Source organism: Nonomuraea sp. NPDC050786 (genome assembly GCF_040654115.1).
In the GTDB taxonomy this organism is placed as follows: Bacteria; Actinomycetota; Actinomycetes; order Streptosporangiales; family Streptosporangiaceae; genus Nonomuraea.
The window spans coordinates 1-115343 of record NZ_JBFAHJ010000027.1 but is presented as its reverse complement, the minus strand read 5'-3'; the positions used below and the strand labels follow the sequence as shown (position 1 = coordinate 115343).

Here is a 115343-nt window from a genome sequence, read left to right as displayed (position 1 = left end):
GCCGAACCACTCGGCGCGCGTGCCGCGCAGCTCGTCACCGCCGGCCCCGGCCGGAGACTGGATGATCCCGTTGGTGAACGACCTGGGGCCGCGCCAGAAGAGACCGCCGTACCCGGCGTTCTCGCGGCCCTTCGTGGTCGGGGAGCCGAACGCGAGCGTGCCGCCCGACACGTTCGTCATCTCCGTCTCGAACACCAGTGCCCACGTCGCCTCGTCCAGCACCTGCGCGGCCAGCGACCGCCGCTCCTCGATGACCGGCGCGCCGGCCTGCGAGGTCCAGTCGAGGGTGTGCGCGATCCCGGCCCGCCCGCGGCCGGACGTGAGCGCGATCATCTCGCGGTGCGTGGCGCTGCCGTTGTTCTCGAGCTGCACGTAGGACTGCCCGTGCACGTACGTCGGCCCGCCCCAGAAGTTGTGCTCCCCCACGTTCGGCAGCGACCAGGCGATGCCCTTGTGCCAGACATGGTCGTGCGGCCTGAACAGCGACACCAGCCGCCCGCCGAGGGTGTGGACCGGGTGCAGGTACGGCTTGGGCGACTCCAGCACCGGCGTGTCGGGACGGTAGACGTACGTGAACAGGTCGACGCCGCCCGACGCGATGGTCACTTCGCGGTCGAGCACGTGTGTGATCTGCAGGGTCACGGGTTCCTCACTTCCCCCAGGGAGCGCCGGTGCCGTCCATGCGCAGGGCGAACGGGCTGTCGGCGGTGATCTGTCCGGCTCGTACGCGCTCGCCGGTGAAGGCGGAGGTGTACAGCGCGGCGATGAACTCCATCGTCCGGCGGGCGTCCTCGGTGGTCACCGGGGGCGCCTCGCCCCGGTCGAGCGCGTCGTAGACGGCGGCGAGCCAGCCGTCGTGGCCGCTCGGCACGGTGCTGTGCCCCTGCGCCCACAGCTCCGAGACCGCCTCCTGGCCGGGCGCCGGGGTGACGGTCCAGTCGTCGTCGGTGTAGCCGTACAGGTGCTCCACCTCGACGGTGGCGCGCTCGTAGTCGAAGCGGAGCCGGGAGGTCTGCCTCGGGGACACGACGGAGTTCACGACCGTGGCCACGGCGCCGTTCTCGAACGTCACCAGCGCCATGGAGACATCCTCGGTGTCCACCGGGCGCGACTGGCGGGCAGCCACGGCCGTGACCTCGCGCCACGGGCCGAGGATCGAGAAGAGCAGGTCGAACTGGTGGATGCCGTGCCCCATGGTCGGCCCGCCGCCCTCCGACTCCCACGTGCCGCGCCACGGGACCGCGTAGTACGCCTCGTCGCGGTACCACTGGGTGTCGCACGTGGCCAGCAGCGGGCGACCCAGCTCGCCGGCCTCCTGCAGGCGGCGCAGCCGCAGCGCGCCCGCCCCGAAACGGTGCTGCAGGACGGTCGCGACGTGCGCGGTGGAGTGGCGCTCCGCCTCGATCAACGCGTCGAACTCGGCGAGCGAGAGCGTCGGCGGCTTCTCCACCAGCGCCGTGACCCCGGCCTCCAGGCACGCGATGGCCAGCGGGGTGTGCAGCTGAGGCGGCGTGCACAGGTGGACGAGGTCGACCTCCTCCTCCCGCAGCAGGTCGTCCAGGCTCGGGTGGGTGCTCGCCACGTCGTACTTCTCGGCGAAAGCCGCCACCCGCCCGGCGTCCACGTCGGCCACGGCCACGAGTTCCGCCCGCCCGGACCCGAGGACGGCCTGGGCGTGCGCGTGGGCGATCGCGCCCGTTCCGACGATCGCGGCCCGGTGGTTCCGTTGTGTCACGATGATGCTCCTAGATGCGGAAAACGCTTTCCATGGAAAGCGCCTTCCGCAGGTTGGCACGTGCGTCACCTGGGCGTCAAGGGCGCTTCCGGGCGATCAGCCGAGCTGCGGCCGCATGGTGGGGCTCTCCCACGCCCACGCCGCGATCTCCGTCCGGTTGCGCGCGCCGAGCTTGGCCTGGATGCCCGCCACGTACCCCTTGACGGTGCTCAGCGAGATGACCAGCTCGTCGGCGATCTCCCGGTTGGTACGTCCCCTGGCGACGGCCCGGACGATCTCGACCTCCCGCACGGTCAGGGTCTGCGCGGGCACGCGGGCCTCGCGGTCACCGGCGACCTGGCGCAGCAGCCGCAGGGTGATCGAGGGCGAGATGAGCACGTCCCCCGCGTACGCGGCCCGCACCGCTTCGACCAGCAGGCTCGGACCCGCGTCCTTCATCACGAACCCGGCCGCGCCGCACCGCAGCGCGCCGTGGACGTACTCGTCCAGGTCGAACGTGGTGACCATGACCACCCGGGGCGGCGCTTCGGCCAGGGCCCGGGCGACCTCGATCCCGTCGAGGCGGGGCATCTGGATGTCCACGAGGCACACGTCCGGGCGCGTCCTGCGGGCCTGCTCGATCGCCTCCACGCCGTCGCCCGCCTCGGCGACCACGGCGATGTCGGGCTCGTTCTCGAGGATGATCCGCAGGCTGGCCCTGATCATCGGCTGGTCGTCGGCCAGCAGCACCCGGATGGTCATCGGCGGGTCCGGGTGGGGACGGTCGCGCGGACGGCCCAGCCGGAGCCGGGGAGAGGGCCCGCGGTCAGGGTGCCGCCGAGGGCTTCGAGGCGCTCGCGCATTCCGACGAGCCCGTACCCGGCGCGGCGGTAGCGGCGGGCGGCCGTCGGCGGGGCGTCGTCCTCGACCTCCACCGTGACGGCCCGCTCGTCCTGGGTGATGCCGATGGCCACCGCGCCGGCGTGCGGGGCATGCTTGGAGACGTTGGTCAGCGACTCCCGTACGACCCGGTACACGGTGCTGCTCACCTCGGGCGACCAGCCGGCCGGATCGGCGTCCAGCCGCAGGTGCGCCCGCGGGCCGTGGCTCTGGAAGCCCTCGATCAGCTCGCCGAGCCGTTCGCCGCCCGCCGCGGCGGGAGCGGGCTCGCGCAGGAGGCCGACCACGCGGCGGGTGGCGGCCAGGGCCTCGGAGCCCGCGGTCTCGATGTCGGCCAGGGAGCCGGCCGTCTTCTCCGGGTGCTTGGCGGTGACGAGGCGGGCGGCCTGGGCCTGGAGCACGACGCTGGTGATGTGGTGGGCCACGACGTCGTGGAGTTCCCTGGCCAGCTCGAGGCGTTCGGCCCGCCGTACGCGCTCGGCGACGGCGTGGCGGCGGGCGGCGAGGAGACGCGGGGCGAGCCCGATCGCCAGGGCGGCGAGCCAGGCCAGGCCGGCGAGCACCGGCACGGCCGAGCCGGGGTGGGCGAGAAAGCCGCCCGCCACCACGGCCAGGCCCGCGGCCGCGACGGCGCCGGCCGGGCGGGCGGGGAGCGTCCTGAGCGCGGAGCCGACGAGCACCGTCAGGCCCAGGGACATGGCGGGGCCGGGCTCGGCGGGCAGGGGGACGACGAGGGTGGAGAGGACGGCGAGCGCCGCCGCGATCAGGCCCGCGACCGCGCTCCACAGCCGGTGGCGGCGGCGCATCAGGGCGAGCCCGCACACCACCGCGCCGGCGGCCGCGCCGAACACCCAGTGGCCGCCGCCCCAGCTGCCGGCGACCCGGTACGCCTGGTAGGCGACGGCCGCCGCGAGGCCGCCGCCGAGCCCGGCGTCGGCGGCCACCTTGAGCCGGTCGGGAGCACGCACGGCGTCCAGGCTAGGAGGGATACCCCGCCGTCCGGTACCGGCCGAAAGTACTGTTCCGGTCCCTGCTTTCCGCCGATGTGGGGGCCGGTCGGGGTCCGCAGGATGAGGCCCCATGTCATACGAACTTCGTCGACGACGTTCGCGGATCTCGGCGCTGGACGTGATCCGCGGGTTCGCGCTGTGCGGGATCCTGCTGGCCAACGTCCAGCCGATCGCCGGCATGGGCGGGCCGCCCGTGTCAGGGGGGCAGGCGGGTCCCGCGGAAGCCTGGCTGGGCCTGCTCGTCGAGCAGCGCTTCTATCCGATCTTCTCCTTGCTGTTCGGCGTGGGGTTCTCCCTGCTGCTGGAGTCGGCCGCCGAGCGGACCGCCCGGCCTCGGCTGCTGCTGTTGCGCAGGCTGCTGTCACTGCTCGCGATGGGGCTGGCGCACCATTTCCTGCTCTGGGAGGGCGACATCCTGGCCGTCTACGCCGTCGTCGGGCTGGTCGTGCTGCTGCCCTCGACCTGGCTGCCCCGGTGGGCGGTGGCGGGGCTCGCGTTCATGCTCCTCGCCGTCGCCCTGACCTTGGACGGCGGGCCGTTCGCGCTGGTGCCCGGGCTCTTCCTGCTGGGGTCGGCGCTGACCCGGTACGGGGTGACCGCCCGGATCGAGCGCTCCACCCGCGTTCCGGCGGCCCTCGGCCTGGTCCTGGCCGCGCTGGCGGTGCCCGTGGTGCGGCTGCAGGTCGAGGGGGTGCGGTTCAGCCTCACGATGGCGGCTGCGGGTCTGCTGATCGCGGGCGCGTACATCTGCGGGATGCTCGTGCTGCTCAGGACGCCACTCCGGCCGGTGCTGGAGTCGGTCTTCGCCCCGCTGGGACGGATGGCGCTGACCAACTACCTGAGCGCCACCGTGCTCGTGCTGGTGGCCGCCCGGCTGGTCGGTGGGGTGGCGCACGAGTGGTCCGTGGCCACGGTCCTGGGGATCGCGGGCGTCATCCTCCTCGTCCAGTGGGTGTGGTCCACGCTCTGGCTCAACCGCTATCTCCAGGGCCCGATCGAGTGGGCGTGGCGGTGGGTCACCTGGGCCCGCCGCCCGGCCCTGCGCGCGCGGTGACGGGTGCGCTCACGCCAGGCGACTGTGTCGCCGATCACTTCCCGAGTGCGGATTTGTCCACAGATGATCGCTCCAGATCTCCGTAATGTCCCTGCTGCCGGACGAACCGGCAGCAGGGACAACGGGGAGGGAACCCAATGCGTAAGGCTCTTGCGACCATCGCCCTGGCAGGCTCGATGGCCGTCACCGGCGTCGCCATGACCCCCGCGGCTCAGGCCGCCACGCAGTCCTACGCGACTGCCAACTGGGGCAAGTTCTTCTCCAGCGACCACAAGGCGTACACGTTCGGCAAGACGTGGAAGAGCGGTGGCAAGGTCTTCACGAAGTGGTACGGCGTGGACAAGGTCGGCGGGAAGAAGGGCTGGGTGTGGTTCGAGTACTACACGAACGGCGGCTGGCACAAGTTCAACCGCTCGTTCGACGGCAAGGTGGTCGGGGCCTGGCAGGGCCGGGGGATCAAGAAGATCTACACGTTCACCTGCTGGGCCGGCAAGTTCGACAACTGCGGCCGTAAGTACCGCATCTACTAAACGACTGACCGGACGGGCGGCCCGGCGCCCAGCGCGTGCCGGGCCGCTCATTCGGCGGAAAAGCATTTGACACGTCCGCGCATTTCTCCGGCAGCGTCGAAATGCGACCGCGGAAAATCGGTGTCTTTCTGCGGGATGAAATTCCTAAACTCGTGATCGTGGACACCCCGACTCTTCTCCAGCATTTCCGGACGCACGACACCCCTTTGGTCCTGTCCAGGGGCGGCGATCTGGCGTGGGACGACGCGGAGCTCCACCGGAGCGCACAGCTGAGCGACCCCGAGGGATACGCGCTGCTCGCGCTGGTGCCCGGTGCGCTCGCCTGGCAGCGGGCCCGCGTGCTGCTGCGCACGCTGGCCGGCTCGCGGGACGGCCTCGACGAGGGCGCCCGCGCGACGCTGGCCAAGGTCACCAGGGCGCTCATGTTCGGCCTGCCGCCGGCGCACGCCGTGACCGTGCTCCTGGCGCTGCGGCGTATGCGGGTCAACCACAAGCACGCCACGCGGGCCATCGTCGCGTTCGTCCTGGAGCACCCGGACGCCGCCGCGCTCATCGAGGCCCGCAGGGCCGCGCTGGTCGACTGCTTCGAGCACGCGCTGGGCAAGGCGACCGCCCGCGCGTGCGCCCGGCTGATCCGCGAGGGCGACAGCGGCTCCGGCTACCTGCGCAGGAGCCTGCTGCGGTTCACCTCCGACCCGGCCGTGGCGATCGAGCGGGTCCGCGCGCTCTACGCGCCCGGCACGTACGGCGCGGTGGCCCCGCACGAGCCGCCCGCGCCGCTCGACCCGGTCAGGGAGCACCCGCCGATCGTGACGCCGACCAACCGGGGCGACATCGCGGCCACGCTGGTGCACCTCTACCGTGGCGGGCCGGACGCCGAGCTGCGTCCCGCCCTGGCGGGGTACGTGGCCGAGGCGACGCGCGGCCTGCCGCGCATGACCGGCCACGTGGCGATGGTGCTCGACACGTCGGGCTCCATGCGCGGATACGGGGAGCGCGAGTGGGCGGTCATGTCCCAGGCCGCGGCGCTGCGGCTGGTCCTGGGCGAGGTCTGCGACCGCCTGACGGTGGTCGGGAGCGGCAGCGGGGAGGCGGTTCCCGAGGGGGCGACCGATCTGGCGAGCGGGCTGCTGGACGCCCTCGACGCCCGTCCCGACCTGGTGGTGATCGTGACCGACGGCTACGAGAACGTCATGCCGGGCGACCTGGCCCGGGTCGCGGCCACGCTGCCCAGGGCGGGCGTCACGACGCCCGTGCTGCTCTGCCAGGCCACCTTCACCCGCGGCGACGACCTCACCCTGCGCGACCCCGCGCCGGAGCTGCCGCACCACCCGTTCTGGCACCAGGACGACTTCGCCGGACTGCTGCCGTGGATGTTCGGCCACTGCCCGCCCGGCCGGGACTGGATCCGTACGGCCATGCTCGGCCGACTGGAAGGAGCACGCACATGACCGCCCTCGACACGCTCCTGCCCGCGCCGCTCGACCTCGACGGCTACCGCGCGGGCACGCCGCAGCACGCCGGAGCGCTGACCATGGTGCCTCTCTGGGGTCCCGGGCGTCCCGGCATCGTGCCGCCCCGCTCCGGGCTGAAGCTCAAGCGGGTCGTCGGGTACGGCCAGGTCGAGCTGCACAACGGCGCCCGCGAGGGCGTGGCGATCGTGCCGCTGCACCTCGGCTACATCCAGGACGCCGCCCAGAACCACGCCCTGTGCTCCTCGGCGCTGCTGGGCGCCGGGCAGACCAGGCGGTTCGACGACGCCTGCTGCGTCCAGGCCGGCCAGGGCGGCTATCTCGAGGGCCGCGACCAGTGGTTCTTCGTGCTCCCCGTCGAGCTGCGGGCCAAGGCGCTGCGCCGGCGCGGGCGCAAGGACTACGCCAAGCTCTGGCCGGACATCTCCGAGCTCAACCGCGCGTACGGGCTGCCGTCCCGGGGCCACCTGGAGCAGATCCTGTCGCGCCGGCGGGCCACGCTGACCCAGTTCCAGAGCCGGCTGGAGCTGCTGCCGGGCCAGCTGGGGGCGCTGTTCTTCGTGGAGGGCAGGTTCGCGGGGCTGGAGCTGGCGCCCGACCCGGTGTACTTCGCCGAGATGTGGATGGCGCTGGTCTGCTTCGCGTACGGCGTCGCCGCCTGGCAGGCCGAGCCCGAGCGGGCCCCGGCGAGGCCGTACGACGTGGGCAGCCTGGCGGAGCTCCGCGCCGGGCTGGCCCGCGACCGGGCGGCGCGGCGGGACGAGGTGGCCTCCTGGCTGCCCGCGCCCGCCGGTGACGTGCGCGTGGTCGAGGAGGAGCGCTACCTCGACCTGCGCCTGTCCACCGTGACCGGCGGCGGTCTGGCCGGTCAGGTGGTCAGCGAGCACGGCCGGCCGGTGTACGCGTCCCTGTTCGCCGACCTATAAATCGGTTGCGACGCGAATCGGACGCCGGTTGAATGATCAGTGCGGGAACTGCGCCGGGCGCGACGGATGAAAACCCTCATTCCATGTAAGGGATGTCGTTACTAAGAACGACCTCAAGCATCCGTCGAGGCGCCGGCCGCCTGTCCCGCACCGAGATCTTGCCAGCCCCCTCCGCGGCTGGGGCGCGGGCCGCACGCATGCCTCCCTGCAGTCCGCCGGCGGACGTCAGGGAAGAAGGGCCGTGACCAGGTCGGCGGCCGTGCGGACATCGGCGTCCAGCGGGCGGTCGGGATCGACCGGGGGGATCGCCTCGACCAGGGCGTCCAGGAGCTCCGCACAGCCCGGGGCCGTGGGGCGGCGGGCGCCGACGTGCACGGCTTGCCGCAGTCCGACCGCCAGCGAACCGCAGAGCAGCCGCAGCAGGGCGGCCATGTCGTAGGCGCGAAGGGCGGCCTGCGTGGCGAACGGCACCACGTCCTGGTTGTGCAGGTTGGTCGGCAGGCTCTGCATGCCGACCGGCAGGGCGGCGTGGCGGAGCTCGGCGACGAACGCGGTCGTGGCGAGTTGTACGCCCTGCATCCCGTGCTGGCGGCCGGGACCGGCGGCCAGCATCGGCGGCAGGCCGCCGTTGCGGACGGGGTCGACGAGGAGGTCGAGCTGCCGCTCGACGAGGTTGCCGAGTTGCGCGGTGACCATCGCCAGGACATCGGAGGCGAACGCGGCCGGCTGCCCGAAGAAGTTGCCGCCATGCACGACCAGGTCGTCATCGGGAAAGAAGAGCGGGTTGTCGCTGACGCTGGACAGGTCGGCCTCGACGACGCCGTCGACGTACCGCAGGGCGTCCTCGGCGGCGCCCAGCAGTTGCGGGGAGCAGCGGATGCTGTACGGCTCCTGCAGCGCACGCGTGCCGGACGGGCTGATCCCGGCCAGGGTCTTGCGCATGCCGGCGGCGACGTCCGCCGCGCCGCGATGGCCGTACGCGTCCAGCAGGCGCGGGTCGAGGAAGCCCGGGTCGCAGCCGAGCAGATCGACCAGCAGGCAGGTGAGCGCCTGCGACGCGCGGTGCGAGGACCGGATGCTCTCCAGGGCCAGGGCGGTCGCGGCGGCGGTCAGGGACGTGCCGTTGACGAGCGCGAGGGCGTCCCGGCCGTCGAGCGTCAACGGGATCAGCCCGGCCTGGCGGAGCGCCTCCGCCGCGGGCATGCGCCGGCCGTCGACATACGCCTCTCCCCTGCCGCGCAGCGCCTGGGTGGCGTAGGCGAGCGGGATCAGGTCTCCGCTCGCGCCCACCGAGCCGTAGCGTGGGATCGCGGGGACGAACGTCGTCGCGAACATCGCGGCGAGCCCGTCGACCACGTGGGCGGAGACCCCGGAGACCCCTCGCGCCAGACTCCACATGCGCACGAGCATCGCCGCCCGGCTCACCTCGTGGGGCAGATCCGGCCCCTGCCCGGCGCCGAGGTGGGCCAGGGTGTTGTCGCACTGGTCCGTCTGCTCGTCCCGGCCGGGGAACCCGACCAGGGCGCCGAAGCCGGTGGTCGCGCCGTAGACCTGTCGTTCCTCCTCCCCCAGCACGTCGCGAAGGTGGTCACGGCCGCGCTCGACGCGGCTGCGGACCGCCGCGTCGACCACGACGGACACCGGCGTCGCGGCGCGGTGCAGGTCGGCCGGACGCAGCGGGACGCTGAGATCGATGGAGCCTTCGATGGCGGGCATGCCGGGACCATAGGCAGACAATTCTCAGAATCTTCTGAGAATTCGTCCGTAGCTTCCAGCTCATGGCGCATGACTACCTGATCATCGGGGCCGGACCGGCCGGGCTGCAGCTCGCCGCATCGCTGGAACGCAGCGGTCATGACTATGTCGTCCTGGAACGCGGAGCGGGGCCGGGCTCCTTCTTCACCCGGTTCCCCCGGCACCGCCAGCTGATCTCCATCAACAAGGTGCACACCGGGTACGAGGATCCGGAGCTGCGGTTGCGGATGGACTGGAACTCCTTGCTGAGCGACGATCCGGAGCTGGTGTTCACCCGCTACAGCGAGCGGTACTTCCCGCAGGCCGACGAGTTCGTGCGCTACCTGTCGGACTACGCGGCGGCGACCGGCGTCCGGGTGCGCTACGACACCGACGTCGTCCGGATCAGCCGGGACGACGACGGGTTCACCGCCACCGACCGCAGCGGACAGTCATGGCGGGGCCGGCGACTGATCGCGGCCACGGGCGTGTCCCGGCTGTACGTCCCGCCGATCCCCGGCATCGAGACCGCCGAACTGTACGACACGTTCGAGACCGACCCGGCGTCCTTCACCGACCAGCAGGTCCTGGTGATCGGCAAGGGGAATTCGGCGTTCGAGACCGCCGAGTCCCTCATGGAGAAGGCCGCGGTCATCCACGTCGCCGGGCCGCACTCCGTCAGGATGGCCTGGCAGTCCCATTACGTCGGGCACTTACGCGCGGTGAACAACAATTTCCTCGACAGCTACCAGCTGAAATCCCAGAACTCGGTCCTCGACGGCACGGTGGAGAGCATCGAACGCCGTGACGACGGTCGCTACCGGGTGATGTTCCGCTACGCCCGGACGGTGGAAGCGCTGCGCGAGCTGTTCTACGACCGGGTGATCGTGTGCACCGGTTTCCGGTTCGACGCCTCGGCGTTCGACGACAGCTGCCGGCCCGCGCTGGTCATCAACGGCCGTTTCCCCGAGCAGACGCCGGCCTACGAGTCCGCCAACGTGCCCGATCTGTACTTCGCCGGCACGCTCACGCAGCAGCGCGACTTCAAGAGGGGCACCAGCGGCTTCATCCACGGCTTCCGGTACGGGGTGCGCGCGCTCCACCGGATCCTGACCACCCGCTACCACGGCGGGACCTGGCCGGCCGAGAAGGTCGAGCCCGGCCCGGACGCCATCAGCGACGCGATCATCGCCCGGGTCAACCGCTCCTCGGCGCTGTGGCAGCAGTTCGGCGTGCTCGGTGACGTGGTCACCGTGGACGCTGCCACCGCCCTGTACCAGGAGGAGGTTCCGGTGGCGTACGTCGCCGACGGCGGACTCGGCCGTGCCCGGCACACGTTCGTCGTCACCCTGGAGTACGGGAAGGACCACGACACCGTCGACCCGTTCGACATCTCGATCCCGAGGGTCGTCGAGAACGACGCCGTCAACGCTCACGACGCGAGCTACCTGCACCCCGTAGTGCGGTACTACCGCGACGGCGCGGCAGCCGGCGTCCACCATCTCGCGGAGAACCTGGACAACCGGTGGGACCTGCCGTCGGTGCACCAGCAGCCGCTGGCCGTCTTCGTCAAGGAATGCCTTGCCGACGCCGGCTGAACCGTACCCGCGGGCGGTTCTGGACCTCCTTGCGGCGGCCCGGGATCGCCCCGTCTTCGAGCACGGCGCCCGGACCGTCACCGGCGCGCAGATGCTCGGCCTGGTCCGGCGGATCGCGGCCGGCCTGCGCGGCGCGGCCATCGGGCCGGGGGACGGCCTCGCCATGGTGCTCGGCGTCAACCCGGAAGCGTTCGCCGCGATCATCGCCGGCTACGTCGTGGGAGCCAGGGTCGTCGGTGTACGGCCCGGGATGCCCGGCGGCCAGCTGCGCCACGTGCTCCACCAGGACATCGCCGCGGTCGTCACCGACTCGGCCGGCACGCCGGAGCGCGCGCCGCGCACGCTGACCGTTTCCGAGCTGCTGGCCGCACCCGACGACGGCGGCCCGCCGCATCTTTCCGGCCGGCCGCACGACGTCGCCCGGCTCGTCTACACCAGCGGCAGCACCGGCACGCCGAAGGCGTGCGCGCAGACCTACGCCGCCATGGACGCGGCCTGGACGGCCCGGCCCGCGGCCTGGCCGCCGGCGATCCGGGAACTGGCCTCCCGGCTGCAGCGCTACCTCGTGTTCGGGTCGCTGAGCAGCCAGGTGATGATGGAGTACGGCGTCCTCACGCTCGCGGCGGGCGGCACGATGGTCGTCGCCGACCCGCCGGCGTTCCCCGACGCGATCACCAGGCATCGGGCGTCCGCCAGCGTCATCACCGTGCCCCGCCTGTACAGACTCGTCGCCGCGCAGCGCAGCGCCCCGGCGGACCTGAGCAGCCTCCGGGCGCTCATGGTGTCCGGGTCGCCGCTGGAGGCGGCCCGGCTCCGCGAGGCACTCGACGTCCTCGGCCCGGTCGTGTTCCAGGGGTACGGGCAGAGCGAGACGGGCACGATCTCCATGGCCACGCCCTCGGACGTCCCCCCGTCGGTCGGGTTCCCACCCGACGTCGTCGACGTCGTGATCCTGGACCCGGACGGCAGGCAGGTCCCGGCCGGTGTCGACGGCGAGCTGTACGTCCGCACACCCGCACAGGCCATCGGCTACTGGGCCGAGCCCGCGGAGACGGCGGAGGTGTTCGTCGACGGATGGGTCCGCACCCGGGACCTGGGCCACTTCGACGAGGAGGGGCGACTGTACCTGGTCGGCCGGGCGCGGGACGTCATCATCGTCAACGCGAACCTGTACTACGCCGCTCCGATCGAGCGGGTCCTGGCCACGTCGCCTGACATCGCGGAGGCGTACGTGGTCGGGGCCCCGGACGAGGACACGGGCGAGGCGGTGCACGCCTTCGTGGTACCGGTGGCGGGCCGGGCCCCTGACCTCGGTGCGCTGCGGGCACTGGTCGGTGAGCGGCTCGGTGACGCCTGCGTGCCGGCGACCATCACCGTCATCGACGAGGCGCCGCTGACGCCGAACGGCAAACCGGACAAGCGCCTTCTGACGGCCGCCATCCCGCGAGCCCATGGCCGCGAATAACCCTAATTTCCTACCAATTCAATTGACTATGTGCGGCGGGCGATCTACGTTTGTGGCGTGACAACCACGGCTCTGACCATCCGGGGCCACGTGGACTTCTGCCGCGTGGCCAGCGCGCTGTGTCCCTCCTTCCGATCAGAGACCAACCCCCTTACGGAAGGAAAAGACCCATGTCATCCTTGTCCATCGTCCCTGTCGCCGGTCGCATAGGCGCCGAGATCTCCGGCGTGCGACTCGGCGGCGACCTGCCTGCCGACGTCGTCGCGGAGATCCGCCTGGCACTGCTGAGCCGTAAAGTGATCTTCTTCCGCGGCCAGGACCATCTGGACGAGCAGAGCCAGGTGGCCTTCGCCCGGCTGCTCGGCGAGCCGACCGCCGCACACCCGACGGTGCCCTCGCTCAACGGGAACGACCACATCCTCGACCTCGACTACAGCAACGGCCACAAGGTGGATCGCTGGCACACGGACGTGACGTTCGTGGACCGGCCGCCGCTGGCGTCGGTGCTGCGGGCCGTCGCCGTTCCCGCCGCCGGTGGCGACACGCTCTGGGCCAACACCGTGAGCGCGTACGAGCACCTGCCCGCCGAGCTGCGGGACCTGCTCGACCGGCTGCGAGCCGTGCACACCAACCAGTACGACTACGTCCGCGTCGCCACCTCCGAGGACCCCGAGCGGGCCCGGGAGTACGCCGAGGTGTTCGCCTCCACGGTGTTCGAGACTGAGCACCCGGTGGTGCGCGTGCACCCGGAGACCGGCGAACGGTCGATCCTGCTCGGCGACTTCGCCAAGCGGCTGGTGGGGCTGCCGGCACACACGTCCGCCTCCCTCATCCGGCTGGTCCAGGAGCACGTCACGGAGGTGGAGAACACGGTGCGCTGGCGATGGGCGCCCGGCGACGTGGCCATCTGGGACAACCGGGCGACGCAGCACCGCGTGGTGCACGACTTCGGCGACCGGCCGCGGCGGCTGCACCGGGTCACGATCGCGGGTGACGTGCCGGTGGGCGTGGACGGCCGTCCCAGCGTGGTGCTGAAGGGTGACGCGGCCGCCTACTCGCCGCTCGCCGCCTGATCGAGATCCCTCCAAGGCCCCGGCTCACACGATGTGGCCGGGGCCTTGTCATGCCGCCACGAAGACGAGCGGCCGCCCGGCGGTGCGCCGGGCGGCCGTGTGTGCTGAGCGGTGCTCGCTACGGGTGTGCGATGAAGCGGCCGAAGCGGCCCTGGTGATAGAGGAGGGGACGGCCCGCGGTGTGCACCCGGGCCTCGGCGACCAGGCCGACGACCAGGATGTGGTCGCCGACGTCCACCGTGTCGTGCGGGAGGCAGACGAGGTGGGCGGAGACGTCCTGGAGCAGGGGCGCGCCGAGGGGTCCCGGACGCCAGCGGGTGGGCTCGGCGAACCGGTCGACGTCCTTGCGCGCGAACCTGGCAGCCAGCTCGGCCTGGTCGCTGGCCAGGACGTTGACGGCGAAGTGGTCCGCGGCGCGCATCGAGGGCCAGGTGGTGGAGGACCGGTCGACGTAGAAGGAGACCAGCGGCGGGTCCAGGCTGACCGAGGAGAACGACGTGGCCGTGAGCCCGGCGGGGATGCCGTCGCTCTGGGCGGTGATGATGACGACCCCGGCGGCGTGCACGGCGAGCGCCCGCCGGAACCCGTCGGCGTCCACGGGACTGCCCGGAACCGCCTCCACCACCGGCTGTGATTCCGCCGCCGCACGCGGCTCCACCGCCAAACGCGGCACCGGTGCCCGGCGGGCCTCCGGCACGCGCCGCGCGTCGCGGGCCTGCCGGGCCTCCTTGGCCCGCCGGGCCTCACGAGCGGCCACCGTCTCCGTCATGAAAGTGCCCCTTCCTTGAGCACAGCGGCCACCTGTGGCGTCACCCGATCGGCCCATCCGGCCAGCACCTCCTCCAGCTGCGGAATCTGCGACTCCAGCACCGCCAGCCCGGGGGTGGGCACGAAGGCCCCCAGCTCCACCAGGAGCGGCCTCAGGTGCACCTCCACCGCCAGCGCATGCTTGGGGTCCCCCATGACCAGCAGCGGCAGCGCCGCCCTGCCCGCCAGCGCGTCCGGCGGCAGCCGGTCGAGGAGCGACTTCAGCAGGCCGGTATAGGTGCCCTTGTAGGTCGGGCTGGCCACCACGAGCAGGCTCGCCCCGGTCACCAGTTCCAGGGCCGCGCCCACGTCGGGATGCTTGTCGGGTGAGAGCAGGTGGGGCCCGAGCCCCGACAGGTCCACGACCTCGTACGCCTCCGAGGAGGCCCCGAGGCGGCCCCCGACCGCCCGGGCGGCGGAGGTGGCGACGGCGAGGGTGCGGGAGCCCGCCCGGGGGTTGCCGACCAGCGTCACGATGCTCATCGCGCCGCCGCCACTTCCGCCCGCCGGGCGGCGGCGTACCGGGACGGCGGTCTGGGCAGGCCGTAGTTCTCGCGGAGGGTACGGCCCTCGTACTCATACCGGAACAGCCCCCTGACCTGCAGCTCCGGCACCACGTGGTCCACGAAGTCGCTCAGCCCGCCGGGCAGGATCGGCGGCATGATGTTGAACCCGTCGGCCGCCCCGGCGAAGAACCACTCCTGGAGCTGGTCGGCGATCTGCTCGGGCGTGCCGGCGACGACGCGGTGGCCGCGGCCGCCGGCGAGGCGGCCGAGGAGCTGCCTGACCGTGAGGCGTTCGCGCCTGGCCAGGTCGATGACGAGCTTGCGCCGGCTCTGCGCCCCCTCCGTCTCGACGGACACGTCGGGCAGGGGCCCGTCCAGCGCGTCCTCGGTCAGGTCGATGCCGGTCAGCTGGGAGAGCTGCGCCAGCCCGTACGCGGGGATGATGAGGTCCTCCAGCTCCTGCTCCAGCCGCAGCGCCTCGCGCTCGGTCGAGCCGATGATCGGCGAGATGCCCGGCAGGACGAGCAGGTCCTCGTGCCGCCGGCCGTAGGCGGCCAGGCGGCGCTTCAGGTCGGCGTAGAACTCCTGCCCCTCCTCCAGCGTCTGCTGGGCCGTGAAGACGGCCTCGGCGTAGCGGGCGGCGAACTCCTTGCCGTCCTCGGAAGACCCGGCCTGGACCAGGAGCGGGTGGCCCTGGGGCGGCCGGGAGGTGTTGAGCGGCCCGCTGACCGCGAAGTGCTCGCCGGCGTGCTCGATCGCGTGGATCTTGCCGGTGTCGGCGTAGAGCCCGCCGGCGCGGTCGCGCAGGACCGCGTCGTCCTCCCAGCTGTCCCAGAGCTTCCGTGCGACGTCCAGGAACTCGGTGGCCCTGGCGTAGCGGTCGGCGTGGGAGGGGCGGACGACGCCGAAGTTGCGGGCCTCGGCCTCGCCGGCGGAGGTGACGATGTTCCAGCCGGCCCGGCCGCCGCTGATGTGGTCGAGCGAGGCGAACTTGCGGGCCACGTGGAAGGGCTCGTTGTACGTCGTCGACACGGTGGCGATGAGGCCGATGTGGTCGGTGACGGCCGCCAGAGCCGACAGCAGGGTCAGGGGTTCGAGGCCGCCGAGCGCGTTGTGCCTGACGTTGCCGTGCAGGGCCACGCCGTCGGCGAGGAAGACGGAGTCGAGCTTGCCGCGCTCGGCGATCCTGGCGAGCTCCTGGTAGTGGCGGACGTCGGTGAGGCGGGCGGGCTCGGTCCGGGGATGTCTCCAGGCCGCCTCGTGGTGGCCGACGCCCATGAGGAAGGCGTTCAGGTGGAGCTTTCTCGTCACGTGGTCCTCCAGGTGGAGAAGCGGCGCTCGACGCCGACCAGGAGCAGGTTGAAGAGCACGCCGAGCACGGAGATCGTGATGATGCCGGCGTACATGTCGGGGATGCGGAAGCTGGACTGGGTGTCGAGGATGAGGTAACCGAGCCCGGCCTTGGCGCCGACCATCTCGGCGAAGAGCAGGACGAGGATCGAGTACGCGCCCGCCAGCCGCACCCCGGTGAAGATGGTGGGCACGGCGGCGGGCAGGATCACCTTCTGGAAGAGCCGGGCCGGGCCCAGGCCCATCGACCTGGCCGACTTGATGAGCAGCGGCTCCACGGTCTTCACGCCGCTGACGGTGTTGAGCAGGATCGGCCAGGAGCACGCGTACAGCACGAACGCGACCTTCGTCGTCTCCCCGATGCCGAGGATCAGCGTGAACACCGGCAGCAGCGCCACCGCGGAGGTGTTGCGGAACAGTTCGAGCAGTGGGGTGAGGAAGTCGGCGACCGGCTTGTACCAGCCGATCAGCAGGCCGAGCGGGATCGCCAGCACGATGGCCAGGCCGAAGCCGGCCAGCGAGCGGGCCAGGGACGCCTCCAGGTGCTCGGGCAGCTGGCCGCTGGCGAGGAGGTCGTACCAGGCGGTGAGGGTCTCCGAGAGCGGCGGGACGAAGACGGGGTCCACGACGCCGAGCCGGGGCAGCGCCTCCCAGGCGGCGAGGAGGAGCAGGATGGCCGTGGAGTTGGTGGCCGCCCGCCGGACGCGCCCGCCGAGGAGCGGCCGGCGCGTTCTCTCCTGCGGGACGTCCTGCTCGGCCTCGTCGTCGGGCAGGTCGTACCAGTGGATGTCCCCCGGGAGCAGGCGCTGCTCAGCCATGGACCGTCGCCACCTTCCGCTCCTGCACCTGCGCGGCCGCGACCTCTTCGCGCAGCAGGCTCCACACGCGGTGGCGGTACTCGCCGAAGGCGGGGTCCGCCCTCAGGTCGCCCTCCCGCGAGTCGAAGCGCACGTCGATGACCTCCTTGATCCGGCCCGGTCTCGAGGTCATCACCGCGACCCGCTGCCCGAGGTAGACGGCCTCGTCGATGCCGTGCGTGATGAACACGACCGTCTTGCCGGTCTGCTCCCAGACGTGCACCAGCTCCTCCTGCAAGGACTCGCGGGTCTGCGCGTCCAGGGCGGCGAACGGCTCGTCCATCAGCAGCACGTCGGGGTCGAACGCGAGGCTGCGCGCGATGGCGACCCGCTGCCGCATCCCGCCGGACAGCTCGTGCGGATAGCGCTCCTCGAACCCGGCCAGCCCCACGAGCGCGAGGTGCTCGCGGGCCCGCCGCACCCGCTCCTTCTTCGGCACGCCCTTGGCCTCCAGGCCGAACTCGACGTTGGACCGGGCCGTGCGCCAGGGGAAGAGCGCGTACTGCTGGAAGACGACGCCCCGGTCGAGGCCGGGCCCGGCCACCGCCGCGCCGTCGATGAGGATCTGGCCGGAGGTCGGCGCGGTCAGCCCGGCGATCAGGTCGAGCAGGGTGGACTTGCCGCAGCCGCTGGGGCCGACGAGCGTGAGGAACTCGCCCTCGCGCACGTCGAGGTCGATGCCGGAGAGCGCGGTGAACGGCCGCGGCTCGTCCCTGACCTGGAACGTCTTGGTCACGTTCCGGATGCTGATCTTGGTCATGAGCCGTTCCCTCCGGCGAAGGGGTTGAACTGGTTGGTGTAGAGGTCGGAGATCTTGACCTGGCCGGGCTTGATCTCGCCCTCGCGCTCCAGCCAGTCGAGCCAGGTCTTGAACTCCTGGTCGGAGAGGACACCGCCCTTGGCGGCGATGCCGGTGCTCTTCCAGAAGCGCACGGTGTCGGCGCTCTCGTTGCGGCCGCGCTTGGCGATGATCTGCTCGAACTCGGCGACGACCTCGTCGCGCGAGTGGGTCTGCGCCCACTCGATGGCCTTGGCGAACCCGGTCACGAACGTCTTGACGGTGTGGGGGTTCTCGGCGATGAAGTCCTCTCTGAACACGACGGACCCCGCCGTGAACGGGCCGAACAGGTCGATGTCCTTGAACAGGGGGCGCAGCCCGCCGCGCTCGAGTGCCTTGTCCCTGAGCACGCCACCGAGGGTGCCGACGTCGAGCTGCCCCTGGCGTACCGCCTGCTCGGTGTTGACCGGCGGGATGACCACGAGCTGGACCTGCTTGATCTCCTCGGGTGTCAGGCCCTGGCGCTTGAGGTACTCCTTGATGACGGCCTCGTGGTGCGCGCCGAGGGTGTTGACGCCGATCTTCTTGCCGATGAGGTCGCGGGCGGTCCTGATCGGGCTGTCCTCTTTGACGTAGTAGCCCTGGTAGGTGTCCTTGTCCGAGCCGTAGTAGCCGATGACCGCCTTGATCGGGGCCTTGGCCGCCTTGAGCTTGATGACGGCGCCGTTGAACGCGCCGCCGAAGTCGGTCTGGCCGGTGGCCGCCGACTGGATGTCCTGGGGGCCGGACGTGGTGTTGCCGACCCACTTCAGCTTGACGTCGCCGAGATAGCCGAGCGCCTCGGCCAGCTCGGGAAAGGTGACGGTGCCCACGTTGCCCTGGTAGCGCAGCACCTTCACCTCCTTTTCCGGGTTCGCCTGGGCCGTGCCGCAGGCCGCCAGGACGGCGGGCAGTAAGGCGGCCAGAAGGGCATGTCTGAACTTGATCACGATGGGTCCTCTGATGGAGGGGGAGAGAGGTGTCAGCGGTACGTGATCAGCGACACTGCGCGCTGGCGACGTGGCCGAAGTCCACGTGCGGGCGCGTGGTCAGGTAAAGGCCCATGACTACGACGCTACGAGCCCGAGCCCCTAAAGTCAATTTTTCCTACTGGATATGCATGAATTAGTGCCAAGCCTGCGCGAGCAGCTCGTACGAGCGCACGCGGTCGGCGTGGTCGTGGGTGATGGTGGTGATCAGCAGCTCGTCGGCCCCGGTGACCCGCTGGAGCACCCGCAGCCCGTCCGCGACCGTCTCCGGGTCGCCGACGAACTGGGTGTCGACGCGGTCGGCCACCAGCCTCCTGTCCTCCTCCGTCCAGACGTGGGCGCCGGCCTCTTCGGGGCTGGGGTACGGAACGGCGCCCTGGCCGGTGCGGATACTGCGTACCCAGAGGCCGTAGGGCTTGGCGAGCTCCCGCGCCGTGGCCTCGTCGCCGGCCACGACCGCGTCGGCGGACACGACCACGTACGGCTCCTCCAGAACGGCGGACGGCTTGAACGCCTCCCGGTACGCCTCCACGGCCTCCAGGACGGACGAGGGGCTGACGTGGTAGTTGGCGGCGAACGGCAGGCCCCGCTCCCCCGCCACCTGCGCGCTCTGGCCGCCGCTGCTGCCCAGGATCCACAGCTCGACGTCCGCGCCCTCGCCCGGGACCGCGTGCGCGGCCAGGCCGTCGGCCGAGGTGTACGTACCCGCCAGGAACGCCTGCACCTCGTCCAGCTGGTCGGCGAAGTCGGGGGTCCGGGCGCCGGGCTGCTGGAGCAGCGACGCCTGGAAGGCGAGGTGCGGCACCTTGAGCAGCGCGGAGAAGTCGAACGGCGGCGGAATGAGCAGCCCGTCGACGACCCGCCCTCCCCCACCACCTTCATGCGCGGGGGGACGGGAGACGGCGCGGGTGAGTTCGGCGCGGCGCTGGCCGGAGCGGCCGAGGCCGAGGTCGATGCGGCCAGGGTGGGCCGCGTCCAGGAGGCCGAACTGCTCCACCACCGCCAGCGGCGTCTGGTGGCCGAGCTGCACCGCCCCCGAGCCGACCCTGATCCGGCTGGTCGCCGCGGCCACCAGGCCGATGAGCACGGCGGGCGCCGAACTGGCCACCCCCGCCGCGAAGTGGTGCTCGGCCAGCCAGTACCGGCGGTAGCCGAAGGACTCTGCCCGCCGCGCCAGGTCGACGGTGTTGCGCACCGCGTCCCCGGCGGTGCCGCCGGAGGGGATCGGCGCCAGATCGAGAATGGACAGGGGAACCGTCATGACGACCCTCCGGGGAACGGCCTGCTGGGGATCTCCTTGCGCAGCACCGGGGCGATCTCCGACTGGAACAGCTCCAGCGCCTCGCGGTGCTGCTTGTCCGTCAGCCCGTCGGCGTCCGCGTGCAGGTGCATCACCTCGTGCCCGAAGCGCTCGTGGTACTTCAGCACCTTCTCGATGACCTGCTGCGGGCTGCCGACCAGGAGGGAGCTCCGCTCGATGGCGTCCTCCAGAGAGTGGAAGACCGGCGGCACCCCGTACTTCCTGAAGGTCTCCAGCCGGGCGTCGAAGATCGGCCGGTAGGTCTCGACGGCCTCCTGAGAGCTCCTGGTGGCGTAGTAGCCCGCGCTGCCCGCCCCCACCAGGGCGTCGGCCGGGTCGTGGCCGTAGTGGGCCCACCGTTCCCGGTAGTGGTCGATCAGCTCGGCGTACGGGTCGATGGGGTTGGTGACGTTCGCGGAGAAGAGGGGGTCGCCGTAGAACGCGGCCAGGTCCACCGACTCCTTGCTGGTGGCGCTGCCGTGCCAGACGCGGATCGGCTGCTGCAGCGGCCGCGGCCAGGTCTCGGCGTCCGTCAGCGACGGCCTGAACCGTCCCTCCCAGGTCACCTTCTCCTCCCGCCACAGCCTGCGGAACAGCTCGTACGACTCGCGGTTGCGATCCCACTGGTCCTCGGCGGTGACATGGAAGAGCTGGGCCTGGGCGGCGCCGTTCCCCTTGCCGATGATCAGCTCGAGCCGCCCGCCGGACAAGTGGTCGAGGGTGGCGTAGTCCTCGTACGCCCGCACCGGGTCGAGCAGGCTGAGCGTGGTGACCGCGGTGAACAGCCGGATGCGGGACGTCTTGGCGGCGATGTGGCTGAGCACCACGGGCGGCGAGGAGGAGATGAACGGCCGCTCGTGCCGCTCCCCCACCCCGAACCCGTCGAATCCCAGCTCCTCGGCGAGGATCGCGTTGGAGACGACCTCCTGGAACCGTTCGCTGGTGGGTCTGCGGCCGTCATGAACGATCAGGGTGATGGCCAGAAATTTCACGCAATATCCGCTTTCTGGGAGGCGTAACGGTTGATCGCAGGCGGCAGGCCGAGGTGGCCGCGCAGGGTGGCGGCCTCGTACCGGTCCCTGAAGGCGCCGCGCCGCCGCAGCTCGGGGACGAGCTGCCGGGTGATCCCCTCCAGGTCGAGCGGCAGCACGCCGGGCCGCAGCCGGTACCCCTCGATGCCCGACTCCCGCCAGTCCAGCAGCAGGTCGGCCAGCTCGGCGGCGGTCCCGGTGAAGGTGAACGCGTCGGAGCCGGGCGGCGGGTCCAGCTCGTCGAGCCGGGCCTTGCGGTCGGCGGCGTCGTCGCCGACGTGGACGAGCAGGTCGGCGAAGACCTTGAGCGGGTGCCCGTCCCTGGGGGCGCTCCTGACCTGCTCGACGATGTCCCGCGCGTGGTCGCGGCCGTGCGGGGTGACGAAGACGACGTCGGCGGAGCGGGCGGGCAGCTCGTACGGCACCGCCGACCCGCCGTGGTCGAGCACGGTCACGACCGGCTGCCCCTGCGGCGGCCTGGGCGTGATCGACGGCCCCTTGACGGAGAAGCGGGAGCCGGTGAAGTCGATGTAGTGGAGTCTGTCGCGGTCGATGAACCGGCCGGTGGCCACATCGCGGATCTCGGCGTCGTCCTCCCAGCTGTCCCAGAGCCGCCTGGCCACCTCGACGGCGTCGGCCGCCTCCTCGAACAGCTCCCCGATGAGCCGCTGAGCCCGCTCGTCGGGCTTCCATCCACCTGTCGTGTCCAGCTTCGGGATGAGCGCCGGGATCTCCCTGCGGCCGAAGTGGGCGGCCTCCCAGCCGCGTGCCGAGACCTGGACCCGCCAGCCCGCGCGCCCCAGGCTGACGTGGTCCAGGCTCGCGATGCCGATGGCCACGTGGAACGGCTCCGTATGCGTGGTCGTGGCCGTCGGCACCAGTCCGATGCGCGTGGTGAGCGGCGCGAGCGCCGCCGCCAGCAGCACCGCGTCGAACCGGCCGCGCACCTGGTCGGTCCGGTCGTCCGGCCCGTCGAGGCGGGTGCTCTGCAGGCCCAGGGCGTCCTCGATGGTGACGAAGTCGAGCAGCCCGCGCTCGGCCTCGGTGACGAGCCTGGCCCAGTGGCGGGCGGTGAACAGCTCCCGCGCGTTGACGGCCGGGTCCCGCCAGGCGGCCGGGTGCCATCCGGCGCCGTCGAGTGCGACGGCCAGGTGCAGGGTCATGCCGCCGCTCCGAGCCCGAGGTGGTCGCGGAGCGTGGTCCCCTCGTAGTCGGTACGGAAGACGCCGCGCTCCTGCAGCAGCGGCACCACCTGGTCGACGAAGTCGTCCAGCCCGCCTGGGGTGAGGTGCGGGACCAGGATGAACCCGTCGGCGGCGTCCGTACGGACGAACTCCTCGATCTGCGCGGCCACGGTCGCGGGCGAGCCCACGAACGACTGCCGCCCCGTCATCTGGATCACCAGCTCGCGGATGGTCAGCTCCTTCTCCCGGGCCACGGCCCGCCATCTCTCGGCCACCGCGACCCGGTCGGCCACCTGCACGCGGCCCTGCGAGACGCCCTGCTCGACGGCCGGATCCACGCCGGGCAGGGGGCCCTCGGGGTCGTAGCCGGACAGGTCCCGGCCCCAGATCTGCTCCAGGAACGCGAGCGCCGTCTGCGGCCCGACCTGCTGGCGGCGGATCTCGGCGGCGTGCTCCGCCGCCTCGGCGTCGGTGTCGCCGAGCGCGAACGTCGCCCCTGGCATGATCTTGAGCTGGTGCGGCTGCCGCCCGTACCTCGCCAGGCGGCGCTTGACGTCGGCGTAGAAGGCGCGCCCTTCCTCCAGCGTGCCGTGACGGCTGAAGACGACGTCGGCGTTGGCGGCGGCGAACTCCCTGCCCTCGTCGGAGTCGCCCGCCTGGATGACCACGGGATGGCCCTGCGGGCTGGGCGGGACGTTGAAGCGCCCCTCGATGTCGAAGTGCCGGCCCCGGTGCCGTACGGTCGCGACGGCGTTCGGCCGCAGGAACTTCCCGATCTCCTGGTCGGCGCGGAGCGCGTCGGGCCGCCACGAGTCCCACAGCTCGCGCGACAGCCGCACGAACTCCTCGGCCCGCGCGTAGCGCTCGGAACGGTCCAGGTAGCCGCCGCGGCGGAAGTTCTCCCCGGTGAAGGCGTCCGAGGTGGTGACCACGTTCCAGGCGGCGCGGCCCGCGCTGAGGTGGTCGAGCGTGGCCAGCCGCCTGGCCAGCTCGTACGGCTCGTTGAAGGTGGCGTTGACGGTGGCGGCCAGCCCGAGCCGCTCGGTGACGGCGGCGAGGGCGGCCAGCACGGTCAGCGACTCGGGGCGGCCGACCACGTCCAGATCGTGGATGCGGCCCTTCAGCTCGCGCAGCCGCAGGCCCTCGGCGAGGAAGAAGAAGTCGAACCTGCCGCGTTCGGCAGTGCGGGCCAGGTGCTGGAACGACGCGAAGTCGATCTGGCTGCGGGATCGGGGGTCGGCCCAGACGGTGGTGTTGTTGACGCCGGGGAAGTGCGCGGCCAGATGAACCTGCTTCATGCGATCGGCCCGGAGAGGCGGTCGCGGCGGTGCTCTGTGGAGGCGGTCATGCGTGCTCCTTCGGTAATACCCGCTTAAACAGTAGGAAAAGCGGGTATCCCTGTCAACGGAGCACGGACGTGGGCAACGGGATCGCCGGGAACGGGTTGTCGGGCAGCAGGATGACGCGGCGCGGGCGGTCGGCCTGACCTGCGGCGTCGAGGTGCAGGAGCGCCGCGCCGATGCCGGCCGCGCCCACCATGTAGCCGGTGTCGGCCGTCACCTCGCCCGGGCGCAGCCGCCGGTACGCCTGGTACCAGCGGTAGCCGCGCCCGTCGTGGTCGGTGGCCCGGCCGATCAGGTCGGCGGCGAGCCGGCGGGCGTACTCCAGGTGGGCCTCGTCGCCCGTGGCCGCCCAGAGCCCCACGAAGAGCTCGACCAGGCCGGCCGTGCCGCAGCACTGGCAGGCCACGTTCCAGTAGCCCTCGGTACGGCGCCGCGGCACGCCGCTCTTGACGATGCCGCGCGCCAGCCGCTCCACCCACTCCAGGTCGCCGGGGTCGCCCGCCACCCGGTAGAGCTCGTAGAACATGCGGGCCACGCCGGCCGAGCCGGAGCAGAAGCCCAGGTAGTGCAGCTCGCGGGCATGCGGCACGTGGTGCGGGACGACCGCACAGCCACCGCTCACGACGCTGATCTCGCGGACGAAGGCCGCCCCGCTGCGGGCGGCGAACAGGAACCGCTCGTCGCCGGTCACCCCGTACAGGCGGGCCAGCAGGAACGCCGTGCCGGACGTGCCCGCGAGGAAGCCGGGCGTGACCGCGTCCACGGGCAGGTCGGCGCAGTCGCCGAAGCGGTGACCCGGGACGGGCAGCCGGGCGATCCGCAGCCCCGCCTCCACGGCCGCCTCCTCATAGGCGGGCACGCCCAGGTGGGCGGCCGCCCGCAGCAGCCCGAGGATGATGCCGCCCTCGCCCCGCTGGGCGGGATCCCGCGACCACCCGACGCCGTGCTCGGACTCCCGCCCCCTGCGCACGATCACGTCGGCGATGGCCGCCGCCTCCGCTTCGAAGCCGCCCTCGCCGAGCGCCCAGCCCGCCTCCATGAGCGCGACCATGGTGCCGGTCAGCCCGTGGTAGAGGGAGAGGTCGTCCTGCTCGCGCCAGGTGGCGGCGAGCCTGCGGGCCCCCGCCCTGGCGTCCTCCAGGTACGCCTCGTGACCGGTCGCGGCGGCCAGCTCGAGGAAGAACAGCACGATGCCCGCCGCGCCCGAATAGAGGGACCCGGGTTCGGCGGTCACCGCCGAGCCGGCGTGCGGGTCGGGATTGGCCGTCCAGTGCCGCCCGTGGCCGTCATCGGCCGCGGCGGACCTGATCCACCGGCCCGCGAGGATGGCGGCGGTCAGGGGGGAATCGGCTCGGGCGCTCGAAGCGCGGATCCTGTCCAGGCTCACATCTCGATTATCCCACACATTTGGTAGGAAATTCAGGAAAGTCGCGGAACCGCCTCGACCAGTTCCCGCGTGTACGGGTGCCGGGGCCGCGAGAACACCTCCGTGACCTCTCCCTGCTCTACCACCTTGCCGTCCTTCATGACCAGGACCCGGTCGGCCACATGATGCACCACGCCGAGATCGTGGCTGATGAACAGCGTGACTCCTCCGCTCTCTGACGGGAGCGGCTTCTCGCTAAGCCGCTTGCGCAGCGTCGCGAAGGGCAAGCCCTGCCCTGAGAATGTTGATCGCCGCGTTAACGTCGGCATGCGCGCTATGCCCGCACGCCGTACATCGGAACACGGCTTGGCTGGGGCGGTTCTCCCGAGCGCTGTGCCCGCACCGGGCGCAGGTGCGGGAGGTACCGGCGGGGTTCACCGAGACCAACTCTCGACCGGCGCTTTCAGCCTTGTGCGCGAGGATCCGCAGGAACACCCCCCAACCCGCATCCAGAATGTTGCGGTTGAGCCCGGACTTGGCGGCCACGTTGCGGCCGGGCTGCTCGATCGTGCCGGACGCCGAGCGGGTCATGTTCGCGACCTTCAGGTCCTCATGCACGATCACGTCATAGCCGCGGACCAGGGCCAGCGCTGCCTTGTGCGCCCCGTCCAGGCGTTGACGCCGCACCTTGGCATGCAGCGCGCCAACTCGCATCACGGCCTTGCGACGGCGCTTGCTCCCTCGCTTCTTACGGGCGAGCTCCCGCTGCGCGATCGCCAGCCGGTCCGCGGTGGCGGCCAGGTGGCGAGGATTGTCCAGATGCCCACCGTCGCTGGTGGTGACCAGGTGCGCGACACCGAGATCCACGCCGACGGCCGCGCCGGTTGCCGGGAGCGGCTCGGCGGGCACGTCATCGCATGACAGGACCACATACCAGCAATTGCGCTCCCGCGTGACGCTGATCGTCTTCACCCTGCCCCTGACGGGCCGGTGCTGGTGGACGCGTACGTGCCCGACCCCTTGAAGACGGACGAACGTCGCCGACGGGTGCTCGGGCTGGGAGTCCCAACGGCAGCCGTCACCGTCTTTGGGCCACTCCACTGTGTCGAACCAGCCGCGCCCCTTGAACCGGGGAAAGCCCGGCGTGCGGCCCTGGCGCACCCGCGTGAAGAACGCCGTGAAAGCCTTGTCCAGACGGCGCAACGTGGCCTGCTGGGACGAGAACGACCACCGGCCCTGCCCCTCCGGGTCGTCGGCGCGGATGTGCTTCAACTCCCCGGACTGGTCACCGTACCGGATCGAGACGCCCGCCTTACCGTAGGCCGTGCGCCGATGCTCCAACGCCGCGTTGTACAACTGCCGGTGGTCCTCCAGGCACGCCGCCAGCGCAGCGGCCTGCTTGCTGGTGGGGCGCAGCAGAAACTTCACCGATCTGCGCACCTCCACCTCCCACGCTCTGTAACGAGGCCACCACACTATCGGCAGACGCCGACAAAATCCGGAGGCAGGGAGCGCGGATTCCCTCGCCGACTGAAGCAAGCGGTCCCCTCCACGCCCAATCTGATGGACAGATCGGTGCTTGTCCTGGATCCCGGCGAGCAGGTCCGTCATCGGCCGGCCGATACTCTCGTGCTGTACTGCCGCCGAGCCTCGATGGAGCCAGCCCGATGATCTTCATTACCGCCAAGTTCCGCATCCTGCCCGAGTACGCCGACCGCTGGCCGCAGATCGCCGCCGAGTTCACCGAGGCGACCAGGGCCGAGCCGGGCTGCCTGTGGTTCGACTGGTCGCGCAGCGTCGCGGACCCGGCCGAGTACGTGCTGGTGGAGGCGTTCCGCGACGAGGCGGCCGGGGCGGCGCACGTGCAGTCGGCGCACTTCAAGCAGGCTCAGCAGACGCTCCCGGGGCACCTCGCCGAGACGCCCCGCATCATCAACGCCATCGTCCCGCAGGACGACTGGTCCCTGCTCGCCGAACTGGCCGTCCCGGACCGCGACTGACCCACCCGTGCCCGGCGAGGGGCGGGAGACCTAGCGCGTGCTCCGGACGTTCCCGTAGGCGAACAGGCTGATCGGCCCGGGTCCCGTCACCGGCTGCTCGGCGGTGATGGCGAGGGCGAGCGTGTTGCTCCCGCGCTCGTCCAGGATGCCGGCCGGGAGCACGAAGTCGCGCTGCGGGCCGATGTCGCCGCCGTACTGGCCGACGTTCCAGCCGTTCAGGAAGATCTGCACCCGGTACGCGGGCGACGGGTCGCCGCCGAAGCGCAGCCCCAGAGGCACGTCCTGGCCCTTGGGGAGGTCGAGGCGGAACGTGGTCCGGTGCCAGGTGACGCCGGGAGGCAGGTTCGCGTCGGCGGCCTTCCAGGATTTGTCGGGAAAAGTCGGGAGGTGCCAGCCGGTGCGCTCCCCGTACAGGCCGCCGTTGTTGAGCGGGCCGCGGACCCGGTCAAGGGCGGCCGCACCCTGGATCCGCCACCTGATCGGAGTCCCGCCGACGGTGGCGGCCACCAGGCCACGTGGCTGCTTGAAGCGCAGGTCGTCGGCGATCCAGTCGTCGTTGTGCCCCGTGTTCGCGACGAGGACGGAGAGCACGTTGTCCGCGCCCGGCTTGAGCGCGCCCGCGGGGACGTCGAAGTGGCCGGGGCCGGGGTCGGGGTTGGGTGGGGTGGAGCTGTCGCCGGAGTCCGCCTCGACGCCTCCGGCGGCCGAGCCGAGGTAACGGCCGTTGAGCCAGACGAGGTAGTTGCCGCGCAGCCCGGTGATGGCGTTCAGGTCGATCCTGGTCTCGGTCCCGGTGGCGGTGAAGTGGCCCCGGTACCAGACGGCGCCGTGGTGGTAGCCGTAGTCGTCGGCGTACAGGACCGGCAGGGTCTTGGGCGGGTGCGGGCTCGCGGTCGTGGTGTGGTCGGCGGCGGTCCAGCGCGAGTCGTCGAAGCCGGGCTCGGCCTCCGGCGCCTCGGCATGGGAACGCCACGAGGTCAGCGCGGGCAGGCGGACCGGCTCGGGGGCGCGGGTGGCGCCCAGGAGGGAGCCGCTCGGTGTCCGGGTGACGCGTACGTCCTCCGCGCCGATCCTGAGCCGCCGCGTCGAGGGCGGCGCGAACACCTCGACCTGCCCCGCCGCGGTGTCCGCCGCCAGAGTCAGCGTGTCGCCGCGGACCGAGGCGGAGCGCACGAGCTCGGTGCCGCGCACCAGCACCGGCGCCGAATCCGGCCCGGCCCGCCAGAACCCGGCCGCCGTCTCGTCCGTGCCGAGCAGGAGCAGCAGCGGCCGCCGCCCGCCGCCGGTGACCAGCACCCTGGCCAGACCGTCGTGCACGTAGTCGAGGCGCAGGTCGCCGTCGCGGTAGGCGGCCCGCACGGCTCCGTCGAGCACCTTGACCACCGGCTGGGAGCCGTACCGCAGGATCGTGGCGCCGGGCGAGCCCGCGGTCCCGTACAGGACCGCGACGTCACGGCCGCCGATGAGGGCGTGCGTCATGATCTCGGACGTGGACAGGACCAGGCGCTGGCCGCCGAGGTCGTACCCGGCGACCAGGACGTGCGCGTCGCGCCCCTTGACCCGCACCGGCACCGTGAAGCGCCCGTCGGGGGCGGCCCAGTCGAGAGTGGCGTCGTCCGTGCCGGTGGCGGCCCGGTCGGCGTGCTTCACGAGGACGAACTGGGTGCCGGTGTCGGGGTTCGCACGGGCGACCGTGGTGAGGGCGGGGTTGTCCGGGGCGGCCGGAGCGGCGGCCGGGTCGGTCTTGGCCAGCGGCGCGACGGCCTGAAGGAAGTAGCCCTGGCGCTTGAACTCGTCGTACTTGGGCGTGAGCTGCCGGGCCTCGGTGATCGCGGCGCCGTAGTCGTAGGAGGTGTAGACGTCGTTGGGCTGGGCCAGCCAGCCCCAGTTCGTGCCGCCGTACCCCATGTAGTACGACGCCATCGTGGCCCCGGTCGTGATCAGGTTGTTCTTGTAGAAGTACTTCATGTACGCGGGCCCGGTGAGCTCGCGGCACTTGTCGTACCCGGCGTTGCCGAGATCGATCGCGCCCGCCTGGTACTCGGCGGCGAACACGGGGATGTCGTCACGCAGCCTCTCGGTCAGCCCCTCGCCCCAGGGACCCCACACGTCAGGGTTGGCGCACTCGAAGGACTGCGGGTAGTCGTCCACTCCCGGGATCTGCACCGCTCCCGGCCCCGTCGCCCACGTCGAGCTCCAGCTCCCGGCGTCGCAGCAGTCGTTGGTGGTGATCGGCACGTCGATGCCGTCCGCCCGGGCCTGGTCCTGGATGTCCTGCATGTACGCGGCGTCGGTGTTGACCTGGTACTCGTTCTCGGCGTTGTAGAGGATCACCGGGCCGCCGTCGGTGACCTGGTGCCTGGCGATGATCGGGTTGATCCGGTGCAGCCACTCGCGGTACGCGGCCCGGTATCCGGCCTCGCTGCTGCGCGCCCGTCCCGGCACGGTCTTCACCCAGGCGGGCAGGCCGCCGCCGCTGGTCTCGGCGTTGATGTACGGCCCGGGGCGGGCGATCACGTACAGGCCGGCCTGCTGGGCGGTGCGCAGGAGGCGGTCCACGTCGCGCACGCCGGTGAAGTCGTACACGCCGGGTTCCGGCGAGTGGTAGGCCCAGGAGAAGTAGACCGAGACGGCGTTGAACCCGGCCGCCCTGAGCTTCTCCAGCACGTCCCGCCAGAGCGCCGGGCTGGGCAGGCGGAAGTAGTGGAACTCGGCCGACTGCAGGACGAGCCGCTCGCCGTCCACCATCAGCGAGTACCTGTCGTACGTGACCTCGTGCGCGGCGGCCTGGGCGTGCGGGGGCACCCCCAGCAGGGCGCAGAGCATGACCAGGAACACCGCGAGAGATCGCCTCATGCTCATTAATTTGGACACCATCCAAACCAAAGTCAACAGACGTCTCATCCGCACGCGTCCGTCATGAGAACGCGGACTCACCGAGCCCGACCCACCGCACTTCGGCGGGGACCCTTTGGGGAGCACGGAGGAGCTAGGGGTGGGCGCCCGCGACGGTGGGCGCCCACCCGGCCACGGTCAGGTGGTCAGGAGCGCATCGACTCCAGTCCCTTGACCACGGTGGTCGTGAGGGTGCCGATCTCGCCGATGCCGATCGTCACCGCGTCGCCGTCCTGCAGCGTGAACGGCAGGTCGGGGACCAGGCAGGTGCCGGTGGCCAGCACGGCGCCGTCGGGGAAGAGGTCGGCGCGGAAGAGGTAGCCCGCCAGGTCGTCGAGGCGGCGGTTCAGCTGGGAGGTGGAGGCCTTGCCGTCCCACACCGTCTCCCCCGCCCTGGCGATGCTGAGCGTGATGTCCAGCGCGTACGGGTCGGACACCTCCCACGCCGGCCTGATCGCGGGGCCGACCGCGCACGCGCCCAGGTAGATCTTGGCCTGCGGCAGGTACAGCGGGTTGACGCCCTCGATGGTGCGCGAGCTCACGTCGTCGACCACCGTGTAGCCGGCGATCTCCCCGGCCGCGTTCAGGACCAGGCCGAGCTCCGGCTCCGGCACGTCGATCTCGGAGTCCGACCGCACCGCGATGCGGCCGCCGTCGCCGGAGACCTTCCAGGCCACCGACTTGAAGAACAGCTCGGGACGCTCGGCGTCGTAGACCAGCTCGTACACGTCGGCGGCGCGCTCGCTCTCGAGCACCCGGGCCTCGCGCGAGCGCCGGTACGTCACGCCCGCCGCCCAGACCTCCATCAGCCCGTCCACCGGCGCGAGCCGCCGCACGGACCCGGAGGGGTGCTCCGGCCCGTCCGCCCCGGCCATCCGCTCCCGCAGCCCTTCGACCGGCAACCGCAGCAGCTCGGCCACGGTGGTGACGCCGGACAGCTCCACCACCCGCGCGCCGTCGTCGACGCCGACGGCGGGCGCGTCGGTCAAGGGGCTGACGAACCGTACGATGTGCATTGCCTGCTCCTCATTCTCACCAGAACCGGTCTGGTGAGAGTCTTCCCTATCGGGTCAGATGAGCAGTTTGCCGGGGGGGTGTCCCTTCCATCGGCAGGGCTAGCCGTTGATCGGTTTGCCGAGGGCGCTGCCCGCCAGCCAGTCGTCCCACGACTTCGCCCACGGCGTCGGCCCGTTGCCGAACCTCAGCTTCCGCGACGTCCCGGTCACCTCGATGATGTCGCCCCGCTGGGTGAACTCGTAGAACCAGCGGGCGTTCTCCGGGCTGGCGTTCACGCAGCCGTGGCTGACGTTGCGGCTGCCCTGCGCGCCGGTCGACCAGGGCGCGGCGTGGAAGAACGTGCCGCTGTAGGTCATCCTGACGTTCCACTTGGTGCGGATGCGGTACTCGCCGGGCTTGCCGATGGTGGCCGAGTCCATGATGGTCTCCGCGGCCTTCTCCTGGGCGATCATGATGCCGGAGTAGCTGTCGTCGCCGGGCTTGCCGAGGCTGATCGGGATGGTCTTGACGACCTCGCCGTTCTCCCGCACGACCGCCCGGTGGGTCGCGTTGCTCACCTTCGTGATGTGCTCGGGCCCGACGGTGAAGGTCAGGCTGCGGTCCTTGGCGCCCCACAGGTCCCGCCCGGCGCGCAGGCCGGCCAGGTGGGCGACCACCGTGACCTTCTCGCCGGTCGGCCAGTACTCGCGCGGCCGGAACTGGACCTCCCGGTCGCTCACCCAGCTCCAGGCGCCCTCGACCGGCTTGGACATGCGCACCTCCAGCGATCGCTCGACCTCGGCGCGGTCCTCGCGCGCGGTCACCGGCTGCGACAGCAGGAGCTGGACCGGCATCCCGACGCCGACCTTCTCGCCGTCCAGGGGCGACATGCCGCTCTCCAGCACCCGCTTCGGCTTGAGCGTGGTGAACCCGGCCCGCGCCGTGACCGGCTTCCCGTCCGTGCCGGTCGCCTCCGCGCTCACCGTGTACGCGGTCGAGGGCTTGAGCGGCCACTTGGGCCGCCAGGTCCCGTCCACGGCCGTGCTCCCGCTCACCTCGCGCCCCTTGGCGTCCGCGACGGTCACCTTGGTGACCTTGCCGTCGGTGACCTTCACGCCGATCCCGGTGTCCGGGGGGACCTTCTTCGTGCCGTCGGCAGGGGTGATCGAGAGCTTGGCCACCGGCTGCTGCTCCTTCTGCTCCTGCGGTTGTGCGGCGGTCCCTCCCGAGCCGCCTGAGCTGCAGCCGGCGGCGAGGAGCAGGGCCGCCGTGAACGCGCTGGCCAGTGTGGTCCGGCCGTTCCGCATCGTCGATGCCTCCCAAGCCTGACAAATGGGGCAGATTTCACAGTAGGTGATCCCGACGGCCTCTGCCCCCCGCGAACCGATGAACACTTCGCCTGATGTCACATTTGGCGGCCTCATCCCGTCATGTCTATGACGTACCAACCCAGTCATAGGCGGGGTCACTATGAAGGTCAGCTCACTGGCCCAGGCGCTCGATGATCGGATCGGCGGGGCCGGGTTCCTGAAGAAGGCGATGCGGAAGGTCTTTCCCGATCACTGGACCTTCCTCCTCGGGGAGATCGCGCTGTACGCGTTCGTGGTCGTTCTGCTCACGGGCGTCTTCCTCACCTTCTTCTTCAAACCGACCATGGAAGAGGTGCTCTACAACGGCGCCTACGCGCCCCTGCGCGGCGTCAGGATGAGCCAGGCGTACGCCTCGACGCTGGAGATCAGCTTCGAGGTGCGCGGCGGCCTGCTGATGCGGCAGATGCACCACTGGGCCACGCTCGTCTTCCTCGGCGCCATCGTCATCCACATGCTGCGCAACTTCTTCACCGGCGCGTTCCGCAAGCCGCGCGACCTGAACTGGCTGATCGGCGTGGTGCTGTTCGTGCTGGTGATGTTCAACGGGCTGTTCGGCTACTCGCTCCCCGACGACCTGCTGTCCGGCGCGGGGCTGCGCATCCTGCACGGGGTCACGGTGTCGATACCGCTGGTGGGGACGTACCTGGCGATGTTCCTGTTCGGCGGCGAGTTCCCCGGCGGGGACATCATCTCCCGGCTGTTCAGCCTCCACGTGCTGCTGATCCCGGGGCTGCTGCTCGTCCTCATCCCACTGCACGCGGTGGTGCTGACGTGGCGGCAGACGCACACCCAGTTCCGCGCCAAGGGGCTGAGCGACCGGGTGGTGCGCGGGGCGCCGTTCTTCCCCGCGTTCCTGGCCAAGACGACGGTCTTCTTCCTGTGGGTGCTCGCGACGGTGGCGCTGCTCGCGACGGTGTTCCAGGTCAACCCCGTCTGGCTGTACGGCCCGTACGCGCCCAGCACGGTCAGCGCGGGCTCCCAGCCCGACTGGTACATGGGCTTCCTCGAGGGCGCCCTGCGGATCATGCCGCCGTGGGAGCTCACGGTCTTCGGGCACACGGTGACGATGAGCGTGCTGATCCCGGCCCTGGCCGCGCCGGGGCTGCTGTTCACCGGACTGGCCCTGTACCCGTTCGTGGAGCGCTGGATCACCCGGGACCACGCCGTGCACCATCTTCTCGACCGGCCGCGCGAGGTGCCGTCACGGGTGGGCCTGGGGGTCGCCGGGATCGTCTACTACGGCGTGCTCTGGTTGGCGGGCGGCAACGACCTGATCGCCTCGACCTTCCACATCTCGCTCTACGCGACCACCTGGATCTTCCGCGTCCTGTTCGTCGCCGGTCCGGTGCTCGGGTATGTGATCGCCCGGCGGATCGCCCTCGGGCTGCAAAGCCTCGACCGGCACACGGTCGCCCACGGGGTGGAGACCGGCGTGATCGTGCGCGGCCTGGACGGCGCGTTCGCCGAGATCGAGCGGCCGGTGAGCGAGGAGGAGTCCGCCGTGCTCGTGCCGGCGGCGGCGCCGCCCGCGCTGCCGGTGGCGGCCAACGGCGAGGTGCCGCCCCCGGCCCGGCGCCGCGTGCGCGACACCGTACAGCGCTCCTGGTCGCGCTGAGGGGCGGTCGTCTCCACCGGGTTCCCTCATCCGGAATGCGATCTTCCGCGAACCAGGTGTGCGTGGCGGTTGTCGTACTTGTTGGAACGATCTCCGTCGGGGATCGTTCCATATAAGAGGACGCGCCGGGAGCGCTACGCACAAAGGGGGATTTATGGAGATCTGTGCGAGGGAGCACCCGCCGTTCCTGACCGGGGTGAAGCGGGTGACGGCGGGGGTGCTCGCCACGGCCATGCTCGTCACGCTCACCGCCACCACGGGCGCTTCCCAGGCTGCCGCACAATCCGACCCTCGAGCGGCGCGGTCCGACGCGTTAGGCGTGGCGCTGTTCGGGGCGTCGCCCGGGACGTCGGGGGTCTCGCTGCCCTCGTCCGGCGGCTCCGCCGCCGAGGCGCCGCCCCGGGTCGACTGCCGCCGCGTCAAGTGCGTGGCCCTGACCTTCGACGACGGTCCCGGCCGCTACACCGACACCCTGCTGCGCCACCTCGCGAAATATCAGGCCCGCGCCACGTTCTTCGTCGTGGGCAGCAACGTCGTGACGTACCCCCGCGTGCTGCGCCGCACCGTCGCGGCAGGGCACGAGATCGGCAACCACACCTGGTCGCACCCCCTCCTGACGAGGCTGCCCGCCTCCCGGGTGCGCTCCCAGATCGCCCGCACCGACCGTGCGGTCAAGGCGGTCGCCGGCGTCGTGCCCCACCTGGTCCGCCCGCCGTACGGGGCGTTCAACAGGGCCGTGCGCAGGCAGATCTCGCGCCCTCTCGTGCTGTGGAGCGTGGACACCCTGGACTGGCGCTACCGCAACAGCGCCACGGTGGCCCGCAGGGCGCTCAGGTCGGTACGGCCGGGCAGCATCATCCTGTTCCACGACATCCACCGCACGACGGTGGGGGCCATGCCGCGCGTGCTGAAGACCCTGGCCCAGCGCGGCTACCACTTCGTCACCGTCACCGAGCTGTTCGGCGGCCGCCCACCGCACGTCGCCTTCCGCGCCGCCCCGCCGAAGAAATCCTGATTCTGAACCCTTCTCGCGTTCCCGGCGTATCTCCCGGTGTCAGCGGTGATCGCGCGTGAACGCCGAGCAGAAAGGATCGCGACACCGGCAGCAGGGACACCGCGCGGGCCGGCCGGGCTGCCGGCCCGCACGGGCTGCGACACCCGAGGGCGGTTACCTGGAGGTGGTAATCCTGGCACCACCTCCTGGGCCGGCGAGCAGGCCGGCGACCGCCAGGGCGGGCTCCGGGTGGCCGGCCAGGAGGGCGGTCACCTCCCGATGGCCGGGCCAGGCGGCCGCCGGGGCCTGCCACGAGCCCTCGCACCCGAGCAGCCCCGCCACCGCGTCGCACGCCGCCGGATGCCCCATGAGCAGCTCGGCCACCGGCCCCGAAGCCACCGGTGCGGCGGCGGGCGCGGGCGCGGCGGGGCGGGCCGACCAGGGCGGCACCCAGCTGTCCACCGCGCCCAGCGTGCCGGGGAACGTGCGCCCCGCCTCGCGTACGAGCACCGGCACCAGCTCCCCCGCCTGGTCGCGCAGCGCCGTGATCAGCTTGGGCAGCCAGGGCAGCAGCACGCGGTCGGGCAGCCGCCCGAACGCCTTCGAGACGACCTCCACCACGAACCCCGACAGGGCCGGAACGGGCTCCATGGCCTGCACGAACCCGATGATGTACTGCGGGAACGACGGCACCACCAGCGGGTTGGCCAGCAGTTCGTCGCACCGCTCCCGCAGCTCGGCGTGGGACAGCAGCCCGAGCTGGGAGCGCGCCGCCCACAGCAGCGCGACCTTGGCCGGCGACTCGGGGTGGGACTGCTGCACGGCCAGCTCCAGCTGGGCCCGGTCGCAGCCGAGCGAGATCGCGAGGCTCTCCATCGAGAACAGGAAGCCCAGCATGGCGGCGACCTGCCGTACCCCGGTGTCGTCGTCGACGAAGGCGGTCGGCAGCAGCGTGCAGTAATGCGCGTATCCGGAGGTCGCGAACTCCTCGCACCAGCCGGGCAGCTCCGGCTCGTGGGCGCGGTAGTACGCCATCAGCCGCCGGATCCTGCGCAGCACCTCGGGCGCGTCGTCCACGCTCCGTTCGGAGGCGAGCAGCTCCACCGCCCGTGCCCCCAGCTCGTCGGCGAAGCGCCGGCTGCCGAGGAAGACGACCGCGTCCTCGACCGCCGCCAGCGCGACGGCCGCGGTGGCCTTCGGGTCCCACACGGAACGGCGCAGCCGCTGCTCCACCACCTGCTCGATGGTGACGCCCTCGTAGCCCAGCTCGATGATCGAGCGCTGGTGCTTGCCGAACGCCAGGTCCCAGCTCTCCTGGATGGAGCGCTCCCCCAGCCCGCGCTGGCCCATGATGGGGCGTACGGCATCCGAGGGCAGCAGGTAGCGCAGCTTCCACAGCAGGTCGGAGCAGGGCCTCAGCTCGGGGTTGGCGTTGAGGTCGAGCAGCGCCCGCTGGATCGTGCGTTTCTCCAGGTCGAGCCCGAGCGGCGCGAGCCGGTCGTAGACGTCGCGGGCCAGCGGCGGCATCGCGTCGTAGCCGACCTCGCCCACGCGGTCGCCGCCGAGCAGGATCTCGCACAGCCGCCGCACGTCGCGGCGGCCCGGCATGACGTCCTTCTCTATGCACGTGACGGCCGCGTCCTGGAAGTCGTACGGGGTGGGCCTGGCCCGGTTGCGCATGCCGGCCAGCAGGATCGACGTCTCGAAGACGGCGATGGCGTCGGCGGTGCTGGACAGGTAGCCGTTGCGGCGGGCCAGCCGGACGATGTCGACGCTCCAGCCCAGCAGCTCGGCCTCGTCCAGCTCGTCGAGCGCGGGCGGCCTCGACAGGAACCCGGTCAGCCGGTCGGTCACCTCGGCCGGAGCGACGGGCTCGGGCAGCTTGGCGGCGCGCTTGCGCGCGCCCTTCTGCCCGGCCAGCTGGAACGGGGTCAGCTTGCTCCGGGTCAGCGACTTGGCCCACGTCGCCGCCGCGATCGACACCGAGCCGGAGGCGAGCCCGAACTGGGCCTCGATGGCCGAGTGGCTGGACGGGATGAGGCCGTACAGCCATTTCGTGCCGGTGCGCGGGCTGATCTCGAAGGTCGCCGTGGACCGCACCCCGAACTGCTCGACGCGGCTGGCGGCGTGGAAGGCGCCGCACACGTACAGGCAGTCGGCGGGGTCGGCCCCGGACGCGGCCAGGTGCTCGCGCATCCTGGTCCACATGTAGCGCTCGCGGTCCTCGTCCACGGACAGCCGGCCGCCGTCGCGGTCGAGGCGGCGGAACAGGCTGCCGATCAGCACCATGACCTGGCGGTAGGTGTCGTAGTCCGCCCCGGCGAGCGGCTGCTCGACGTACTGGTCCCACCACTCCGACCAGTGGCGCACCTTGCCGTGGTGGAGCAGGTGCTCCTCCAGCTCGGCGAAGCGGGGGCGCAGGTCGCCGATCTCGACGCCCACCGCGTCGCCGTGCAGGCCGGACTCCTCGGCCTGCTCCTTCTTGTCCGGCTCCTCCTTCGGGGCCCACTGGAAGACGTGGTCGGTGGACCTGTCGACCAGCACCAGCTCGACGCCCGGGGTCTCCAGCGCGTACGAGATGGCCTGGTACTCGGCGGACGCCTCCGTGATGGGCGCCACCACGCTGAGCGGCGCCCACGTCGGGGGAAAGCCGTCGATGTCGGTCGCGAACGCCTGCACCGCCACCGGCAGCCGGCAGTTGCGCAGCTCGGTCAGCAGCGGCTGCAGGTCCTCGCAGAGCTCCAGGTAGATGACCTTCGGCTGCTTCTCCCGCAGCCTGCGCACCATGGCCAGCGCCGAGGCCGGCGAGTGGTGGCAGACGGGGAAGATCTCCAGCTCCTCGCGCAGCGCCCGGTCCACGTCGTCCACCAGCCCGGACAGGATGTCGGAGACGGTCACAGGACTGCCCGAGAACGCGGCGGCGGCGTCGAGGAGCTGCTCGCGGAGCGAGGCGAAGGGGCTCGGCTGTCCGGTCATGAGAGCGTGGCGATGGCCTCGCGGCCGCCCTCGAGGAACTCCGGCCACTCCCCGCCGTCCTTCTTGCTGCGGGGCTCGACGACGCCGTGCCAGTACTTGTTCAGGATCGCGAGATCCTCGGGGCTGCGCCTGGCCAGCGAGCCGACCAGGGAGCTCGCGAGGGTCTGCGCGCGCAGCGTGCGGTCGCCGAAGAAGTTGCTGTGCAGGATGGCGTCCTCCAGCACGCCGATCTGCTCGGCCGTGGACAGGGCCGACTCCAGCTTCTCGTCGTCGCTGGTGGCCGACGCGGCGGCCGAACGCAGGTCGGCGAAGCTCTGCAGCAGGATGTCCAGCAGCGTGGGCGGGACGTCCAGCTCGATCCGGTGCCTGCGCAGCAGCTCCTCGGTGCGGAAGCGGACGATCTCGGCCTCGCTCTTCTTGTTCGTCACGACGGGGATGCGGACGAAGTTGAAGCGGCGCTTGAGCGCGGACGACAGGTCGTTGACGCCCCGGTCGCGGCTGTTGGCGGTGGCGATGATGGAGAAGCCGGGCTGGGCGAAGACGATGTTGTCGTCGTCGAGCTCGGGGATGGAGACGTACTTCTCCGACAGGATCGAGATGAGCGCGTCCTGCACGTCGCTGGTCGAGCGGGTCAGCTCCTCGAAGCGGCCGATCACGCCCGTCTCCATCGCCGTCATGATCGGCGAGGGGATCATCGACTCGCGGGACTGGCCCTTGGCGATGACCATGGAGACGTTCCATGAGTATTTGATGTGGTCCTCGGTCGTGCCCGCCGTGCCCTGGACCACGAGCGTGGAGTTGCGGCAGATGGCGGCGGCCAGCAGCTCGGCCAGCCAGCTCTTGCCGGTGCCCGGGTCGCCGATCAGCAGCAAGCCCCGGTCGGAGGCCAGGGTCACGATGCTGCGCTCGACGAAGCTGCGGTCACCGAACCACTTCTGCGGGATCTCCCTGTCGATGCCGTCGGAGCGTTCGGAGCCGAGGATGAACAGCCGGATCATGCGAGGGCTCAGCCGCCACGAGAACGGCTTGGGGCTGTCGTCGATCGACTCCAGGTAGTCGAGCTCCTCGGCGTACTTCACCTCTGCGGGGGCGCGCAGCATGTCGTCACTCATCAGGGGGTCTCCTAAGCGAGGAAGTTCTTGAGCTCGAAGACGAGCTTGCGGATGTGGCCTGAGATCACCGGGGTGCCCAGGTCCTTGAATTTCTTGCGGAACCACGGGTCCACGCTCTCCTGGCCCGAGCTGTTGACCGAGCCGACAGGGATGAACTTCACCCCCGAGCGGTAGACCGCCTCGATGCCGTTGTAGAGGGGCTGCGAACGGTCGAACTCGTAGAAGTCGGAGATCCAGACCATCACGGTGTTACGCGGATCGCTGATCTTCGGGCGGGCCATGGCCATCGCGACCGGGCCGTCGTTGCCGCCGCCGAGGTTGGTGCGGAGCAGCACCTCGAACGGGTCGTGCACCCACGGGGTCAGGTCGATCGCCCGGGTGTCGTACGCGATGAGGTGCACGTCGACCTTCGGCAGCCCGGCGAAGATCGACGCCAGGATGGTGCAGTTGACCATCGAGTCCACCATGGAGCCCGACTGGTCGACGACCACGATCATGCGGGCCGGGGTGGTGCGGCGGGCGGTCTGCCGGTAGTAGAGCCGGTCGACGTAGAGGCGCTGGTCCTCCGGGCTCCAGTTGGTGAGGTTCTTCCAGATGGTCCGCTCGATGTCGAGGTTGCGGAAGACCCTCTTCGGCGGCACCGACCGGTCGATGACGCCCGCGCTGGACTGCTCCACCTGGGTACGCAGCACCTCGGCGACCTCGTCCACGTATCTGCGGATCAGCGCCTTGGCGTTGGCCAGCGCGACGCCCGACAGATTGGACTTGTCGCGCAGCAGCTGCTCGATGAGCGACATGCTGGGGGTGAGCTGCTTGGCCAGCACCGGGTCGGCCAGCACCTCGCGCAGGTGCATGCGCTTGACCAGGTCGCCCTCCAGCCCGGCGAGCACCCCTGCCAGCTCTTCGTTGCCCGGACTGTGCCGAAGCCCGCCCGGCCCGCAGCCCATGCCGCGCTCGAACCAGCCGGCGTCCTGCTTCCACGCCTCCAGCTGGCCCGCGGTGACGTTGCCGGAGCCCGTGGCGAACACGTTGAGCAGCAGCTTGGAGACCAGGGCCGCGCGGCGGACCTCGTCTCCCTCCTCGTGGTCCTGCTCCGCCATCAGGCCCTCGAACTCGGCGGCCAGGTCGGGGAAGCGCTGCACGAGGTTGTCGACCGAGATGCCGGGGTCGAGCAGGGCAGGCGGGAGGCCGAGGTCGTCGACGATGGCCACGCTCGCCCGCTCAAGGGCCGGCTGCTCGTCGGGGCCGAACAGGCGGGCCAGCAGGCGCCAGTAGAGCACCTGGCGCCGCGTCTCGTCCGAAGTGGTCCCGTCCGAAGTGGTCCCGTCCGAAGTGGTCTGAGAATCGGTCATTTGCGCAACAACCGCCCCGCTCGCTCGCGTAGCACGGCGACCACGTCGCCGGCCTTGGCCTCGGCCTTGACGACCTTGGGGTCGGTGGGGCCCATGGCCCAGTCGCCGGTGTGCGCGGTGACGGGCTTCTTCTTGACCGTGGCCTGGACGGCGAGGGGCTGCAGGAGCCACTGCCCGCCGTCCCAGCGCATCAGGCCGATGCACGCGGAGGAGGCCGACACCAGCTCGGGCGTGAGCGGCCCGCAGGACGGCAGCCGGTCGAGGGCGACCGGGAGCGTGTTGCCGCCCAGGTCGAGCGTCCGGCCGTCGATCGTGTAGCCCTCGAGGAACACGGGCTCCGCGATGCGTACGGGATGGCGGTCGAGGGGCGGGGTCGGCGGCGCCTCGGCCGTGGCGAGCTGGAGCCGGGCGGTCGCGAACGGGTCGGCCGCCTCGCCGGCCTGCGCGCGGTCGTCGTGCCACACCAGGTCGCCGCCCGGGAGCAGCGGCAGGTCGGTGACCTCCAGGCTGAGGTGTCCGGCGAGCGCGCCCATGAGCACCGGATGATCGCTCAGCAGCCGCCACACGGAGGGGCCGGAGATCGTGTCCACCTTCGCGGCCGCGACGCTCGTGCGTACCAGCTGGGAAGGGGCGCCGCCGGCGGGCTCGAGGATGCCGTGGACCTGCACGCGTATCACGGTGGCGTGCTCGTGGACGTCGGCGCCCAGGATCAGCAGCCGCCCCGAGACCGGCTCGGCGGCGCCGTGCCATGCACTCTTCTGGGCTCCCTGCTGGGACAGCAGGAGGGCGCGCGTCCACAGATCGCCCCACCTGCGGGCGGGGACCACGTCCATCGTGGCGACCGGGCACGACGCCCGCAGCTCCGCCGCGAGGCCGTCGAGCAGCACCGCCAGCCCGCGCAGCTCGGGCACGGCGAGCAGCGCCTCGATCGCCTGGTCGGAGGAGGAGACGAGGTCGTGGTCGACGCCGCGCCAGCCGGTGATGGCCAGCTCGCGCAGCCAGCCCCGGCACCCGGCCGGCACGCTCCCCGGCTCGCCCGCGCTCTCCCCAGCCCCACCGGCCCGGCTCTCCGGCCCGCCCGCGTCTTCCGCGGCCGCCCAGGCCCCGCGGGCGCGGCCCAGCGCCGTGTCGAGCCGGGCGAGCAGGGCGTCGTGCACCGCGCCGTCGAGCGCGGCCCGCCCACCGGCCAGCGCCGCGAGGTGCTCGTCGCCGATCGATCCCGCGGCCACTTTCTCCGCTGCCTCGCCGAGCCGGTCGCCGAGCGGGCTCGCGGCCAGCGCGCCCGCCAGGGCGGCCAGCGCCGCGGACGCCTCCTCGCCGAGCCGGGCGAACCCGTGGGTCAGCGCGCCGTCGAACCCCGCCACCAGGTCGAGCGCCTCGCCGACCCCCGCGGGGGTGTCGCCGAGCAGCTCGCCGAGCTGTACGTCCAGCATCAGCGCACCGCCTTCCGTGCCTGGAGCACGTCCGCCTGCACCATCACGAGCCCGGGCATCAGCGCACCGCCTCCGTCGCCGGGAACCAGTGCAGCTCGGCCAGCGGCTCCGTGCTGGCGGGCACCTCGAGGTAGGCGAGGTGGCGCAGGAACCGGCTGAACACCACGGCCGCGGGGGTGCGCTCGACCGGCCCGTTGACGGAGGACATCAGGAACTGCCCCTCCGGCACCTCGACCCCCAGGTAACGGGCCACCCGGTCGAGTCCGTACTGCAGGACCGCCTCGTCGGCCAGTTGGTGAATGTGCTTGCAGGCGTAGCCGTGCAGCGCGCCGCACGGCCGGTTGTTGTTGGTGCTGCAGCTCAGCGCGTGGGTGCCGGCGGTGATCGACGAGACGTAGACCCGCTCGATGTCGGACCCGCTCGACACGACCCCCTGCAACCGCCCGTCGGCCAGCTCGACGAAGGGCACCTTCGCCAGCTTGCGCGGCTTGACCGGCGGCACCACTTGCACGATGCTGCGCTGCTCCCACGCGGCTCTGTCCGCGTCCACGACCTCAGAACCTCCCGCCCGGCCGGCTCGCGAGCGCAGGCGGAAGTGCCCGCGCCGGCGCGACCGGCTGATCAATTGATCCGGGAACTTACCCGACCTGACCGACAGAACGGGGGCCAAATGATCAAAGCGCGAGGTGGTCCCGCTGTCTCCATCACGTGGGCCCGGAACCACTCCCCCAGCCCGCCGTGACTCCATGATCAGCGCGCTCGGTCCGCATTTCACGCATTGACGCCTTCGCAGGCGGAGGCTAACGTCGTCTCATATCTTAAAGGAAACTTTACTAATAGTTTCCTGGCATCCCACCCCCCATCCACCCTCCCCCCAACCGGATGTCGGAGAGCCATGAGACACCGCACCCTGAGCAAGATCCTGGTGGCGTTGCTGCTGCCCCTCACCGCCGTGGCGGTCGCCCCGCCACCGGTCTCGGCCTCGGCGTACGTCGCGGCGGCCGCGTGGGCGCCCTGGACGGCGTACACGGCCGGCACGCACGTCACGTACAACGGCGTCGAGTACGAGTGCATCCAGAGCCACACCTCCCAGCCCGGCTGGGAGCCCCCGAACGTCCCCGCCCTCTGGAAGCCCGCGACCGGCGGCGGCACGGACACCACCCCGCCCTCCGTCCCCGGCAACCTGCGCTCGACCGGCGTGAGCAGCAGCAGCGTCTCCCTCGCCTGGGACGCCGCCACCGACAACGTCGCCGTCACCGGCTACGAGCTCTACCGAGGCGGCACCCTCATCACCACCGTCACCGGCACCACCCACACCGACACCGGGCTGAGCGCCAACACCGCCTACACCTACACCGTCCGCGCCCGCGACGCCGCCGGCAACCGCTCCGCCACCAGCAACGCCATCACTGCCACCACGACGGGCGGCGGCGGCACGGACACCACCCCGCCCTCGGTCCCGGCCAACGTCCGCTCGACCGGCGTGAGCAGCAGCAGCGTCTCCCTCGCCTGGGACGCCGCCACCGACAACGTCGCCGTCACCGGCTACGAGCTCTACCGAGGCGGCACCCTCATCACCACCGTCACCGGCACCACCCACACCGACACCGGACTGAGCGCCAACACCGCCTACACCTACACCGTCCGCGCCCGCGACGCCGCCGGCAACCGCTCCGCCACCAGCAACGCCATCACTGCCACCACGACGGGCGGCAGCGGAGGCGGCGGGAACAAGGTGCTCGGCTACTTCGTGCAGTGGGGCGTCTACCAGCGCGGCTACCACGTCAAGAACATCGACACGAGCGGCTCGGCCGCCAAGCTGACCCACATCAACTACGCGTTCGGAAACGTGCAGAACGGCCAGTGCACGATCGGCGACAGCTACGCCGACTACGACCGCTTCTACCAGGCGAGCGAGAGCGTGGACGGCGTGGCCGACACGTGGGACACCGGCGCGCTGCGCGGCAGCTTCAACCAGCTGCGCAAGCTCAAGAAGAAGTACCCGAAGCTGAAGGTGCTCTTCTCCTTCGGCGGCTGGACCTGGTCCGGCGGCTTCACCCAGGCCGCGCAGAACCCGGCCGCGTTCGCCGACTCCTGCTACAAGCTGGTCGAGGACCCGCGCTGGGCGGACGTGTTCGACGGCATCGACATCGACTGGGAGTACCCGAACGCCTGCGGCCTCACCTGCGACACCAGCGGCCCGGCCGCGTTCAGGAACGTCATGTCGGCGCTGCGCTCGCGCTTCGGCTCCGGCAACCTGGTCACGGCGGCCATCACCGCCGACGGCACCAACGGCGGCAAGATCGACGCAGCCGACTACGCCGGTGCCGCGCAGTACGTCGACTGGTACAACGTCATGACGTACGACTACTTCGGCGCCTTCGCACCGCAGGGCCCGACCGCCCCGCACTCGCCGCTCACCTCCTACTCCGGGATCCCGACCCCGGGCTTCTACTCCGACGCCGCGATCCAGAAGCTCAAGAGCAAGGGCGTGCCGTCGAGCAAGCTGCTGCTCGGCATCGGCTTCTACGGCCGCGGCTGGACCGGGGTCACGCAGGCCGGGCCGGGCGGCACGGCCACGGGAGCGGCGCCGGGCACGTACGAGCAGGGCATCGAGGACTACAAGGTGCTCAAGACCCGCTGCCCGGCCACCGGCACGGTCGCGGGCACGGCGTACGCGTACTGCGGCGGCCAGTGGTGGAGCTATGACACGCCGAGCACGATCGGCGGCAAGATGAGCTACTCGAAGAGCCAGAGCCTCGGCGGCGCGTTCTTCTGGGAGCTCAGCGGCGACACCACCAACGGCGAGCTGATCACGGCCATGAGGAACGGCCTGGGCTGACCCGCCACGGCGGGCCCCTCAACCGGGGCCCGCCACAGGGGCGGTCAGCGGGCTGCGGTTCCGCCCCGCTCACCTGCTTCGGCGCTCAGCCGGGCCGCGGTTCGGCCCGCTCATATGCTTCGGCGGTCAGCGGGCCGCGGTCAGCTCGCTCACCTGCTCGGCCGTCAGCTCCACGGTGGAGGCGGCCAGGTTCTCCTCCAGGTGGGCCACCGTGGAGGTGCCGGGAATCGGCATCGCCACCGGCGAACGGGCAAGCAGCCAGGCCAGGCTGACCTGCGCGGACGTAGCGCCAACGACCTTGGCGACGTGGTCGACGGGGCTGCCGGGGGCCGCCAGCGCGCCCTTGGCGATGGGGCTGTAGGGGATGAACCCGATCCCCTGCTCCTCGCAGTGCTCCAGCACGTTCTCGGAGAAGCGGTTGGTGAGGTTGTAGCGGTTCTGCACGGTGACGATCTCGACGATTCGCCGCGCCCGCTCCAGTTCCTCCACGCTCACCTCCGACAGGCCGACACTGCCGATCTTGCCTTCGTCCTGGAGCTCCTTGAGCTCGCCGAGCTGCTCCTCCAGCGGCACCTCCGGGTCGATGCGGTGCAGCTGGAGCAGGTCGATCCGCTCCAGACCGAGCCGGCGCAGGCTCATCTCAACCTCCTGCCGCAGGTACGCGGGCCGGCCCACGACCACCCACTTGCCCGGCCCCGGACGTACGAACCCGGCCTTGGTCGCGATCAGGAGCTGCTCGGGGTACGGATGCAGCGCCTCCCGGATGATCTCCTCGCTGACGTACGGCCCGTACGAATCGGCGGTGTCGATGAAGTCGACGCCCAGCTCGACGGCCCGGCGCAGCACCCGGACGGCCTCGTCGCGGTCGCGGGGCGGCCCCCAGACGCCGGGCCCGGTGAGACTCATGGCGCCGAAGCCGAGGCGGTGAACGCTCTTGCCACCGATGGTGAACGTACCGGTGGACTGGAGCTCAATGGACATGCGGAACACTCCGTCAGACGTCGAACCTTCACTTCCGTACCAGCATGACGGATACGTCCGCGACGATCACGGCGCGGGCTTGGGATCGCTCTCGTCGCCCGCCGCCAGGTTGGTGCCGAAGTACCGGATCTGCCACGCGCCCCCGTTCTCCGCCCCCGTGCGCACCTCGAAGCGGCCCCTGCGGATGATGGGACTGTCCCTGGTCAGGGTGCTCTTGTTGACCGAGTTGAACGCGCCGGACGGCGCGCCCGGCTTGCGGTAGAAGACCCAGATCCGCTGGTTGCCCAGCCACTGCCAGGCGGAGACCGGCTTGCCGCGCAGTCGTCCCGTGTGGACGGTGTCGCCGCCCGACCGCCGCACCCGGTAGTCGACGATCTCCGTGTCGTACTTCTGCTCGGCCAGCGCCTCCACGAACACCGTAGCGCTCACCACGCCGATCACGTCGGGCGTGCTGCGGACCTCGGCCCGCCAGTCGCCGCTCTCCATGACGGGGGCCTCGGTGCCGAACCGGCCGAGGTCGTCGGTGACCGCCTCCCCGAGCTCCCGCCACCCGCACGTCTCCTGCTCGTGGAACGCGATCACCACGGCCAGGCCCCCGGCCGGTACGGAGGCGCTGCCCTTGACCAGCTCGAGCCGGCCGGTGAGCCGTACCAGGTCGCCCCTGGCGGCCTGGCGGGGCTGGGCGTCGAAGTCCACGAACCGCGCCTCGGCCTTGGCGCCGCGCCGTTCGACGTCGAAGTCCTGGACGGCCACCGCCCGCCCGGCGCGCGCCTCGACGTGCCACCCTCCCTCCTGGTCCCCCGGCTGGAGCGGGTGCGTGGCCCGCCAGTTGCAGGGCGGCGGCTGGGCGGTGAAGTCGAGCGGTACGCGTATTCCGCCCGGGCTCACGACCCATCCGCGGAGCCGGGTGGCGTTCTCGGTGGACGCCTCGACGGTGATCTCGACCGGGGCGGTGTCCAGGACGGCTGGCTGGGGTGTCACCTGGAGGGCGAGGATGTCGGGGGTGGGCTGCATGTCGTCTCCTGTCAGCAGATCGGGCGGTAGGGCGCGCCGGGGATGAGCCGGTCCCAGTCGCTCCTGGAGAGCGGCCGGCCGGCCCGGGCGCACAGCGCGGCGGCCACGTTCGCGAAGGCGGCCGGATGGTCGCCGAGCGTGCCGTCCGTACGCAGCGTGCGCAGGTCGCCGGCGTCGAAGGCCAGCGCGACCACCTCGCCGGCCGGGTACACGACAGGCGGGCCGAGCGGCGCGCGTTCGGCGACGTCCCAGAGCTGGACGCGGTGCGAGCCGCCCAACGCCAGCGTCCGTCCGTCAGGCGCGAACGCCAGCAGGTCCACCGCCTCGAACCCCTTGACCGGCAGGCGGGCCAGCAGGCGTCGGTCGGCGGCGGTCCAGAGCGTCACCCCGGTGGCCAGGGCGCCGGTGGCGATGACCGTGCCGTCCGGGCTGTAGGCGACGGCCCGTACGCCGTCCGCGCTTTCCCCGAACGGCCGGGCGACGGCCGCCGGCGAGTCCAGCGACGCGAGCGCGCCGTCCGCGCCGTTCACCGCCAGCTCGCGGCCGTCGGGGCGGAAGACCATGCCGGAGCCGCCGGGTACGGTCAGCGTGCGCGTTCTGACCCCGCGGCGGACGTCCCAGAGCTGGACGTCTCGCCAGTTGCTCGCGGGCGGGGTGACGGTCTCCTGGAACGGTGCCACCGCCAGCGCCGTGCCGTCGGGGCCGAACGCGAGCCCGCCCACCTCGGTCGCGCCCTTGACCGGGATCGTCCGCTCCCTCCTGCCCGTGGCGAGGTCCCAGAGCGACACCCGCGCGGGATCGGCGGTCCCGACGGCCAGGAGGACGCCGTCGGGGCTCAGCGCCATGGCGGTCGGGGTGACCGGCAAGGTCGCCAGCCTCTCCAGGGTGGCCAGGTGCCAGGCTTCCGCCTTCGGGCGCGTCACGATCACCGTCCGCCGCGCCGGGTCGATCAGCCCGGACTGGACCCCGGCCGCCAGGGTGCGCGGGCGGGTGAGGTCCGCGATGTCGAGGGTCGCGACGGTGCCGTCGAGCAGGCCGAAGGCGAGCGTGCCGTCGCCCAGCCGCAGCCCGCGCACGAGCTCACCGACCGGGTAGGAGAGCAGCCGCACACCGGCCGGTCCGGGCTCGCCGGCTGCGCCGAGGGAGGACGGGCGTCCACCGACCGGCCCCGGCCCCGCATTCGCGCCGGCCGTCCACAGGCCGATGGTGGCGCCGTCGTAGGCGGCCAGGAAGCGGCCGTCCTGGCTGAAGCGCAGCTCGCGGGCCTCGACCCCCTTCAATGTGGGCCCGCGCCACCGCCGCGCGTCGAGGTCCCAGAAGCGGACGCCGCCGCCCGTCCGCACCGCCAGCTCACGCCGGACCGGGTTGAACGCGACCGCCTCGCCGGGCAGCCGGGCCAGGACGCCCTGCCAGTCGCGCAGCTCGTACCGGCCGCCGGGCAGCAGCGCGGCCATCAGCGCGTCGTCGGCGGAGAACGCGACCTCCCGGGCGTCCCCGACGTCCAGCGGGCGCTGGCTGGTGAGGTCCCACACGCGGGCGCGGCCCTCGGGTGTGATGGCGGCCAGCAGCAGGCGCCTCGGGCTGAACGCCACCTCCCGCGCCACCTCCCCGAGCTCGGCGATCCGCACCCCGCGCTCGGTGTCCCACACGGAGACGGACCGCTCGCCCGCCACGGCCAGCCGACGGCCGTCGGCGCTGAGCGCGATCGCGTTCACCGATCCACTCACGCCGTCGGAGGCACGGACGGGTCTGTTCATGCGCTCGTTCACTGCGCCGCTCACGCCGTCGAAGGCGCGGACGGGCCGCCCGGCGGCCACGTCCCACAGCGTGAACCGGCCGCCGTCCACCACGGCCAGCCGTGTGCCGTCGGCGCTGAGGTCGAAGCGGGCCGAGCCTGAGACGGGAGCGGGCCGGAAGGCGGAGCGTGCGCGCTGGGCCAGCGAGGCGTGCATGGCGGCCCGCGCCTCGGTCACGGGCGCGATCCGCCACGCGGCCACGCTCAGCAGCAGCGCCGTCAGCGGGTCCCTGGCCCGCGTCCGGTCCGCCAGCGCGGCCACCTGCCTGGCGACCGAGGTGTCCCGCTGGCGCGTGCCCAGCACGTTCTGTACGACCACGACGCCCACCGCCGCCAGCAGCACCGCGACCAGCGCGGCGATCGTGCCCCTGACGCGCCTGCGCCGCCTGGCCAGGTCACGGGTACGTTCCTGGGACGCGTCCAGGAACGCCTGCTCGAGCCGGTTCGGCTGGAGCAGCACGCGTCCGTTCGTGGCCCACTCGACGGTCCGGTCCAGGATCGTGCCACGGAAGAGGTCGTCGGGCCGGCGGCCGTTCGCGTGCCAGGTGGTGGCGGCGCGGTTCAGCGCGTGGTGGACGGTCAGCCCCTCGCGATCCGATTCCACCCAGCCCTGGAGGCGCGGCCAGGCCCTCAGCAGTGCCGCCGCGGCCAGCGTGATGGACTCGCCCTCGCCGACGAGCAGCCCCGCGTCGGTGAACGCGCGCAGCACCCGTTCCACGCCGGCCGGGTCCCCTGCCTCATCGATGAGCTGACGGGTGGTGGCCTCCCGCAGCGCGGTCTCGGCGCGCTCGTCCGAGAGGACCATACGGAGCAGGGCCGGAGGTACGAGCGCCTGGTCCTCGGGGCTGAGGGAGCCGTAGACGTCCTCGGCGAGTTCGGCGGGCGACGGCGTGACCAGCCCGGCAGGCGGCCGGACCTCCCGCGCGGCCCGACTGCCGGTGCTGAGCAACCCGGCGAGCCCGCCCTCCCCGCCGACCAACCCGCCTGCCGCTCCGGCCAACCCGGCGAACCGGCCCTCCCCGCCGGCCAACCCGGCGAGCCCGCTCTCCCGGCCCTCCGGGTCGGGGCGGTCGGCGCGCGTGGCGATCAGGTCGATCAGCAGGGAGCGCGCCGTCGGCCGGTCCGCCGCGTCCAGCGACATCGCCTCCGTGACCAGCCGCCGCAGCGGCTCCGCCAGCACCGTGAAGTCCGGCCGCGTGCTCGCCACCTGGTACCGGAGGAGCGCGAGGTCGCCGGAGAACGGCGGCCGCCCGGTGGCCGCGTACAGCATCACCGCGCCCCACGCCCACACGTCCACGGCGGCCCCGCCGCGCCGCCCGGCCAGCCGCTCGGGCGCCATGTACGGCGGCGTGCCCGCCGCGAACCCGCCCTCGGTCGTCTGCGACATCTCCCCCGTCCTGGCCAGCCCGAAGTCGATCACGCGTAGCCCGTCCGGCCCGAGCAGCACGTTGCCCGGCTTCAGGTCCCGGTGCACGACGTCCGCGTCGTGGATCGCGGCCAGCGCCGTGGCCACCCCGACGGCCAGCCGGTGCAGCCTGCCGGCGTCGAACGGCCCCTGCTGCTCCACGGCCGCGCGCAGGCTGGGGCCCTCGATGTGCTCGCTCACGATGTACGGCCTGGGCCCGTCCAGCTCGGCGTCGATGATGCTGGCCGTGCAGAAGGCGGCCACCTTCCGCGCGGCGGTCACCTCCTTGACGAAGTCGGCCCGCGCCCCCCGGTGCTCCAGGAGGTCCGGGTGGACGACCTTGATCGCCACCCGCCGCCCGGCGTCGTCGTACGCGTCGTACACAACCCCTTGCCCGCCCGCGCCCAGCCGGCCCGCCAGCCAGTACTCGCCCAGCTGCGCCGGATCGCCCGGCAGAAGAGGCGTCACGGGCACCCAAGCTAGCCATCGGCCGGCCCCGCGCGCCTCCGGGAGCGCCCTAGGGAAAACCCGAGTCGAGGGGTTGATCCGGCACCCGACCGATGACTACGGTGTTAAACGATTAACATTCAAACCGGGAACAGCCCAGCTGATAGCAGGTTATTCGATTAACATGAGGCCGACAGCGCGACAAGTGGCCGAGCTGGCGAACGTCTCGGTGGCGACCGTCTCCTACGTGCTCAGCGGCCGGGACCGCCCCGTCGCCGCCGAGACCAGGCAGCGGGTGCTCGAGGCCGCCAGACAGCTCGGCTACACCCCCGACCAGGCCGCCAGGAGCCTGCGCAAGCGCCGCACCCAGCGCGTCTGCCTGGTGCTGAGCTCGCTCGGCGGCGTGCCGAGCGACGAGCGCCTGGCCACCGACCTGCACGAGATGGCCGACGCCCGCGGCTACTCCGTGGTGACGCTCGCCGTCTACTCCGAGGCCCGCGCGAAGGCCGCCGTCGAGGCGCTGCGCGGCGGGATCGCCGACGGCGCGCTGGTGAACGTCGTCGGCGACCACCTCACCCGCGAACTGCTCGCCGGGCTCGCCCCCACCGGGCTGCCGATGGTGGTGCTGAGCAACGAGAGCGGGCTCGAGGGCTGCGACCTCGTACGCACCCCCGAGGCCGAGGCGTGCGCGGAAGCGGTCGAGCACCTGCTGGCCCAGGGCAGGCGGCGCATCGCGTTCCTGGCGCACCGCCACGAGCTCTACCGCGACCGGCCCGCCGGACGGCTGCTCGGCTACACCTCGGTCCTGGACCGGCACGGCGTGACCGAGCGGATCATCACCTCGGGCGCGGACGACCGCGTGTCGGCCTACGAGACCGCCGCCGAGCTGCTGCGCTCGCCCGACCGCCCCGACGCGATCTTCGCGGCCTCCGACAGGGCGGCCATCAGCGCGATCTGGGCCGCCAGGGACGCCGGGCTGAGCGTGCCCGGCGACGTCGCGATCGTCGGCGTCGGCAACATCGACGAGGGTCTCATCAGCAATCCGCAGCTCAGCACCGTCGGCCCGCGCAGGCACGACCACATCGACGTCGTACGCCTGCTCTTCGACCGCCTCCAGGCCGAGCAGCCGCCGCCCGCCCGCGAGATCGTCCGCTCCTGGGCCTTCCTCCGGCGGGGCTCTTCCTAGCCCAAAACCCTCGTCACTCAGGAGTTGTCCTCTTGCGTCCGAACGTGATCGTGTTCTTCACCGACCAGCAGCGGTGGGACACCGTCGGCCCCTTCACCCCGAACCTCGACCGGATGGCCCGGCACGGCACGCAGGCCACGGTCGCGCTCACCCCGCAGCCGGTCTGCGCGCCCGCCCGTGCCGCCCTGCAGACGGGCCGCTACCCGACCACGGCCGGCGTCCACCGCAACGGCCTCGTCCTGCCGCCGGAGGAGCGCACGCTGGCACACCACTTCGGCGCGGCCGGCTACGCCACCGGCTACATCGGCAAGTGGCACCTGGGCGGCAGCGAGCCGGTGCCCGCCGGCCGGCGCGGCGGCTACCGGTCGTGGCTGGCGGCCAACGCCCTCGAGCACACGTCGGACGCGTACCGCACGATCGTGTACGACGAGGCGGACGAGCCCGTGCTCCTGCCCGGCTACCGCTCGGACGCGCTCGTGGACGCGGCCGTCCGGTTCGTCGCCGACCACCACGACGAGCCGTTCTTCCTCTTCCTGTCCTTCCTGGAGCCGCACCACCAGAACGAGGTCGACAACTACCCGGCGCCCGACGGGTACGAGGAGCGCCATCAGGGCCGCTGGATGCCCCCGGACCTGGCCGCGCTCCCCGGCACGGCCCACCAGCACATGGGCGGCTATCTGGGGCAGGTCAAGCGCCTGGACGAGGGGCTCGGGCGGCTGCTCGACGCGCTGCGCAGCATGGACCTGCTGGACGACACGATCGTGGCGTACACCTCCGACCACGGCAACCACTTCAAGACCCGCAACGGCGAGTACAAGCGCTCCTGCCACGACGCCTCCCTCCGCGTGCCCCTGGCCCTGCGCGGCCCCGGCTTCGACGGCGGCGGCGCCGTCACCCGCCCGGTCAGCACGCTGGACCTGCCGCCCACGCTCCTGGAGGCCGCGGGGCTGCCGGTCCCCGACGCGATGCAGGGACGCTCGTTCCTGCCGCTGGTGCGCGACCCGCGCGCCGACTGGCCGGAGGAGGTGTTCTTCCAGGTCAGCGAGTCGGAGGTGGGGCGCGGGATCCGTACGTCGCGGTGGAAGTACTACGCGGTCGCCGAGGACGCCCACCCGTGGGACGACCCCGCCGCTCCCGTCTATCGCGAGCAGGCGCTGTACGACCTGGAGAACGACCCGTACGAGCTGGTCAACCTGGCGGGATTCCCGTCGCACGCGGAGGTGGCGGCCCGGCTGCGGGAGCGGCTCGTACGGCGGATCGTGCAGGCGGGCGAGGCGGAGCCGGTCGTCGAGCCCGCGCTCGAGCGGCCCTCCCCTCACCAGGCGATGACCGATCCGGAGGTCCGCCTGCGCGGCCCGAAACCGGCCCGCTTCGGCCACCAGCGCCCGTAGCGGGCGAACCGCTCCCTGGCGGAAAACTCTGTACGATCTACTCTGTAGGTCATACAGAGTTACGGGGGACACATGTCACAGATTCCGCCCGTCATGGCGCGGATGTGGGGGCGCGAGCCGGCCCCGCGCCGAGGCCCGCGGCCACGCCTCGACCTGGGGACCATCACGGCGGCGGCCATCGCGATCGCGGACGCCGAAGGGCTGGCCGGCGTCTCCATGAGCAGCGTCGCCGTCCGGGTCGGCGTCGCGCCGATGACGCTGTACCGGTACGTCGGCAGCAAGGAAGAGCTCCTGACCGTCATGTGCGACGGCGCCCTCCCCGCCCCGCCCGAGCTAGGCGACCTGGCCTGGCGTGCCTACCTGGCCGCGTGGACCAGGGCCAACCGCGACTTCCTGCTGGGCCGCCCGTGGCTGCTGTCCCTCCCGTACCTCACCCCGCCCATGGGGCCGCGGCGGCTGTCCTGGCTCGAGCGCGTCCTGGACGCGCTCGCCGGCACTTCGCTCGGCACCGGGGAGAAGTTCAACGTCGCCACCACGCTCTCCGGCTACGCGCTGACCTCCGCCACGACGATCGCCGGCATGCTGGAGCCCGAGCCCGGTGACCCCGTCGTGCATCCGTCCGACTACGGCGCCATGCTCGTCGAGGTGGTGGAGCCGCATGCCTACCCGGCTCTGTCGGCCGCGCTGCGGTCGGGGCTGCCCGGGGAGGCCGACGGCTGGACGGAGGACGGCGACTTCCGCTTCGGGCTCGACCTGCTGCTCGACGGGGTCGAGGCGCTGATCGCGCGGCGCGGGTCCCAGCCGGGCGGGGGCCGGTGATGGAGAGCGAGACACGGTGGGAGTTCCGCGTCCTGGGGCCGCTCGAAGTGATCCGCGCCGGAGAGGCGATCGAGATCCCGGCGGCCAAGCAGCGCATCGTCCTGGCGACGCTCCTGCTCCACCACAACCAGTACGTCTCGGCCGATCGGCTCGCCGAACCGCTGTGGGACGGCAGTGCCCCGGACAACGCCCGGGGTGCCGTGCACACGCACATCGGGCGGCTGCGCCGCACGCTCGGTGACGCGGGGAAGCTGATCCAGACGCGGGAGCAGGGCTACCGCATCGAGGCGGGACCCGGAGACCTCGACCTGGCCCGGTTCTTCCACCTGCTCGACCTGGCCGCGCGGGCGGCGCGGGCGGGCGCCGTCGCCGAGGAGGCCGACCTGCTGGGGCAGGCGCTGGCGTTGTGGCGGGGGCCGGTGCTGGGCAACGTACCGTCGGAGTCGTTGCACCGCGACCGGCTCGCCGGGCTCGCCGAGCGGCGCATCGACGTCCTGGAGCGCTCGTTCGACCTGCGCCTCCAGCTCGGCCTGCACGCCGAGATCGTCGCGGATCTCGCCGTCGCCACGACGGCCCATCCGCTGCGTGAACGGCTCTGGGCCCAGTTCATGCTGGCCCTCTACCGCTGCGGCCGCCAGGCGGAGTCGCTGGAGGCGTACCGGACGGTCGAGCGCCTGCTCCGTGACGAGCTCGGGCTCGACCCGGGCGAGGAGCTGCGCCGGCTGCACGAGGCCGTGCTCTCCGGCATCCCCGATCTCCAGCTCGCCGACCACACCGAGCGCCTCGTTGAGCCCGATGCCAGGAGTGCCCCCGGGCCGGAATGGCACGTGCTGAACCAGCTTCCGCCCACCTCGGCGGACCTGGTCGTCCGTGCCGACGTGATCGCGGCCGGGGAGGCCCGCGCCGGCTCTCAGGACGCCGACGGGCTGCCGATCGTGATGCTGTGCGGCCCGCCGGGCGTCGGCAAGTCGGCCCTCGCCGTCGATCTGGCCCATCGGCTCGCGGACCGGTTCCCGGACGGTCAGCTGTACCTGCGGCTGGACGGATCGTCGCCCGGACGCCCGCGCGATCCCGCCGAGATGCTCGCGGAGCTGCTGCAGAGCACCGGCACTCACCCGGCCTCCATCCCCGACGGCCTGGAACAGCGCTCCGCCGCCATGCGCGCCCGGTTCGCGGGCCGCCGGATCCTGCTCCTGCTCGACGACGTCGCGGACGTCCCGCAGATCGAGCCGCTGCTGCCGGGCGAGGCACGCTGTCTCGTGCTGCTCACCAGCCGCCGGCACCTGGTGGGCCTGCCCGGGGTCGATGTCGTCCAGATGGCCCCGTTCAGCGACGAGGAGTCGCGCGAGCTGCTGGGACGGCTGATCGGACACGCGCGCGTCGCCCGCGAGCCCGCCGCGGCCGACGCCATCGCGGCGGCCTGTGGCCGGCTCCCGCTGGCGCTGCGCATCGCGGGGGCGCGGCTGGCGGTACGCCCCAACTGGTCGCTGGCACGGCTGGCCGCGCGGCTGCAGGACGAGTCGCGGCGGCTGGACGAGCTGGTCACCGACGATCTCGCCGTACGTCCCAGCCTGGAGCTCAGCTACGAGGCGCTGCCGGAGCCGGCCGCGACGGCCTTCCGGCGCGCGGGGCTGCTCAACGGCTCCGACTTCGCCGCGTGGTCGCTCGGCGTGCTGGCGGGCGTCGCGGACGGCGAGCCGCTGGTCGAGCACCTCCTGCGGGCCAACCTCCTGGAGGCTGTCGGCACCGATGTCAGCGGCGAGCCCCGTTACCGGCTGCACGACCTGCTCTCGGTGTACGCGCGGGAGCTGCTCGCGGACGATGATCCGGCCGCCACCCGTGCCGCCGCCCGCCGATACATGGACACCCTGCTGACCCTCGCCGACAGGTGCCACCGGAAGCTGGACGGTCATAGCTCTCTGGACGATCTGCGGCCAGATCCGTACGAGCCGGTGGCCACGCTCCCGGAAAGCCAGGTGGCCGAGCTCACCGATGCTCCGTTGCGGTGGTTGCTCGCCGAGCACCGGCAACTGTTCGACGCCGTCGAACGGGCCTGCGACCATGGCCGGCAGGCGCAGGCCGCGGCCCTCATGGACCGCGTCACGCCCTTCCTCGACGTCTACGTGGGCAGGCAGGAGATCGAGCGCCTCCTCACGTTGATCAGGAAGGCCGCGCTGGCGGCGGGCGACGAGCGCCTGGCGTGGCGGGCCGAGCACAACCGCAACGGCCAGATGCTGGCCAGAGGCTTCCTCGCGGAGGCCACCGCCGGATTGCGCCGATGTGTGGACGCCTTGGAGCGGTTGCCCGCACCCTATGAGTACGCGCACGCTCTCGGCGCGCTCTCGTTCTGCCTCCTCGAGGCGGGAGAGCCGGAGCGCGCCGTGGAGCTGGCCGGACGGGCGGTGGAGGCGGCGCGGGCCGCCGGGGAGGAGATCCTGCTCGCCGCCACGCTGCGCGACCTCGCGAGCGGACTGTCCGTGCTGGGCAAGTACGACGCAGCCCGTGAGCTCCTCGACCGCGCCGTGTCCATCGCCCACCGGCTGGGAGCGAACGCCTCCATCGCGAACATCCTGGGGCGCCTGGCCGGCATCGCGCTCCGGCACGGCGACCCGCCCACCGCGCGTTCGGCCGTCGACCAGGCCATCGAGGCACTGGCGCAGACGGACGACCCCTATGGCGCCGCCTGGCTCCTCTGGCTCAGCGCCAGGACCAGCCTGGCCGAGGGCCGGCCGGACGACGGCATCGGCCACGCCGTCCGGGCGCGCGCCCGCTTCAGGCAGCTCGGCGACCAGCGCGGCGAGCACTTGGCCCTGGTCACCGAGGGGGAGGCGCTGGTCGCGCTCGGCCGCGGCGAGGAGGCCGCGCCGCTGCTGGGCGCGGCCGCCGCGGCCCTGGCCGAGCTGGGCGCGGACCGGATGGCCGACCACGCCCGCACCGTCGCCACCGGAATCACGTGACCCCGGCCGGTTCATCGTACGCACATGCGTACGATGTGCGCTATGGTAAAGGCATGCCATCAGACGAACAGCCCATCCCCTCGGTGTGGGCGAGACCGCGCCGTGAGCGGGAGCAGCCCGCGCTGAGCCGCGAGCAGATCGTGGCCGAAGCCGTGCGGCTGCTCGACGAGGAGGGCATCGACGCCCTGAGCATGCGCCGCCTGGGCAGCAGGCTCAACGCCGGGGCCACCTCGCTCTACCGCCACGTCGCCAACAAGGACGAGCTGTTCGAGCTGGCCGTGGACGAGGTCTACGGCGAGCTGCCGCTGCCCGAGCAGGCCGACGCCGCCGGGTGGCGGGCGAGCATCGAGCAGGTGGCCCGCAGCCTGCGCGCCACGATCCTGCGCCATCCCTGGATCGCCGCCAAGCTCGGCGAGGTGGGCCTCGCCTATCTCGGGCCCAACATGCTCCGGCAGACCGAGCACCTGCTCGGCGTCTTCGAGGCCGCCGGTTTCTCGCTCGACGAGGCCGACCAGGCGATGAACACGCTCGTCGCGTACGTGCTCGGCGTGTCCACCGGCGAGGCCGCGGTGCTCTCCATGATCGCCCGTAGCGGCCAGACCGAGCAGGAGTGGGTGGAGCGCCTGTGGCCGGCGGCCGAGCGGGCCGTCCAGGACTACCCGCGCCTGCGCGCCCGCTACGCCGCGCAGCGCGGCCAGGACGTGTCCAAGTCCGACCAGGACAACTTCGAGTACGGCCTCCAGCGGGTCCTCGACGGGCTCCAGACCCGCCTGGGCTGACCGCCGCACGGGGGTCGCCGCCGGGCCATGGACGCTGCCCTGATGGCGAGTTACGCTCCGCTCGCCACAAGATGGGGGGCAATCCATGAGTTACACGCTCTTACGCGGCAATTTCGTGATCCGGTACGCGGATCTCCCGCGACAGGGCCCCGAGCCCGACGGCGACACCGTGAAGTTCCTGCCCGACTCGCCCGCGCTGGTGGAGACGCTGCCCAGGCGCTCCGGCCGGCCACCGAAGATCAACGGCCGCGGCGTCTCCGTACGCCTGGAGGCCATCGACGCGCTGGAGACCCACTTCGAGGAGACGCACCAGGAGCTCGCCGGAGCGAACGCGGCGCGGGACGAGCTGCTGCGCCTGCTCGGCTTCACGAACGTCCGTTACTGGGAGGACCTGCCGAACAAGGTGCAGTCCGCGGACCAGGACTCCATCCGCGGCCACGTGCTCACGAACGGGGTCGACGCGAACGGCCGGCTGATCGGGTTCGTCTACGCGGGCGACCATCCGGGGGCCGACGGGTCCTCGGTGTTCCTGGACCCGGCGCTCGTGGACGCCTCCGCGAACGGCACGCTGCTGGCCGCCGGGCTGGTCTATCCGGCGTTCTACGCGACGCTGCCCGCTGAGCTGCGTACGCACCTGGCGGAGGTGTCGCAGGCCGCCAGGCGGAAGGCCGTCGGCATCTGGCCCCGCTCCACCGCCGACCCGAACGGCGCCGCCGCCGTCACCGGCCTGGCGGACGCGGAACGCCTGGTGATGTGGCCGAAGCTGTTCCGCCGCATCGTGCCGTACCTGGCGGCCGGGTTCACCGACTTCGACGGCTTCGACGCGTGGCTGCGGGCGGACCCGGTGAACCGGGACGACGAGGTGTTCCTGCTGGGCAAGCTCGAACGCGGCAACCTGCACGACGTGATCAAGGGCGCCGGGCAGCAGATCCGGCTCACGCTCTGGCCCGAGGAGTTCGTCATCGCCCCGGACCCGGCCCAGCCGGGAACGTCCGTCAAGCCGCCGCTCGTCGCGGCCGGCGACCTGCTGATCATGGCGGCACTCCCCGACCCGGCCGGCGCCGACCTCGGGCACGAGACGGTCACGCTGCTGAACCTCACCCCAGGGCCGATCGACCTCGCGGGCTGGGCGCTGTCGGACGCGGCCGGCGGCCGCAAGGCGCTGACCGGCACCGTCGAGGGCGGGGCGGCGCTGCGGGTGACGCTGGACGGGGCCGTGCGCCTGGACAACCAAGGGGACACCATCATCCTGGTGGACCCGAAGGGCGCCTCGATCGACCAGGTGACGTACAAGGCGGACCGGGTCAAGGCGGGCCGGACGATCGCCTTCGGCCGCTGACCCCACGGGCACCCGTCTTCGGGGCGGGTGCCCTCGCCCTCCTGACGGGCCTCGTATATCGAAGAATTTAAATATTCTTTGGTATGGTGCGACAGTGAAGATCTTGGTGGTCGGCGCTGGGGCGCTCGGGCAGGTGTTCGGGATGTGGCTGGCGGCGGGCGGCGCTCAGGTGAGCTACCTGGTCAAGCCCGGCCGGGAGCGGTGGGCGGAGCACGGCGTGGTGCTGTACCGGCTGCGCCGGTGGGGGAGGCCCGCCGAGCGGCGGCTGGTGCCGTACGAGGTGGCCACCGAGCCGCCGGCAGGTCCGTGGGACATGGTGTGGCTGTGCGTCGACTCCACCGCGCTGTCCGGCTCTTGGACGGCGGCGGTAAGCGCCGCGGCCGGATCGGCGACAGTCGTCACGATCAGCCAGGCTCCCCAGGACCAGGCCGCCCTCGCCCTGGCCTGGCCGCCGGAGCAGATCGTCCGGGTGACGCCGGCCGTGCTCGCCTACCAGACGCCGCCGGCCGCGGAGGCGCCCGAGCCCGGCCTCGCCTACTGGCTGCCGCCCCTGTCCGCGCTCGAGGTCCACGGCGCCGCGTCGCGTACCGGGCAGGTCATCGCCGCGCTTCGCGCGGGCGGCGTACGTGCCAGGGCGGCGCGGCGGCCCGGTGGCGGCGACATCAGCGCCGCGCGGATGATGCCGTTCATCGCCGCCCTGGAGAATGCGGGCTGGTCCGCCGCGGCCGCGCACTACGCGCGGGCGGCGGCGGCCGGCAGGGAGGCGGTCGCGATCGCCGCCGCGCAGCACGGCAGGCGTGCCCCGCTCGCCGTGCCGGGCTGGGCCGCCGCGCTGGCCCTGCGCGTGCTGCCGCGGCTCGTCCCCTTCGACCTGGCCCGCTACCTCGAAGCGCACTTCACCAAGGTGAGCGCGCAGACGCGCCTGATGCTGGACGGCTGGATCGATCAGGGAGCGGCCCTGGGCCTGCCCGTCACGCACCTCAGGGCGCTGCGCGCCGAGGTGCCGGCATGACCGGGCAGAGCGCGGCCCAAGAGGTCCTGCGCCTGTTCGCCGCGACCCGGCCGCTGTTCACCGCCCTGGGCGATGAACGCCGACAGGAGATCATCGTCTTCCTGCTGGACGCCGGGGCTCCGCGCAGTGTCGGCGATGTCGCCGCGCACCTGGGGCTGTCCCAGCCCGCCGTGTCGCACCACCTCAAGATCCTGCGTGACGCACGGCTGCTGACCGTGCGCCGCAGCGGCACCCAACGCCTGTACGAGCTCAACGCGGCCGACTACCCAGGGCTCCTGGCGCCCCTGCGGGACCTCACCTCCACGATCATCGACTGCGCCACGGCCCCGGAGGCTCCGCCTCTGACACCGTCATAGCGGGGTGGTTGACGGGAGGCAGTTCGACCGCTTACGGTTCCGGCGATGTCGATGAAATATATCGATACATTTCCGAAACTTTCGGAGGCGTCATGTTAAGAGGAGTCCTCGCGGTCGCCCTGCTCGGCCTCCCCGCGGTGAACCCGTCCCAGCCCCCGGCCATCACCGTGAACGAGCACGTCAGGCACCAGGAGATCGACGGCTTCGGCATCTCCCAGGCGTTCCGGCGCAACGAGCTGCTCAAGGCACTGTCCGAGTCCCAGCAGCGGGAGATCCTCGACCTGTGGTTCGACCGCGAGAAGGGCGCCGGGCTGAGCATCCTGCGCCTCGGCATCGGCTCCTCCCCCGCCGGCAGCCCGTACGACCAGATGGTCTCCATCCAGCCCGAGGACCCGGGTGGCCCTGACGCCCCGCCGAAGTACGTCTGGGACGGTGACGACAACAGCCAGGTGTGGGTGGCCAAGGCGGCCAAGGCGTACGGGGTGAAGCGCTTCTACGCCGACGCCTGGAGCGCCCCGGGCTACATGAAGGACAACGGCACCGACACAAACGGCGGCACGCTGAAGCCGGAGTGGCAGCAGGCCTACGCCAACTACCTGGTGCAGTACACGAAGTTCTACGCCAAGGAAGGCATCAAGATCACCGACCTCGGGTTCACGAACGAGCCCGACTGGACGGCGTCGTACGCCTCGATGCGCTTCACCCCCGAGCAGGCCGCCCAGTTCGCCAAGGTGCTCGGGCCGGTCGCCAAGGGCGTGAACGTGGTCTGCTGCGACTCCTTCGGCTGGAACCAGGCGAAGGCGTACACGGCCGCGATCGAGGCCGACCCCGAGGCCCGCCGCTGGGTGAAGACCCACGCCGGGCACACGTACGCCAGCCCCGTGGACGCCCCGCTCCCGACGAGCAGGCGCACCTGGATGTCGGAGTGGAACCCCGGCGGCAGCACCTGGAACGAGAACTGGGACGACGGCGGCGGCTCCGACGGCTTCACGATCGCGCAGGCCGTGCACGACGCGCTGACGCTCGGCAACGTCAGCGGCTACGTCTACTGGCTGGGCGGGTCGCGCGGCGCGACCAGGGCGCTGCTGCAGATCGACGAGACGGCGAAGACCTATCACGTGTCCAAGCGGCTGTGGGCGCTGGCGGCGTACAGCAGGTTCATCCGGCCGGGCGCGGTCCGGCTGGACGCGCAGGCGGCGGATCCGGCGCTGAAGGTCTCCGCGTTCCGCAACGCCGACGGCTCGCGGGTCATCGAGGTGCTCAACACCGGCACCGCGCCTGTCACGTGGGAGGGCGTGCGCGGGCGGGCGACCGCGTACCTCACGGACGGCGCCCACTCGCTCACCCCGTCGCCGGTGGCGGGCCGCACGGTGACGCTCCAGCCGCGGGCGCTCACCACGATCGTCATCCGCTGACGCGCCGCCGTCCCGCCCCCTGCCCCCAGGTCCCTCTCACCGGGGGGGCGGGACGGCGGTGTGGTCAGCCCCACACCTCCTGCGCCGTCTCGACGATCAGCCGGAGCTTGGCGAACTGCTCGTCGGCCGTGAGCTGGTTGCCCTCCACCGTGGAGGAGAAGCCGCACTGCGGCGACAGGCAGAGCTGGTCGAGGTCGATGAACTTGGCGGCCTCGTCGATCCGCCGCTTGAGCGTGTCCTTCGACTCCAGCTCCCCCCGCTTGGTCGTGACCAGCCCCAGCACCACCATCTTCCCGGGCGGCACGAAGCGCAGCGGCTCGAAGCCCCCTGAGCGCTCGTCGTCGTACTCCAGGAAGAACCCGTCCACCTTCAGCTCGCTGAACAGCGCCTCGGCCACGAAGTCGTAACCGCCCGAGGCGGCCCAGGAGGAGCGGAAGTTACCGCGGCACATGTGCGTGGTGATCGTCATCCCGGCGGGCTTGGCGGCGATGGCGGCGTTGATCTGCTTGATGTAGCGCAGATGCATGCGCTCGCCGTCGTCGCCCCGGGAGGCCAGCTCCGCCCGCTGGGCCGGGTCGTTCAGGTACGCCAGGCTCGTGTCGTCGAACTGCAGGTACGTGCACCCGAGCGCGCCGATCCTGCGCACCTGCTCGGCGTAGGCCGCGCTGAGGTCGCGCCAGAACTCCTCGATGTCGGGGTAGACCTTGGGGTCGATGGCCGCGGGCCCACCCCGGTAGTGGACCATGCTCGGCGAGGGGATGGTCAGCTTGGGCACGGCCGTGCTCACCGTGTCACGCAGGAAGGCGAAGTCGTCGGCGAAGACGGGCTCGTTCAGCTTGATCCGGTCGTGCACGCGCAGCGCGGCCGGGGTGAACTCGATGTCGCCCCGCTCGTTGTGGAAGCGGACGGTGATGTGCTCGTCGGTGGCCTGGCCGATGCCACCGAGCTGGTAGATGAAGTCCATGTGCCACGACGCCCGCCGGAACTCCCCGTCGGTGGCGCTCTGCAGCCCGATCTCCTCCTGTCTGCGTACCACCTCCCTGATGGCCTCGTCCTCGGCCTCCCGCAGCGCCTCGCCCGTGAGCGTCTCGCGGGCGGTGAGCAGGGTGGGCGGACGGAGCAAGCTGCCGACGTGATCCGCGCGGAACGGCGGCGAGGTACGCATTGACGATCAACTCCTGTGGTCGTGGAGGGCGGAACCGTAGAGCTCTCTGAGGGGGGTCTTGAGCAGCTTGCCTGCCGCGTTCTTGGGTAATTCGGCTACGAATTGCAGATATTTCGGGATTTTGAAGCGGGCCAGGCGGCCGTCCAAGTACGTGAGCAGTTCCCCAGCCTCGACCGTCGAACCATCCCGCACGACGACCAGGGCCTTGCCCACCTCGCCCCACTTCTCGTCCGGCACGCCGATCACCGCGCATTCGGCGACCGCCGCGTGTTCGTACAGCACGCTCTCCACCTCGGCGGGGTAGATGTTCTCGCCGCCGGAGATGATCACGTCCTTGAGCCGGTCGGAGATGCGCACGTAGCCGTCCTCGTCGGCGACGCCGACGTCCCCCGAGCGGAACCAGCCGTCCGCCGACAGCGCCTTCGCGGTCTCCTCCGGCCGCCGCCAGTAGCCGGGCGTGACGTTGGGACCCTGTACGTACACCTCCCCCGGCTCCCCTGGACCCGCTGCCGACCCGCCGGGCGCGACCAGCCGGACGTCGGAGAAGAAGCACGGCACCCCGGCCGAGCCCGCCTTGGCGACCGAGTGCTCGGCCCCGAGAAAGAGGGCGCCGGGGGCGGTCTCGGTCATGCCGTACCCCTGGAGGAACGTCAGCCCCCGCTCCTGGTACAGCCGGATCAGCGGCTCGGGCACCGGCGCGCCCCCGCACAGCAGGTGCCGCAGGCTCGACAGATCGGCCCCCGCCCAGCGCGGCGACCGCGCGAGGAAGCCGAACATCGACGGCACCCCGAACATCACCGTCACCCGCTCCGCCTCGATCAGGTCGAACGTCCTGTCCACGTCGAACGCGGGCTCCAGGATGACCCGGCCGCCCTTGAGCACGGTCGGGAGCAGCGTCTGGGCCAGCGCCGCGATGTGGAAGAGCGGCGCGCTGACCAGCGTGACCTCGTCGTGCGCGAGCGGCACGTCGACCAGCAGGTTGAAGGTGTTCCAGGTCAGGTTGGCGTGGGTGAGCATGGCGCCCTTGGGCCGTCCCGTCGTCCCGGACGTGTACATGATCAGGCACACGTCGTCCTGGCGCACCGGCTCGTCGATCGGCTCCGGCGAGCCGGACGCGAGCAGCCCCTCGTAGTCGGCGGCCGTCAGATGCCGACCCGGCAGCCCGGCGCCGTCCTGCTCCTCGCCCAGGACGAGGAGCGAGGGCTGCGCGTCCTGCAGGATGAAGCGGAGCTCGGGCCTGGCCAGCCGGGTGTTCAGCGGGACGAATACCGCGCCCAGCAGCCCCGCCGCGAAGAACGTCTCCACCAGCGCGGGCTGGTTGACCCCGAGGAAGGCGACCCGCTCGCCGCGCCCCACGTCCAGCGCGGACGCCAGCCGGTACGTCCGTTCGCGCAGGTCACGGTAGGAGAAATCACGTCCCCGGTATGTCAGCGCCACCCGCTCGGGCGTCATGCGAGCCCTGCGAGCCGGCCACGAGCCAATCCCCTGATTCCGCATCGGCCTCCTTGACGCTCAAGCCATCAAGTTAGGCCAGTATCCGACTGCTGTCACTGTTCTGCCCAACTTTCATCGGGGAGGACGTCGAGGAGCCGTTCCGCGACCCGCGCCGCCTCCGGCCTGAACCGCTCGTGCAGCGCGTGGCAGACCCGCTGGGCCTTCTCCGCGGGCCAGTCGTGCGGCAGGTACCGCAGCGGCAGCCGCGGATCGCTCCTGATGATCTGGAGCCAGCCGGTCAGCAGCGTCAGGGAGCGCGCCAGGTCGTCGGGCGCGTCCGGCGCGGGATCGGCCCGGTCCCAGCGCCGCAGGAACTCGCGGTAGCGATCGCCCAGGCCCGCCAGGTCGTACGCGTCCCTGACCAGCGCCTGCATGTCGGTCGGGGGCCTGGGCTCGGCGGAGAAGACCTTCACGTTCGCGCCGAGGTCGTCGATCACGCGGGCGGCGTCCACCTCGCCGGGCGCGATCCACAGGCCGTTCTGCAGCGGCCCGAACCCCGCCCAGACCAGCCGCGAGCGCAGCTCGTGCCGCTGCCGCTGCCAGGACTCGGGCAGCGAGAAGCCGATCAGCGTCCAGCGGTCCTCGTCGGCGTCGTTGACCACGCCGCTGTGCCAGATCCGGCGCTCGCCGTCTTTCAGCACCTCGGCGCTCGCCGGGGTGAGGCCGAAGTACATGCGGCGGCCGGAGCGCCGGCGGCGCAGCAGGCCGCGGCGGACCATCCGGGTCAGCGTCGAGCGCGTCGCCTCCTCGGAGATCCCGACCTTGGCGAACGCCTCGATGAAGCTGCCCGAGGACACGCAGATCCCGCGGCCGTACACGTGATCTCCCAGGAACGTCAGCATCACCGACTGGGGCCGCATCGCAGAGCCCTCCCCGCATATTGGGCACAGTATTGACAGCCGTAATCTATCTGCCTACATTCAGGGCCACATCCCAGGAGGTCCCTGATGCGCAGGCTTCTTGCTTTCCTGGTCTGTCTCACGCTCGCGGTGACCGCCTGCGGCGGCAACGCGGGTGGAGGCGCTCAAGGCCCGATCAAGGTCGGCCTCATCGTCTCCCTGACCGGCAACTACACGCCGCTCGGCAGCGAGGACAAGAAGGCCGTCGAGCTGGCGGTCGAGCAGGTCAACGCGCAGGGCGGGCTGCTGGGCCGCAAGGTGGAGCTGGTCACGCGCGACGACAAGACCGCTCCCGACCAGGGCATCGTGGCCTACAACCAGATCAAGGGCGAGATCGACGCGCTGATCGGCCCGGTGTTCTCCAACGCGGCGCTCGCGGTCGAGCCGCTCGCCCAGCGCGACAAGATGCCGTACCTGTCGCTGGCCCCGGCGCAGGAGCAGGTCGAGCCGGTCAAGTCGTACGTCTTCGTCACCCCCGCCCTGTCCAGCATGTACGCCGAGCGCTACCTGCAGTACCTCCAGGCCAAGGGCATCAAGACGGTCGCGGTGGCCTGGGACTCCAAGAGCGCCTACTCGGTCTCCGGCCACAAATCCATGGTCGCCCTCGCGCCCAAGTACGGCGTGCAGATCGCCGTGGACGAGCCGTACGAGACCACGACCTCCGACTTCAGCCCGCTCTTCACCCACGTGCGCGGCTCCGCCGCCGAGGCGCTGGTGTTCTGGGGCTCGGGCGCGCCCGGCGTGACGGCGGCCAAGCAGTACGTGGCCTCGGGGCTCAAGACGCCGCTGTTCCTGACCGCGTCGCAGGCCAGCAAGCTCTGGCTGGAGCCGATGGGCGGCGCGGCCGAGGGCATGACCGTGCAGAGCGCCATCGGCGTCGTCGGCGAGCACCTGCCCGACGGCAAGCAGAAGCAGGTCATCGAGCAGATGGCCCAGCCGTACCAGCAGAAGCACGGCTACCCGCCGCCGCAGTTCGCGCAGGACGGCTACAGCGCGAGCCTGCTGCTCTTCGAGGCGATCAGGAAGGCCGGCAGCACCGACAAGGCCAAGGTGCAGCAGGCGCTGGAGCGCATGGACCTGGTCACGCCGAACGGCCGCTTCCGCTACTCCCCGACCGACCACTCCGGGCTCTCCCCCGAGTTCATCTCGGTCAACACGGTGCGGAACGGGAAGTTCGTCCCCACCGACTGGGCCAAGGAGCAGCTCGCCAAGACCGTCGGCGCGGGGTGACGCGTGCTGACGCTCACCGGCCTGTCCCGCTCCTTCGGCGGCGTCTACGCCGTCCGCGACGTCTCGCTGGCCGTCGCGGAGGGCGAGGTCTGCGGCGTCATCGGGCCGAACGGGGCGGGCAAGTCCACGCTGTTCAACCTGATCACCGGGCATCTGACGGCCGACCACGGCCGGATCTCGTTCCTCGGGCAGCGCGTGGACCGGCTCCCGCCGCACCGTCGGGCCAGGCTCGGCATGTCGATCGTGTTCCAGGCGGCCAGGGTGTTCCGGGGCATGACGGTCAGGGAGAACGTCATGGTCGGGATGCACGGCCGTACCGGTGCCGGGTTCGTCTCGGCGGCGCTGCGGCTGCCGCGGCACCGGCGCGACGAGCGGGCGATCGCCACCGAGACGGACGCCGTTCTCCAGCGGGTGGGGCTGGCCGAGTGGGCGGACCGGCCCGCCGACCTGCTGCCCATCGGGCAGCAGCGGGCGCTCCAGCTCGCCCGCGCCCTGTGCGCGCGGCCCCGGCTGCTGCTGCTCGACGAGCCCGCCTCCGGGCTGCGCGGCCAGGAGCGCGAGCGACTCGCGGCGCTGGTGGAGGAGCTGCGCGCGGACGGCCTGACGATCCTGCTCGTCGAGCACGACGTCGCGTTCGTGACCCGGCTGGCCGACCGCGTGGTGGTGCTCGACCTGGGCCAGGTCATCGCGGACGGCTCCCCCGCCGAGGTGCGGGCCGACCCTCAGGTGCTCGCCGCCTATCTCGGACAGGCCTCATGATCGACGTCAGGGACCTGGTCGTCTCGTACGGCAGCGCGACCGCGCTCGACCACGTCACGCTCACCGTACGGCGGGGCGAGATGGTCGCCCTGCTCGGCCCGAACGGCGCGGGCAAGTCGACGCTGGCCAACACGCTCGCGGGGCTGGTGCGGCCAGCCTCGGGCACGGTGGAGATCGGGGGCAGGCTGGCGCTCATCCCGGAGGGCCGCCAACTTTTTCCTGATTTGTCGGTCGCGGACAACCTCGCCCTGGGCGGGTGGCGCTCGGGGGAGCGCGACCCCTCGTACGTCTACGACCTGCTCCCCCGGCTGGCCGGGCTGGCCCGCCGCCGGGCGGGGGTGCTGTCAGGGGGCGAGCAGCAGATGGTGGCGTTCGGGCGGGCCATGATGTCGCGGCCCTCCGTGCTGGTGGTGGACGAGCTCTCCTTGGGGCTCGCGCCCAACGTGACGGCCGACCTGGCCGCGCACCTCGCCGAGCTGAACCGGTCGCAGGGCCTCACCGTGCTGCTCATCGAGCAGAACGCACGGCTGGCGTTCGAGCTGTGCGGGCGGGCGTACGTGCTGGAATCAGGGCGGGTGGGGGCTGAGGGGGAGAGCGCGGAGCTGGCCGGGGACCCGCGCGTGGCGGGCGCGTATCTGGGCGGGGCGATCACATGAGCGCGTTCCTCACCTACCTCCTCAACGGCCTTGCGGTCGGCTGCGCGATCGCGCTCATCGCCGGCGGCCTGGTCGTCATCCACCGGGTCACGGGCGTGGTGAACTTCGCGCAAGGGACGTTCGCGGTCGTGGCGGGGCTGTGCGCGTCCTCGCTGCTCGGCCTCGGCGTGTCCCACGGATTCAGCGAACTGGTCGCCGTCCTGGTCGCGGCGCTGGCCGGCCTGCTGACGGGTCTGGCCGCCATCGGCAGGCGGGACACCGCGCCACTCTCGTCGCTGATCGTCACGCTCGGCGTGGGCGTGCTCGCGTACGCCGTCGAGATCGTCCTGTGGGGCGACCAGCCGCGTTCGGCGCCCGGCCTCGCGGGCTCGCTGACCGTGGCGGGCGCGCGGATCCAGACCCAGTACCTGCTGGTCATCGGCGTGACGGCGGCCACTTTCGCGCTGCTCGCGCTCTTCTTCGGGCGCACCTACCTGGGCAAGGCGCTGACGGCGTGCGCGTCGAACCCGTACGCCGCCCGCGTCGTCGGCATCGACACGCGGCTGATGGGGCTGCTGGCGTTCGCGCTGGGCGGGCTGCTCGGCGGGGTCGCCGGGGTGCTGGTGACACCGCTGCGGCCGATCTCGTTCGACACCGACGTGACGCTCATCGTGAACGCCTTCGCCGCGGCCGTCTTCGGCGCGCTCACCCGGCCCGTGATCACGCTGGCCGGCGCGCTGCTGCTGGGCGTGGCCGAGACCATGGCGGCGGGGTACGGGTACGGGTCGCACCAGCTGGAGGTGGCGCTGGGTCTCATGATCGTCGTGATGATCGTGCAGGCAAGCCGACGCCCGGCCGTGTCACAGGAGCCGACGTGATCCGGCGTCGGCGCCCTGGCCATCCCGGAGAAGCCGACGTGACCCGGCGTCGGCACCCTGGCCATCCCGGAGGAGCCGACGTGATCCGGCGTCGGCACCTCGCCGTCCCGCAGGAGGCGCCATGATCAGGCCGGTGGCCGGGCTGCTGGTCGCGGCCGTGACGCTGGCGCTCCCCGCGGTGCTCGACGACAGCGCGCTGGCCGTGTACATCCTGCTCGGGCTGGCCGCGATGGTCACCGTCGGGGTGTCGCTGCTCATGGGGTACGCCGGCCAGGTCTCCCTGGGCCAGGGCGCCTTCTACGCCATCGGCGCCTACACCGCCGCGCTGCTGTCACTCCATGGCGTGCCGCCACTGGCGGGCCTGGTCGCCGCCCCCGTCGCGGCGGCCGTGTCGGCGCTGCTGATCGGGGTGCCGCTGCTGCGGCTGCGCGGGCACCATCTGGCGTTCGCCACGCTGGCCGTGCAGCTCATCCTGCTCTCGCTGGCCGGGCAGCTGGAGATCACCGGCGGGGACATCGGGCTGCAGGCGATCCCGCAGTTCGCGGCCGGGTCGTTCGAGGCGGGCTCCGCGGCCGCGTACGCGTACATGACCTGGGCAGGGCTGGCGCTCGTGATGCTGGTGACCCGGAACGTCATCGACTCCCGGCCGGGCCGCGCCCTGCGCGCACTGGCCACCAGCGAGACCGCCGCCGCGTCCTCGGGGATTCCCGTCGGGCGGTACAAGCTGGTGGTGTTCGCGCTGTCGGCGGCGTTCGCGGGGCTCGCGGGCGGCATCTACTGCTTCTACACCGGGTACGTGGCGCCGGGGTCGTTCCCGGTGCTCATCTCCATCCAGTACATCGTGATGGCCGTCGTCGGAGGGCTCGGCACGATCTGGGGCGCGGTGGTGGGGGCGGCCGCGATCACGCTGCTCGTGCAGGGGCTGAACAGCCTGGCCGCGGTGCCGGGGATGCCGTCGTACGCGGCCGGCGTGCTGTCGTACGCCGTGTACGCGCTCGTGCTGATCCTGGTCGTGCTCTTCCTGCCGCGCGGCCTGCTGCCCGCCCTCTCGCGAAAGGCAGCGGCCGTCAAGCCGCTTGACGTACGGAAGCCCGGCCGGTAGCGCCCCCCTCCCCCTGGCGACGCTTTGTGGAGCTGCGGGCGGGGGTTCATCCCACCGGCTCTCTGGAGGCACGACCTGCTCGCCGGCAACTCCGCCATGGAGACCATCCGCGCCTGCGGCCAGGTCGCCGGGCCGGGCATCGGCGGCTGGGCGGTCACGCTGGTGGGGGCCGCGATCCGGCTACCGCTCGGTGCCGGGGTCCAGGACGGGTTTCACGTCCAGGACCGGCGTGCCGTCAAGCGCTTCAAGATTCCGCACGCGCAGTCGCAGTCCGTCGATCGAGACGACCTCCACGCGGTGCAGCCCTATGGGGTTCGGCCGGTGCGGCGAGCGGGTGCTGAACACCCCCTGTTCCGGCCGGTCGAGGTCGCCGCGCGGATGGACGGTGAGCACGTCGCGGCGCGCCCGATCGAGCCAGGTCAGCACCAGGACCTCGGTCCCGGGCCGCAGGTCCCGGATGCCGTCGCGCACTCGTTCCTCGAACACCAGCCAGGCTTCCGGAGAGCCTTCGTCGCCTTGCAACGGAGCTGTGCCGGCATTCGTCAGAGGTGATTCGACCCGACCGACCGGCTCCAGCCATAACCCTGCTTCAGTCACGTTTCCTCCGCCGTAGGTAGCCATGAGCGTAGCCGACGGGCGCAGGCGTCTCCTCCGGTGTTACTTGCCGATGGGCTGAACATGTGTTTAGAGTGCTAAACATGTGTTCAGCCCATTTGGGAGACGAGGCTGCGGCGGATCTGACCGCTACCGCCAAGATCCGCAACGCCGCCATCACCCACTTCGCCCGCGACGGCTTCCAGAAGACCAACCTGCGCGCCATCGCGGCCACGGCAGGGGTGAGCGCCGCCCTGGTCATCCACCACTTCGGCAGCAAGGAGCAGCTCCGCAGCGCCTGCGACGACCACGTGCTGCGCGTCCTGGTGCGACGCGCCCACGGCGTCGCCGCCCCGGTCACCATTCAGGACGTCTCCCGCGAATACCTCTCCGACCCTGAGGAGTACGGCCGCCACGTGCGGTACATGGCGCGCGCGATCGAGGAGGACACGCCCGCGGCCGCCACGTTCGTCAACACGCTGGTGGACGAGTCCGAGCAGATCCTGCGGGCCGGGATCGCCGACGGCTCGCTGCGCCCGTCCTCGGACGTGCGGGCGCTGGCGGTGCTGAGCGTGCTGATCAGCCTGTCCACGCTGACCATGGCGCCGCCGCTGACGCGTGCGCTCGGTTACGAGCAGGCCGGCCCTGACGTGCTGCGCCGCCTCGGGCCGCCCACGCTGGAGCTCTTCACCCACGGCATGTACGCGGACGACACGACCCTGAAGGCAGCCCAGGCCGCCTGGGAAGCATCACAGAACTCCCCGAAAAGAGATGAATGACCGATGACATGCGCCATTCCGGCTTTAACGCCGCTGCAGGCGAGCCTGTGGCTGACCCTGTGCGGCAGAGCGCTCGACAACCGCCTGCCCCACCCCATCCTCGGCGACAAGACGGCTGACGAGGTCGTACGGAAGACCGGCTACGACTACAAGCAGCTCCGCATCCCTTCAAGCAGCGCCATCTACATCGCCCATCGGGCCAGGAAACTTGACGAGGTCGCGCGGCGCTTCATCGCCCGCCACCCCGACGCGGTCGGCCTCGACCTCGGCGCCGGACTGGACAGCCGCGCGCTGCGCATCTCCCCGCCGCCCACGGCCGACTGGTACGACATCGACTTTCCCGAGGTCATCGCCGCCCGGCGGGAACTCCTGCCCGACGACGCCACTCCCCACGGCATCGGCGCCGACCTGACGGGCTCCACGTGGCTGGACACCCTGCCGACCGACCGCCCGGCCGTGGCCGTCGCCGACGGGCTGATCGCGTTCCTCGCCGAAGAGGAGATGATCTCCCTGGTGCACCGGATCATCAGCCACTTCCCCAGCGGGGAGATCGCCTTCAACGGCTACAGCACGTTCGCCGTCCGGATGCAGAAGATCGCTCCCGTTGCCCAGGCGATCAGGGACCTCAGCAAGTTCCCCGGCATCGACGACCCCCGGGCACCCGAACGCTGGCATCCCAAGCTCAAGCTGGTCAGAGAGATCCTGTGCACGCGAGAGCCCGAGGTCGCCCGGTTCCCGCCGGTTCTCCGCCTGATGAACCGCCTGAGCGCACGGAGCGCGACTCTGTCCCGCAAGGGCAACACGGTCCTCGTCTACCGTTTCTAAGCGCTTTCCATAAGTCCTGCGCATAAGCAAGCCGGCCAGTGGCGGCAGGCCAGGCAGTCGGCTGCTGTCAGCCACGGGCCTGCCAGGTGCACAGGCAGGCCCGGTTGCCTTGGAGGTCGGCGAGCACCCAGAAGCTCGGCGCCTCCGCGTCGCTGACCAGCGTGCCACCGGCGGCGAGCGCCGCGTCTATGTGTGGCTGGACCTGCGCAGGATCCACCCATATGTCGAGATGCCAGCGCCGGCGGGGCTCCTCACTGCCGGACGCCTGGAACCACACGGTCGGCAGAACGTCGGCTGGGTCGCGGACTTCATCGAAGGCTATTCCCACGTGGACCACCGGCGCTGGATCGTTACAAGAAATCCCTTATCACGCCAACATCACTCTCTTACTCTTTTCTCTGCTATATCCTCCCAGCAAAGGACGCTGATGAAGCTCTTTTTCGCAACGGCCGCGGCCGTGTGCGCGATGGCCTTACCCGCCCAGGCGGCATCCGCCGCATCGGTGCAGGCCGCTCCCGTGGACCCGGTGAAAGCCATGAAGGCCCAGCTGGTCACGGGAAAAGGCGTAAAAATCACCGAATCAAGCGGCATCACCCTTGATTTCACCGCCGACGACCGGGCCATGCAGGTACAGGTGAGCACCCAAACGGTCGGCACCCTGGCTTTCGACAAAGGCAACGTAGCGGCTGCCGACCTCCATGTCCGCATGTCCTCACGCCAGAAAGCGCCCAACCCTCCCTACCGTGTCATCGCCGAGGGCAGAAACGCCTACGTGACCAATGCCGGCATCGCCAAGGCGCTGCCTTCCGGCCGTTCCTGGATCCAGTCGAAGGCCAGTGGACGCGGAAACGCCGTCCTTGACATCGGCGTCACCCCAGCGGAACTGAAATTCATGCTGGACAACGCATCAGAAGTGGCGACCGGCCAATATCAGGGCACCGCCAAACTCGCTGACTTCCGGCACGACAAGTCCGCCGGGGAAGGCAACGTCGAGTTCCACCTGTACTTCAATGCGCAGAACCTGCTCACCCGCACGGTCGTCGACACGACGGCCTACCCGGACGACGACTCCACGGCATATGACCAGATGGTCTTCCACACCGATACCAGGTATTCAGGCTGGGGCGCCAAGGTGAAGATCGCCGCACCGCCGGCCGGCAAGGTCATCAGCGAGAAGAAACTCAACGCGAAGACCCGCACGGCCGTCATAAAGGCCGGCTATCCGGAGACCGGCCCCTTCTGACCTGCGCCATCAAGAGCCCTCGGCCACGCAAACCCCGCTTCCCTGAGCCGGGACACCCTTGGCGAAGTAGATCAGAAAGCAGCGGCCCCAGGATCACGCCTGTGATCAGGGGGCCGCCAGTGTCGTTCTTGCTCGCGAATGGGAGCCGTGGGTGTCGTTGCGTTCGACTGGCTCAGATCAGATCCCGCCGGCCACCCTGGCGGTAGCGCGGGCCGCCTTCCCGAAAGGCAGCCTGGCGATCCGCATTCGAGATGGGCTGAGTGTCCTGTTCGAGGACGAGACCTTCGCCGCGGCGTTCCCCGCTCGTGGCCGCCCGGCGCTGTCCCGGCTCGGCCGGCGTTGGTGTCGATCCTGCAGTTCGGCGAGGGCCTGTCCGACCGGCAGGCTGCCGAGGTAGTGCGAGCGCGGATCGACTGGAAGTAACAGGCTCGGGGGCGGCGATCGCGGCGACGAGCGGGATGCGGGGATGGCGTTAGGGCGGGGCCTGGTCAGCGGGTGTGCAGCGCCTCGGGGTGGGCTGCGAAGTGCTCAGCGATCGACGTGGGGGCGCGGCCGGTGAGGCGTTCGACTGCGTGCGTGGTCACGTCGAACCAGCCTTCGCGCTTGTATGTGCCCAGGCCCGTCCAGCCCTGGACGTACATCTCAGGGAGCCCGCGCTCGGACAGCGTCGCGGCCAGGGCGGCGTCCGAGACCTGTTCGCAGCGGACCGGACGGCCGGTGACCTGGGCGAGCGCGTCGGCAACATCCGCGTCCGTCACCGCCTCAGGGCCCGTGACTTCCAGGAGCTGCCCCTCACAGCCGCCCTCGGCCAGCACAGCCGCGGCCACGGCGGCGCTGTCGTCGCGAGTGATGTGCCCCACCCGGCCGTCACCCGAATTGCTGGGTAGCACGCCGGTGGCGACGGCGATGGCAGGCACGCCGACGAGGTTCCACATCTCCGGCCACTGGTTGAACCGCAGCACCGTGAACGTCATCCCCGACTCGGCCAGCAACCGCTCGGTCTCCTTGTGGTTCTGGATGAGCGCCTGAGGCTGGCCCGGCTCGCCTGCTCTGGCGAACGACGTGTAGATGATGTGACCCACGCCCGCCTTGGCCGCCGCCTCGATGGCGTTGACGTGTCCGCGAGGCGCTCCGCTGAGCGAGCCCATACTGATCATCAGCAGTCGCTCCGCCCCTTCGAACGCGCCGGGCAGACTCGCCGGATCGTCGAAATCGGCGTAGCGGGCAGCCACGCCAAGGTCGGCGACGGCATCAGGGGTACGGGACAATGCCACCACACGGGCGGCATCCACCCGCTGGAGCAGGTGCTCGACAGTGAGGCGTCCGAGCTGCCCGGACGCTCCGCTGACCACAATCACGACAGTTCCTCCTTGAACGTCGAGGTACGTACCTTGATCCTTGCCAGCAGGAGCAAGCTGCGAAAGAAGGCACATCTATGTCCACTGCCACCATCACCGTCCCCGTCACGGTGGCCGATCACGAGAACTGCCCGGCGACCAGCGTCTTGCGCCGGGTGGGCGACAAATGGAGCGTCGTGATCCTGTCGGTCCTGGCGCACGGCGCGCACGGCTTCAACGAACTGGACCGGTCCGTGGAGGGCCTCAGCCGACGCATGCTCACCCGTACGCTGCGCGCCCTCGAAGAGGACGGACTGATCAGCCGCACCCTCCATCCGAGCAGGCCGCCACGTGTCGACTACGCGCTCACCGACTTGGGCCGCTCCCTCCTGGAGCAGGTGCGCGCCCTGGGCCTGTGGGCCCTCGCGCACCAGTCCGATCTCGAAGCCGCACACACCCGTGACAGTTAGGAGAGGGCGATATCGCTGGGCGCCCTACTGATAGGAGTCATCCCAGACCTGGTCCTCATTCCTCTCCTCGCAGGCGTGTTGGCGGTCTCAGCGGTGAAGCCGGCCAGGCACATGCTCCCAACATGTGATACGGCCCTGTGATCAGATTGGTGATCACAGGACCGCTGCTTTTGATCTACTTCGCCAACGGTGTCCCAGTCCCGGGAGGCGGGGTTTTCACATGTCAGAGGTTACTTGGCCAGGTGGCGGCTGATCACCAGGCGCTGGATCTGGTTCGTGCCCTCGAAGATCTGCATGATCTTGGCCTCGCGCATGTAACGCTCGACCCGGAACTCGCGCGTGTACCCGTACCCGCCGAAGACCTGCACCGCGTCCGTCGTCACCTTCATCGCCACGTCCGTGGCGACCAGCTTCGCGATGCTGGCCTGCTTGCTGTACGGCAGCCCGGCGTCCCTACGGCGGGCCGCGTCGAGGTAGGTGGCACGGGCGCTGTCCACCCCCGCCGCCATGTCCGCCAGCAGGAACCCGAGCCCCTGGTGGTCGATGATGCGCTTGCCGAACGTCTGCCGCTCCTTCGCGTACGCCACCGCCTCGTCGAGTGCGGCCTGCGCGAGGCCGGTGGCGCAGGCGGCGATGCCGAGCCGGCCCGAGTCGAGGGCGCGGAAGGCGATGTGGAGCCCCTGCCCCTCCTCGCCGATGAGCCGCTCCTCGTCCAGGATCGCGCCGTCCCAGTGGGCGCTAGTGGTCGGCACGGCGTGCAGCCCCATCTTCTCCTCCGGCCGCCCGAACGTCAGCCCGTCGGCCGCCCCCGGCGCGAGGAAGCAGGAGATGCCGCGCAGCCCCTCGCCGGTGCGGGCGAACAGCGCGTAGAAGTCGGCGATGCCGCCGTGCGTGATCCACGCCTTGTTGCCGGTGATCCGGTAGCCGCTCTCGACCCGCTCCGCCTTGCAGGTCAGGGCCGCGGCGTCCGACCCGGCCTGCGGCTCCGACAGGCTGTAGCCGCCGATCACGCGCCCGGCCAGCATGTCGGGCAGCCACCGCTCCCGCTGCGCCTCGGAGCCGTAGGCGGCGACGGGGAAGCAGGCGAGGGTGTGCACGCTGGTGGCGACCGCGACGGCCGCCCACCGCATCGCCAGCTCCTCGATCACCTGCAGGTACACCTCGTACGGCTGCGCGCCGCCGCCGAACTCCTCCGGGTACGGCAGCCCGAGCAGCCCCGCCGAGCCCAGCGTGGCGAAGAGCCCCTCCGGGTAGGTCTCGGCGCGCTCGTGCTCGTCGACCCGGCGCGCGAGCTCCTTGTCGGCGATCTCGCGGGTCAGCTCGATGAGGTCCTTGGCGTCCTGGTCGGGCAGCAGCCGTTCGACGGTCATGATCTCTCCTGGCTCGTGGCGGGCTCCTCCAGCCGTGCGAGCGCGGCCCCGGCAGCCTCACGGAACTCCGCTACCCGGGCGAGCTTGATGTCCTCGTACCCCCGGATCAGCTCGGGCAGGCCCGCGATCTCCGTGACGGCCTCGGCGGTCGAGGGGGTCAGGCGGATGATCGCGGTACGCATGAGGTCGCGGTACTCGGTGACCAGCTCGCGCTCGACGCGCCGCACCTGGGCGTGGCCGAAGACGTCGAACGCCGTGCCGCGCAGCACCTTGGCGGCCCGCAGCCCGCGGAACAGGACCCCGGCGCCGCGGCGTACCTTGATCTTGCGCTTGAGGCCCATGGCCCGCAGCAGCGGCGGGTGCAGCAGCACCGACACGACCGCGTCCGCGCCGAACTCGCGCTCCCTGCGCTCCTTCTCCGCCGGGTCGAGGTGCAGGCGGGCGACCTCGTACTCGTCCTTGTAGGCCATGAGCTTGTGCAGGGCGCGGGCGTACGCGAGCCCGATCGCCGTGCCCGCCTCCTCGCCGGCGCGCTCGACCGCCTCGGCGGTCACCCGGCGCACGTCCTGCTCGTACGTACGGGCGTAGGCCGCGTTCTGGTAGCCGGTCAGATCGGCGACCCGCGTGGCCACCGCCTCCTCCAGCCCTTCCGGTTCCTCCGGCGCCTCCTCCACAGGGGGGTTCGCCACGGCGGCGCGGCCCCAGCGGAAGGCGGCGAGGTTCTTCTCGACGGCGGCACCGTTGAGCGTGATGGCCCGCTCGATGGACGCGGCGGAGACCGGCAGGCAGCCGTGCTGGTAGGCGGCGCCGAGGAGGAGCAGGTTCGCCGGCATGTGGTCGCCGAACAGCGACTCCGACAGCCCCTGGGCGTCCAGGCACTCGACGCGCCTGGCGGCGGAGGCGACGCGCGCGACCGCGTCGGCATGCCCGGGAACGGCCACCCGGCCGGTCACCATGGCGGCGGTCGGCACGACGGAGGTGTTCAGGATCGCGACGGTGCGTTCCGGCGCGGCGACGGCCAGGTTCGCCTCGGCGGCCGCTCCCAGCAGGTCGAACCCGATGACCACGTCGGCGCTGCCCTGCGAGGCACGCACGGAGCCGTCCACGGGGCGCGCGGAGATCCGGACGTCGCTGACCACCGGGCCGCCCTTCTGCGCCAGCCCGGTCTGCTCCAGCCCGGCCGCGTGCAGCCCGTCGAGGTGGGCCGCCATCTGCAGGATCTGCGAGACGGTGACGACGCCGGTGCCGCCGATGCCGGGCATCCTGATCAGGGCCTCGCGCGGCCTGCTCGCCGGCTCGGGCGCCTCCGGGGGCGGCGGCGTCTCCCTGCGCGGCCTGGTGCCCGGCTCGACCAGGAGGAACGACGGGCAGTCGCCCTTGAGACAGCTCAGGTCGGTGTTGCAGGAGGCCTGGTGGATGCGGGTCTTGCGGCCGTACTCGGTCTCGACCGGCTGCACCGACAGGCACGTCGACGCCTCGCCGCAGTCGCCGCAGCCCTCGCACACCCGCTCGTTGATCACGACCTTCTGGGTCGGCGCGGGCAGCTTGCCGCGCTTGCGCAGCCGCCGCTCCTCGGCCGCGCACCGGTCGTCGTGGATCAGCACGGTCACGCCGTCGAGCTCGGCGAGCTCCCGTTCCACCTCGGGCAGGTCGTCGCGGTGCCGTACGGACGCGATGCCCGCCAGCCGCACGCCCCGGTACGTCTCGGGCTCCGGCGTGGTGACCACGACGCGGCGCACGCCCTCGAGGGCCAGCTCGTGCGTCAGCGCGGGCACGTCCAGCCTGCCCTCGGCGCGCTGTCCGCCGGTCATGGCCACGGCGTCGTTGTAGAGCAGCTTGTACGTCATGCGCACCCCGGCCGCGACGGCGGCCCTGATCGCCAGGGAGCCGGAGTGGTGGAAGGTGCCGTCGCCGAGGTTCTGCACGAAGTGCCGGTCACCGGTGAACGGCGCCAGCCCGATCCACTGGGCTCCCTCGCCGCCCATCTGGGTGATGCCCACCTGGGTGCCGCGGCCGTGGCCGTCCAGCGCGATCATGGCGTGGCAGCCGATGCCGACGCCGACCAGCGTGCCCTCGGCGGTGCGGGTGGAGGTGTTGTGGGGGCAGCCGGAGCAGAAGTAAGGGGTGCGCGCGGCCACCAGCGGCAGCATCACCCGTCCCTTCTTACGGGGGCGGGGTGCCTGCTCCTTGCCCAGGCAGGTGGCGATGGCCTTGGCCACGTCCTCGGCGCCCAGGGTGCCGCGGGCGGTGAGCAGTTCCCGGCCCACGACGGCCGGCGCGCGGCCGCTGCCGTACAGGGCCTGCTTGAGCTGGCCCTCCAGGAACGGCACCTTGTCCTCGACCACCAGCACCTTGTCGAGGTCGGACGTCATGGCGGCCAGGTCGTCGTACGCGAGCGGGAACGGCATCGCGAGCCTGATCAGCCGTACCCCGTGCTCGTCCATTGCCGCGTCGTCGAGGCCGAGGTCCGCCAGCGCGCGCAGCACCACCGCGTACGTCGTGCCGGAGGCCAGGATGCCGAGCCTGGTGTTGCCCTCCCCGGACATCACCCGGTTCAGGCCGTGCGTGCGGGCGTACTCGCGGGCCAGGTCGAGGCGGCGGGTGAGCATGTCGTGCTCGGCGTCCAGCGCGGCCGGACCGAGGAGGATGGGTGCGGGGCCGCGCTCGCGCTTGTCGGGCACCGGGATGCCGGCGCGCAGCGGCCCGAGGTCGACCGTGGCGGACGCGTCGGCGATGTCCGCGACGATCTTCAGCCCCGCCCAGAGCCCGGTGGCGCGCGACAGGGCCACCGCGTGCAGCCCGAACTCGATGATCTCCGCCACCGAGCCCGGCGCGAGCAGCGGCATGGACAGGCTCTGGCACATGGGCTCGCACGAGCTGGGCAGCGTGGACGACTTGCAGCCGGGGTCGTCGCCGATCCAGGCCACCGCGCCGCCGAGGGGCGCCGTGCCGGACACGTTCGCGTGCCTGATGGCGTCGGCGGCCCGGTCCAGGCCGGGGTTCTTGCCGTACCAGAAGCCCGTCACGCCGTCGTGCCGCCGGCCCGGCACCTGGTCGAGCAGCTGGGTGCCGGCCACCGACGTGGCGGCCAGCTCCTCGTTCAGACCGGCCTGGAACACCACGCCCGCCTGCTCCAGGAACCGCGCCGCCCGCCCCATCTCCAGGTCCACCCCCGCCAGCGGCGAGCCCTGGTAGCCGGAGACGAACACCCGCGTGTCCAGCCCACGCTCCTCGTCCAGGCGGCGCTGCTCCAGCGTCAGGCGGACCAGGGCCTGGATGCCGGAGATCAGCACCCGGCCGTCCGCCGCCGTGTACTTGTCGTCGAGCGACACGGGAGTCACGCTCACGCGAACCTCCTGGCTTCCTACCGCGCACCGGGATTCCCCGTTGATTCCCAGCACAGCAACGCGGACATGACATGCGCAAGTATTAGATGAGAAAGTGTGCGGAAGACGCAAATTATGTGAGGACTAGAGCCTTGGTGGCTGATGTTCTTTGCGCCTGATGAAGGGGTTCTCGCATGGCTGACGTGGACGAGATCGACCACCGGGTGCTGCGGCTGCTGCGTGAGGACGGGCGCAGGACGTTCTCGGAGATGGCGCAGCTGGTGGGGCTGTCGGTGGCGGCGGTGAAGCGGCGGGTCGACCGGCTCAGGGAGACCGGGGTGATCACCGGTTTCAGCGTGCAGATCGACTACTCCAAGCTGGGGTGGGGCATCGAGGCGTTCACGGAGCTGCGCTATCCGGGCACGACTCCGGTGAGCGAGATCATCCGCACCGCCGCCGACGTGCCCGAGGTGCAGGCGGTGTTCACCATCGCGGGCGATCCCGACGCCCTGATCCATGTACGGGTACGCGATCTCGGGCACCTGCAGCAGGTCATCGACCGGTTGCGCCGGGCCGGTGACGTGACCGGGACCAAGACGCTGCTGGTGCTCGGCTCATGGACCCGGGACGCGCTGGCCTCCCGCTGAGCTCAGGACGCCTCGCCGGGCTGCTGCTCCCGGCGCCTCGCCGGGCGGCGGGGACTGCCGGCGACGGCGCGGTCGGCATTGGCGCTGCCGGCGACGGCGCGGTCGGCATTGGCGCTGCCGGCGACGGCGCGGTCGGCGTTGGCCCTGCCGGTACCGGTGCCGGTGCTCCCGGCGGCGCTGCCCCGGCGATCAGTGCCGGTGCTGCCGGTGCCGGGGCGGTCGGCGGCCGGGCGGCGGCGGTTGTGGCCGGAGAACTGCCATACGAGCAGGCCGATGGCGACGAGCATGGGAATGCCCAGTCCCACCAGCCACACCGACACCCCGGTCAGCGGGACGGCGCCGTCGTCGTCCCGCTTCTCCGCTTCCCCGGACCCCGGCCGCGGGCGGCGCTGACCGGGGCCCACCTCGGCGGCGGGGTGCTCCTCCGGCCCGCGCCCCTCACCGGGACGGCGCAGGCGCGGCCCCGTGGTGGGACCGCCCTTGATGATGTCTCCGCCGGAGATGACATGAAGCACGCCTTCGCTCCCGTCCAGGGCGGGCGACTGCCCGCTCCCGGGCCTCGCGTCGCCGCCTCCCACGGAGCTCCCGTACGGGTCCGGCTTGGACGGGGCCGACGTCGCGGAACCGGTACCGGAAGCGGAATCGCCGGCCCTAGCAGGATCGCCCACGCGAGCCGCATCACCCACGCGAGCCGGATCGGCGGCCCGGGCGGGATCGGCGGCGCGAGCAGGATCGGCGGCGCGGGCCGGATCGGCGGCGCGGGCGGGCTCCGTGTCGGAAGTGGGAGACGTGGCCGGGCCGGAGTTCGGCGGCTGAGCGGGCCCGGCGCCGCCGGCCACGCACGGACGGCCGTTCCCACCGTTCGGAGCGCTTTGGTGAACGGTGGCGCACGTGTCGGAGCCCCCGGCCTCAGGGGCGGCGGGCGGACCGGCCTTGGCCCGCGCCCGCGCCGGGTTGATCATCCGTGTCGAGCGAGCGCCCGTCCCCGTGGCCGAGACCTCGACCTTGTTGGTGACCCGCGTGCCGTCCGGAAGCGCCGGGTCGAGCGTGACCGGGATCTCGTACGTCACGCTCGACCCCGGCGGGATCGCCAGCCCGGCACCGCCACAGACGACGGTGGCGCCCCGGTTGACGAGGCCGCAGTCGTCGGACAGGAGGCCGGCGGTCGTGTTCGGATCGAGGTTGTTGACGATCGTCACGTTCTCGGCGTCGCCGCGTCCGGCGTTCTCGACGGTCACCATGTAGACGGACTGCGCGCCGATGACCATCGGATCCGGGGTGACGGTCCCGCTGACCCGCAACATCGGCCCGACCGGAGCCGCAACGGTCCCCCCGCCCAACGCGGTGAGCGCGACGATCCCCGCGATCCCCCGGATGACCATCTCGTCCCCTTCGCCATAACCTGCCGCACCTGCCTGACCGGGGACGATCCTGCTCCCACCCGCAGAACCCAGGGAGACTCCCCAACCTGAACCATGCGCCCCCATGACGAAGCCTTTACTTCGGATGCGGCGTTCCGCGCTCGACGAACACCGCCCGGCCCAGGATCCTTGGCGCGTACTGTCGGGATCATGCCAGGTGTTGCCCGCTACGACGAGATCGCCGACTTCTACGCGGAAGGCTGGACCGACGTCATCGACGACCCAGCCTCGGTGCGCCTGCTCGACATGCTGGGACCTGTCGCTGACCTGCGGGTCCTGGACATCGCCTGCGGCCACGGCCGCATCAGCCGTGAGCTCGCCCGCCGCGGCGCCGCCGTCGTCGGCGCCGATATCTCAGAAGCGCTGATCGCCAGGGCGCGGGCCGCAGTACACGACACCCCACTGGGCATCCGCTACCTCCACGCCGACGTGACCGAGCCCTTCGAGCCGGACCTTCCCCCGTTCGACGTGGTGGCCTGCGCCTTCGGCCTCTCCGACATCGACGACCTCGACGGCGCCGCCGCGACCGCCGTCCGCGCTCTCCGCCCCGGCGGCGTCTTCGCCTGCGCGATCCTGCACCCGTGCTTCCCCGGCGGCCGGGGCGTCTCCGGCTCCTGGCCAGGGGACGCGCGCCACCACACGGAGGGCTGGTGGCGTGCCGACGGCGAGCTGTCCTCCCTGCGCCGCCGGGTCGGCGCCAACCACCGCACGCTCTCGACGTACGTCAACACGTTCCGCCGCCACGGCCTCCGGCTGGACGAGCTGGACGAGCCCGAACCAGCCCCCGCCTGGGCTGCCGGACGGCCTGACGCCGCGAGGTTCCCCGTGTTCCTCGTCATGAAATGGGTCAAGCAGTGATGCCACACCGAGCACCGCCGCCGTCGGCACGAGCGCATGAGACTTCCAGGCTTGCGCGGATCTCGATGGGCACCTTTTCGGGAACGCTTGCGCTGTTCGCGACGCTCGTGAGCTTCATGCCGACCAATGACGACTGGGACCCCGAGATGCGGGAGTACAGCGACAGGGCGGCCTTCACGGCCTGCTGCCTGCTTCTCGCCGGCGACCTCTACCAATTCGTCACCTTGGTTCCGCATTTTACGGGCTGAGGGCCCGGACCGGTGTGTGGTGTGGCGGCACCCGGAGCACGCCACACCACACACGTACAGAGGGTCAGCCCACCCGGCAGCTCACCCCTTCGAAGGTCAGTCTGAGGAGATCGCCGAAATGTGTCAACGGATGGCAGAAACATTTCGGATCTTTAGTTCGATGCTGCCTACTCCCACCTGCAATGACATCAGTCGAAATATTTCGGAATCCATGAAAATAACGCGAAAATGGAGCGATACGTAGATTTCCCGATGCTTTACCAGCCGCTTCTGCCTAGTGTCGGCCGCGACAATCGCCGCCCGAGAAGGTGGGTTCATGCGTGCGCTGACCGTGCTCCTGTCCAGCCTTGTGCTGGTCACGACCGTCTCCGCCCCTGCCGGCGCGGAGACCAAGCCCGCCGCCGTCACACCTGACGTCGTCTTCCAGCGGGCCGACTTCGCCACCGGCACGTACGAGGGCACGGGAGCCGGCAACGGCCTGCTGTTCGGCCAGGCCGTCGGCACCGTCTCCTACACCGACGCGCTCGGCACCAGGACCTGGGAGTACGCCCGCTGGACCGGTCCCGAGCGGGCGATCGGCTTCCCGGCCACCGAGCTGATCGCGTCCTGGACCGCCGACGTGCCGCCGGGCAGCTGGATGCAGGTCGAGGCCCGGGCCAGGAACGCCGAAGGGCTGACCAAGTGGTACTCGCTCGGCCGGTGGGCGTACGCGGAAGGCGACATCCGCCGCACCTCCGTACCGGGACAGGGGGACGCGAACGCCAGCGTCGCGGTGGACACGCTGGTCGCGGCGGCCGGCAAGCCCATCAGCGGCTACCAGCTGCGCCTCACCCTCTACCGCACGCCCGGCTCCTCGGTGACGCCGCGCGTGCGCACGTCCGGCGTCATGGCCTCCAACGTGCCGGAACGCAAGACCGTGCCGGTCAGCCCGAGCGGCGGCGCATGGGGGACGGAGCTGGCCGTGCCGCGCCGCTCCCAGAACGTCCACCAGGGCCACTACCCCGAATGGGACGGCGGCGGCGAGGCGTGGTGCAGCCCGACCTCGACCACCATGGTCCTCGGCTACTGGGGCAAGCGGCCCAGCGCCGAGGACACCTCCTGGGTCGATCCCGCCGACCCGAACCCCGAGGTCGACTACGCCGCCCGCTACACCTACGACCACGCATACCAGGGGGCGGGCAACTGGCCGTTCAACACCGCCTACGCGGGGCGGTACGGGATGGACGGGTTCATCACGCGGCTGCGGTCGCTGACGGAGCTGGAGCTGCTGATCAAGGCGGGCATCCCGGTCATCACCTCGCAGTCGTTCAAGAAGGGCGAGCTGCCGGGCGCCGGGTACGGCACCAACGGGCACCTCATGGCGATCGTCGGCTTCACCGCGTCGGGTGACGTGATCGCCAACGACCCCGCCTCGTCGAGCAACGACGCCGTGCGGCACGTGTATCCGCGGGCCGACTTCGAGAACGTCTGGCTGCGGAGCTCGAGCAGCGGCGGCGTCGCGTACATCATCCACCCGCAGGACCGCGCGCTGCCCGCCACGACGCCCGGGCTGCCCGCCAACTGGTAACCGCCTAGGGGTGCGGGCTCGGTCGGCCTGCGGCGGCTCCTCGGGCCAGATCTCGAACTGCTCCACGATGCCGGAGAAGTGCGCCTCGTCCTCCTCGGGGACGGACGAGGCGCACCTTAGACGAAATGGACATCGTCCCGCACGGCGAAGTGCTCGCTCACGGTCCAGACCTGTCCGGCGTCCCTCCTGGCGCAGCCCAGCCTGGTCCCGGGACGCCCCGCGACCCGTGCCTCGGTGACGGCGAAGTCGACGAATCCGGCCGGCTCGAGCGCGCTCCTGGCCCCCTCCGAGACGCCGCAACCGCGGGAAGCTCACGGATGACGCGGGGGCGGGGTGGACGCGGGCAGATCACGGGTGACGCAGGGCCGGGGTGGACTCCCGGGCAGATCACGGGTGCCGCGGGGGTGCGGTGGACTCGCGGATGATGAGGCGCGGCGGGACCAGCGAGATGGCCGGTTGCGGGTGCCCGCCCAGCTCGGCCAGCGCCGCGTGGAAGCAGGCCCGCCCCAACCCGGCGAAATCCATCCGTACGGTGGTCAGCGCCGGGGTCCAGAAGGCCGAGCCGGGGATGTCGTCGAAGCCGACGATGCTGACATCCCCGGGAACGTCCTTCCCCGCGTCGTAGAGCGCCCGCCGCACCCCCTGCGCGATGTCGTCGTTGCCGCACAGGATCGCCGTCACGTCCGGCGACCGGGCCAGCCGCTCCCCCGCCGCGTACGCCGACTCCACATCCCACCCGCATGCCAGCACCGAGGGGATCTCCGCGCCCGCCCGGCGCAGCGCGTCGCGCCAGCCCGCGTGCCGCCCTCCGGCGCGGCCCTCGGACGGGATGGCCACGTGGTGGACGGTATGGTGCCCGAGGTCAAGCAGGTGCTGGGTGGCGTCGGCGGCGGCCCGGCGCTCGTCCAGGGCGATCGCCACCCGTCCCAGGTCGGGGGCGACCGGCTCGGTGGCCAGGATGGCGGGGATGTGCGGCGGCAGCGCCTCGGCCACCGCCGTGCCCAGCGGGTCGAACGCGATGACCACCAGCCCGCCCGCGCTCGGGTCGCTGACGTAGTCGACCGTCTGCTCGACCTCGGCCGACTCCACGACCCTGATCCCCAGGGCCACGCCCTCGGTCCTGGCCGCCTCCTCGATGCCCTGGAGGGTGGCGGCGTAGCCGTACAGCATGGTGTTGGAGGTCACGACGGTGACGCCGCTGGCCCGGCCGAGGCCCAGCGTGCGGGCGGCCCGGTTGGGGCGGAACCCCAGCCGCTCGATCGCGGCCAGCACCGCGGCGCGGGTGTCGGGCCGCACCCGGGGTGAGTCGTTCAGCACGCGCGAGACGGTCTGGTGCGAGACGCCGGCCGCGGCGGCTACGTCTCGGATGCTCGGGGCGGCCCCTTTACGGACAGGTCGGGGGCTCGCGGTCACGATCACATGGTAGTCGGCCCGAGAGCGGAGGTTGGGACCAGTTCACGCGACCAGGCGCAGCCAGGCCGCCGCGAGCGCGGCGTGACCGGCCGGCGTCGGGTGCACGCCGTCCGCGGCCCAGTGCTCCGGCCCCGTCGTCGCAGAGAGTTCGGCGAACATGCCGTCGGCGGGAAGCAGTTGCGCGCCGTACTTGTTGCCGCCGATCCCGGTGTTCAGCCAGGTCACGGGGCGGTCCGGATGCCGGAGGCCCCATCACCCGCGATGATGACAGCTTGGTGGAACTCGCCGGTCGGGAAGGCGCCGGCTGCCTCAGCGAGGGTGGCGTGCCTGTCGCGCAGGTCGGCGACTTTTCGGCGCGGGCGCTCATGCCGGTTGCCAGGCGACTTGGTTGCGCCGGTGTGGGTGATGGATCCGGCGCACCCAAGCGGCTGCTGAGTCTGATCACGCGTCTGTCAGGAAGGCCAGTGCGTCGGAGGCGAAGCGCTTGTCGGTGAATGTGCCGCTGTGGCTGCGGTCTGGGTAGACGACGAGTTGAGCGTCGGGGATGCCCTCGACCGTGTACCGGGCCAGTTCCAGCGGGTAGACGAGGTCCTTACCACCCTGGATCAGCAGCGTGGCCGCCTTGATGTTGTGCAGCCGGCCGCGCAGGTCGAAGCCGTCTTCGGCGTTGAGAACGGTGACGGCGTCACTGTGGTCCTTGTGGCCATTGTCCGACAGCCACAGCAGGCATCGGAGCAGTCTCTGGCCGATCGCTGATTCGGTGACGATCTCGGCCAGGGCGGGGCTGGGCCGCCTGCCCTGGCGTGCGCGTTCGATGTAGTTACGTTGGGCTCGCTTGCCGACAGGGCCGAGAGTGCAGGCCGTACCCGCTAGGACCAGGCGGTTGACCAGGCCGGGATGGTCGGCGGCAAGCTGCAGGGCGATGGAGCCGCCGGTGGAGATGGCCAGTATGTTCACCGGGCCCTCGAAGGTGGTTTTGATCGCTTGCGCGTAGACGGCGGCGAGGTCGGCCATCGTCGTGGTTGACGGCAGCCCGGGCGGCCGGTTGACGACATAGACAGTGAAGTGTTCGGTGAACGGTCGCACCATCCGCATCGTGGACCAGCGTGCCAACCCCGTCGGGTTGGCCGCTTGTGGGGTGTAGAGCAGGACGACCAAGGGTGCTCCCGCGCCGGCCGACAGGTACGGTAGGCCGTTCATCATGGGGTGATCCCTTCTGTGACCGCGTCGATCAGACGGTTCATCACGGCCGGGTAGATCTCGGCGCCTAGGTGTTCGGCGTGCAGCGGGGTCAGCAGGACCGCGCGCAGCACGCCGAGCAGGACCTGCGGATCGTCTTTCAGATGGATGCTGAGGAACTGGAGCACATCGGCCATCGGGCCGTCCGCCGCTACGGCCGTGCGCTCGGGGGTGAGCTTGGCGGCGACCGCGGCCATCTCCTGGGGGTGGGACATCAGCCGCCGGTAGAGCGGATTGCTGTCAAGTTCGGCGATCGTGGCGCGCAGGAAGCGGCGCAGCGCGTCGCGGGTGTCGGCGCCGCGGTTGAGGCCCTCATCGATCACCCGGCGCCGGACCTGCTCGCTCTGGCGCAGCATCGCCTCGAAGTACAGGTCCTCTTTGGAGTCGAAGAAGGCATACAGCGAGGACTTGGCGATGCCCGCGGGAGCGGTCAACTCTTCCAGGGACGTCTTGCGCAGCCCCTGGGTCGAGAAGAGGTGGGTGGCGGTGTCGAGCAACTGCTCGATGATCCGCAACCTCTCTTCCTCGGAGAACGCCGACGGCATGTTGTCTCCATTTGAACAGATCGGTTTATTGTTCACAGCATAGCTCTCGATAGGCAGGTGATGTCATCCACCCCCGGTCCAGATGGAAGTCCACGAGTGGGGCCATGCCGAGATGGGTGCAGCGGGCGCAAGCGACCACTTATGAAACAAGCCCCGACAGCCATGACAGTACGTAACTAAGGTTACAGAGAGCTACTTTGGGGCTGGTCGCACGGATCCGAGTGGGGGGGCGACACCACCACCCCCGGCGGGCGGCTCGTCTTCCATGTCTTCGCCACGTTGGCGGAGTTCATCCGCGAGCTCATCGTGGAGGGCACGCACGAGGGCCTGGCCGCCGCCCGCGCCCGCGGGCGGCGCCTGGGACGCCCGCCGGCGATGACGCCCGTCAGCACAACATGGTTGGACGCCCCTCAGATGAGCAGCAGAGTCTTGCCTACGGCGTTGCGCGACTCGATCGCCGCATGCGCATCCGAAGCACGCTCCAACGGGAAGGTCTGCCCGACGATCGGCCTGATCCGGCCTGCCACCGCTTCTGACATCACCCGCTCGGCCCACCCTCTCATTCGCGGCCCGAAGCCGAAGAGTTGCTCGATCCCGATCACCTCAATTCCCCGCCGCTGCGCCTGTGCGGAATCGATCATCGTGACCTCACCACTGGAAGCGCCGTGGATGGAGAAACGGCCGCCGTCAGCCGTCACCTCGAACGCGGCCCGGCCGATCTCCCCGCCAACCCCGTCGAACACCAGGTCGACACCCGTGCCACCGGTGGCGTCGAGCACCTGCTCCGTCCAGTCCTGATCGGAATAGTCGACCACCGCCTCCGCGCCAAGGTCGCGTACCATGTTCAGCTTCCGGCTGCCGCGCGCAGCCCCGACGACTTTGGCACCGGCCGCATGCGCCAGTTGCACCAGCAGGCTTCCGACGCCGCCGCCTGCTGCCTCGACCAGCACCCATTCGCCAGATCGGATGCGGGCTCCCTCCACGAGGCCCAGCGCGGTGCTGCCGTCGGTGTGCAGAGCGACGGCATCGGTCAGTTCCAGTTCTTCCGGTATCTGGATCAGGTCCTCCGTGAAGGCCACCGCACGCTCGGCGAAGCCGCCGGTCTCCCCCGTGCCTGCCAGAACGCGCTGTCCGAACCAGCTCGGGTCCGCATCCTCCCCCACCGCACTCACGCGACCGGCCACCATGCTGCCCGGCACGTACGGGAGTTCGGGCTTGTCGTGCCAAGGGTCGGTGCCGCGCCGGATCTGGGTCTCGACGAACGTGATTCCTGCAACGGAGACGTCGACCATCACCTGGCCGGGTCCCACGACCGGATCCGGCTCCTCGCCCGGCACCAGCACCTCGGGCCCTCCGAAACGGGTCACGTGTACCACTCGCATATCCAGCACTCTCCTGCACTGTTTGTCTGACATCGGCGAGGAGAAGTCTCTAACCTCAACCAAGGTTGACATCAAGTCCAAGGCGACACACTGCCCAGCTCGAAGCAGCGCGACTGACAGCATGCGGCTCCAACGCACGGACATCACCATGGACGACGGCCTGCTACCCAACGGCAGGCCGAGACGCGATCACGCCCACAAGGGCGTGATGGCCGTCAGGTGGAGGTGGACTCGGAGCGCTGTGCGGATTCGGCCGAGGGCGAGCCGAGGGGCGGTAGATGGCGGAGCGAAGCGAACACGAGGGCCGTGACGGCCACCATTATCACCACGCCTGCGACAGCAGCGGCGGCCAGGCCGTCGGCAAAAGCCGCTCTGGCGCCGGCCAGCAGTTTCCCGGAGACATCGGGGTTCCCGGCGGCGACCGCGAAAGCTCCGCCGAAGGTGTCCCGGGCCGTGCGGGCGGCCGCGCTGTCCAAGCCGTCCGGCACCGCAACGCCCGCCCGGTACACCACTGCGGCGAGGCTGCCTAGCACGGCAAGCCCGAGAGCAGCGGAGAACTCCTGCCCAGTCTCCGACAGCGCCGCGGCCGAGCCCGACCGCTCCGGCGGCGCCGCGCCTACCACCATGTCGATGCCGAGGACCACGAGCGGCGAGGTCCCGGCGAAGAACAGGGACTGCCCCACCACCACGTAGACCAGCCCACCAGTACCCTCGACCTGGGCGAGCAGCAACATGCCCAGGATGGCCACGGCCAGCCCGCCGGCGATGACGTGGACCGGTCGGAACCGGCCGGCGAGCCGGGGGGTGATGACGAAGCCGACGATCACCGCGGCGGTCATCGGCACCATCCACATCCCGGCCGCCAGTGGCGACAGCCCCGCCGAAAGCTGGAGGTACTGGCCGGTGAGCAGACTGAGGCCGGGGCCCAGCAGGGTGACCAGCATCAGGGCGCCCAGGGAGGCGCTGAATTTACGGTTGGCGAACAGTTTCAGGTCCAGTAGTGGGGCGGCCAGGGCGCGTTGGCGCCGTACGAACACGGCGGCCAGGATCGCTCCTGCCGCGACGGCGAGTGCGGAGGGCCAGGAGAGCCCGTACGCCGCGAACTCCTTGATTCCATAGATGGTCGGCAGGACCGCGCCCAGTGACAGCACCACGCTCGCCAGGTCGAGACGGCCCGCGCCCGGCGCGCGGTATTCGGGCAGCAGCAGCGGCCCTGCCACCAGCAACACCAGCATGACAGGCACGTTCAGCAGGAAGACCGCACCCCACCAGAACCATTCGAGCAGCAGCCCGCCGACCAGCGGCCCAACGACCATGCCGCCGGTGAACCCGGTCATCCACAGGCCGATCGCCTTGGTTCGCTGTCGCGAGTCCAGGAACATGTTGCTGATCAACGAGAGCGTGGACGGCATCAGCGTGGCACCCGCGACGCCGAGCAGTGCCCGGGCCAGGATCAGCAGCAGGGGCGTGGTGGCGTACGCGGCGAGCACTGAGGCCACTGCGAACGCGGCGCCGCCGATCAACAGCAGCCTCCTGCGACCGATGCGGTCACCGAGGGTGCCCATCGTGATCAGGAACCCCGCGATGAGGAAGCCGTAGACATCGGAGATCCACAGCAACTGTGCGCCGGTGGGCTTCAGGTCCTTTGTCAGTGTCGGCACGGCCAGATGCAGCACGGACATGTCAATCGAAAGCAGCAGGGTGGGCAGGATGAGCACGGCCAACCCTGTCCACTCCCGCCGCCCTGCCTTCGGATATGCGTTCACATTCGGCCACGATAAAAGCTCAACGTAAGTTGAGGTCAACCGCTCTTGGGCATCGCGTCGCATCGCCTCCATGCCGGAGATCTCGATGTGGATGTGGCTGAGCCAGAAGGCGATCCCCGGCATGGAAGGGAGACGGCCTGCTCCTGCTCGGCTGCCCCCTGTGGGGGCGATTCTCCGCCCTGGCGCACCTGTCTCCCCCGGCTGGCCGGTTGCGGCGCTGGTGAGCGCCGCCGGACGGGCTGGGGACTGCGCGTGGGCACATACGCACAACTGTGCGAGCTTCGCGAACGGATTCTGGATGCCGGGCGGCCGGTCGGACAGATCGAGACACTGCCCACGCAATGGACTATGACGGCTCGCGATCCCGATGGACGCCCGGTGGATATCCGGGCCCATCGCCCTCGATGACATTGCTCTGCAAACGAGGTCTTTCCAGCGGTGGTGCCTCCCCCGGCCAGATCACGATCTTGCACTCGGGATCGAAGGCACCTGTCCGTTCTGATCCATCGTGTCAGGGGGCATGTCGGCGAGCTGCGCACCGATCTCAGCCTTGAGACAAGACGGGCGAGCAATCCGGCTGGGGATCAATGGGCTCTTGTCAGTTTTCCGAGTCACAACCGCCTCATCGGAACGTGGCGTGGCCGCCGAACGGGCGCTCCAACGCGCACTACGCGGCATGAGCGGAGGTCGTCCGGCGGTGTCCCACCGAAGCGTGGTCCCTCTCGACACGTTAGGTGATACCTACGGCCTGGCCGACGAGGTGATCGGCGATCCGGCCGGGGCTGCGGAGCCCGGCACCCCCGCGTAGTCGGGCAGCTCGATGCCGTTGATCGCGCGCCCGACCAGCTCGGTGAACCATTCGCCGGCGAAATCGGGGCGCGGCTCGGCGTCCGGCCCGGGGACGTCGCGGCTGCGGGCGTTCAACCGGCCGATCTCCTGGTTGGCCTCGACGAACGAGCGCATCCGCGCCTCGTAGCGGGCGAACCCGGCGCCGGGGTCCCATCCGGCGGCGGCCAGCTCTCCGGCCAGCAGGTAGGCGCCGACCAGCGCCAGCCCGGTGCCCTGCCCCGACATCGGCGAGGAGCTGAACGCCGCGTCCCCGAGCAGCACCACCCGTCCACTCGACCAGCGGTCCATCACCACCTGGGCGACCTGGTCGAGGTAGAAGTCCGGGGTGTCGTCCAGGTGCGCGAGGATGTCCGGGGTCAACCAGCCCAGGCCCGCCATCCGCTCACGCAGCAGGACCTTCTGGGCCGCGACGTCACGGTAGTCGACGTCGAAGTCGGCCGAGGCGAAGGAGAACATGGCCATCGCCCGGGTGGCGTCCTGGATGGGCCGCAGGAGGGCAGAGCGCCCGGACTCCTGATCCTGGTACTCGAGCAGCCAGCGGTCCAGCCCGAACTCGTTGGGCACACTGTAGAAGGCCAGCACGTGCCCGAGGTGGCGGAGGAACCGCTCATGCGGCCCGAAGACCATCGCTCGCAGCGCCGAGTGCAACCCGTCGGCCCCGACCACCAGGTCGAAGCGCCGCCGGTTGCCGCCCGCGAAGACCACGTCGACGCCGTCCGCGTCCTGGGCGAGCCCCGCGATCCGGTCGCCGAAGACGTACTCGACGCCGTCGCGGGTGTCATCGTAGAGCACCTGGGACAGGTCCCCGCGCAGGATCTCGATGTCCGCGATGAACCCGTCGCCACCGTCGTCGTCTGCACGGAAGGTCTCCAGCACCTGCCCGTCCGCGTCCACGGTGTGCGCGCCGGCGGTGTCGGTGCACGCCGCGCGCACCGCCGCGTCCAGCCCCATGCGCCCGATGACCTCCTTGACGACCCCGCGCGCGTCCACCGCCTGCCCGCCGGGACGCAGCTCAGGAGCCCGCTCCACCACGGTCACCTCGGCCCCCCGCCGGCGCAGCCAGTGGGCCAGCGCGGGTCCCGCGATGCTCGCCCCCGCCACCAACACCCTGGGACCGCTCACCCGCGTCCCGTGCGCGCCAGTCCGGATGGTGTGCTCCTGCTGGGAGTCGTCGACGCTCATCACTGCCTCCATGTGCTTCCTCCCGCGCTGGACGTTCCCAGCACAGGCCCCCCGCTGTCGGTGTGTCCAGCCGTGTCGACCACGGATCGGCACAAAACTCATCGGCACGACCGACATCGCGTGCACGCTCCCGCAAAACACCCTGAAACTCGGCATGTGCGTGCGACGGGCATGGTCATGATCGCCTCGGCCTCGGCAGACAATGACGCCCTGATTCGAGGGCGAGAAGTGGATCCATCTTCGGGTGAGTTCCGGCCCACCCGTGGCCCCGCGAGGGGAGGGGTTCAACCAGCGAGATGCAGATCAACGAATGGCACGGTGTCACCGTCGAGTAAATAGCGGTCGTGCTCGAGGAACCCATTCGCTGCCGCGAACGCGAGACCGTCGGCGTTCGAGGCGAGCACGACCGTCTCAATCCGCTGGGCGCCCAGTCTGCGGGCGTGGGCGAGTTCGGCCCTCAGGTAATGCGTGCCGAAACCCTGGCGACGGTGCTCTGGCAGGATCCGCACGATCACGGTGGCCACAGCGTCGGGTCCCGTGGGCGGCCGCACCGTCGCGTTGCCGACCAGCCGACCTGCTGCGTAGCCGAGGGTCAACCGGTTGCGGCCGGCCCGCTCAGCGACATCGGCGGCAGTCAGTGGGGCGGTCGGGATGATCACGTTGTGAATCGTCCGCCAGTGCTCGAGCAGCTGACCGGTCGCGACCACGATGTTCATAGGCATGGGCACACGCTAGTCCGGCGCCATCAACCGGTGATGACGGGCGGCCTTCCCTTTGCGTCGGCGGATGGGCCGGTTCTGTAGGAGAGATCGGGTCGCGTGATCGCGGTACGAGCACGTCCCTATGCCGGTAAGGGCGCTTACCTGGCACGTAATTGGCACGCCTACCTCCACGCCGGAAGACTCGTCTCATCAGCACCGCACACCCACCTGCACCACGACATTGGGAGCACTGAGATGTTCTTCGAGACGAGTGACGGCACCCGCCTGGCCTACGAGGACTACGGCCAGGGCCGGCCGATCGTGTTCGTGGCCAGCGCGATGCTCTGCGCCGACATGTGGGAGTACCAGATCCCGTACTTCGTGGAGCAGGGCTACCGTTGCATCGCCCTCGACCGACGCGGGCACGGCCGTTCCGACCGTCCTAGCACCGGTTACGACATGGACACCGCGGCCGACGACCTGGCCGTGCTGATCGAGCTTCTCGACCTGCGTGATGTGATCCTGGTGGGCCACTCGATGGGCGGCGCCGAGATCGCCCGGTACCTGACCCGGCACGGCGACGAGCGGATCGCGCGGATCGCGCTCATCTCGGCCATGCTGCCGTTCATGCGGCAGACCGACGACAACCCCGAAGGGATCCCCGGCGCCCTGCTGGACGCGTCGATCGCCTCGCTTGACGCCGACCGGCCCAAGTGGCTGGCCCGGCAGGCCCAGGCGTTCTTCGCCACCCACCTGGGCAACGACGTCTCCCCGGCGCAGGTCGACTTCACCATGCGCCAGTGCCTGGAAGCCTCGCCGTGGGCGGTGCGCCAGAGCCAGCGCAATGTGGTGAACTTCGACCACCGGGCCACCCTGCCCGAGATCAAGGTCCCCACGCTGGTAGTCCACGGTGCCGCCGACTTCTCCGCGCCCATCGACGTCACCGGCCGCCGCACCGCCAAGATGATCCCCGGCGCGGTCTACCACGAGTACCCGACCGCCGGCCACGGCCTGTTCGTCAGCCACCGCGACCAGCTCAACGGCGACCTGCTCGCCTTCATCGAGGGGCGTTGATCCACCGTCGGCGCGGCTCCCCAGCGGCGCAGGCGCTCCAGGACGAAGACGACGCCGGCGGCGACCTCCGCCCTGGGCAGGGGATCACCTCGCACCCATGCCGTCCGTACGCCTCCACCATGGCGTCGTGCGTCCGCACCGCCTCGTCCAGGTCCTGACGGCGTTCGGCGTCGTGGGTGTAGATCTCGGGAGAAGGCCCCGGTGGCTGGTGTCCAGGTAGCTGCGGCCCGTGCCGTCGTTCGAGGTCACCGTGCTCGTCCTGGCGGTGCCCGTCGCGTCGTTGACCTGAATGTCGAAGCCCAGCAGGGTGCCGGGCGCCAACGGGACGTGGGCAGCTCGACGGCCGCCTCCACGACGTAGCCGCCGCCACCGGCTTGGCCGCCGCCTTCACCTCGTCCTCGACGCCGCCCACGGCGCGCGTCTCGGATACTTGGGGCGGCCCCCTTGCCGCCATGTCGGGGGCTCGCGGTCACAATCACATGGCAGCCGGAGCAGTCGAGGTAGCGCCCTGCCGCGCGCCCGGAAACCACCGAAGGGAGAACACGCCGAAGAAGCTGACAAAGGCTCAGTCGGGCGGCTTCTCGCCGGTCTCATGCGTCCGGCGACATACGGATCAACGGTCACGGCAGGCCGTGCAGCCTTCGAACGCGTTCACGCAATTGCGTCGTGCCGATCTGGCCACGCGCCCAGCGTTCAGTGATGGCCTCCGCTTCAGCACCCGCGGTGAGTCCTTCAGCGCGCACCGACGCCACGGCCTCCGTCAGTGACCTGGCCCGCTCCGCAGTCGGGAGGCCCACCTGGTAACAGGGCGAGGGGTGAGTGCACGCCGGCCTGCCTACTCCCGGGCTAACCGGAGGACGCCCCAGTGGCTGGTGTCCAGGTAGCTGCGGCTCGTGCTGTCGTTCCAGGTCACCGCGCTCGTACGGGCGGTGCCCGTCGCATCGTTGACCTGGACGTCGAAGCCCAGCAGGGTGCCCGGAGCGAGGGTGATCGTGGGCAGGTCGATGGCCGCCTCCACGACGTATCCACCGGGCACCGTCCTGGTCGCCGCCTTCACGTGGTCCTTGACGCCGCTCGCGTCGAACGTCCCGCCGACCGTGACCCGGCCCGAGAAACTGACGCGGTACTGGCCGTCGTCGTCCTCGTAGCCCTTGGTCTTGCCGTTGCCGGGGTCCACGAAGATCTCGACGGAGTCCTGCTCCCACGAGTTCGGGGACTCCTCGCTCAGCGTGGGGTCGGAGACCTGGGCGAGGACGTACAGCGTGGACCCGCTCCACAGCGAGCGCACCTTGGCGGTCGCGCCGGACGTGCCCTGGATCCAGGTCCCGGTGCGGATCTCCGGCGCGGCCGACCAGGCCCGGTCCACCACGCCGTCGAGCACGGGCGCGCGGTGGGCGGCCGACGTCAGCTTGACCGCGGCCTCGGGCGTCACCTTCCCGTTCCAGACGGCCTCGCCGGAAGAGTCGTGCACGGTCACGGCCACGTCCGTGCCCGTCTTGACCAGCGCCTCGACGCGGTACCCGGTCGCGGTCTGCCGCACCGCCGCAGCCGCCGCCATTCCTCCGCGCGCCCCGTCCGTCGCGCCGCCCGAGAGACCTCCGCCATGCTCGCCCGTCGCGCCCCCCGAAAGGCCCCCGCGCCGCCCCACGACGTACGACGTGCCGTCCACGGTGAACGTCACCCGGTCGCCCTTGCCGGCGGTCGGGTCGGTGACCTCGGCGAGCAGATAGAGCCCCTTCGCGGACGAACGGGCCTGGAACCCGGCCGACACGTCACCCACGCGCGCGATCGGCGAGTCCGGCAGCAGGTCCCACTCGAGGTCCCGCCTGCCGTCCACCAGAGGCGTCCCGGCCGGCGCCGCCAGCCTCCGTACCGATGGCGCCAGCCGGGACGGGTCCACGATGCCCCAGTACGCGGGCTTGGCCTGCAGTTCGTCGTCGAAGGGCAGCGGCGCGTTCAGCCGGGGGATCGGCCAGGAGCGCAGCCAGCTCACGTCGTCCGACTCGCCCCAGACCGTCACCGAGCTGAGCTTCGCGGCCTGCCGGCGGAAGACGTCGAACAGCTCCTTGTACCGGTGCCCCTGCTGGACGAGCAGCTCGGGCGGGATCGTGTCGTACGAAGAGACGAAGTCCGTATAAATGCTGACATCGAGTTCGGTGACCTGCTGGTCCACGCCGAGCGTGGCGAAACGCTCGATCGTGGCCTCGACGGCGGAGGCGGGCGGGTGCTCGATGTTCAGGTGCAGCTGGTGGCCCACGCCGTCGATCGGCACGCCTTCGCCCTTGAGCCGCTTGACCAGCGCGTACAGGGCCTCCCGCTTGCGGGGGAACTCGGTGTTGTAGTCGTTGATGAAGAGCTTGGCGTCGGGGTCGGCCTCGTGCGCGACGCGGAAGGCCGTGCGGATGAAGTCGAGACCGGCGATCTCGTACCACTTGGAGCGGCGCAGGCCGTCGGGCTGATTCTCGTCCACGACCTCGTTGACCACGTCCCAGGCCGCGATCTTGCCCTTGTACCTGGTCACGAGCGTGCGTACGTGCGTCTCCAGGCGCTTGAGCAGCAGCTCCTTGTCGGCGTTCTGGAAGACCCAGTCGGGGGTCTGGCTGTGCCAGGCGAGCGTGTGGCCGCGGATCGTCATGCCGTGCCGGGTGGCGAAGTCCACGAGATAGTCGCCGTCCGCGAAGGTGAACTCGCCCTCCCTCGGCTCGGTGGCGTCCCATTTGAGCTCGTTGCCGGGCGTGACGCCGTTGAAGTGCCTGGCCAGCAGCTCGCCGTGCACGCCGAGCGTGTCGGGCCTGGTGAAGGCCGAGCCCATGACGAAGGGCACCTTGTCCTTGAGCGCGGGGATGTCGGTCTGGATCGGCTTCGGCTGGACGTAGGTCAGGGAGAAGTCGTCCAGGTAGAAGGGGAACGTGCCGCTGTCGGACTCGACGTACAGGCTGAGGAAGTCGACGTCGTACGCGAGCGTGTACGTGCCCGACAGCCGCACCCACTCCCCCGCCGGTACGTCCTTCGGCGCGACCACGCGCTCGTAGCTCGGAGTGCCGCCGCTCCTGCGCTCGATCGACAGTCCGAGCCGGCCGGACGCGGTGTCCGGCCCGAGACGGACCCATACCGACAGGGCGTACTTGTCGCCCTTGGCCATCCGGCCGAGCACGTTCAGCGCGGGGCCGTCCCAGGAGGCCGACCGGCCGCCGACCGCCAGCGCGCGGCTGCCCGCGTGGGCGGCGGCCGTACTGGACTCGAGGGTGGCGGCGGCCCTGGGCGCCCAGTCCTGCGCGGTGCCGTCCTCGAAGTCGCTGCTGATCGGCTCGCGCGTGGGATCGCCGAGCGGGGTGATGACGATGTCGTCCAGGTAGAACCGGCCGGTGGCGTCGGAGCTCTCGGCGTAGAGCTGCACGCCGGTGGACTCGGCGGTGAACTGGTAGGTGCCCGACAGCCGCACCCATCCGCCGTCGGTCACGGTGGCCGCCGCGACCCGCTCGTACGTGGTGTCGCCGCCCGCCGGGGTCCGCTGCACCGTCAGCGCGATCGTGCTCGCCGGCTGGCCGCTCACCAGCCGCGCGTACGCGGTCACGGTGTAGCCGGCGCCCCTGACGAACGGCGCGTCGATCGAAGCGCCGTGCCACGTCGCGGTCCTGCCGGTCGTCAGGAGGCTGCTCGTCCCGCCGTGGGCCGCCTCCGCCGTCACCGTGACGGAGACGCCGTCGCCGCGCGGGCCCCATCCCTGGGTGGTGCCGCCCTCGAAGTCATAGCTGAAGTCCGCCTTGGGGGACGTGAGGTCCGTCGCGGCGTGCGCGGAGACCGCGGGCACAAGGCATAACAGGGCGGCGGCTACCAGGGCTCGAAGGATGCGCACGATGCTCCCGCTGAAAGTTTCATGAAAGCGCCGATAAATATCAGGCGGACTGTAGATGTGGCGCGCTCCAGGGTCAAGTAGGTCACGCTGCACCACAACTATTTCGAGGGCCTCGGCCAGCGCATTTCGACGGCATCGCCGCGGCGAAGGTGCTGTCGATGTTCAGGGGCACCGCGAGGAACAACCTGGTGGAGGGCGCCGGCCGCCTGCGCTGAGGCGGCCGGCGGCGGGCTGGTTACGAAGCGCCGGTGTACGGCGCGATGGTCGTCGCGGTGAGCGCGATCCCGAGGTAGCCGGACAGGGAGTGGAACTTCCCCAGGCCGATGAACGCCTCGTCGTGGAGATCAACGGGGAAGCGATCGCCGAGCCGCTGGGGAACGGCGACGAGGTCTCCCGGGTCGGCCAGGTTGACCCACCTGGCCACGCCCGGAGGCCGCGCGCCCTTCCCGTCGACCGGCCCGGGTTCGAGCACGTCGAAGACGCCTCCCGGCAGGCCGAGCGGCGAGCCGAGCGTGACCAGCAACTCCACCTCCAGGTCCGGATGAGCATGCAACGCCTCGTAGGTGACCACCGAGCCGAGCGAATGTGCCAGGACGACCCGGGGCCGGTGCTCGCCGATCGCCTCGGCGACCTGGGCGCGGGCCTGCCGTCGCCACTCTGGCCTGGCGAGATAGGCGTGCACCTCCCTGGCGAACGCCACCGCGATCCGGCCCAGCAGGCTCACCGGCACTCGGCGTCGCCGCGCCAGCCAGTCGACTCCTTGCCGGACAGGCTTGGTCACCGGACCCTGCGCGTCCGCGGGGTCGGGCACGCCGGCCGCCCGCAGCCACGCCCAGGCGAGCGACGCCTCCTCCGCCGACAGGGACTCCACCCGCTCGTCGTCGCCCGCCCCCTGCGCTTCGGCGGCGGTGAGCAGGTGAGCGTAGTAGGCCGCCCGTATCTCGGGCACGGGAGAGGTGAAGCCGGCCGCCGCGAACCCCTTGGCGAGGTCGGGCTGCCACTTCCCGGCCAGCGCCGCCGCCGCCTGCACCGGGTCGAGCCCGCCCTGCCGGCAGCGGATCCCGTGCACGGCAAGGACCGGTGATGTCACGTTCATCGAATCTCACTTTCGCCGGGTAGGGAGAACAGGGCCAGCTCCGGACCGAAGCTGACGACGAAACCGCGCGGATGCGGCAGCAGCCACCGCGCCGCGTACGGCACGATCAGCGGCGGTCCGTCGCGTTCACCGGTGGCCGCATCCCACAGGCACACCCGATGTCCGCTGGTGGTGACCAGCCGCGCGCGACCGCCGGCCTCGGTCACCACCGCCGATCTGACGGCCTCGTCGTGGGCCAGGTCCATGACCGGACGATGATCGGACAGGTCCAGGACCCGCACCCTGTTGCCGCTGCAGACGAGCACGTGAGCACGTCCGTCGATGTGGACGAGCTCCCCGTGCGTGATCGGCATGCCGCTCCCGGGAAGGGTCCTGACCACGCGGCCATCGGACAACCGGATCACTCGCAAGGTGTCGCCCGACGTCATGAGGGCGTGCGCCGTGCCGTCGATGCCGGCCGCCAGCAGCTGCCTGCACCGGGACAGGTCCAGGATCCACCGGGTGGAGTCGTCCACCAGGTCCCGCGCGTGCAACCAGCGGCCGCTCCCGACCACGGCGTGGGGCCGCCCATCGATCTCGGCCGCCATGACGCCGTGAACGGGCTTGGGGAACTCGAGGGTGTGCAGGAGCACCGCATCGGGGAGGCTCCACACGTGCACGCGGTGCTGCGGCCCGGGACAGGTGGTGAGCGCGTGCGCACGGCCCCGGAGGTCGGACACGGTCACCGCGCTCACGCACCGGTCATGGTGGAGCCGCTGTGCCTGGACACCGTCGGCCAGATCCCACACGCGCACATCTGCGCCGCCCGAGGCGGTCAGCCCATAGGCGCGGCCGTCCACGGTGGCCACCACCGCCGAAACGATCGGCCGGTCGCTCCTCAGTGTGCGCACGAGGATCCCGTCGGTCAGGTCCCACACACGCGCGTCCCGGTCGCCGGCCGTGGTGAGGCCGTAAGGTCTTCCGCTCACCTGGGCCGCCGCGATCGTCCCCACCGGGGTTGGGTGATGCCTGATCCCTCCGGCCACGTCCCACACGCGAACGACGTGGTCGAGGTCGGCGGTGAGGGCGTAGGGCCGCTCGCCGTCCCGGGCGAACGCCGCCGCCTGGACGTTGCCGTGGTGGCCGGAGAAGGTATGGCGGAGATCGCCTCCGGTCAGATCCCACGCGTGCAGGCTCTTGCCGCTGACGGTGAGCACATGAGGCCGCCGCAGGACCTCGACCACACCGGCCACCTCTGCCGGCCCCTTGTGGACGAGTTCGTGCTGGAGCACGCCCGTGTCGAGGGCCCAGACGGACACGACGTTCCTGCTGGTGGTGAAGGCGTGCGGGCGCCCGTCCAGCTCGAACGCCGTGATCTCGCGCACGGGGTCGAGGTGGTCAAGGGAGTGGCGGAGCGCGCCGTCGGTGAGGTCCCACACGCGTACGCCGTTCTCCGCGGTGGTGATCGCGTGGGGACGTTTGCCGATCTCCACGGCGGCCACCGCGCGCAGACGGCGAAGATGGCGCAGGACCCGCCGCCCGGCACCGTCGGTGAGATCCCACAGGCGCAGGCCGTCCTCGGCGTAGGTGAGCGCGTGCGGGCGCTGGTGCACGGTCAGCGGGTCCACGTGCCGCACCGGCGCCCCGTGCCCCAGCTCGCAGCGGCGCATGCCCCCGGCGAGGTCCCAGACCTGCACGGTCTTCCCGGCGGTGACCAGGGCGTGCGGGCGGCCGTCGATCTCCGTCTCCCGTATCCCCTGGACCTGGCTGCCGTAGCGGGTGGTGTGGCGTTGCGTGCCGTCCGTCAGGTCCCAGAGCCGCACCTCCGTCCCCGCGGCGATCAAGGCATGGGGACCGCCCGGCATCTCTGCCACCCGGACGGCCTGCACCTGCTGCCCGCAGGTCAGAACATGTCGCTCCGTGCCCTGCGCCAGGTCCCAGAGACACACCTGCCTGCCCTCGACGGTCAAGGCATGGGCGCGGCCGTCGATCTCCGCCGTCGTCATCGCTCTGACGTGGTGGCGACGGCTGAAGGCACGCCGCAGGGCGGGGTGGATGTTCGCGTTCGTCGCCCATACCGGGCGTGCGGCGGGCGAGCCGCCCGCGGCCACGGCGTGCGCGAGCTCCGGATGGCGCCAGCGGACCGCGTCCAGCTCCAGCAGGCGGCGGCGGTCCTCGGGGGCTCGTCCGGGATAATCCTTGATCGAGGTGTCGAGGATTCGGGCGTGGAGCTTGGCCGTACGGTGGGTGGCGCGGTGCGCGTTGGCCGCCGACGTCACCGGGTCGGCGTGCACCAGGAAGCCGGGATCGAGCAGCAGGTCATCGACGGCCTGCGGACCGGCCGCGGCGGCGTGCTCGACGAGATGGCGGCGCACGTACGGCGAAGCGAGGTCCCACAGCCGGCTCCTGCCGTCGGGCGCGAGGGGGACCGTGTCCCGCAGCCTGGTGAAGACCGCTTCGGCGAGGCTCCGGCCAGTGGTCCCTTCGCCGGGCTGGTCCCTGCGCAGGTGCTCGACGACGGCGTGGTGGAAGAAGCGGTAGAGCTGGCGCCCGTCGGGGCCGGTGCTGGTGCGCAGGTAGAAGGTGGCCGCCGCGAGCGCGCGCCGCGTGTCGGACGACGTCCGCGCCAGGGCGTGCGACCCGAGGCCGCTGCCGGTGGCGAAAGTGGTGGCCACCGAGTGGAGGGCCTCGAGCGGCATGCCCTCGCCGCGTGCGAAGGCCACTGCCCGCAGCACCGGACGCAGCCATGGGTCCTGCTCGATGAGCGTTTCGAGGTGCAGGTCGAGCATGCCCGGCAAGTCGATGGGGAGGCGCTCGACGCTCGCACGGGCATCCAGCGGGGCGCGCAGCCGCGTGAGGTAGTCGGCGAACAGCACGGCCAGGAGGAAACGGCCGTGATGGCGGGCGCGGGTGAGCCGGTCGGCGACCTGCCGTGCGACCTCGGCGACCGCGCCGGCCGGGCCGTGCGTGGCGAGCGGCCACAGCGCGTCCTCCAGGTAGCCGGCGAGGTCCGCGGCGAGTTGCGGGGCGGGCACGCGGTCCAGGTCGATCAGCTCGCCGTCGCTTCTGAGGCGTTCCCGTAACGCAGGGAAGCCGCGCCAGGGGCGGGTGCCGATGAGCACCCGGCACAGCGGCCGCCCGTCGCGGGTCGCGGTGACGAGGGGCAGTACGACCTCGGTGACGATTTCCTCGGCGCGCAGGGCCTCGTCGAGCGCGTCGAGCACGACGACAGCGCGCTGCGAGCTGTCCCGCAGCCGTTCCAGCACCGCCTGAGTGGTCCATGGGCCGCCGGCGGGAGGATCGCCCAGGCGGAGTTGGCGGGCGAGGGAGGAGAGGATCTCGGCCTGGCCGCGCTCGCGGGCGTGGACCGCGGCCAGGAAGGGATGCACGTTCGGCCGCTCGGCGGGGAGGATGCGGCTGCGGATGGAGTCCGCGATGTCGTGCAGGTCCTGGTGCGCCAGGCAGAGCGTGACGCCCAGCAGAGCGGACTTGCCGGCGCCGGGCCCGCCCGTCACCACCAGGAGCGACGGTTCGGCGCCTGCCGGGTCGTCCAGCCAGGCGTTGATCCGCAGGCGCTGTTCGCGCCGGCCCGTGAAGCGGCACTGCGTCGCCGCCTGCGACGACGTGCCGGAGGCTCGGGAGAGGAAGTGCAGCGGGTCCAGGCCCGGGGCCGCGTCGGCGGCGAACTGCCACAGCGCGCTGTCGCGCCGCCGCTGGAACTGGTCGGACAGGTTGTCGGCGTAGGCGGGATTGGGCAAGAACGGCGGTGGCTCGGCGGACGCCTCCAGCCGCGGCGTACGGACCACCGTCTGCCCGAAGCGCTGCTCGTCCTGCTCAGCGAGGCGGGCCAGCTCGCGGTCGATCTCCTCGGCGAGGGTCTCGACCGGGATGTACGCGAGCGCGGGCGAGACGTCCAGCAGGCCGTCGCGCAGGCGTTCCAGAACGGTCGTGGTCGCCTGGGTGAAATGCGCCTTGTACGCCTTCTCGTCCTCCGTGCACGCGGCAATGACCCAGGACTTCCTGTCGCGGGCCCGGATCCCTTGCGCGAGCTGGTACACCGCCGCCCGCCCCGCCCCGCACACGTCCAGCAGGAACAGGGTGGGAGCGCCGTCCCGCGTGTTCTCCACCTCCTCCAGCCACGCGTTCACGGAGACGGCGGTGCGAGGCAGAGAGCCTGGGTCGCTGTCGTGCGCCGCCAGATACAGGCTCGTGTCCGAGCTGCCGAGCACGCCGTGGCCGCTGAAGTGCACGACCAGCGCCTCGCCGGCTGCGCGCCCGCGCAGTTCGCGCCACGCCTGGTCCACTACGGCCAGCGGAGGATGCAGCAGCGGCGCGTCGCCGTGCACGCGCAGCCCCTGGAGGCGGGCCATTGCGCGCGCCAAGTCCGTCACAGCGGGGGCCACGCAGGCCAGCGGCTCGAACCCCGTCTCCGCCGATCCCGTGGGATCCCACTCGCCCTGCTCGACCGCCCGGAACGAACCGGCCCCCACCACGAGCGCCCGCGTCACCGTGCCCCGTCCTCCTCGTAGGTCCGGCCAGATAATCAAGCCTAGGAGACGAACGCCGCGGTGTCCCATCAGAGACCCGAAGGGGCGGGTCCGCGCGGACCCGCCCCTTCGCATGTGTCACGTCGCGTAGGCCTTGACCTCCAGGAGGCCCACGGAGTTGCTGCCGTTGCCGGTGAGCAGCACCCGCAGGCGGGTGGTGTTCGTGGCGGTGAAAGTGACGCTGTTGTAGGCGTTCTTGCTCAGCGTGTACGCCGACGCGCCCGGCACGTCCACGTACGCGCTGCCGTTCCAGTACTGCAGCTTCCACGACGCCGGCATGTCGATCCCCTCGTCGTCGTCGAAGAAGTACACCTCGGCCCGCTTCACGGACTGCGCCGAGGACCAGGTGAGGTCCACCCACTGCTGCCCGGTCTCCGGCCAGCAGCCCCAGCGCGGGTTGACGGTGTCGTTGGACGACGGCGGGTCGATCCCGTCGTTGACCGCGGCCACGCTCTCCCACGAGGAGGTGTACGACGCCGACGGCGTGGCCGACAGCGCCAGGTTGGGGTTCTGGGGCGGTTGCACGCCACCCCGGTTGTAGACCTTGACCTCGGTGAGCCCGGTCCTGGCGCCGGAGGCCGCCGTGGCCAGCACCCGCATCCGCTGCGCGGTGATCGCGGAGAACTGGACGACGTTGTAGTTGGCCCGTGGCGCGGCCGGGTTCTTGGCCTGGCCGGGCACGTCCACCCAGGCGCTGCCGTTGTAGTGCTGGATGGTGTACGACGCCGGCGCCCGGTAGGTCGCGCTGGCCGGCCGGCTGTCCTTGAAGTAGAGCCGGACCTCGTTGAACGTGCGGGACGCGCCGAAGTTCAGCTCGTACCAGTCCTGCCCCGCGGTGGTGCCGCCCCAGAACGGCTCGTTGATCGGGAACCCGTCCTTCGCCCCCGCCGTGGAGCTGCCCGAGGCGGTGGTGGAAGCGGTGGCGGTGGCGTCGGCGGCGAGGTTGGTGAGATTGTCGGTCAGGTCGACGCCCGCCTTGGCCAGCATGTCCACCATGCGGGCGCTGTTCTGGACGACCTGCGCTGGCGCCTGCAGCCCGGGCACGGCCACGTGGTACGTGACGGTCCCGTTGGTGGTGACGTTACCGGTGGCCGGATCCCACGTGAACGGCACCAGCGACGACACCGTGGCCGCCCGGCTGCCGTTGATGAAGATCGAGTAGCCTTCGGGCACGCCCGGGTAGCGCACGACGCCGTCGGCCGGGTCGTCCCAGACGATGGTCAGGTCGGCGTTGCGGTAGCGCAGGTTGTTGACGGTGAAGTTCGGCCAGCCGATGTTGATCGGCGAGAGCTCCACCTTGGCGTCGTTGCGCGGCCGCAGCCCGGCGACGTCCTCGATCACGGTCCAGTTGCTGCTGCCCAGGATGTTGTGGTGGATCCAGGAGCGGTACGTGATCGACGAGCCGTTCCAGTCGGCCCAGAACTCGTTGGCGTCCGGATACTGGGTGTTGCCGTTGATGTACTGCGCCCAGGCGTTCCAGTAGAGCAGCTTCTTGTACCAGTTCGTGTCGATCCACTGGTTGGGGTAGTTCCGCAGCACCGAGGAGAGCAGGCGGAACTGCACGGTGGAGTTGATCGTGGAGAAGTTGTTGCTGCCGGTGCCCGAGGCCGCCTTGTCGGCCTGGTTGGCGGTGTAGAAGGGGAAGATCGGATACTGCGCGGGGTCGTTGAACAGGCGCAGGGCCTGCTTGTACGTGTCCGTGTTCGGGATCGCGCCGACCGCGAACGGGTAGTAGTTGTTGATCTCCTTCCACGGCACCCATTCGTTGGTGGACTTCAGCCGGTGCTCGAACAGCTGCCTGTTGGGGTTCCAGAGCACGTTGACGATGGCGTTCTGGATCTGCGTGGCCAGCGTGCGCATCTCGCCGGCCTTGGCCGTGTTGCCGATCGCCTCGTACGCCTGCGCCGCGGCCAGCGCCCCGCTGTACTGGTAGGCGGCCTCGGCGCGGTCCATGTTGCCGCTCTTCCAGTGGAACGACACGGCGTCGGCGTCGTTGCCGGTCAGGGCGCCCCAGTCGTACTCGATGAGCTTGTTGTTGTCGTGGTCGTAGTAGGCGAGCTGGCCCTTGACGTCCTGCTCGGCGTAGCGGGCCAGGTTCGCGGCGATGGCGGGCTGGCCGCCGTGGATCTGGTAGCTCTTCCAGGCCGCCTCGGCGATGTACTGCGTGTAGCTGTTCGACCAGTTCTCCGGGTCGCCCGGGTTGTCCACGAAGCGACCGTTCTTGGAGACCTGGCCAACGCTCAGCCAGTCGCCGTAGGAGTAGATCGGGTTACGCAGGTACTTGAGGTCGTCGATGTGCATGGGCTGGGTCAGCACGATCGCGTTGTTGTAGCCCAGCGCGCCCTCGACGGACGTGGGGAACTGGAACGTCTGCCCGGGGATGTCCGCGTCGAGGTGGTTGAAGCGCATCAGCCACCAGCGGTAGTAGATGTTCTTCTTGATGGCCGGCTCGGGCACGTCGATGTAGGGGACGTTATCCGCCCACCACTTGTTGTACGCGCGCACGTGCGTGGCGAACGCGGTGGCGGGCGTGTAGCCCGCGTAGGCGTCGTAGTCGGTGCGGGAGGCGGGGATCTCGTTCGTCACGAAGCCCATGACGACCTTGACGGTGACCGTCGCGCCCGCCGCGATCGTGACGGACCTGTTCAGCCCGCCGCTGGAGACCGTGAACCCGTCACCGGTGAGCCTGGGGTAGATCGTGGTGAGGTTGTTGTAGGCGTTCACCTGGCCGGTCAGCTCGCTGCCGCTGCCGCTGGTGGCGTACGGCGAGGTGGCCCGCAGCTGCAGCGTCGTCGAGGCGGAGCCGCCGTTGGTGATGGCCAGGTTGGCCACCGCCACGTTGTTCTCGGTGATGAACTTCGTCTGGTCGATCGTGACGGAGCCGCTGGTGTGCCGGCTCTTCCAGTAGCTGGGCGCCTGCCAGCGCGAGTTCACCTGCTCGGTGAAGGTGCCGGGGGTGACGGCGACGGTGAAGGCGTTGTTGTCGCTGATGCTCTCCCAGTACGCCACCTGACCGGCGAAGCCGAGCGTGCCGGGCGTGTGGTTCTTCATGAAGAGCGCACGGCCGCGCGACATGAGCCACGTGCCGGCGGGGTCGTTGCCCGAACGGGCCAGCAGCCGGTCCATCCAGAAGTCGGTGCCGGAGCTCTCGGCGTCGTAGATGGCCTGCATCATGTTGTCGGTCGTGTACGACCCCGGCGGCGCGGGGATGGCCGGGCCGTTGAACGTCGGGAAGCCGATGGTCTGGTCTGCCTGCGCCGGTGCCCCGGCGATGAGTAAGCCCGCCACGAGCAGCAGGGCGAGCAGGATACGCCTCATGAGAAGGCCCTCCATTCGAGCACACCGGTCGAGTAGCCGGACTTGGAGGTGATGTTCAGCCGCAGCCGGGTCGTGTTGACCGAGGTGAACGTCGTGGTGTTGAAGGTGTTGCCCGCCACGCCGCAGGACGACTGGCCGGGCACGTTGACGTAGGCGCTGCCGTTCCAGTACTGCACCTGGCACGAGGCCGGCAGGTCTATGCCGAGGTCGTCGTCGAACCAGTAGGTCTGGATCCTGGAGACGTTCTGGGCACTGGGCCAGCGGTACTCGATCCACTCGGTGCCCTGGTGGTCCCAGTTGCCGTAGGCGCCGTGGCTGTGGTCGGCAGAGTTGGCCGGGGTGAAGCCGTCGTTGACCGCGGCGAGCGTCTCCCACGGCGAGACGTAGGAGGTGGACGGGGTGGCACTGGCCGCCAGGTTGCCCGGAGTGGTCGGGCCGCCGCTGGTCTGGACGACCTTCTGCATGGTGCCGTCAGCGTTGAAGTAGAGCTTGTCGATGGTCACCGAGCGGCGGAAGTCGCCCCCGCCCGGGGCGCTCGCGTTGTGGTACACCATGTACCACTGGCCCTTGTACTCGATGATCGCCGGGTGGTTGGTGGTCGAGCTGACCTGGTCCAGCACGACGCCCCGGTGCGTCCACGGGCCCAGCGGGTTGCTCGCGGTGGCATAGCGGATGCAGGCGTAGCCCGGCGCCGAGCAGGCCGAGTCGTTGGCCGAGTAGGCGAGGTAGTAGACGCCGTTGCGCTTGAACATCCAGGGGGCCTCCCAGAAGTTCGACACGCCGCTCGGCGTGATCACCGAGCCCTGGGTGGAGGTCATGTTGGCGTTGAGCTTGACCGCGCGCAGGCCGTAGTAGGAGCCCCAGTACATGTAGACCTGGCCGTCGTCGTCGGTGAAGACGGTCGGGTCGATGTTGAGCGGCGAGGAGTTGGGGGTGCTGTCGCTGATCAGCGGGCCGCCCTTGGCGTCGCGGAACGGGCCCAGCGGGCTGTCGCCGACGGCCACGCCGATGTCCATCCAGCCGGCGCCGTTGCCGTTGACCGGGACGTACCAGTAGTACTTGCCGTCTGCGCCGCGCTCGACCTCGCCGGCCCAGGCGTCGGCGCCCGCCCAGGAGAAGTTCGAGATCGAGAGCTTGGCGCCCTGGTCGGTGAAGGTGGTGGCGTCGGTGGAGGTGAAGACGTGCCAGTCGCGCATGACGAAGTTCGTGCCGCCCTGCGGGGCCTCGTCGTGGCCGGTGTACAGGTAGAGGGTGTCGCCGACGACCAGCGCGGCCGGGTCTGCCGTGTAGATCGCGGTGGTGATCGGCGCGCCCGCGAGCGCGGGCGTCGCATTGCCGAGGATGAGCACGAGTGCCGCGGTGAGGGCCGCTGCCCAGCGTCGTCTCATGAGTTCGCCCCTTACTATCCAGCTCTGCTGGTGTTAGCGCTAACAGGGATCGAAGCGGTCAACCTAAAAGGTTTTCGGGAAAGTAGACCGGCCGGACGGGGACTGTCAATCAACCCTTGCGGCCACCCGTACATACCTTGAGCTGCGGATCTCCCGGGACTCCTTCGCTGATCAGCCCGGGAGTGCTGGGTTACAGTTTCATATCGCCGAAAAGGATTTCGATGAACTCATGAAACGTTCATCCAGCGCAAAGGGGACACCCAGGGCCCTTACTACTTCGACGCCCGAAAAGATCCGCAGCGACATCCGCGAGTACCGGCAGGGCGTGCGGCTGCGGATCGCCGTCAAGCTGCGGGACAGCGAGACGTGCAAGCCCTCGGCAACGCGGTGGTGGAGAGCCGGCACTGCGACGCGGCCGGGCTCCACTCGGGCGCCGAGGCGCGCCCCGGTCACCAAGGAGGACGGCGGCTACCTCGGCGTCATCGTCTTCGCCGCCGACTCCGACAAGGACGGCTCCTAGACCCTGCGCACCACGTGCAGGAGGTACTCCTTCCTGTTGAGCGGGTTGTGGTCGGTGCGCGGGCGCTCCGGCACCGGGCCGCGTACGGGCTGATAGCGGTGGAAGTCGCACTCCAGCACGCCCTCACCGCGGGTGAGCCCGGGGAGCAGCCTCTCCAGCTCGTGCACTTTCGCCGCCGGGATCTCGCCCTCCACCAGGCCCGGCACCCGGCTCAAGGGCACGGCGCCCAGGCGGGCCAGCACGGGCAGCACCGGGCCGAGCGTGTCGGCGGGCAGCTCGAGCCGGAAGCGGTGCATCGGCTCGAACACCCTGGTCCCGGCCCGATTCAGCGCGCTCATCAGCACCAGCGGGGTGAGGTTGCGGAAGTCGCCGGCGGTGCTGGACATGCTCTTGTCGAACACGCCGCCGGAGTGGCTCTGCCTGGCCCAGTAGCCGGAGCGGGTCAAGGTGACCACGCAGTCCTGGACCTCCCAGCCGCGCAGGCCCTGCCGGAGCGTCTCGCGTACCGTCTCCTCGATCGTCCTCATGAACGAATACGGCAGCGAGCCCAGCTCGACCTCCAGCCTGAACTCCACCCCGCTGCCCGCCGGGCCGGGCTCGACGCGCAGGCCGACGGTCGCGAGGAACGGGTTGGAGTCCGTGCCGATCAGCTCGAACGCCTCGCCGCCGCCGATCGGGCGTTCGATGCAGATCGTGGTCGTCTCGCGGAAGGCGACGTCCAGGCCGAAGTCGTTCTGGAGCGTGGCCTGGATGACCTCCTTCTGCACCTCGCCGTAGAGGGAGACGGAGACCTCCTGCCGCAGGTCGTCCTGGCGCAGGCCGATCAGCGGGTCCTGCTCGGCGAGCTGGGCGAGCGCGACGTGGAGCGCGCCCCTGCAGGCGGGGTCGCGCGGGACCACGACCGTCTCCAGGGTCGGCGGGGCGAAGTGGCCCTGCGCCTCGCCCTTTCTCGGCAGGCCGATCGCGTCGCCGATCCGGACGTCGGCCAGGCCCCAGAGCCGGGCGATCCGGCCCGCGGCGACCTCCGGCCCGCGGACCGCCGTGCCCCCGTCGAACACGCTGATCGCCGTGACCTTCCCCTGGCGTCCGTCCTCGAAGCTCAGGCGGTCGCGGGCGCGTACCGTGCCCGAGAACATCCGCACGTACGCGATCTTCTCCCCCGCGTCGCCGCGTTCGACCTTGAAGACCGTGCCCGAGACCGGGCCGTCAGGGTCGCCCTGGGCGGTGGGGAGCAGCTCCTCGATCCCGGCCATGAGAGCGTCCACGCCCGCGCCCGTGATCGCCGAGCCGAAGAAGACCGGGTGCGCCAGCGCCTGGCCGGTCTGCGCCACCAGCTCGGCGCGGAGCCTGGCGTACGGAATCGGCTCCGCGCCGTCCACGTACGCGGCCAGCAGCGCGTCATTCTGCTCGGCCAGCACCTCCAGGAGGTTCGCCGACCCGTCGAACGGCGTGAAGGAGGCGGCCCGCGTGCCCAGCCCGGCGGTGGCCCCCATGGGGACGGCGACTACGGGCAGCTTTTCCGAAATTTCGCGCAATATCCCGTCATAGCGGGCGCCGCGGCGGTCGATCTTGTTCACGAAGACGAGCGTGGGGATGCCGAGCCGGCGCAGCGTGCGCATCAGCACGCGGGTCTGGGCCTGCACGCCCTCCACGGCCGAGATGACCAGCACGGCGCCGTCGAGCACGCTCAGCACCCGCTCCACCTCGGCGATGAAGTCGGGATGGCCGGGCGTGTCGATCAGGTTGACCGTGGTGCCGCCGACGGCGAACGAGACGACCGCCGACTTGATCGTGATGCCTCGCCGGCGCTCCAGGTCCAGCGAGTCGGTCTGGGTGCTGCCGTCGTCGACGCTGCCGATCTCGTCGATGACTCCGGCGGCGTACAGCAGCCGCTCGGTCAGGCTGGTCTTACCGGCGTCTACATGCGCCAAGATCCCCAAATTGAGCATACGCAACGAACGTCATGTCCTCTTGAATAGACGGCTCTTCCTTTCTCGGGGGACATGAGCGTTGTCCGCATTTCCTGCTCCTCACGGTCGTCCAGATGCGAGCTCAGCACATCAGAGGGCTTTCGGCACGGGCAACCGATTTACCGGCGCGCCGGCCTGGCACCCCGGGGATAAGGGCTGGTCAGCACCGATATGGCCGGAATCGCTGCTCCAGCCGCGTACTTCTCCGCGGGACCCCCTAGGGTGGTGTCCATTCTCGACGAGAGAGGAAGATCCGGTGAGCGGTACCGGTGGGCTTACGGTCCCGGCGGTGGTGGAGACCCCGACCCGTCCAGCGCCTCCCTCCAGCGCCCTGGCACGCTGGCTGCTGCAGCTCCGCGTGCAGCCGACGGGCCCCGAGGCGAGCGAGGGGCACGCCGAGCCGCAGGCCTGGTGGAAGGTCATGTGCCTGACCGGCGTCGACTACTTCTCGACGCTGGCCTACCTGCCCGCGATCGCCGCGCTGGCCGCCGGGGCGCTGTCGCCGCTGGCCACGCTGCTGATCGTGGCGCTGACGCTGCTCGGCATGCTGCCGATGTACCGCAGGGTCGCGCGGGAGAGCCCGCACGGGCAGGGATCGGTGGCGATGCTGGAGCGGCTGCTGCCGTTCTGGCGGGGCAAGCTGTTCGTGCTCGTCCTGCTGGGGTTCGTGGCCACGTCGTGGATCATCACGATCACGCTGTCGGCGGCGGACGCGTCCGTGCACGTCGTGGAGAACCCGTACTTCCCGAGCTTCCTGCACGGCCACGAGGTCATCCTGACCGTGGTGCTGCTGCTGATCCTGGGCGGGGTGTTCCTGCTCGGCTTCAGCGAGGCGGTCGGCGTGGCGATCCCGCTCGTCGCGATCTTCCTGGTCCTGAACGCCGTCGTCGTCGCCGTCGGGCTGACGGCCGTCGTCTCCTCCCCCGACGCGCTCTCCCGATGGACGGACGCGCTGACCAGCGGGACGGGCGGCTTCGGCGGCCTCATCGGGCCGGCCGTCCTCGCGTTCCCGCTGCTGGTGCTGGGGCTGTCGGGCTTCGAGACGGGCGTCAGCATGATGCCGCTGGTGGCCGCCAAGGGCGAGACCGCCGAGCGACAGCTGGAGTCGCGCATCGCCAACACGCGCAAGCTGCTGACCGTGGCCGCGCTCATCATGAGCGTCTACCTGATCGCGACCAGCTTCGTCACCACGGTGCTCATCCCGGCCGAGAAGTTCAGGCCGGGCGGCGAGGCCAACGGCAGGGCGCTCGCCTACCTCGCGCACGAGCGGCTCGGCGAGCTGTTCGGCACGGCGTACGACATCAGCACGATCCTCATCCTGTGGTTCGCCGGGGCGTCCGCGATGGCCGGCCTGATCAACATCGTGCCGCGCTACCTGCCCTCCTACGGCATGGCGCCCGACTGGGGCCGCGCGGTGCGGCCCGTGGTGCTCGTCTACACGGGCATCTGCGTGGTGCTCACCATCGCGTTCGACGCCGACGTGGACGCCCAGGCCGGCGCGTACGCCACGGGCATCCTGGCCATGATGGTCTCCGGCGCGGTCGCGGTGACGATCTCGGCCATCCGCAAGCGCCAGCGGCCGGCCGCCGTGGGCTTCTCCGTGCTCACCCTGGTGCTGCTCTACGCGCTCGTGGAGAACATCAGGGAGAAGCCGGACGGCATCGCCATCTCCGCCCTCTTCATCCTGGGCATCATCGCCATCTCGCTGATCTCGCGCGTCTCCCGCACGACCGAGCTGCGGGCCGACCGGATCGAGTTCGACGAGGCGGCCCGGCGGTTCGTCGCCGACTCCATCGCGTACGACGGCGCGCTCAACATCATCGCCAACCGCCGCCAAGCGGGCAACAAGGCCGAGTACGCGGAGAAGGAGGCCGAGCAGCGCGGCATGAACCCGGTCCCCGGGCGCGCCGACATCCTCTTCCTCGAGGTCGACGTCATCGACCCGTCCGACTTCAGCGACGCGCTCCAGGTGCGCGGCGTGGAGGTGGGCGGGCACCGCGTGCTGCGCGCCGAGAGCCCCGCCGCCCCCAACGCCATCGCCGCCGTCCTGCTGGCCCTGCGCGACGCCACCGGCGTCCGGCCGCACTGCTACTTCGAGTGGGCGGAGGGCTCGCCGCTCATGCACCTGTTCCGCTACCTCATCCTCGGGCGCGGCGACACGGCGCCGGTCGTACGCGAGATCATCCGCAAGGTCGAGCCCGACCCCGCGAAGCGGCCGGGCATCCACGTCGGCGGCTAGCGCCTCCAGCGGGCGCTGAGCCAGGCCAGGGTGGCTCTGCGAGGGACGGCGGCAGCTCGGCGAAGTCACGCCGCCGGATCGGCCTCATCCTCCATGTCCATCTCGCCGTCGCCGTACTCCAGCGCCAGCTGGGCGATCCTGAATCGGGCGCAGCGCGCCTCGAGCTCGCGTTCGTCCTCTGGGGTCCACCACTCGATCATGGGCATCAAGGTCACCGCATGCCACCGATCGAAGCGATCGACTTGGCGGAGTCTTTTCACGCCGGCAACGTCTTTTCACCCCAGCAACTCGACCGTGCCCCGCTCGCCGTCCACCCTGATCCGGTCGCCGTCGTGCAGGCGCATGGTGGCGTTGCCGGTGCCGACCACGGCGGGGATGCCGAGCTCGCGGGCCACGATCGAGGCGTGCGAGAGCGGTGCCCCCATGTCGGTCACCACGGCGGCGGCGCGCGGGAACATCGGGGTCCAGCCCACGTTCGTCAGCGTCGTGACGAGGATCTCGCCCGGCTGGAGCCGGTCGCCCTCCTCGGGTCCGGAGATCACGCGGGCGATGCCCTCCACGATGCCGGGAGCGCCGGGGAAGCCCTTCACGGTGTCGCTCACGGGCACGCCGGTGCCGCGCGCGTCGTAGACGTCGGCCCGCCGGTCCGGGTCGGCTGCCCAGCGCACCGGGTCGAAGTGGCCGACGATCAGCGCGGGGTAGATCGGCAGGGCGGCGTACCGCTCGTGGGTGGCCCGCCGTACCGGCACCTTCTCCAGCGCGGACGGGTCGCCCCGCAGCAGGGCCAGCAGCTCGTCCAGGTGGAGGAAGAACACGTCGTCGCCCTGGCCGGTCAGCTCCCCCGCCCGTACGGCGAACGCCCGCAGCACCCAGAACGCCCGCATGTTCTCCGAGCGCGTGTCCTCGCGATCGCGCACGACCGTGTTCCAGCGCCGCACCCTGGCGCGCATCCTGGCCACCTGGCGCGGATAGCGTTCCGCGAAGCGCGCCCAAGCCGCTTCGCGCGCCTGCTCCTGCCGGGCGAGCAGCGCCTCGGTGTCGGCCCGCAGGTCGCGCAGGCCGGCGAGCTGGGCGTCGATCCAGCCATGGTCATCGCCGGGCCGCGGGATCGACACCTCGAACTCGTGGGGGCCGCGATGCCCGTACGTGCCGGGCGAACTCCTCCCTGGTGATCTCCCCGCGGGCCAGCCTGGTCAGGCCCATCACCGGGCCCAGGCTGGCCAGCTCGCCGCCGGAGTTCACGCCGGTCAGCATGGCCTCGGCGTCGACCTCGCCCACCATCTTGCGGAGCCTGTCACGGGTCCAGACGAGGGTGGCGCCGCCCTGGCGGCCGGCGGCCTCCAGCATGCGGCAGGAGGTGACCAGGTGCGGCCCGATCTCGCGTTCCCACAGGTCGGCCAGCTCAGGGCCGGAACCGGTGGCGGCGATCGTGGCGCGCAGCTCCTCGCAGCGCCGCTGCGAGGTGGCCAGGAACGCGCGCATGCCCTTGAGGTTGCGGCGCACGCGGCGCTGGATGCCGATCGCCAGGGGGATGACGCGTTTGACGATCTCCCAGCGCGACAGCGGCACCTGCGGCACGTCCAGCCCCGGCGGCAGCTTGCCGAAGACCTGCTCGACCGCGCTCAGCCTGCCGCGCATGCCCAGGGCGGCCGCGATGGAGTGGACGACGCTCAGGTTCATGTAGAAGCGGCCACCGATGTTGCCGACCAGGTCGAAGCCGGGCAGGGCCGCGGCCGACATCGCCTCCCTGATGAACAGGCGCACGAACGACCACGTCAACGGGGTCATCACGTCAGGGATGGCCTCGCCCAGGTTGCCGCCGGTCCATAGGTAGTCGCCTTTGAGGCTGTCGTTCCACTCCTCGACCTGCGGCTTGAGACCCGTGATCGGGCGCGCCTGGACGATCGCGAACCCGCCGCCGCCCC

92 protein-coding genes and 3 pseudogenes (1 of these 95 running past the window's edge) are annotated in these 115343 nt (G+C 71.1%); 38 read left to right on the top strand and 57 right to left on the bottom strand.

Features of this window, described 5'->3' with window-relative positions; all coding sequences use genetic code 11:
• The 4 genes from AB0H84_RS38055 to AB0H84_RS38040 form a co-directional block, all read right to left on the bottom strand.
• Positions 1 to 642: the 5' portion of a PmoA family protein gene (locus tag AB0H84_RS38055; RefSeq protein ID WP_357615695.1), read on the bottom strand. 264 nt of this gene lie to the left of the window's left edge; 642 of the gene's 906 nt are visible here — the first part of the coding sequence; its start codon is at positions 640 to 642; its stop codon lies beyond the left edge, outside the window.
• Between the two features lie 7 nt (positions 643 to 649).
• Positions 650 to 1735, bottom strand: coding sequence for a Gfo/Idh/MocA family oxidoreductase (locus AB0H84_RS38050; RefSeq protein ID WP_357615693.1), 1086 nt, complete (start codon positions 1733 to 1735; stop codon positions 650 to 652).
• A gap of 96 nt (positions 1736 to 1831) precedes the next feature.
• Positions 1832 to 2476, bottom strand: a complete 645-nt coding sequence (locus tag AB0H84_RS38045) for a response regulator transcription factor (RefSeq protein WP_357615690.1) — start codon at positions 2474 to 2476, stop codon at positions 1832 to 1834.
• Positions 2473 to 3582 (bottom strand): histidine kinase, encoded by a 1110-nt coding sequence (locus AB0H84_RS38040; protein ID WP_357615687.1) that lies wholly within the window; start codon positions 3580 to 3582, stop codon positions 2473 to 2475. The genes AB0H84_RS38045 and AB0H84_RS38040 overlap by 4 nt, the downstream gene beginning before the upstream one ends.
• Positions 3583 to 3694: 112 nt before the next feature.
• On the opposite strand from AB0H84_RS38040, the gene AB0H84_RS38035 reads away from it, so the two are divergent.
• The 4 genes from AB0H84_RS38035 (at position 3695) to AB0H84_RS38020 (ending at position 7606) form a co-directional block, all read left to right on the top strand.
• Positions 3695 to 4678, top strand: coding sequence for a DUF418 domain-containing protein (locus AB0H84_RS38035; protein WP_357615684.1), 984 nt, complete (start codon positions 3695 to 3697; stop codon positions 4676 to 4678).
• 137 nt (positions 4679 to 4815) lie between these two features.
• Entirely contained in the window at positions 4816 to 5208 is a 393-nt protein-coding gene (locus tag AB0H84_RS38030) for a hypothetical protein (protein WP_357615681.1), read from the top strand.
• 158 nt (positions 5209 to 5366) lie between these two features.
• Entirely contained in the window at positions 5367 to 6659 is a 1293-nt protein-coding gene (locus AB0H84_RS38025) for a vWA domain-containing protein (protein WP_357615678.1), read from the top strand.
• Entirely contained in the window at positions 6656 to 7606 is a 951-nt protein-coding gene (locus tag AB0H84_RS38020) for a DUF6569 family protein (protein ID WP_357615675.1), read from the top strand. Before AB0H84_RS38025 ends, AB0H84_RS38020 begins: the two co-directional genes overlap by 4 nt.
• 225 nt (positions 7607 to 7831) lie before the next feature.
• Here the strand turns inward: AB0H84_RS38020 and AB0H84_RS38015 are convergent, their stop codons facing one another.
• Positions 7832 to 9322: an aromatic amino acid ammonia-lyase gene (locus tag AB0H84_RS38015; protein WP_357615672.1), complete on the bottom strand. Its 1491-nt coding sequence runs from the start codon at positions 9320 to 9322 to the stop codon at positions 7832 to 7834.
• A 62-nt stretch (positions 9323 to 9384) separates the two neighbouring features.
• On the opposite strand from AB0H84_RS38015, the gene AB0H84_RS38010 reads away from it, so the two are divergent.
• From AB0H84_RS38010 to AB0H84_RS38000, 3 genes are all read left to right on the top strand, one after another.
• Entirely contained in the window at positions 9385 to 10938 is a 1554-nt protein-coding gene (locus AB0H84_RS38010) for an NAD(P)-binding domain-containing protein (protein ID WP_357615669.1), read from the top strand.
• Positions 10922 to 12403 (top strand): fatty acid--CoA ligase family protein, encoded by a 1482-nt coding sequence (locus tag AB0H84_RS38005; protein ID WP_357615666.1) that lies wholly within the window; start codon positions 10922 to 10924, stop codon positions 12401 to 12403. Before AB0H84_RS38010 ends, AB0H84_RS38005 begins: the two co-directional genes overlap by 17 nt.
• A 170-nt stretch (positions 12404 to 12573) precedes the next feature.
• Positions 12574 to 13476, top strand: a complete 903-nt coding sequence (locus tag AB0H84_RS38000; RefSeq protein WP_357615663.1) for a TauD/TfdA family dioxygenase — start codon at positions 12574 to 12576, stop codon at positions 13474 to 13476.
• A gap of 118 nt (positions 13477 to 13594) precedes the next feature.
• Here the strand turns inward: AB0H84_RS38000 and AB0H84_RS37995 are convergent, their stop codons facing one another.
• The 13 genes from AB0H84_RS37995 to AB0H84_RS37935 all read right to left on the bottom strand — a co-directional run bounded on the left by AB0H84_RS37995 (position 13595) and on the right by AB0H84_RS37935 (position 26454).
• The gene (locus tag AB0H84_RS37995) at positions 13595 to 14101 is read right to left on the bottom strand and encodes a flavin reductase family protein (RefSeq protein ID WP_357615845.1); all 507 of its coding nucleotides are present in this window, start codon (positions 14099 to 14101) and stop codon (positions 13595 to 13597) included.
• 140 nt (positions 14102 to 14241) lie between these two features.
• Complete coding sequence (locus AB0H84_RS37990) at positions 14242 to 14766, bottom strand: NAD(P)H-dependent oxidoreductase (protein WP_357615660.1); 525 nt, start codon at positions 14764 to 14766, stop codon at positions 14242 to 14244.
• Positions 14763 to 16100, bottom strand: coding sequence for an LLM class flavin-dependent oxidoreductase (locus AB0H84_RS37985; protein ID WP_357615657.1), 1338 nt, complete (start codon positions 16098 to 16100; stop codon positions 14763 to 14765). The genes AB0H84_RS37990 and AB0H84_RS37985 overlap by 4 nt, the downstream gene beginning before the upstream one ends.
• Positions 16097 to 16957 (bottom strand): ABC transporter permease, encoded by an 861-nt coding sequence (locus AB0H84_RS37980; RefSeq protein WP_357615654.1) that lies wholly within the window; start codon positions 16955 to 16957, stop codon positions 16097 to 16099. The genes AB0H84_RS37985 and AB0H84_RS37980 overlap by 4 nt, the downstream gene beginning before the upstream one ends.
• Positions 16950 to 17756: an ABC transporter ATP-binding protein gene (locus AB0H84_RS37975; RefSeq protein WP_357615651.1), complete on the bottom strand. Its 807-nt coding sequence runs from the start codon at positions 17754 to 17756 to the stop codon at positions 16950 to 16952. The genes AB0H84_RS37980 and AB0H84_RS37975 overlap by 8 nt, the downstream gene beginning before the upstream one ends.
• A complete protein-coding gene (locus tag AB0H84_RS37970; protein ID WP_357615649.1) occupies positions 17753 to 18763 on the bottom strand; it encodes an ABC transporter substrate-binding protein in 1011 nt (336 codons plus the stop codon). The genes AB0H84_RS37975 and AB0H84_RS37970 overlap by 4 nt, the downstream gene beginning before the upstream one ends.
• Positions 18764 to 18938: 175 nt before the next feature.
• Positions 18939 to 20063 carry an LLM class flavin-dependent oxidoreductase gene (locus AB0H84_RS37965; RefSeq protein WP_357615646.1) on the bottom strand — a complete coding sequence of 375 codons (1125 nt, stop codon included), beginning with the start codon at positions 20061 to 20063 and terminating at the stop codon, positions 18939 to 18941.
• A complete protein-coding gene (locus AB0H84_RS37960; RefSeq protein WP_357615643.1) occupies positions 20060 to 21094 on the bottom strand; it encodes an LLM class flavin-dependent oxidoreductase in 1035 nt (344 codons plus the stop codon). The genes AB0H84_RS37965 and AB0H84_RS37960 overlap by 4 nt, the downstream gene beginning before the upstream one ends.
• Positions 21091 to 22296: an LLM class flavin-dependent oxidoreductase gene (locus tag AB0H84_RS37955; RefSeq protein WP_357615640.1), complete on the bottom strand. Its 1206-nt coding sequence runs from the start codon at positions 22294 to 22296 to the stop codon at positions 21091 to 21093. The genes AB0H84_RS37960 and AB0H84_RS37955 overlap by 4 nt, the downstream gene beginning before the upstream one ends.
• Positions 22293 to 23615, bottom strand: a complete 1323-nt coding sequence (locus tag AB0H84_RS37950; RefSeq protein ID WP_357615637.1) for an NtaA/DmoA family FMN-dependent monooxygenase — start codon at positions 23613 to 23615, stop codon at positions 22293 to 22295. Before AB0H84_RS37950 ends, AB0H84_RS37955 begins: the two co-directional genes overlap by 4 nt.
• A gap of 103 nt (positions 23616 to 23718) precedes the next feature.
• Positions 23719 to 25047 (bottom strand): lanthionine synthetase LanC family protein, encoded by a 1329-nt coding sequence (locus AB0H84_RS37945; RefSeq protein ID WP_357615634.1) that lies wholly within the window; start codon positions 25045 to 25047, stop codon positions 23719 to 23721.
• Positions 25048 to 25079: 32 nt separating this feature from the next.
• Entirely contained in the window at positions 25080 to 25220 is a 141-nt protein-coding gene (locus AB0H84_RS37940; RefSeq protein WP_357615631.1) for a hypothetical protein, read from the bottom strand.
• Positions 25221 to 25281: 61 nt separating this feature from the next.
• A complete protein-coding gene (locus tag AB0H84_RS37935) occupies positions 25282 to 26454 on the bottom strand; it encodes a transposase (RefSeq protein ID WP_357615628.1) in 1173 nt (390 codons plus the stop codon).
• 239 nt (positions 26455 to 26693) lie between these two features.
• On the opposite strand from AB0H84_RS37935, the gene AB0H84_RS37930 reads away from it, so the two are divergent.
• Positions 26694 to 27026, top strand: coding sequence for a putative quinol monooxygenase (locus AB0H84_RS37930; protein ID WP_357615625.1), 333 nt, complete (start codon positions 26694 to 26696; stop codon positions 27024 to 27026).
• A gap of 30 nt (positions 27027 to 27056) precedes the next feature.
• Here AB0H84_RS37930 and AB0H84_RS37925 read toward each other — a convergent pair whose 3' ends face one another.
• The 3 genes from AB0H84_RS37925 to AB0H84_RS37915 form a co-directional block, all read right to left on the bottom strand.
• Positions 27057 to 29882 carry a beta-galactosidase gene (locus AB0H84_RS37925; protein ID WP_357615622.1) on the bottom strand — a complete coding sequence of 942 codons (2826 nt, stop codon included), beginning with the start codon at positions 29880 to 29882 and terminating at the stop codon, positions 27057 to 27059.
• A gap of 185 nt (positions 29883 to 30067) precedes the next feature.
• A complete protein-coding gene (locus tag AB0H84_RS37920; protein WP_357615619.1) occupies positions 30068 to 30937 on the bottom strand; it encodes a fumarylacetoacetate hydrolase family protein in 870 nt (289 codons plus the stop codon).
• A 99-nt stretch (positions 30938 to 31036) separates the two neighbouring features.
• Positions 31037 to 32224: an Ig-like domain-containing protein gene (locus AB0H84_RS37915; protein ID WP_357615616.1), complete on the bottom strand. Its 1188-nt coding sequence runs from the start codon at positions 32222 to 32224 to the stop codon at positions 31037 to 31039.
• Between the two features lie 163 nt (positions 32225 to 32387).
• Here AB0H84_RS37915 and AB0H84_RS37910 point away from each other — a divergent pair, with 163 nt between their 5' ends.
• Together AB0H84_RS37910 and AB0H84_RS37905 are read left to right on the top strand one after the other, a co-directional pair.
• Entirely contained in the window at positions 32388 to 33902 is a 1515-nt protein-coding gene (locus tag AB0H84_RS37910) for a ubiquinol-cytochrome c reductase cytochrome b subunit (RefSeq protein ID WP_357615613.1), read from the top strand.
• A gap of 154 nt (positions 33903 to 34056) precedes the next feature.
• Positions 34057 to 34917, top strand: a complete 861-nt coding sequence (locus tag AB0H84_RS37905) for a polysaccharide deacetylase family protein (protein ID WP_357615610.1) — start codon at positions 34057 to 34059, stop codon at positions 34915 to 34917.
• A 153-nt stretch (positions 34918 to 35070) separates the two neighbouring features.
• On the opposite strand, the gene AB0H84_RS37900 is transcribed toward AB0H84_RS37905, so the two are convergent.
• The 5 genes from AB0H84_RS37900 to AB0H84_RS37880 are packed head-to-tail and all read right to left on the bottom strand — an operon-like array spanning position 35071 to position 42319.
• On the bottom strand, positions 35071 to 37872 hold the full coding sequence (locus AB0H84_RS37900) for a DUF5682 family protein (RefSeq protein WP_357615607.1): 2802 nt from the start codon (positions 37870 to 37872) through the stop codon (positions 35071 to 35073).
• Positions 37869 to 38984, bottom strand: coding sequence for an AAA family ATPase (locus tag AB0H84_RS37895; protein ID WP_357615604.1), 1116 nt, complete (start codon positions 38982 to 38984; stop codon positions 37869 to 37871). Before AB0H84_RS37895 ends, AB0H84_RS37900 begins: the two co-directional genes overlap by 4 nt.
• A gap of 11 nt (positions 38985 to 38995) precedes the next feature.
• Entirely contained in the window at positions 38996 to 40336 is a 1341-nt protein-coding gene (locus AB0H84_RS37890; protein ID WP_357615601.1) for a VWA domain-containing protein, read from the bottom strand.
• Positions 40333 to 41769 (bottom strand): hypothetical protein, encoded by a 1437-nt coding sequence (locus AB0H84_RS37885; protein WP_357615598.1) that lies wholly within the window; start codon positions 41767 to 41769, stop codon positions 40333 to 40335. Before AB0H84_RS37885 ends, AB0H84_RS37890 begins: the two co-directional genes overlap by 4 nt.
• 58 nt (positions 41770 to 41827) lie before the next feature.
• A complete protein-coding gene (locus AB0H84_RS37880; protein WP_357615595.1) occupies positions 41828 to 42319 on the bottom strand; it encodes a hypothetical protein in 492 nt (163 codons plus the stop codon).
• Positions 42320 to 42664: 345 nt separating this feature from the next.
• On the opposite strand from AB0H84_RS37880, the gene AB0H84_RS37875 reads away from it, so the two are divergent.
• Positions 42665 to 44611, top strand: coding sequence for a glycosyl hydrolase family 18 protein (locus tag AB0H84_RS37875; protein ID WP_357615592.1), 1947 nt, complete (start codon positions 42665 to 42667; stop codon positions 44609 to 44611).
• 126 nt (positions 44612 to 44737) lie between these two features.
• On the opposite strand, the gene AB0H84_RS37870 is transcribed toward AB0H84_RS37875, so the two are convergent.
• From AB0H84_RS37870 to AB0H84_RS37860, 3 genes are all read right to left on the bottom strand, one after another.
• A complete protein-coding gene (locus AB0H84_RS37870) occupies positions 44738 to 45592 on the bottom strand; it encodes an aldo/keto reductase (RefSeq protein ID WP_357615589.1) in 855 nt (284 codons plus the stop codon).
• Between the two features lie 66 nt (positions 45593 to 45658).
• Positions 45659 to 46606, bottom strand: coding sequence for a hypothetical protein (locus tag AB0H84_RS37865; RefSeq protein WP_357615586.1), 948 nt, complete (start codon positions 46604 to 46606; stop codon positions 45659 to 45661).
• 11 nt (positions 46607 to 46617) lie between these two features.
• Entirely contained in the window at positions 46618 to 50274 is a 3657-nt protein-coding gene (locus AB0H84_RS37860) for a serine/threonine-protein kinase (RefSeq protein ID WP_357615583.1), read from the bottom strand.
• 163 nt (positions 50275 to 50437) lie between these two features.
• Between AB0H84_RS37860 and AB0H84_RS37855 the strand changes: the two genes are divergently transcribed.
• The 9 genes from AB0H84_RS37855 to AB0H84_RS37815 all read left to right on the top strand — a co-directional run bounded on the left by AB0H84_RS37855 (position 50438) and on the right by AB0H84_RS37815 (position 61507).
• On the top strand, positions 50438 to 51439 hold the full coding sequence (locus AB0H84_RS37855; RefSeq protein ID WP_357615580.1) for a LacI family DNA-binding transcriptional regulator: 1002 nt from the start codon (positions 50438 to 50440) through the stop codon (positions 51437 to 51439).
• Between the two features lie 32 nt (positions 51440 to 51471).
• Positions 51472 to 52830, top strand: coding sequence for a sulfatase-like hydrolase/transferase (locus AB0H84_RS37850; protein ID WP_357615577.1), 1359 nt, complete (start codon positions 51472 to 51474; stop codon positions 52828 to 52830).
• A gap of 72 nt (positions 52831 to 52902) precedes the next feature.
• Positions 52903 to 53649, top strand: coding sequence for a TetR/AcrR family transcriptional regulator (locus tag AB0H84_RS37845; RefSeq protein ID WP_357615574.1), 747 nt, complete (start codon positions 52903 to 52905; stop codon positions 53647 to 53649).
• Positions 53649 to 56606 carry a BTAD domain-containing putative transcriptional regulator gene (locus AB0H84_RS37840; protein WP_357615571.1) on the top strand — a complete coding sequence of 986 codons (2958 nt, stop codon included), beginning with the start codon at positions 53649 to 53651 and terminating at the stop codon, positions 56604 to 56606. The genes AB0H84_RS37845 and AB0H84_RS37840 overlap by 1 nt, the downstream gene beginning before the upstream one ends.
• A gap of 53 nt (positions 56607 to 56659) precedes the next feature.
• Positions 56660 to 57385 (top strand): TetR/AcrR family transcriptional regulator, encoded by a 726-nt coding sequence (locus AB0H84_RS37835; protein WP_357615568.1) that lies wholly within the window; start codon positions 56660 to 56662, stop codon positions 57383 to 57385.
• An 85-nt stretch (positions 57386 to 57470) separates the two neighbouring features.
• Positions 57471 to 58724 carry a lamin tail domain-containing protein gene (locus AB0H84_RS37830; protein ID WP_357615565.1) on the top strand — a complete coding sequence of 418 codons (1254 nt, stop codon included), beginning with the start codon at positions 57471 to 57473 and terminating at the stop codon, positions 58722 to 58724.
• A 94-nt stretch (positions 58725 to 58818) separates the two neighbouring features.
• Complete coding sequence (locus AB0H84_RS37825; protein WP_357615562.1) at positions 58819 to 59736, top strand: 2-dehydropantoate 2-reductase N-terminal domain-containing protein; 918 nt, start codon at positions 58819 to 58821, stop codon at positions 59734 to 59736.
• The gene (locus AB0H84_RS37820; RefSeq protein WP_357615560.1) at positions 59733 to 60092 is read left to right on the top strand and encodes a metalloregulator ArsR/SmtB family transcription factor; all 360 of its coding nucleotides are present in this window, start codon (positions 59733 to 59735) and stop codon (positions 60090 to 60092) included. The genes AB0H84_RS37825 and AB0H84_RS37820 overlap by 4 nt, the downstream gene beginning before the upstream one ends.
• Before the next feature lie 92 nt (positions 60093 to 60184).
• Positions 60185 to 61507, top strand: a complete 1323-nt coding sequence (locus AB0H84_RS37815; RefSeq protein ID WP_357615557.1) for a glycoside hydrolase — start codon at positions 60185 to 60187, stop codon at positions 61505 to 61507.
• A 64-nt stretch (positions 61508 to 61571) separates the two neighbouring features.
• Here AB0H84_RS37815 and AB0H84_RS37810 read toward each other — a convergent pair whose 3' ends face one another.
• The 3 genes from AB0H84_RS37810 to AB0H84_RS37800 form a co-directional block, all read right to left on the bottom strand.
• The gene (locus AB0H84_RS37810; protein ID WP_357615554.1) at positions 61572 to 62672 is read right to left on the bottom strand and encodes a 5-methyltetrahydropteroyltriglutamate--homocysteine S-methyltransferase; all 1101 of its coding nucleotides are present in this window, start codon (positions 62670 to 62672) and stop codon (positions 61572 to 61574) included.
• A gap of 6 nt (positions 62673 to 62678) precedes the next feature.
• Positions 62679 to 64124 carry a long-chain fatty acid--CoA ligase gene (locus AB0H84_RS37805; RefSeq protein WP_357615552.1) on the bottom strand — a complete coding sequence of 482 codons (1446 nt, stop codon included), beginning with the start codon at positions 64122 to 64124 and terminating at the stop codon, positions 62679 to 62681.
• Between the two features lie 95 nt (positions 64125 to 64219).
• On the bottom strand, positions 64220 to 65026 hold the full coding sequence (locus AB0H84_RS37800; protein ID WP_357615549.1) for a PaaX family transcriptional regulator C-terminal domain-containing protein: 807 nt from the start codon (positions 65024 to 65026) through the stop codon (positions 64220 to 64222).
• 87 nt (positions 65027 to 65113) lie between these two features.
• On the opposite strand from AB0H84_RS37800, the gene AB0H84_RS37795 reads away from it, so the two are divergent.
• The 5 genes from AB0H84_RS37795 to AB0H84_RS37775 all read left to right on the top strand — a co-directional run bounded on the left by AB0H84_RS37795 (position 65114) and on the right by AB0H84_RS37775 (position 69669).
• On the top strand, positions 65114 to 66295 hold the full coding sequence (locus AB0H84_RS37795; RefSeq protein ID WP_357615546.1) for an ABC transporter substrate-binding protein: 1182 nt from the start codon (positions 65114 to 65116) through the stop codon (positions 66293 to 66295).
• 3 nt (positions 66296 to 66298) lie between these two features.
• Positions 66299 to 67054: an ABC transporter ATP-binding protein gene (locus tag AB0H84_RS37790; protein ID WP_357615544.1), complete on the top strand. Its 756-nt coding sequence runs from the start codon at positions 66299 to 66301 to the stop codon at positions 67052 to 67054.
• On the top strand, positions 67051 to 67710 hold the full coding sequence (locus AB0H84_RS37785; protein ID WP_357615541.1) for an ABC transporter ATP-binding protein: 660 nt from the start codon (positions 67051 to 67053) through the stop codon (positions 67708 to 67710). Before AB0H84_RS37790 ends, AB0H84_RS37785 begins: the two co-directional genes overlap by 4 nt.
• Positions 67707 to 68567: a branched-chain amino acid ABC transporter permease gene (locus AB0H84_RS37780; RefSeq protein WP_357615538.1), complete on the top strand. Its 861-nt coding sequence runs from the start codon at positions 67707 to 67709 to the stop codon at positions 68565 to 68567. The genes AB0H84_RS37785 and AB0H84_RS37780 overlap by 4 nt, the downstream gene beginning before the upstream one ends.
• 121 nt (positions 68568 to 68688) lie before the next feature.
• Positions 68689 to 69669, top strand: a complete 981-nt coding sequence (locus tag AB0H84_RS37775; protein WP_357615535.1) for a branched-chain amino acid ABC transporter permease — start codon at positions 68689 to 68691, stop codon at positions 69667 to 69669.
• A gap of 180 nt (positions 69670 to 69849) precedes the next feature.
• On the opposite strand, the gene tsaA is transcribed toward AB0H84_RS37775, so the two are convergent.
• A complete protein-coding gene (gene tsaA / locus AB0H84_RS37770) occupies positions 69850 to 70290 on the bottom strand; it encodes a tRNA (N6-threonylcarbamoyladenosine(37)-N6)-methyltransferase TrmO (RefSeq protein ID WP_357615532.1) in 441 nt (146 codons plus the stop codon).
• 77 nt (positions 70291 to 70367) lie between these two features.
• On the opposite strand from tsaA, the gene AB0H84_RS37765 reads away from it, so the two are divergent.
• Both AB0H84_RS37765 and AB0H84_RS37760 read left to right on the top strand, forming a co-directional pair.
• Positions 70368 to 71042, top strand: a complete 675-nt coding sequence (locus AB0H84_RS37765) for a TetR family transcriptional regulator (protein ID WP_357615529.1) — start codon at positions 70368 to 70370, stop codon at positions 71040 to 71042.
• Positions 71043 to 71045: 3 nt separating this feature from the next.
• Positions 71046 to 71867, top strand: coding sequence for a class I SAM-dependent methyltransferase (locus AB0H84_RS37760; RefSeq protein ID WP_357615526.1), 822 nt, complete (start codon positions 71046 to 71048; stop codon positions 71865 to 71867).
• A 67-nt stretch (positions 71868 to 71934) separates the two neighbouring features.
• Here the strand turns inward: AB0H84_RS37760 and AB0H84_RS37755 are convergent, their stop codons facing one another.
• Complete coding sequence (locus tag AB0H84_RS37755) at positions 71935 to 72195, bottom strand: VOC family protein (protein WP_357615523.1); 261 nt, start codon at positions 72193 to 72195, stop codon at positions 71935 to 71937.
• A 99-nt stretch (positions 72196 to 72294) separates the two neighbouring features.
• On the opposite strand from AB0H84_RS37755, the gene AB0H84_RS37750 reads away from it, so the two are divergent.
• Both AB0H84_RS37750 and AB0H84_RS37745 read left to right on the top strand, forming a co-directional pair.
• Positions 72295 to 73110, top strand: a complete 816-nt coding sequence (locus AB0H84_RS37750) for a hypothetical protein (protein WP_357615521.1) — start codon at positions 72295 to 72297, stop codon at positions 73108 to 73110.
• A gap of 151 nt (positions 73111 to 73261) precedes the next feature.
• Positions 73262 to 73530: pseudogene (locus AB0H84_RS37745) on the top strand (IS5/IS1182 family transposase); the annotation flags it as partial.
• 68 nt (positions 73531 to 73598) lie between these two features.
• Here the strand turns inward: AB0H84_RS37745 and AB0H84_RS37740 are convergent.
• A complete protein-coding gene (locus tag AB0H84_RS37740; RefSeq protein ID WP_357615518.1) occupies positions 73599 to 74468 on the bottom strand; it encodes an NAD(P)H-binding protein in 870 nt (289 codons plus the stop codon).
• A gap of 77 nt (positions 74469 to 74545) precedes the next feature.
• On the opposite strand from AB0H84_RS37740, the gene AB0H84_RS37735 reads away from it, so the two are divergent.
• Positions 74546 to 74917: a helix-turn-helix domain-containing protein gene (locus AB0H84_RS37735; RefSeq protein WP_357615515.1), complete on the top strand. Its 372-nt coding sequence runs from the start codon at positions 74546 to 74548 to the stop codon at positions 74915 to 74917.
• A 230-nt stretch (positions 74918 to 75147) separates the two neighbouring features.
• Here AB0H84_RS37735 and AB0H84_RS37730 read toward each other — a convergent pair whose 3' ends face one another.
• Both AB0H84_RS37730 and AB0H84_RS37725 read right to left on the bottom strand, forming a co-directional pair.
• Positions 75148 to 76287, bottom strand: coding sequence for an acyl-CoA dehydrogenase family protein (locus AB0H84_RS37730; RefSeq protein ID WP_357615512.1), 1140 nt, complete (start codon positions 76285 to 76287; stop codon positions 75148 to 75150).
• Complete coding sequence (locus AB0H84_RS37725) at positions 76284 to 79634, bottom strand: indolepyruvate ferredoxin oxidoreductase family protein (protein ID WP_357615509.1); 3351 nt, start codon at positions 79632 to 79634, stop codon at positions 76284 to 76286. Before AB0H84_RS37725 ends, AB0H84_RS37730 begins: the two co-directional genes overlap by 4 nt.
• Before the next feature lie 173 nt (positions 79635 to 79807).
• On the opposite strand from AB0H84_RS37725, the gene AB0H84_RS37720 reads away from it, so the two are divergent.
• Positions 79808 to 80260 (top strand): Lrp/AsnC family transcriptional regulator, encoded by a 453-nt coding sequence (locus AB0H84_RS37720; protein ID WP_357615506.1) that lies wholly within the window; start codon positions 79808 to 79810, stop codon positions 80258 to 80260.
• A gap of 2 nt (positions 80261 to 80262) precedes the next feature.
• Here the strand turns inward: AB0H84_RS37720 and AB0H84_RS37715 are convergent, their stop codons facing one another.
• Positions 80263 to 81642 carry a hypothetical protein gene (locus tag AB0H84_RS37715; protein ID WP_357615503.1) on the bottom strand — a complete coding sequence of 460 codons (1380 nt, stop codon included), beginning with the start codon at positions 81640 to 81642 and terminating at the stop codon, positions 80263 to 80265.
• A 189-nt stretch (positions 81643 to 81831) separates the two neighbouring features.
• On the opposite strand from AB0H84_RS37715, the gene AB0H84_RS37710 reads away from it, so the two are divergent.
• The 3 genes from AB0H84_RS37710 to AB0H84_RS37700 all read left to right on the top strand — a co-directional run bounded on the left by AB0H84_RS37710 (position 81832) and on the right by AB0H84_RS37700 (position 84354).
• On the top strand, positions 81832 to 82539 hold the full coding sequence (locus tag AB0H84_RS37710; RefSeq protein ID WP_357615500.1) for a class I SAM-dependent methyltransferase: 708 nt from the start codon (positions 81832 to 81834) through the stop codon (positions 82537 to 82539).
• A gap of 65 nt (positions 82540 to 82604) precedes the next feature.
• A complete protein-coding gene (locus tag AB0H84_RS37705) occupies positions 82605 to 82787 on the top strand; it encodes a hypothetical protein (RefSeq protein WP_357615497.1) in 183 nt (60 codons plus the stop codon).
• 316 nt (positions 82788 to 83103) lie between these two features.
• On the top strand, positions 83104 to 84354 hold the full coding sequence (locus AB0H84_RS37700) for a C39 family peptidase (RefSeq protein WP_357615494.1): 1251 nt from the start codon (positions 83104 to 83106) through the stop codon (positions 84352 to 84354).
• A 387-nt stretch (positions 84355 to 84741) separates the two neighbouring features.
• On the opposite strand, the gene AB0H84_RS37695 is transcribed toward AB0H84_RS37700, so the two are convergent.
• From AB0H84_RS37695 to AB0H84_RS37680, 4 genes are all read right to left on the bottom strand, one after another.
• On the bottom strand, positions 84742 to 85767 hold the full coding sequence (locus AB0H84_RS37695; RefSeq protein ID WP_357615492.1) for a LacI family DNA-binding transcriptional regulator: 1026 nt from the start codon (positions 85765 to 85767) through the stop codon (positions 84742 to 84744).
• A 42-nt stretch (positions 85768 to 85809) separates the two neighbouring features.
• Positions 85810 to 85992 carry a hypothetical protein gene (locus AB0H84_RS37690; RefSeq protein ID WP_357615489.1) on the bottom strand — a complete coding sequence of 61 codons (183 nt, stop codon included), beginning with the start codon at positions 85990 to 85992 and terminating at the stop codon, positions 85810 to 85812.
• A gap of 216 nt (positions 85993 to 86208) precedes the next feature.
• Positions 86209 to 86925, bottom strand: coding sequence for an alpha/beta hydrolase (locus AB0H84_RS37685; RefSeq protein WP_357615486.1), 717 nt, complete (start codon positions 86923 to 86925; stop codon positions 86209 to 86211).
• 41 nt (positions 86926 to 86966) lie between these two features.
• Positions 86967 to 87521, bottom strand: a complete 555-nt coding sequence (locus tag AB0H84_RS37680) for a TetR/AcrR family transcriptional regulator (protein WP_357615483.1) — start codon at positions 87519 to 87521, stop codon at positions 86967 to 86969.
• A 261-nt stretch (positions 87522 to 87782) separates the two neighbouring features.
• Between AB0H84_RS37680 and AB0H84_RS37675 the strand changes: the two are divergent.
• Positions 87783 to 87932 (top strand): annotated as a pseudogene (locus AB0H84_RS37675) (recombinase family protein); the annotation flags it as partial.
• A gap of 29 nt (positions 87933 to 87961) precedes the next feature.
• Here AB0H84_RS37675 and AB0H84_RS37670 read toward each other — a convergent pair.
• From AB0H84_RS37670 to AB0H84_RS37655, 4 genes are all read right to left on the bottom strand, one after another.
• Complete coding sequence (locus AB0H84_RS37670; RefSeq protein ID WP_357615480.1) at positions 87962 to 88918, bottom strand: zinc-binding dehydrogenase; 957 nt, start codon at positions 88916 to 88918, stop codon at positions 87962 to 87964.
• 230 nt (positions 88919 to 89148) lie between these two features.
• On the bottom strand, positions 89149 to 90822 hold the full coding sequence (locus AB0H84_RS37665) for an MFS transporter (protein WP_357615477.1): 1674 nt from the start codon (positions 90820 to 90822) through the stop codon (positions 89149 to 89151).
• 618 nt (positions 90823 to 91440) lie between these two features.
• Positions 91441 to 92730: an FAD-dependent monooxygenase gene (locus AB0H84_RS37660; protein ID WP_357615474.1), complete on the bottom strand. Its 1290-nt coding sequence runs from the start codon at positions 92728 to 92730 to the stop codon at positions 91441 to 91443.
• 284 nt (positions 92731 to 93014) lie between these two features.
• Entirely contained in the window at positions 93015 to 93452 is a 438-nt protein-coding gene (locus tag AB0H84_RS37655) for a GNAT family N-acetyltransferase (RefSeq protein ID WP_357615471.1), read from the bottom strand.
• 234 nt (positions 93453 to 93686) lie between these two features.
• Between AB0H84_RS37655 and AB0H84_RS37650 the strand changes: the two genes are divergently transcribed.
• A complete protein-coding gene (locus tag AB0H84_RS37650; RefSeq protein ID WP_357615468.1) occupies positions 93687 to 94505 on the top strand; it encodes an alpha/beta hydrolase in 819 nt (272 codons plus the stop codon).
• Between the two features lie 84 nt (positions 94506 to 94589).
• On the opposite strand, the gene AB0H84_RS37645 is transcribed toward AB0H84_RS37650, so the two are convergent.
• The 7 genes from AB0H84_RS37645 to AB0H84_RS37615 all read right to left on the bottom strand — a co-directional run bounded on the left by AB0H84_RS37645 (position 94590) and on the right by AB0H84_RS37615 (position 108689).
• Complete coding sequence (locus AB0H84_RS37645; protein WP_357615465.1) at positions 94590 to 94826, bottom strand: sugar-binding protein; 237 nt, start codon at positions 94824 to 94826, stop codon at positions 94590 to 94592.
• A gap of 299 nt (positions 94827 to 95125) precedes the next feature.
• A complete protein-coding gene (locus tag AB0H84_RS37640; RefSeq protein WP_357615462.1) occupies positions 95126 to 95302 on the bottom strand; it encodes an antitoxin VbhA family protein in 177 nt (58 codons plus the stop codon).
• Positions 95303 to 95340: 38 nt separating this feature from the next.
• The gene (locus tag AB0H84_RS37635) at positions 95341 to 98361 is read right to left on the bottom strand and encodes an endo-1,4-beta-xylanase (protein ID WP_357615460.1); all 3021 of its coding nucleotides are present in this window, start codon (positions 98359 to 98361) and stop codon (positions 95341 to 95343) included.
• A 235-nt stretch (positions 98362 to 98596) separates the two neighbouring features.
• Complete coding sequence (locus AB0H84_RS37630) at positions 98597 to 99457, bottom strand: hypothetical protein (protein ID WP_357615457.1); 861 nt, start codon at positions 99455 to 99457, stop codon at positions 98597 to 98599.
• Positions 99454 to 103944, bottom strand: coding sequence for an AAA family ATPase (locus tag AB0H84_RS37625; RefSeq protein ID WP_357615454.1), 4491 nt, complete (start codon positions 103942 to 103944; stop codon positions 99454 to 99456). Before AB0H84_RS37625 ends, AB0H84_RS37630 begins: the two co-directional genes overlap by 4 nt.
• 117 nt (positions 103945 to 104061) lie before the next feature.
• Positions 104062 to 107301 carry a hypothetical protein gene (locus AB0H84_RS37620; protein WP_357615451.1) on the bottom strand — a complete coding sequence of 1080 codons (3240 nt, stop codon included), beginning with the start codon at positions 107299 to 107301 and terminating at the stop codon, positions 104062 to 104064.
• On the bottom strand, positions 107298 to 108689 hold the full coding sequence (locus AB0H84_RS37615) for a glycoside hydrolase family 43 protein (RefSeq protein WP_357615448.1): 1392 nt from the start codon (positions 108687 to 108689) through the stop codon (positions 107298 to 107300). The genes AB0H84_RS37620 and AB0H84_RS37615 overlap by 4 nt, the downstream gene beginning before the upstream one ends.
• A gap of 229 nt (positions 108690 to 108918) precedes the next feature.
• Here AB0H84_RS37615 and AB0H84_RS37610 point away from each other — a divergent pair, with 229 nt between their 5' ends.
• The gene (locus tag AB0H84_RS37610) at positions 108919 to 109209 is read left to right on the top strand and encodes a hypothetical protein (RefSeq protein WP_357615445.1); all 291 of its coding nucleotides are present in this window, start codon (positions 108919 to 108921) and stop codon (positions 109207 to 109209) included.
• Here AB0H84_RS37610 and AB0H84_RS37605 read toward each other — a convergent pair.
• Complete coding sequence (locus tag AB0H84_RS37605; RefSeq protein ID WP_357615442.1) at positions 109206 to 111158, bottom strand: translation factor GTPase family protein; 1953 nt, start codon at positions 111156 to 111158, stop codon at positions 109206 to 109208. The genes AB0H84_RS37610 and AB0H84_RS37605 overlap by 4 nt on opposite strands.
• 310 nt (positions 111159 to 111468) lie before the next feature.
• Between AB0H84_RS37605 and AB0H84_RS37600 the strand changes: the two genes are divergently transcribed.
• A complete protein-coding gene (locus AB0H84_RS37600; RefSeq protein WP_357615439.1) occupies positions 111469 to 113418 on the top strand; it encodes an amino acid transporter in 1950 nt (649 codons plus the stop codon).
• A 65-nt stretch (positions 113419 to 113483) separates the two neighbouring features.
• On the opposite strand, the gene AB0H84_RS37595 is transcribed toward AB0H84_RS37600, so the two are convergent.
• The 3 genes and pseudogenes from AB0H84_RS37595 to AB0H84_RS37585 all read right to left on the bottom strand — a co-directional run.
• Positions 113484 to 113618, bottom strand: coding sequence for a hypothetical protein (locus AB0H84_RS37595; RefSeq protein WP_357615436.1), 135 nt, complete (start codon positions 113616 to 113618; stop codon positions 113484 to 113486).
• A gap of 75 nt (positions 113619 to 113693) precedes the next feature.
• Positions 113694 to 114533 carry a PEP-utilizing enzyme gene (locus AB0H84_RS37590; protein ID WP_357615433.1) on the bottom strand — a complete coding sequence of 280 codons (840 nt, stop codon included), beginning with the start codon at positions 114531 to 114533 and terminating at the stop codon, positions 113694 to 113696.
• A pseudogene (locus AB0H84_RS37585) lies at positions 114508 to 115343 on the bottom strand (pyruvate, phosphate dikinase); the annotation flags it as partial. The gene AB0H84_RS37590 and the pseudogene AB0H84_RS37585, both read right to left, overlap by 26 nt.

Bases quoted from the DNA above. Each gene is read 5' to 3' on its own strand.
- AB0H84_RS37875 (WP_357615592.1), top strand. From the start codon at position 42,665: ATGAGACACCGCACCCTGAGCAAGATCCTGGTGGCGTTGCTGCTGCCC.
- AB0H84_RS37905 (WP_357615610.1), top strand. From the start codon at position 34,057: ATGGAGATCTGTGCGAGGGAGCACCCGCCGTTCCTGACCGGGGTGAAG.
- AB0H84_RS37975 (WP_357615651.1), bottom strand. From the start codon at position 17,756: ATGACCAAGATCAGCATCCGGAACGTGACCAAGACGTTCCAGGTCAGG.
- AB0H84_RS37895 (WP_357615604.1), bottom strand. From the start codon at position 38,984: ATGAGTGACGACATGCTGCGCGCCCCCGCAGAGGTGAAGTACGCCGAG.
- AB0H84_RS37950 (WP_357615637.1), bottom strand. From the start codon at position 23,615: ATGAAGCAGGTTCATCTGGCCGCGCACTTCCCCGGCGTCAACAACACC.
- AB0H84_RS37720 (WP_357615506.1), top strand. From the start codon at position 79,808: ATGGCTGACGTGGACGAGATCGACCACCGGGTGCTGCGGCTGCTGCGT.
- AB0H84_RS37775 (WP_357615535.1), top strand. From the start codon at position 68,689: ATGATCAGGCCGGTGGCCGGGCTGCTGGTCGCGGCCGTGACGCTGGCG.
- AB0H84_RS37765 (WP_357615529.1), top strand. From the start codon at position 70,368: ATGTGTTCAGCCCATTTGGGAGACGAGGCTGCGGCGGATCTGACCGCT.
- AB0H84_RS37955 (WP_357615640.1), bottom strand. From the start codon at position 22,296: ATGACCCTGCACCTGGCCGTCGCACTCGACGGCGCCGGATGGCACCCG.
- AB0H84_RS37885 (WP_357615598.1), bottom strand. From the start codon at position 41,769: ATGCTGGACGTACAGCTCGGCGAGCTGCTCGGCGACACCCCCGCGGGG.
- AB0H84_RS37845 (WP_357615574.1), top strand. From the start codon at position 52,903: ATGTCACAGATTCCGCCCGTCATGGCGCGGATGTGGGGGCGCGAGCCG.
- AB0H84_RS37700 (WP_357615494.1), top strand. From the start codon at position 83,104: ATGCGTGCGCTGACCGTGCTCCTGTCCAGCCTTGTGCTGGTCACGACC.
- AB0H84_RS37990 (WP_357615660.1), bottom strand. From the start codon at position 14,766: ATGAGCATCGTGACGCTGGTCGGCAACCCCCGGGCGGGCTCCCGCACC.
- AB0H84_RS37750 (WP_357615521.1), top strand. From the start codon at position 72,295: ATGAAGCTCTTTTTCGCAACGGCCGCGGCCGTGTGCGCGATGGCCTTA.
- AB0H84_RS37710 (WP_357615500.1), top strand. From the start codon at position 81,832: ATGCCAGGTGTTGCCCGCTACGACGAGATCGCCGACTTCTACGCGGAA.
- AB0H84_RS37920 (WP_357615619.1), bottom strand. From the start codon at position 30,937: ATGCACATCGTACGGTTCGTCAGCCCCTTGACCGACGCGCCCGCCGTC.
- AB0H84_RS37595 (WP_357615436.1), bottom strand. From the start codon at position 113,618: ATGATCGAGTGGTGGACCCCAGAGGACGAACGCGAGCTCGAGGCGCGC.
- AB0H84_RS37980 (WP_357615654.1), bottom strand. From the start codon at position 16,957: ATGGCTGAGCAGCGCCTGCTCCCGGGGGACATCCACTGGTACGACCTG.
- AB0H84_RS37650 (WP_357615468.1), top strand. From the start codon at position 93,687: ATGTTCTTCGAGACGAGTGACGGCACCCGCCTGGCCTACGAGGACTAC.
- AB0H84_RS37820 (WP_357615560.1), top strand. From the start codon at position 59,733: ATGACCGGGCAGAGCGCGGCCCAAGAGGTCCTGCGCCTGTTCGCCGCG.
- AB0H84_RS37840 (WP_357615571.1), top strand. From the start codon at position 53,649: ATGGAGAGCGAGACACGGTGGGAGTTCCGCGTCCTGGGGCCGCTCGAA.
- AB0H84_RS37965 (WP_357615646.1), bottom strand. From the start codon at position 20,063: ATGACGGTTCCCCTGTCCATTCTCGATCTGGCGCCGATCCCCTCCGGC.
- AB0H84_RS37715 (WP_357615503.1), bottom strand. From the start codon at position 81,642: ATGGTCATCCGGGGGATCGCGGGGATCGTCGCGCTCACCGCGTTGGGC.
- AB0H84_RS37795 (WP_357615546.1), top strand. From the start codon at position 65,114: ATGCGCAGGCTTCTTGCTTTCCTGGTCTGTCTCACGCTCGCGGTGACC.
- AB0H84_RS37620 (WP_357615451.1), bottom strand. From the start codon at position 107,301: ATGAGGCGTATCCTGCTCGCCCTGCTGCTCGTGGCGGGCTTACTCATC.
- AB0H84_RS37705 (WP_357615497.1), top strand. From the start codon at position 82,605: ATGGGCACCTTTTCGGGAACGCTTGCGCTGTTCGCGACGCTCGTGAGC.
- AB0H84_RS37835 (WP_357615568.1), top strand. From the start codon at position 56,660: ATGCCATCAGACGAACAGCCCATCCCCTCGGTGTGGGCGAGACCGCGC.
- AB0H84_RS37610 (WP_357615445.1), top strand. From the start codon at position 108,919: ATGAAACGTTCATCCAGCGCAAAGGGGACACCCAGGGCCCTTACTACT.
- AB0H84_RS38000 (WP_357615663.1), top strand. From the start codon at position 12,574: ATGTCATCCTTGTCCATCGTCCCTGTCGCCGGTCGCATAGGCGCCGAG.
- AB0H84_RS37805 (WP_357615552.1), bottom strand. From the start codon at position 64,124: ATGACGCCCGAGCGGGTGGCGCTGACATACCGGGGACGTGATTTCTCC.
- AB0H84_RS37900 (WP_357615607.1), bottom strand. From the start codon at position 37,872: ATGACCGGACAGCCGAGCCCCTTCGCCTCGCTCCGCGAGCAGCTCCTC.
- AB0H84_RS37660 (WP_357615474.1), bottom strand. From the start codon at position 92,730: ATGAGCGTCGACGACTCCCAGCAGGAGCACACCATCCGGACTGGCGCG.
- AB0H84_RS37855 (WP_357615580.1), top strand. From the start codon at position 50,438: ATGAGGCCGACAGCGCGACAAGTGGCCGAGCTGGCGAACGTCTCGGTG.
- AB0H84_RS37735 (WP_357615515.1), top strand. From the start codon at position 74,546: ATGTCCACTGCCACCATCACCGTCCCCGTCACGGTGGCCGATCACGAG.
- AB0H84_RS37815 (WP_357615557.1), top strand. From the start codon at position 60,185: ATGTTAAGAGGAGTCCTCGCGGTCGCCCTGCTCGGCCTCCCCGCGGTG.
- AB0H84_RS38015 (WP_357615672.1), bottom strand. From the start codon at position 9,322: ATGCCCGCCATCGAAGGCTCCATCGATCTCAGCGTCCCGCTGCGTCCG.
- AB0H84_RS37780 (WP_357615538.1), top strand. From the start codon at position 67,707: ATGAGCGCGTTCCTCACCTACCTCCTCAACGGCCTTGCGGTCGGCTGC.
- AB0H84_RS37800 (WP_357615549.1), bottom strand. From the start codon at position 65,026: ATGCGGCCCCAGTCGGTGATGCTGACGTTCCTGGGAGATCACGTGTAC.
- AB0H84_RS38010 (WP_357615669.1), top strand. From the start codon at position 9,385: ATGGCGCATGACTACCTGATCATCGGGGCCGGACCGGCCGGGCTGCAG.
- AB0H84_RS37615 (WP_357615448.1), bottom strand. From the start codon at position 108,689: ATGAGACGACGCTGGGCAGCGGCCCTCACCGCGGCACTCGTGCTCATC.
- AB0H84_RS37730 (WP_357615512.1), bottom strand. From the start codon at position 76,287: ATGACCGTCGAACGGCTGCTGCCCGACCAGGACGCCAAGGACCTCATC.
- AB0H84_RS38045 (WP_357615690.1), bottom strand. From the start codon at position 2,476: ATGACCATCCGGGTGCTGCTGGCCGACGACCAGCCGATGATCAGGGCC.
- AB0H84_RS37830 (WP_357615565.1), top strand. From the start codon at position 57,471: ATGAGTTACACGCTCTTACGCGGCAATTTCGTGATCCGGTACGCGGAT.
- AB0H84_RS37915 (WP_357615616.1), bottom strand. From the start codon at position 32,224: ATGCGGAACGGCCGGACCACACTGGCCAGCGCGTTCACGGCGGCCCTG.
- AB0H84_RS37870 (WP_357615589.1), bottom strand. From the start codon at position 45,592: ATGTCCATTGAGCTCCAGTCCACCGGTACGTTCACCATCGGTGGCAAG.
- AB0H84_RS37630 (WP_357615457.1), bottom strand. From the start codon at position 99,457: ATGAACGTGACATCACCGGTCCTTGCCGTGCACGGGATCCGCTGCCGG.
- AB0H84_RS37605 (WP_357615442.1), bottom strand. From the start codon at position 111,158: ATGCTCAATTTGGGGATCTTGGCGCATGTAGACGCCGGTAAGACCAGC.
- AB0H84_RS37910 (WP_357615613.1), top strand. From the start codon at position 32,388: ATGAAGGTCAGCTCACTGGCCCAGGCGCTCGATGATCGGATCGGCGGG.
- AB0H84_RS37785 (WP_357615541.1), top strand. From the start codon at position 67,051: ATGATCGACGTCAGGGACCTGGTCGTCTCGTACGGCAGCGCGACCGCG.
- AB0H84_RS37665 (WP_357615477.1), bottom strand. From the start codon at position 90,822: ATGCCGGGGATCGCCTTCTGGCTCAGCCACATCCACATCGAGATCTCC.
- AB0H84_RS37930 (WP_357615625.1), top strand. From the start codon at position 26,694: ATGATCTTCATTACCGCCAAGTTCCGCATCCTGCCCGAGTACGCCGAC.
- AB0H84_RS38035 (WP_357615684.1), top strand. From the start codon at position 3,695: ATGTCATACGAACTTCGTCGACGACGTTCGCGGATCTCGGCGCTGGAC.
- AB0H84_RS37655 (WP_357615471.1), bottom strand. From the start codon at position 93,452: ATGCCTATGAACATCGTGGTCGCGACCGGTCAGCTGCTCGAGCACTGG.
- AB0H84_RS37865 (WP_357615586.1), bottom strand. From the start codon at position 46,606: ATGCAGCCCACCCCCGACATCCTCGCCCTCCAGGTGACACCCCAGCCA.
- AB0H84_RS38030 (WP_357615681.1), top strand. From the start codon at position 4,816: ATGCGTAAGGCTCTTGCGACCATCGCCCTGGCAGGCTCGATGGCCGTC.
- AB0H84_RS37890 (WP_357615601.1), bottom strand. From the start codon at position 40,336: ATGACCGATTCTCAGACCACTTCGGACGGGACCACTTCGGACGGGACC.
- AB0H84_RS37810 (WP_357615554.1), bottom strand. From the start codon at position 62,672: ATGCGTACCTCGCCGCCGTTCCGCGCGGATCACGTCGGCAGCTTGCTC.
- tsaA (WP_357615532.1), bottom strand. From the start codon at position 70,290: ATGGCTACCTACGGCGGAGGAAACGTGACTGAAGCAGGGTTATGGCTG.
- AB0H84_RS38020 (WP_357615675.1), top strand. From the start codon at position 6,656: ATGACCGCCCTCGACACGCTCCTGCCCGCGCCGCTCGACCTCGACGGC.
- AB0H84_RS37760 (WP_357615526.1), top strand. From the start codon at position 71,046: ATGACATGCGCCATTCCGGCTTTAACGCCGCTGCAGGCGAGCCTGTGG.
- AB0H84_RS37925 (WP_357615622.1), bottom strand. From the start codon at position 29,882: ATGAGGCGATCTCTCGCGGTGTTCCTGGTCATGCTCTGCGCCCTGCTG.